The 111,970-nt window shown below is 62.2% G+C and carries 106 protein-coding genes, 1 tRNA gene and 1 pseudogene (2 of these 108 running past the window's edge); 46 read left to right on the forward strand and 62 right to left on the reverse strand.

The window, feature by feature from the left end; all coding sequences use genetic code 11:
- The 3 genes from ACTJKL_RS11300 to ACTJKL_RS11310 form a co-directional block, all read right to left on the reverse strand.
- Positions 1-289 carry the 5' portion of an NfeD family protein gene (locus tag ACTJKL_RS11300; RefSeq protein WP_275599244.1) on the reverse strand. The gene continues 1,079 nt to the left of window position 1, outside the view, so only the first 289 of its 1,368 coding nucleotides appear in the window; it begins with the start codon at positions 287-289; its stop codon lies off the left edge, out of view.
- A 177-nt stretch (positions 290-466) separates the two neighbouring features.
- Positions 467-1,930, reverse strand: a complete 1,464-nt coding sequence (locus ACTJKL_RS11305) for an FAD/NAD(P)-binding protein (RefSeq protein ID WP_275599728.1) — start codon at positions 1,928-1,930, stop codon at positions 467-469.
- Positions 1,931-2,063: 133 nt separating this feature from the next.
- Positions 2,064-3,467 carry an FAD/NAD(P)-binding protein gene (locus tag ACTJKL_RS11310; protein ID WP_275599245.1) on the reverse strand — a complete coding sequence of 468 codons (1,404 nt, stop codon included), beginning with the start codon at positions 3,465-3,467 and terminating at the stop codon, positions 2,064-2,066.
- Between the two features lie 563 nt (positions 3,468-4,030).
- On the opposite strand from ACTJKL_RS11310, the gene ACTJKL_RS11315 reads away from it, so the two are divergent.
- Entirely contained in the window at positions 4,031-5,227 is a 1,197-nt protein-coding gene (locus ACTJKL_RS11315; protein ID WP_275599246.1) for an SfnB family sulfur acquisition oxidoreductase, read from the forward strand.
- A gap of 72 nt (positions 5,228-5,299) precedes the next feature.
- On the opposite strand, the gene ACTJKL_RS11320 is transcribed toward ACTJKL_RS11315, so the two are convergent.
- The 5 genes from ACTJKL_RS11320 to ACTJKL_RS11340 form a co-directional block, all read right to left on the reverse strand.
- Positions 5,300-5,755 carry an RrF2 family transcriptional regulator gene (locus ACTJKL_RS11320; protein ID WP_033047739.1) on the reverse strand — a complete coding sequence of 152 codons (456 nt, stop codon included), beginning with the start codon at positions 5,753-5,755 and terminating at the stop codon, positions 5,300-5,302.
- Positions 5,756-6,079: 324 nt separating this feature from the next.
- Positions 6,080-7,510, reverse strand: coding sequence for a ribosome biogenesis GTPase Der (gene der / locus ACTJKL_RS11325; protein ID WP_275599247.1), 1,431 nt, complete (start codon positions 7,508-7,510; stop codon positions 6,080-6,082).
- Between the two features lie 36 nt (positions 7,511-7,546).
- Positions 7,547-7,690, reverse strand: a complete 144-nt coding sequence (locus ACTJKL_RS11330; RefSeq protein WP_275599248.1) for a hypothetical protein — start codon at positions 7,688-7,690, stop codon at positions 7,547-7,549.
- Positions 7,691-7,736: 46 nt separating this feature from the next.
- A complete protein-coding gene (locus ACTJKL_RS11335) occupies positions 7,737-8,405 on the reverse strand; it encodes a tetratricopeptide repeat protein (protein WP_100670117.1) in 669 nt (222 codons plus the stop codon).
- A gap of 86 nt (positions 8,406-8,491) precedes the next feature.
- Positions 8,492-9,076: an NnrU family protein gene (locus ACTJKL_RS11340; protein WP_275599250.1), complete on the reverse strand. Its 585-nt coding sequence runs from the start codon at positions 9,074-9,076 to the stop codon at positions 8,492-8,494.
- 160 nt (positions 9,077-9,236) lie between these two features.
- On the opposite strand from ACTJKL_RS11340, the gene ACTJKL_RS11345 reads away from it, so the two are divergent.
- Positions 9,237-10,241, forward strand: coding sequence for a polysaccharide deacetylase family protein (locus ACTJKL_RS11345; protein WP_275599251.1), 1,005 nt, complete (start codon positions 9,237-9,239; stop codon positions 10,239-10,241).
- Between the two features lie 9 nt (positions 10,242-10,250).
- Here the strand turns inward: ACTJKL_RS11345 and bacA are convergent, their stop codons facing one another.
- From bacA to glpK, 10 genes are all read right to left on the reverse strand, one after another.
- A complete protein-coding gene (gene bacA / locus ACTJKL_RS11350) occupies positions 10,251-11,513 on the reverse strand; it encodes a bacteroid development protein BacA (protein ID WP_100670114.1) in 1,263 nt (420 codons plus the stop codon).
- A 152-nt stretch (positions 11,514-11,665) separates the two neighbouring features.
- Positions 11,666-12,934, reverse strand: a complete 1,269-nt coding sequence (locus tag ACTJKL_RS11355) for an MFS transporter (protein ID WP_275599252.1) — start codon at positions 12,932-12,934, stop codon at positions 11,666-11,668.
- Positions 12,935-13,089: 155 nt separating this feature from the next.
- A complete protein-coding gene (gene map / locus ACTJKL_RS11360; protein ID WP_100670113.1) occupies positions 13,090-13,839 on the reverse strand; it encodes a type I methionyl aminopeptidase in 750 nt (249 codons plus the stop codon).
- Between the two features lie 72 nt (positions 13,840-13,911).
- On the reverse strand, positions 13,912-14,955 hold the full coding sequence (locus ACTJKL_RS11365) for an LLM class flavin-dependent oxidoreductase (RefSeq protein ID WP_100670112.1): 1,044 nt from the start codon (positions 14,953-14,955) through the stop codon (positions 13,912-13,914).
- Between the two features lie 173 nt (positions 14,956-15,128).
- Positions 15,129-15,560, reverse strand: a complete 432-nt coding sequence (locus tag ACTJKL_RS11370) for a DUF1801 domain-containing protein (RefSeq protein ID WP_198516615.1) — start codon at positions 15,558-15,560, stop codon at positions 15,129-15,131.
- A gap of 27 nt (positions 15,561-15,587) precedes the next feature.
- Positions 15,588-16,055: a DUF1801 domain-containing protein gene (locus ACTJKL_RS11375; protein ID WP_275599253.1), complete on the reverse strand. Its 468-nt coding sequence runs from the start codon at positions 16,053-16,055 to the stop codon at positions 15,588-15,590.
- A gap of 10 nt (positions 16,056-16,065) precedes the next feature.
- Positions 16,066-16,287 (reverse strand): hypothetical protein, encoded by a 222-nt coding sequence (locus ACTJKL_RS11380; protein ID WP_275599254.1) that lies wholly within the window; start codon positions 16,285-16,287, stop codon positions 16,066-16,068.
- A 58-nt stretch (positions 16,288-16,345) separates the two neighbouring features.
- Complete coding sequence (locus ACTJKL_RS11385) at positions 16,346-16,777, reverse strand: SRPBCC family protein (protein ID WP_018098334.1); 432 nt, start codon at positions 16,775-16,777, stop codon at positions 16,346-16,348.
- Positions 16,774-17,097, reverse strand: coding sequence for an ArsR/SmtB family transcription factor (locus tag ACTJKL_RS11390; protein ID WP_275599255.1), 324 nt, complete (start codon positions 17,095-17,097; stop codon positions 16,774-16,776). The genes ACTJKL_RS11385 and ACTJKL_RS11390 overlap by 4 nt, the downstream gene beginning before the upstream one ends.
- A gap of 212 nt (positions 17,098-17,309) precedes the next feature.
- Positions 17,310-18,803: a glycerol kinase GlpK gene (gene glpK, locus ACTJKL_RS11395; RefSeq protein WP_440852912.1), complete on the reverse strand. Its 1,494-nt coding sequence runs from the start codon at positions 18,801-18,803 to the stop codon at positions 17,310-17,312.
- Positions 18,804-19,100: 297 nt separating this feature from the next.
- On the opposite strand from glpK, the gene ACTJKL_RS11400 reads away from it, so the two are divergent.
- The 10 genes from ACTJKL_RS11400 to ACTJKL_RS11445 all read left to right on the forward strand — a co-directional run bounded on the left by ACTJKL_RS11400 (position 19,101) and on the right by ACTJKL_RS11445 (position 33,088).
- Positions 19,101-19,877 carry a 3-hydroxybutyrate dehydrogenase gene (locus tag ACTJKL_RS11400; protein WP_275599257.1) on the forward strand — a complete coding sequence of 259 codons (777 nt, stop codon included), beginning with the start codon at positions 19,101-19,103 and terminating at the stop codon, positions 19,875-19,877.
- 27 nt (positions 19,878-19,904) lie between these two features.
- Positions 19,905-21,392: a xanthine dehydrogenase small subunit gene (xdhA, locus tag ACTJKL_RS11405; protein ID WP_275599258.1), complete on the forward strand. Its 1,488-nt coding sequence runs from the start codon at positions 19,905-19,907 to the stop codon at positions 21,390-21,392.
- 195 nt (positions 21,393-21,587) lie between these two features.
- Complete coding sequence (gene xdhB / locus ACTJKL_RS11410) at positions 21,588-23,921, forward strand: xanthine dehydrogenase molybdopterin binding subunit (RefSeq protein ID WP_440852913.1); 2,334 nt, start codon at positions 21,588-21,590, stop codon at positions 23,919-23,921.
- A 327-nt stretch (positions 23,922-24,248) separates the two neighbouring features.
- Positions 24,249-25,148: a LysR substrate-binding domain-containing protein gene (locus ACTJKL_RS11415; RefSeq protein ID WP_275599260.1), complete on the forward strand. Its 900-nt coding sequence runs from the start codon at positions 24,249-24,251 to the stop codon at positions 25,146-25,148.
- Between the two features lie 87 nt (positions 25,149-25,235).
- The gene (locus tag ACTJKL_RS11420; protein ID WP_275600150.1) at positions 25,236-26,468 is read left to right on the forward strand and encodes a urate hydroxylase PuuD; all 1,233 of its coding nucleotides are present in this window, start codon (positions 25,236-25,238) and stop codon (positions 26,466-26,468) included.
- Positions 26,465-27,781, forward strand: a complete 1,317-nt coding sequence (gene guaD / locus ACTJKL_RS11425; protein ID WP_275599262.1) for a guanine deaminase — start codon at positions 26,465-26,467, stop codon at positions 27,779-27,781. The genes ACTJKL_RS11420 and guaD overlap by 4 nt, the downstream gene beginning before the upstream one ends.
- Before the next feature lie 114 nt (positions 27,782-27,895).
- On the forward strand, positions 27,896-29,032 hold the full coding sequence (locus ACTJKL_RS11430) for an alpha-hydroxy acid oxidase (protein WP_275599263.1): 1,137 nt from the start codon (positions 27,896-27,898) through the stop codon (positions 29,030-29,032).
- Positions 29,033-29,600: 568 nt separating this feature from the next.
- A complete protein-coding gene (locus ACTJKL_RS11435; protein ID WP_275599264.1) occupies positions 29,601-30,557 on the forward strand; it encodes a helix-turn-helix domain-containing protein in 957 nt (318 codons plus the stop codon).
- Between the two features lie 401 nt (positions 30,558-30,958).
- A complete protein-coding gene (locus ACTJKL_RS11440; RefSeq protein WP_275599265.1) occupies positions 30,959-31,789 on the forward strand; it encodes an alpha/beta fold hydrolase in 831 nt (276 codons plus the stop codon).
- Between the two features lie 93 nt (positions 31,790-31,882).
- On the forward strand, positions 31,883-33,088 hold the full coding sequence (locus ACTJKL_RS11445) for an NAD(P)/FAD-dependent oxidoreductase (protein WP_275599266.1): 1,206 nt from the start codon (positions 31,883-31,885) through the stop codon (positions 33,086-33,088).
- Positions 33,089-33,500: 412 nt separating this feature from the next.
- Here ACTJKL_RS11445 and ACTJKL_RS11450 read toward each other — a convergent pair whose 3' ends face one another.
- The 4 genes from ACTJKL_RS11450 to ACTJKL_RS11465 form a co-directional block, all read right to left on the reverse strand.
- Positions 33,501-34,517, reverse strand: a complete 1,017-nt coding sequence (locus tag ACTJKL_RS11450) for a mechanosensitive ion channel family protein (RefSeq protein WP_100670096.1) — start codon at positions 34,515-34,517, stop codon at positions 33,501-33,503.
- A gap of 72 nt (positions 34,518-34,589) precedes the next feature.
- On the reverse strand, positions 34,590-35,015 hold the full coding sequence (locus ACTJKL_RS11455) for a cupin domain-containing protein (protein WP_100670095.1): 426 nt from the start codon (positions 35,013-35,015) through the stop codon (positions 34,590-34,592).
- Positions 35,016-35,077: 62 nt separating this feature from the next.
- A complete protein-coding gene (locus ACTJKL_RS11460) occupies positions 35,078-35,830 on the reverse strand; it encodes an SDR family oxidoreductase (RefSeq protein WP_100670094.1) in 753 nt (250 codons plus the stop codon).
- A 145-nt stretch (positions 35,831-35,975) separates the two neighbouring features.
- Complete coding sequence (locus ACTJKL_RS11465) at positions 35,976-36,929, reverse strand: MBL fold metallo-hydrolase (RefSeq protein WP_100670093.1); 954 nt, start codon at positions 36,927-36,929, stop codon at positions 35,976-35,978.
- Between the two features lie 533 nt (positions 36,930-37,462).
- On the opposite strand from ACTJKL_RS11465, the gene ACTJKL_RS11470 reads away from it, so the two are divergent.
- The 3 genes from ACTJKL_RS11470 to ACTJKL_RS11480 all read left to right on the forward strand — a co-directional run bounded on the left by ACTJKL_RS11470 (position 37,463) and on the right by ACTJKL_RS11480 (position 42,327).
- Positions 37,463-41,152 carry an MASE1 domain-containing protein gene (locus ACTJKL_RS11470; protein ID WP_275599268.1) on the forward strand — a complete coding sequence of 1,230 codons (3,690 nt, stop codon included), beginning with the start codon at positions 37,463-37,465 and terminating at the stop codon, positions 41,150-41,152.
- A gap of 94 nt (positions 41,153-41,246) precedes the next feature.
- Positions 41,247-41,624: a response regulator gene (locus ACTJKL_RS11475; RefSeq protein WP_100670091.1), complete on the forward strand. Its 378-nt coding sequence runs from the start codon at positions 41,247-41,249 to the stop codon at positions 41,622-41,624.
- A 1-nt stretch (position 41,625) separates the two neighbouring features.
- Positions 41,626-42,327 (forward strand): response regulator transcription factor, encoded by a 702-nt coding sequence (locus ACTJKL_RS11480; RefSeq protein ID WP_100670090.1) that lies wholly within the window; start codon positions 41,626-41,628, stop codon positions 42,325-42,327.
- 17 nt (positions 42,328-42,344) lie between these two features.
- Here the strand turns inward: ACTJKL_RS11480 and ACTJKL_RS11485 are convergent, their stop codons facing one another.
- A complete protein-coding gene (locus tag ACTJKL_RS11485) occupies positions 42,345-43,277 on the reverse strand; it encodes a LysR family transcriptional regulator (protein WP_275599269.1) in 933 nt (310 codons plus the stop codon).
- 58 nt (positions 43,278-43,335) lie between these two features.
- Between ACTJKL_RS11485 and ACTJKL_RS11490 the strand changes: the two genes are divergently transcribed.
- Positions 43,336-44,085 (forward strand): SDR family NAD(P)-dependent oxidoreductase, encoded by a 750-nt coding sequence (locus ACTJKL_RS11490; protein WP_275599270.1) that lies wholly within the window; start codon positions 43,336-43,338, stop codon positions 44,083-44,085.
- A gap of 162 nt (positions 44,086-44,247) precedes the next feature.
- Here ACTJKL_RS11490 and uraH read toward each other — a convergent pair whose 3' ends face one another.
- The 6 genes from uraH to ACTJKL_RS11520 form a co-directional block, all read right to left on the reverse strand.
- A complete protein-coding gene (gene uraH, locus ACTJKL_RS11495) occupies positions 44,248-44,610 on the reverse strand; it encodes a hydroxyisourate hydrolase (RefSeq protein WP_100670088.1) in 363 nt (120 codons plus the stop codon).
- 5 nt (positions 44,611-44,615) lie between these two features.
- A complete protein-coding gene (locus ACTJKL_RS11500) occupies positions 44,616-45,119 on the reverse strand; it encodes an ureidoglycolate lyase (protein ID WP_100670087.1) in 504 nt (167 codons plus the stop codon).
- 96 nt (positions 45,120-45,215) lie between these two features.
- Positions 45,216-45,719 carry a 2-oxo-4-hydroxy-4-carboxy-5-ureidoimidazoline decarboxylase gene (gene uraD / locus ACTJKL_RS11505; protein ID WP_018098322.1) on the reverse strand — a complete coding sequence of 168 codons (504 nt, stop codon included), beginning with the start codon at positions 45,717-45,719 and terminating at the stop codon, positions 45,216-45,218.
- Complete coding sequence (puuE, locus tag ACTJKL_RS11510) at positions 45,719-46,648, reverse strand: allantoinase PuuE (protein WP_100670085.1); 930 nt, start codon at positions 46,646-46,648, stop codon at positions 45,719-45,721. Before puuE ends, uraD begins: the two co-directional genes overlap by 1 nt.
- Before the next feature lie 78 nt (positions 46,649-46,726).
- Entirely contained in the window at positions 46,727-47,524 is a 798-nt protein-coding gene (locus ACTJKL_RS11515; RefSeq protein WP_100670084.1) for a DUF1045 domain-containing protein, read from the reverse strand.
- 135 nt (positions 47,525-47,659) lie between these two features.
- A complete protein-coding gene (locus tag ACTJKL_RS11520; protein ID WP_275599271.1) occupies positions 47,660-48,790 on the reverse strand; it encodes an NAD(P)/FAD-dependent oxidoreductase in 1,131 nt (376 codons plus the stop codon).
- A 39-nt stretch (positions 48,791-48,829) separates the two neighbouring features.
- Here ACTJKL_RS11520 and mnmC2 point away from each other — a divergent pair, with 39 nt between their 5' ends.
- Positions 48,830-49,549, forward strand: coding sequence for a tRNA (5-methylaminomethyl-2-thiouridine)(34)-methyltransferase MnmC2 (mnmC2, locus tag ACTJKL_RS11525; protein WP_440852914.1), 720 nt, complete (start codon positions 48,830-48,832; stop codon positions 49,547-49,549).
- Positions 49,550-49,569: 20 nt separating this feature from the next.
- Here mnmC2 and ACTJKL_RS11530 read toward each other — a convergent pair whose 3' ends face one another.
- Entirely contained in the window at positions 49,570-50,022 is a 453-nt protein-coding gene (locus ACTJKL_RS11530) for a host attachment protein (RefSeq protein ID WP_018098317.1), read from the reverse strand.
- 597 nt (positions 50,023-50,619) lie between these two features.
- On the opposite strand from ACTJKL_RS11530, the gene ACTJKL_RS11535 reads away from it, so the two are divergent.
- Complete coding sequence (locus tag ACTJKL_RS11535) at positions 50,620-52,116, forward strand: DEAD/DEAH box helicase (RefSeq protein WP_275599273.1); 1,497 nt, start codon at positions 50,620-50,622, stop codon at positions 52,114-52,116.
- A 140-nt stretch (positions 52,117-52,256) separates the two neighbouring features.
- On the opposite strand, the gene ACTJKL_RS11540 is transcribed toward ACTJKL_RS11535, so the two are convergent.
- The 3 genes and pseudogenes from ACTJKL_RS11540 to ACTJKL_RS11550 form a co-directional block, all read right to left on the reverse strand.
- Complete coding sequence (locus ACTJKL_RS11540) at positions 52,257-52,712, reverse strand: DUF411 domain-containing protein (RefSeq protein WP_275599274.1); 456 nt, start codon at positions 52,710-52,712, stop codon at positions 52,257-52,259.
- Positions 52,709-52,948: pseudogene (locus ACTJKL_RS11545) on the reverse strand (efflux RND transporter permease subunit); the annotation flags it as partial. The gene ACTJKL_RS11540 and the pseudogene ACTJKL_RS11545, both read right to left, overlap by 4 nt.
- A 56-nt stretch (positions 52,949-53,004) precedes the next feature.
- The gene (locus ACTJKL_RS11550; protein WP_275599275.1) at positions 53,005-53,925 is read right to left on the reverse strand and encodes a DMT family transporter; all 921 of its coding nucleotides are present in this window, start codon (positions 53,923-53,925) and stop codon (positions 53,005-53,007) included.
- Here ACTJKL_RS11550 and ACTJKL_RS11555 point away from each other — a divergent pair.
- From ACTJKL_RS11555 to ACTJKL_RS11570, 4 genes are all read left to right on the forward strand, one after another.
- On the forward strand, positions 53,924-54,097 hold the full coding sequence (locus ACTJKL_RS11555) for a hypothetical protein (protein WP_275599276.1): 174 nt from the start codon (positions 53,924-53,926) through the stop codon (positions 54,095-54,097). The two genes, ACTJKL_RS11550 and ACTJKL_RS11555, sit on opposite strands and share 2 nt — an antisense overlap.
- A 208-nt stretch (positions 54,098-54,305) precedes the next feature.
- Positions 54,306-55,700 (forward strand): circularly permuted type 2 ATP-grasp protein, encoded by a 1,395-nt coding sequence (locus ACTJKL_RS11560; RefSeq protein WP_018098310.1) that lies wholly within the window; start codon positions 54,306-54,308, stop codon positions 55,698-55,700.
- A gap of 3 nt (positions 55,701-55,703) precedes the next feature.
- Positions 55,704-56,645 carry an alpha-E domain-containing protein gene (locus tag ACTJKL_RS11565; RefSeq protein WP_100670078.1) on the forward strand — a complete coding sequence of 314 codons (942 nt, stop codon included), beginning with the start codon at positions 55,704-55,706 and terminating at the stop codon, positions 56,643-56,645.
- A gap of 16 nt (positions 56,646-56,661) precedes the next feature.
- A complete protein-coding gene (locus ACTJKL_RS11570) occupies positions 56,662-57,480 on the forward strand; it encodes a transglutaminase family protein (protein WP_100670077.1) in 819 nt (272 codons plus the stop codon).
- Positions 57,481-57,659: 179 nt separating this feature from the next.
- Here ACTJKL_RS11570 and ACTJKL_RS11575 read toward each other — a convergent pair whose 3' ends face one another.
- The 7 genes from ACTJKL_RS11575 to chvE form a co-directional block, all read right to left on the reverse strand.
- A complete protein-coding gene (locus ACTJKL_RS11575) occupies positions 57,660-58,361 on the reverse strand; it encodes a hypothetical protein (RefSeq protein ID WP_440852915.1) in 702 nt (233 codons plus the stop codon).
- 183 nt (positions 58,362-58,544) lie between these two features.
- Entirely contained in the window at positions 58,545-60,284 is a 1,740-nt protein-coding gene (gene araD, locus ACTJKL_RS11580) for an L-arabinonate dehydratase (RefSeq protein WP_018098306.1), read from the reverse strand.
- A 57-nt stretch (positions 60,285-60,341) separates the two neighbouring features.
- Complete coding sequence (locus tag ACTJKL_RS11585) at positions 60,342-61,775, reverse strand: aldehyde dehydrogenase family protein (protein ID WP_100670075.1); 1,434 nt, start codon at positions 61,773-61,775, stop codon at positions 60,342-60,344.
- Positions 61,776-61,847: 72 nt separating this feature from the next.
- A complete protein-coding gene (gene araD1 / locus ACTJKL_RS11590) occupies positions 61,848-62,843 on the reverse strand; it encodes an AraD1 family protein (RefSeq protein ID WP_100670721.1) in 996 nt (331 codons plus the stop codon).
- Between the two features lie 145 nt (positions 62,844-62,988).
- Positions 62,989-64,203: a multiple monosaccharide ABC transporter permease gene (gene mmsB / locus ACTJKL_RS11595; protein WP_100670074.1), complete on the reverse strand. Its 1,215-nt coding sequence runs from the start codon at positions 64,201-64,203 to the stop codon at positions 62,989-62,991.
- Complete coding sequence (mmsA, locus tag ACTJKL_RS11600) at positions 64,203-65,738, reverse strand: multiple monosaccharide ABC transporter ATP-binding protein (RefSeq protein WP_100670073.1); 1,536 nt, start codon at positions 65,736-65,738, stop codon at positions 64,203-64,205. The genes mmsB and mmsA overlap by 1 nt, the downstream gene beginning before the upstream one ends.
- A 191-nt stretch (positions 65,739-65,929) precedes the next feature.
- On the reverse strand, positions 65,930-66,997 hold the full coding sequence (chvE, locus tag ACTJKL_RS11605) for a multiple monosaccharide ABC transporter substrate-binding protein (RefSeq protein WP_100670072.1): 1,068 nt from the start codon (positions 66,995-66,997) through the stop codon (positions 65,930-65,932).
- A gap of 272 nt (positions 66,998-67,269) precedes the next feature.
- Between chvE and ACTJKL_RS11610 the strand changes: the two genes are divergently transcribed.
- Complete coding sequence (locus tag ACTJKL_RS11610) at positions 67,270-68,250, forward strand: LysR family transcriptional regulator (protein ID WP_440852974.1); 981 nt, start codon at positions 67,270-67,272, stop codon at positions 68,248-68,250.
- A gap of 64 nt (positions 68,251-68,314) precedes the next feature.
- The gene (locus ACTJKL_RS11615) at positions 68,315-68,767 is read left to right on the forward strand and encodes a hypothetical protein (RefSeq protein WP_275599279.1); all 453 of its coding nucleotides are present in this window, start codon (positions 68,315-68,317) and stop codon (positions 68,765-68,767) included.
- 3 nt (positions 68,768-68,770) lie between these two features.
- Here the strand turns inward: ACTJKL_RS11615 and ACTJKL_RS11620 are convergent, their stop codons facing one another.
- Positions 68,771-69,013, reverse strand: a complete 243-nt coding sequence (locus tag ACTJKL_RS11620) for a hypothetical protein (protein WP_026168958.1) — start codon at positions 69,011-69,013, stop codon at positions 68,771-68,773.
- A 213-nt stretch (positions 69,014-69,226) separates the two neighbouring features.
- Between ACTJKL_RS11620 and ACTJKL_RS11625 the strand changes: the two genes are divergently transcribed.
- From ACTJKL_RS11625 to iolG, 3 genes are all read left to right on the forward strand, one after another.
- Positions 69,227-69,481 carry a type II toxin-antitoxin system Phd/YefM family antitoxin gene (locus tag ACTJKL_RS11625; RefSeq protein WP_275599280.1) on the forward strand — a complete coding sequence of 85 codons (255 nt, stop codon included), beginning with the start codon at positions 69,227-69,229 and terminating at the stop codon, positions 69,479-69,481.
- Positions 69,481-69,888: a type II toxin-antitoxin system VapC family toxin gene (locus tag ACTJKL_RS11630; RefSeq protein ID WP_275599281.1), complete on the forward strand. Its 408-nt coding sequence runs from the start codon at positions 69,481-69,483 to the stop codon at positions 69,886-69,888. Before ACTJKL_RS11625 ends, ACTJKL_RS11630 begins: the two co-directional genes overlap by 1 nt.
- 277 nt (positions 69,889-70,165) lie before the next feature.
- Positions 70,166-71,158: an inositol 2-dehydrogenase gene (gene iolG, locus ACTJKL_RS11635; protein WP_275599282.1), complete on the forward strand. Its 993-nt coding sequence runs from the start codon at positions 70,166-70,168 to the stop codon at positions 71,156-71,158.
- Between the two features lie 65 nt (positions 71,159-71,223).
- On the opposite strand, the gene ACTJKL_RS11640 is transcribed toward iolG, so the two are convergent.
- On the reverse strand, positions 71,224-73,587 hold the full coding sequence (locus ACTJKL_RS11640) for a bifunctional diguanylate cyclase/phosphodiesterase (protein WP_275600147.1): 2,364 nt from the start codon (positions 73,585-73,587) through the stop codon (positions 71,224-71,226).
- A 119-nt stretch (positions 73,588-73,706) separates the two neighbouring features.
- The gene (locus ACTJKL_RS11645; RefSeq protein ID WP_275600146.1) at positions 73,707-74,918 is read right to left on the reverse strand and encodes an ROK family transcriptional regulator; all 1,212 of its coding nucleotides are present in this window, start codon (positions 74,916-74,918) and stop codon (positions 73,707-73,709) included.
- Between the two features lie 386 nt (positions 74,919-75,304).
- Here ACTJKL_RS11645 and xylF point away from each other — a divergent pair, with 386 nt between their 5' ends.
- The 7 genes from xylF to ACTJKL_RS11680 all read left to right on the forward strand — a co-directional run bounded on the left by xylF (position 75,305) and on the right by ACTJKL_RS11680 (position 80,497).
- The gene (gene xylF / locus ACTJKL_RS11650; RefSeq protein ID WP_100670065.1) at positions 75,305-76,342 is read left to right on the forward strand and encodes a D-xylose ABC transporter substrate-binding protein; all 1,038 of its coding nucleotides are present in this window, start codon (positions 75,305-75,307) and stop codon (positions 76,340-76,342) included.
- Between the two features lie 115 nt (positions 76,343-76,457).
- On the forward strand, positions 76,458-77,819 hold the full coding sequence (locus tag ACTJKL_RS11655) for a sugar ABC transporter permease (protein ID WP_080636707.1): 1,362 nt from the start codon (positions 76,458-76,460) through the stop codon (positions 77,817-77,819).
- A gap of 14 nt (positions 77,820-77,833) precedes the next feature.
- Positions 77,834-78,619, forward strand: coding sequence for an ATP-binding cassette domain-containing protein (locus ACTJKL_RS11660; RefSeq protein WP_275599283.1), 786 nt, complete (start codon positions 77,834-77,836; stop codon positions 78,617-78,619).
- Between the two features lie 181 nt (positions 78,620-78,800).
- A tRNA-Arg gene (locus ACTJKL_RS11665) sits at positions 78,801-78,877 on the forward strand.
- 347 nt (positions 78,878-79,224) lie between these two features.
- A complete protein-coding gene (locus ACTJKL_RS11670) occupies positions 79,225-79,743 on the forward strand; it encodes a hypothetical protein (RefSeq protein ID WP_275599284.1) in 519 nt (172 codons plus the stop codon).
- Between the two features lie 10 nt (positions 79,744-79,753).
- Complete coding sequence (locus ACTJKL_RS11675; protein ID WP_275599285.1) at positions 79,754-79,975, forward strand: hypothetical protein; 222 nt, start codon at positions 79,754-79,756, stop codon at positions 79,973-79,975.
- A gap of 294 nt (positions 79,976-80,269) precedes the next feature.
- A complete protein-coding gene (locus ACTJKL_RS11680) occupies positions 80,270-80,497 on the forward strand; it encodes a hypothetical protein (protein WP_275599286.1) in 228 nt (75 codons plus the stop codon).
- Between the two features lie 90 nt (positions 80,498-80,587).
- Here the strand turns inward: ACTJKL_RS11680 and ACTJKL_RS11685 are convergent, their stop codons facing one another.
- A complete protein-coding gene (locus ACTJKL_RS11685) occupies positions 80,588-80,869 on the reverse strand; it encodes a hypothetical protein (RefSeq protein WP_275599287.1) in 282 nt (93 codons plus the stop codon).
- A 590-nt stretch (positions 80,870-81,459) separates the two neighbouring features.
- On the reverse strand, positions 81,460-82,353 hold the full coding sequence (locus tag ACTJKL_RS11690; protein ID WP_440852916.1) for a LysR family transcriptional regulator: 894 nt from the start codon (positions 82,351-82,353) through the stop codon (positions 81,460-81,462).
- A 155-nt stretch (positions 82,354-82,508) separates the two neighbouring features.
- Between ACTJKL_RS11690 and ACTJKL_RS11695 the strand changes: the two genes are divergently transcribed.
- The 4 genes from ACTJKL_RS11695 (at position 82,509) to ACTJKL_RS11710 (ending at position 86,309) form a co-directional block, all read left to right on the forward strand.
- Positions 82,509-83,162 carry a hydrolase gene (locus ACTJKL_RS11695; protein ID WP_100671585.1) on the forward strand — a complete coding sequence of 218 codons (654 nt, stop codon included), beginning with the start codon at positions 82,509-82,511 and terminating at the stop codon, positions 83,160-83,162.
- Between the two features lie 170 nt (positions 83,163-83,332).
- Positions 83,333-84,217, forward strand: coding sequence for a non-homologous end joining protein Ku (gene ku / locus ACTJKL_RS11700; RefSeq protein ID WP_275599288.1), 885 nt, complete (start codon positions 83,333-83,335; stop codon positions 84,215-84,217).
- Positions 84,218-84,338: 121 nt separating this feature from the next.
- Entirely contained in the window at positions 84,339-85,157 is an 819-nt protein-coding gene (ku, locus tag ACTJKL_RS11705; RefSeq protein WP_440852917.1) for a non-homologous end joining protein Ku, read from the forward strand.
- A gap of 222 nt (positions 85,158-85,379) precedes the next feature.
- Positions 85,380-86,309, forward strand: a complete 930-nt coding sequence (locus ACTJKL_RS11710; RefSeq protein WP_275599290.1) for a LysR family transcriptional regulator — start codon at positions 85,380-85,382, stop codon at positions 86,307-86,309.
- Positions 86,310-86,357: 48 nt separating this feature from the next.
- Here ACTJKL_RS11710 and ACTJKL_RS11715 read toward each other — a convergent pair whose 3' ends face one another.
- The 4 genes from ACTJKL_RS11715 to ACTJKL_RS11730 all read right to left on the reverse strand — a co-directional run bounded on the left by ACTJKL_RS11715 (position 86,358) and on the right by ACTJKL_RS11730 (position 91,013).
- Positions 86,358-87,947 (reverse strand): MFS transporter, encoded by a 1,590-nt coding sequence (locus ACTJKL_RS11715; protein WP_275599291.1) that lies wholly within the window; start codon positions 87,945-87,947, stop codon positions 86,358-86,360.
- Between the two features lie 88 nt (positions 87,948-88,035).
- Positions 88,036-89,973 carry an amidohydrolase gene (locus tag ACTJKL_RS11720; RefSeq protein WP_440852918.1) on the reverse strand — a complete coding sequence of 646 codons (1,938 nt, stop codon included), beginning with the start codon at positions 89,971-89,973 and terminating at the stop codon, positions 88,036-88,038.
- Positions 89,970-90,218: a XapX domain-containing protein gene (locus ACTJKL_RS11725; protein WP_324763538.1), complete on the reverse strand. Its 249-nt coding sequence runs from the start codon at positions 90,216-90,218 to the stop codon at positions 89,970-89,972. Before ACTJKL_RS11725 ends, ACTJKL_RS11720 begins: the two co-directional genes overlap by 4 nt.
- Before the next feature lie 138 nt (positions 90,219-90,356).
- Positions 90,357-91,013 carry a hydrolase gene (locus ACTJKL_RS11730; RefSeq protein WP_146032664.1) on the reverse strand — a complete coding sequence of 219 codons (657 nt, stop codon included), beginning with the start codon at positions 91,011-91,013 and terminating at the stop codon, positions 90,357-90,359.
- A 256-nt stretch (positions 91,014-91,269) separates the two neighbouring features.
- On the opposite strand from ACTJKL_RS11730, the gene ACTJKL_RS11735 reads away from it, so the two are divergent.
- Positions 91,270-93,171, forward strand: a complete 1,902-nt coding sequence (locus ACTJKL_RS11735; protein ID WP_440852919.1) for a potassium transporter Kup — start codon at positions 91,270-91,272, stop codon at positions 93,169-93,171.
- Positions 93,172-93,297: 126 nt separating this feature from the next.
- A complete protein-coding gene (locus ACTJKL_RS11740) occupies positions 93,298-94,098 on the forward strand; it encodes a class I SAM-dependent methyltransferase (protein ID WP_275599295.1) in 801 nt (266 codons plus the stop codon).
- A 331-nt stretch (positions 94,099-94,429) separates the two neighbouring features.
- Here ACTJKL_RS11740 and ACTJKL_RS11745 read toward each other — a convergent pair whose 3' ends face one another.
- The 5 genes from ACTJKL_RS11745 to ACTJKL_RS11765 form a co-directional block, all read right to left on the reverse strand.
- On the reverse strand, positions 94,430-94,705 hold the full coding sequence (locus ACTJKL_RS11745; RefSeq protein ID WP_440852920.1) for a hypothetical protein: 276 nt from the start codon (positions 94,703-94,705) through the stop codon (positions 94,430-94,432).
- A gap of 326 nt (positions 94,706-95,031) precedes the next feature.
- Entirely contained in the window at positions 95,032-95,397 is a 366-nt protein-coding gene (locus ACTJKL_RS11750; protein WP_100671573.1) for a DUF488 domain-containing protein, read from the reverse strand.
- Positions 95,398-95,478: 81 nt separating this feature from the next.
- Positions 95,479-95,946, reverse strand: a complete 468-nt coding sequence (locus ACTJKL_RS11755) for an EF-hand domain-containing protein (RefSeq protein WP_275599296.1) — start codon at positions 95,944-95,946, stop codon at positions 95,479-95,481.
- Positions 95,947-96,118: 172 nt separating this feature from the next.
- Positions 96,119-97,540: a pyridoxal phosphate-dependent decarboxylase family protein gene (locus ACTJKL_RS11760; RefSeq protein WP_440852921.1), complete on the reverse strand. Its 1,422-nt coding sequence runs from the start codon at positions 97,538-97,540 to the stop codon at positions 96,119-96,121.
- A 42-nt stretch (positions 97,541-97,582) separates the two neighbouring features.
- A complete protein-coding gene (locus tag ACTJKL_RS11765) occupies positions 97,583-99,022 on the reverse strand; it encodes an FAD-binding oxidoreductase (protein ID WP_440852922.1) in 1,440 nt (479 codons plus the stop codon).
- Between the two features lie 242 nt (positions 99,023-99,264).
- Between ACTJKL_RS11765 and rfbF the strand changes: the two genes are divergently transcribed.
- The 3 genes from rfbF to ACTJKL_RS11780 are packed head-to-tail and all read left to right on the forward strand — an operon-like array spanning position 99,265 to position 102,338.
- Positions 99,265-100,032, forward strand: a complete 768-nt coding sequence (gene rfbF, locus ACTJKL_RS11770; protein ID WP_440852923.1) for a glucose-1-phosphate cytidylyltransferase — start codon at positions 99,265-99,267, stop codon at positions 100,030-100,032.
- The gene (rfbG, locus tag ACTJKL_RS11775) at positions 100,029-101,099 is read left to right on the forward strand and encodes a CDP-glucose 4,6-dehydratase (protein ID WP_440852924.1); all 1,071 of its coding nucleotides are present in this window, start codon (positions 100,029-100,031) and stop codon (positions 101,097-101,099) included. The genes rfbF and rfbG overlap by 4 nt, the downstream gene beginning before the upstream one ends.
- Positions 101,100-101,105: 6 nt before the next feature.
- Positions 101,106-102,338, forward strand: a complete 1,233-nt coding sequence (locus ACTJKL_RS11780; RefSeq protein WP_440852925.1) for a methyltransferase domain-containing protein — start codon at positions 101,106-101,108, stop codon at positions 102,336-102,338.
- A 557-nt stretch (positions 102,339-102,895) separates the two neighbouring features.
- Here the strand turns inward: ACTJKL_RS11780 and ACTJKL_RS11785 are convergent.
- The 3 genes from ACTJKL_RS11785 to ACTJKL_RS11795 are packed head-to-tail and all read right to left on the reverse strand — an operon-like array spanning position 102,896 to position 105,004.
- Complete coding sequence (locus ACTJKL_RS11785; protein WP_440852926.1) at positions 102,896-103,672, reverse strand: cephalosporin hydroxylase family protein; 777 nt, start codon at positions 103,670-103,672, stop codon at positions 102,896-102,898.
- 1 nt (position 103,673) lies between these two features.
- Positions 103,674-104,516, reverse strand: a complete 843-nt coding sequence (locus ACTJKL_RS11790; RefSeq protein WP_440852927.1) for an NAD-dependent epimerase/dehydratase family protein — start codon at positions 104,514-104,516, stop codon at positions 103,674-103,676.
- A complete protein-coding gene (locus tag ACTJKL_RS11795) occupies positions 104,516-105,004 on the reverse strand; it encodes an acyltransferase (RefSeq protein WP_275599301.1) in 489 nt (162 codons plus the stop codon). The genes ACTJKL_RS11790 and ACTJKL_RS11795 overlap by 1 nt, the downstream gene beginning before the upstream one ends.
- A gap of 201 nt (positions 105,005-105,205) precedes the next feature.
- Between ACTJKL_RS11795 and rfbC the strand changes: the two genes are divergently transcribed.
- Positions 105,206-105,745, forward strand: coding sequence for a dTDP-4-dehydrorhamnose 3,5-epimerase (rfbC, locus tag ACTJKL_RS11800; protein ID WP_440852928.1), 540 nt, complete (start codon positions 105,206-105,208; stop codon positions 105,743-105,745).
- A 9-nt stretch (positions 105,746-105,754) separates the two neighbouring features.
- On the opposite strand, the gene ACTJKL_RS11805 is transcribed toward rfbC, so the two are convergent.
- From ACTJKL_RS11805 to ACTJKL_RS11820, 4 genes are read right to left on the reverse strand one after another with little or no spacing between them, the layout of a single operon-like run.
- Positions 105,755-106,516 carry an ABC transporter ATP-binding protein gene (locus tag ACTJKL_RS11805; RefSeq protein ID WP_440852929.1) on the reverse strand — a complete coding sequence of 254 codons (762 nt, stop codon included), beginning with the start codon at positions 106,514-106,516 and terminating at the stop codon, positions 105,755-105,757.
- Complete coding sequence (locus ACTJKL_RS11810) at positions 106,510-107,580, reverse strand: FecCD family ABC transporter permease (RefSeq protein ID WP_033047834.1); 1,071 nt, start codon at positions 107,578-107,580, stop codon at positions 106,510-106,512. The genes ACTJKL_RS11805 and ACTJKL_RS11810 overlap by 7 nt, the downstream gene beginning before the upstream one ends.
- Entirely contained in the window at positions 107,577-108,713 is a 1,137-nt protein-coding gene (locus ACTJKL_RS11815; protein WP_440852930.1) for an ABC transporter substrate-binding protein, read from the reverse strand. The genes ACTJKL_RS11810 and ACTJKL_RS11815 overlap by 4 nt, the downstream gene beginning before the upstream one ends.
- A 53-nt stretch (positions 108,714-108,766) precedes the next feature.
- Complete coding sequence (locus ACTJKL_RS11820) at positions 108,767-109,891, reverse strand: ABC transporter substrate-binding protein (RefSeq protein WP_440852931.1); 1,125 nt, start codon at positions 109,889-109,891, stop codon at positions 108,767-108,769.
- A gap of 105 nt (positions 109,892-109,996) precedes the next feature.
- Here ACTJKL_RS11820 and ACTJKL_RS11825 point away from each other — a divergent pair, with 105 nt between their 5' ends.
- Both ACTJKL_RS11825 and ACTJKL_RS11830 read left to right on the forward strand, forming a co-directional pair.
- Complete coding sequence (locus ACTJKL_RS11825; protein ID WP_440852932.1) at positions 109,997-110,806, forward strand: class I SAM-dependent methyltransferase; 810 nt, start codon at positions 109,997-109,999, stop codon at positions 110,804-110,806.
- A gap of 162 nt (positions 110,807-110,968) precedes the next feature.
- Complete coding sequence (locus ACTJKL_RS11830) at positions 110,969-111,895, forward strand: LysR family transcriptional regulator (protein WP_440852933.1); 927 nt, start codon at positions 110,969-110,971, stop codon at positions 111,893-111,895.
- 53 nt (positions 111,896-111,948) lie between these two features.
- Here ACTJKL_RS11830 and ACTJKL_RS11835 read toward each other — a convergent pair whose 3' ends face one another.
- A protein-coding gene (locus ACTJKL_RS11835; RefSeq protein WP_275599307.1) for a Zn-dependent hydrolase crosses the window boundary here: on the reverse strand, positions 111,949-111,970 show its final stretch. 1,223 nt of this gene lie beyond the right edge of the window; only the last 22 of its 1,245 coding nucleotides appear in the window; its start codon lies beyond the right edge, outside the window; the stop codon is at positions 111,949-111,951.

Here is a 111,970-nt window from a genome sequence, read left to right on the forward strand (position 1 = left end):
CGCTGGGCGCGACGAAACTCGCGACCGGCACGGGCGAATCGAGGATGGCGCGTATGATGTCGCGCATCGACGTATCCAGTCCGCCGGGCGTGTCCATCTGCAGGACCACCAGCGCGGCACCGCGATCCCTGGCCTGTTGAAGACCGCGCGTCACATATTCTGCCGCGGCGGGACTGATGGCTCCGTTGACGTGCAGGACGATTGCCGTGCGCTCGGCTCCGGGCACCGGCGTGACAGGAAATGCGAAGGCCGACAGGAGACTGAACAACAGGATGAGGATGCGGGCCATTCGCCGTCGATACCTCACGGCTTCTCGTCTGCGGGCGCAGGCGGATAGCTGCAAACCACCTCGCCCGCTCCACCTTTCGTCGAAATCAACACATCCTAATATAGTGCAGAATCGCGGAAAGCGTAAGCGATGCCGCAGGCATGCTGCCGCAGAAGTTGCATCGGCGTCGCCGCTCGGTCAGCGGGCCGGTGCCGCGGCCGAGCGCGGACGCGCGCGCCGGTGCACTCGGCGCGCCTGCGCCAGCGCAGATATCTGCGCCGCCACGAAAATGGCGTGGTCGTTGACCTGCGGCAGGCCCATAAGTTCGCCAAAGGTGCCGCGGGCGAGAGGACCGGCGACGAAGAGGTCGTCCACCTCCCTGTTTTCGCTGTCGAGCGCCCTGCTCGTTTCGCTGCAGGCGAGGCCCAGCCCAACCGTATCGGGGCGCAGATAACCTGCGGCTCCGAGCGAATCCAGCCAGGATTGGCTTTGCAGGATCGACCGGTGCGCCGGGCCGGTGGTGATCACCACGGCGTCGAATTCCCCTTCTTCCGTTCCGCCAGCCCGCCGCCTCCGGAAAGTGACCGCGACATTCTCGCCGACGCGCGCCATATGAGCGACCGAACCGGCGAGGACGCGTATATCGCCGTCCCTCAGCCCCGCGCTCACGACCGCATCGATTTGCGGAGCTACACGAAAGCGGTGCACATCCCAGAAAGGCCGCACGTGACGGACAAGCCGCCGCCGCTCGCTCATCGGCAGATTGCGCCAGATCTCACCGCCTTGTGCTCTGAGCGCATCGAGGACCGCATGCCATGTAAAGCCTTCCGCTTCCGCATCGCGGATCGTCCGGCGTACCTGGGAGAGCAACTCCGCGGCCGATCTCCAAGGTCGTGAGATGAAGTCGCCATAGGGGTCCTGCGCCCGGTCGGAATGTCCACGAGAACGCAGACCGCGCCGGGAAAAGGCGGTGATCGGCCCCTTATGCCCGCCTCTGCGCAGGGTGGCGATCACATCGGCCGAAGTCAGCCCGGTCCCGATGATCAGCACGCGGTCACCGGCCCGGATTCTGTCGAGCGTGCCGGGCTCGGTCGAATCCGGCACGTAGCGGGGGTGCCCCGTGAGGATGGCGCCTACGCCTGCGGGAGCCTCCGGAGCCGGGTGCGTCGTCGCCACCACCAGCACGTCGGCGCGGCTTAGCGTCCCGCCGTCGCCGCGAACCGTCCAGGCCGCTCCCTGACGCTCGACGGCGATCACTCTCTCCCGATGGTGTGCGATGCGCCCATGTTCCAGGAACGGCGCGATCGTCTCGGCGACATAGCGGCCGAAGAGCTGCCGGGCGGGATAGAGATGGCCGTCGCAGGCAAGCGCCTCGGGATCGTCGCGCGGTTCGCCCCGAAGCTCGAGCCAGCGCATGAAATGGTCGGGATCGCCCGGATCGATGCTCATGCGTGCGGCCGGGACATTGACGCGATGCGCGGGCTCCACGGTATCATAGGCAAGGCCGCATCCCAGCCGCTCCCGCGGCTCGAAGACGGAAATCTGCCAGCCATCCATGGCGCGAGACCGCGCCATGTGCGTCGCGACCACGGCACCGGTGAAGCCGCCGCCGATGATTGCGACGGTGGGGCGCGTGAGGTAATGGCCGACGGCATCCGTCATATCGAAGACCTGCTGCGCAGCGACGACCCTGTCGTCGTTGAGTCTACCGTTTGCATTTCCCTGACCGCTACTGCCTGCAACGGGCCGGATCACCGGCATTCGTCGGCCGCCATTCCGGCCGCCGAGGTCGTGTCTATCCGGCCTTCAGCGCCAGTCGCTTGCCTGTCGCGATAAGCCGTGCTGCCGCATAGGTTTGGGTGACGATCTCAGGTACCAGGTCGATGTCGGGCAGGCTTCCCAATCCGAGCGGACCGATCGCGAAGAGGTTCGGCGTGCGTCCAGACGGGCTCAAGACTTCTCCCGTCGGACTGACCGCGATGCCGAGCTCGAGTTCATCGGGTTCGGCAAGCCCACCCGCAAAAAGACTCCGGAGCAAGGGCGTATCAAGCTCCGGGGCGGAACAGCGGCATTCGATCACCTGATCTGCCCTGAGCAGTTCCTCGGCATGCCGACCCGCCCAGCGCACCATGATGCCTTCCGGCAGGCGCCGCCCCGCCCGCCCGCGGCGAAGCACGGTCCGCCCCTCGGCAAGTTCCTGCTGCAGCCGCGCGTGGACAGCCGCCGGGAGGCGGTTTCTGTGGCTGTCGTAGATGGCCCGCAGGTGGCGGTTGAACTGCCGCTTTTCCTGCGCCGAGAGCGATTGCCAGAGCGAGCGCGCCCGCCGGCGCAGGCCGTTCATGGCCGACTGCCAGCTTTGCCCCTTCGCTTCGGCTTCGGCGCAGGCCTGACGCACGAACCGAACGATCCGGCGCAGGCCCTGCGGCATCGGATCGACCGGGAAACTCGGGGCTGCTGCGAGCTGCGTATGCGCCTGCGGCAGGAAGCCGTGGCGCGAAACGAGCGTGATTTCTCCCGCATAACCGTTATCGCGCATCTGGAAAAGCTGGTCGACCACGCGAATGCCGCTGCCGAGCAGGACCGCGTGGCGCGGGTCGACGAGGCGGCGCGTCCGCACAAGCGGTCGCTCCTCGTCAGAAACCTCGAGGTCGCGCGGATGCACGCCGAAGCCCGTTGCAAGAATGACGATGTCGCATGCGTCATGTCCGCCGTCACGCACAAGACTGAAGCGACCGCTTGCGAGTTTGCGCAAGCCTGTGACCTGCTGGTGGGAAAACCTCACCGTGATGTCGGAACGTCGGGCAAGCGCCTCGGAAAAGCGTTGATGCACGTAGTCGCTGAAGATGCCTTTCGGCACGAAAATCTGCCGAAAGCCGGGAATGGCCGCCGGAACGGCTGTTCGGAACTCATCATTGGCGCAAAGCCAGTCGTTGAAATCGTCGGGCTGGCCGGCCGCGACCGACAGGTCGCGCACCCGGCTGTTGAGGATCTCGCAGCGCTGCGCCGCGGAAAAGGCCTGGCCGCCGCTGATCGATGGATGCGGGTCGTACATGGTGAGGTGAAAAGTTCCCCGCATCGACTTCATCAGCGCGATCGCCATCATGATGCCGGAAAATCCACGGCCGACGATCGCAATTTCCGGCTGCGAGGACGAGGCGGCCGCCGCTGACCTGCCGGCAAACAATCCACGAACGGTCATGTGAGCTCCTTTCGCGAGCTGGCTGTCGCTCCGTGGTCGGGGCAACTCTTAAGCAGGACTTCGAGACACACAAAAGCTCTGGTGAATTTCACGGGCTCGTATACCGCTCGCCCGTCGGGATTTTCCGGAACGACGCGCCAGCCAAGAACGCCTTGCGCCGCCTCCCTCCCGCTTCAAGCGAAATAAAACTCCGGTCGAATACCGCCTAATGCGCGCAATGACCGCTGCAGGACTTCCAGTTCTTGCATGTTGTACCCTCAAATCGGCTCCGACGTAAGAAACATGCAGCAGCGTTTCGGCCTGACGGTCATCCTTTTCGGAAGTAGTCTATAATTTTTGTATTCTATTGCAAATGCACCCCACGGCAAGCTATTTTTCTAAAGGTAACCGCAACAGCGCGCCGTCGTCACGGACAACCCATTGATTCTACCTGGGAAATTTTCATTCCAAAGCGATTCCCCTACCGGGCGTCCACCTGCGCGACCGCCTCCGGGAGGGACTGGAAGAAAATAGCGCCTGCTCCATACTAAAGGGCGGCGGCAATGCTCCACGGAGGGACAAGGATGGGGAACATCTCGCAATTCGCCGGAAAGACCAAGCCGACGCCGCACCGCATCGAGAGCGAGGAAGAGGCCCTGGCGATTGCAAGGGAGCTCGCACTCCGGTTCTCCGACCGCGCCATCGAGCGCGACCTGGAGCGCGTCCTTCCTCACGACGAACTCGACCAGTTGGCCCAATCGGGACTGCTGGCGATCAGCATTCCATCGGAATACGAGGGCATCGACGTCTCCAACGTCGTGCTTGCCGAGATAACCGCGATCCTAGCGGAGGCCGACAGCTCCATTGGTCAGATCCCGCAAGGCCACTTTTACGTCCTCGAGGCGCTGCGTCAGCATGCCACCGAAGAACAGAAGCGGTTCTTCTTCGGGCGCGCCATGGCAGGCGACCGCTTCGGCAGCGCACTTTCGGAAAGCGGCGACGACAAAACCCGGATCACCGGGAATGGCGCCGGGTACCGGATCAACGGCCGGAAGCAAAATTCCACGGGCGCTCTCTTCGCCGACTGGCTCGCCATCTCCGCGCTCGATCCCGCCGACCGCATGACCATGTCGTTCGTTCCGCGCGCGATGGACGGCGTCCGGATCATCGACGACTGGGACAGTTTCGGGCAGCGCGTCACCGGCAGCGGCACCGTGGTCCTTGAGGACGTTCATGTGGATCTCGGTTCTGTCGTGCCGCATCACCGCGGCTTCGAGCGACCGAATACGATCGGTTCCGTCGGCGAGATCATCCATGCCGGCGTCGATCTCGGTATCGCGCGGGCGGCGTTCCGAGAGACCCTCGATCTCGTCCGAAACGCGGCAGCAGCCAAGAGCGATGTGCTGGAGCGGGCATCGGAGGATGCTTTGACGATCGCAAGGGTCGGCGAAGTCGCAATACGCATCGAGGCCGCCACCGCGCTCATCGAGCATGCCGGTCGCAAGGTCGATACCGCTCAGGTCGATCCGACCGAGGAACACGCGGTCGAAGCCAGCCTCTCGGTTACCGCCGCCAAGGTCCTTGCCGCCGCGGCCGCGCTGGAGGCAGCCAATGCGCTTTTCGATCTCGCCGGCTCCGCCTCTGCGAAAGTTGCGCTCAATCTCGACCGGTATTGGCGGAACGCCCGCGCTCACACGCTGCAGGACCCGGTGCGCTGGAAACATCACCTTGTCGGCAACTACCACCTGAAGGGCGTAAAGCCGCGCAGCGGATCACTGTGAGGATGAACGCTCGCATTGATGAGGAACGGACGTACACCTAAGTCTGCCGCGGGGGGACCGCACCCTCCGCGCTCAGCCCGCTTCGCTGAGAAGCGGCGCTACGGCGGCCTCTCTCTCGCTTGCTGCAAATTGCGCGAGCGTCATGTTGTCGAGAATGTCGGCCACGGCATCGCGCACGACGATCATCGAACGGCGCACGTGACAGGTTTCCGGGTCCGAACAGTCATCGCAGACTTCATAGGCGGTGCGGCTCGCACAACGGATCGGCGCCAGCGGCCCGTCAAGCGTGCGGATCACCTGACCGACGCGGATCTCGGATGCGGGCCGCGCCAGCGCGTAGCCGCCGCCGGGGCCTTTCTTCGAGCGAAGAAAGCCGGCATTCCTGAGTTCGAGCATGATCGTGTCGAGAAACTTCTTCGGCAAGTTGTTGCGAACGGCGATTTCCGTGATGAAAGCCGTTTCGCCCGGCTGAAGCTGGGCAAGATCGACCATCGCCTTCAAACCGTACTTTCCTTTTTTTGTCAGCATGAGAACATCGCTTTCGAGACGGATCGCGGCAAACGAGAAAAGAACGCGATCTTCATCCGCGACCGCGCCCCAGACACATCGATCCCGACGACGCGGATCGTCCAATTCTCGCAGAGCCAAGTGCCGTTTCCCAGCCTGCCGAGCCAATCTGCCACGGCTCGCCAACTTCGGCATACTAGGATTTAGTTATAGATCAAGCCTAATTTGGCGGCAAGGAAATCAATTCACCTGCTACATAGATTTACTCTATTAGAGCGGTAGATGGCATCAAAAAACGCCGCAGTGCGAAACGAATCGTGAGTTCTTTTGCTGCCGCCGGAGCTCTCAGCGCCTTTTGCGTGCCTTCGACTCGAAAGGATTCTCCGACGCGCGGAAATGCACGCGGATCGGCACGCCCGGCAGGTCGAAGTCGTTTCGCAAGCCGTTGATGAGGTAGCGGGTGTAGGACTCCGGCACCGCCTCGGGCCGTGTACAGGAAATCATGAAACCCGGTGGCCGCGCCTTGACCTGCGTCATGTATTTGAGCTTGAGGCGGCGGCCCGAGACGGCCGGCGGGGGATGCTGCACCTGCTGCGTTTCCAGCCACCGGTTGAGGCGCGCCGTGGAGATGCGCCGGTTCCAGACCTTGTCCGTTTCGATGATGGCCTGCATCAGCCGGTCGAGGCCGTAGCCGGTGTGCCCGGAAATCGGCACTGCACGGATGCCGCGCGCCTGCGGCAACAGCCGCTCGGTCTTTTCGCGCAAATCTACAAGCAGTGCCTGCCAGTTCTCGACCAGATCCCATTTGTTGAAGGCAAGCACGGCTGCACGCCCCTCGCGCAGCACCAGATCGACGATCTGCAGGTCCTGCTTCTCGAAAGGGATCGTGGCGTCGAAGACGATGACGACGGTCTCGGCGAAGCGGATCGCCCGCAGCGCATCCGCAACCGAAAGCTTTTCGAGCTTCTCCTGAACCTTCGCCTTGCGGCGCATGCCGGCCGTATCGAACATCTTTATGGTGCGGCCGCGCCAGTCCCATTCGACAGAGATGGAGTCGCGGGTAATGCCCGCCTCCGGCCCCGTCAGCAGCCGGTCTTCGCCAAGGAACCGGTTGATCAGAGTCGATTTTCCGGCATTCGGCCGGCCCACGATCGCCACCCGAAGCGGCTTGGTCTCGTCATAGGCGGGCTCGACCTCCTCGTCCTCGGTACCTTCACCGGCAACGGGGCGGATATCCACATTCGTCTCGGCAACGTCTTCCGCCGGCGGGAACGCCCTCTCCTCGCCGAGTGCGGCGACGATCGCGTCACGCAGGTCGAGCATGCCCTGGCCGTGTTCGGCCGAGATCGGGCAGGGTTCGCCGAGGCCGAGCGTGAAGGCGTCGTAGAAACCGCCTTCGGAGCCCCGGGCCTCGGACTTGTTGGCGACGACGACGACGGGTTTGCCCCGGCGGCGCAACATTTCGCCGAGCGTTTGATCTGCCGGCGTCAGGCCGGCCTTGGCATCGACGACGAAGAGCGAGAGATCCGCCTCGTCGATGGCCGCCTCCGTCTGCGCCCACATCCGCCCCTGGAGGCTGTCTGGTGACGATTCCTCGAGACCGGCCGTATCGATGATGCGGAACTTGAGGTCGACCAGCTTCGCGTCGCCCGGACGCCGGTCGCGGGTAACCCCCGGCGTATCGTCGACGAGCGCCAGCTTCTTGCCAACCAGGCGGTTGAACAAGGTGGACTTGCCGACATTGGGGCGCCCGATAATGGCGACGGTGAAGGTCATCTTGACATCCGTGCTAAAGCGCCTCGCGTTCAGTGATCACGCGACGCGCTTTAAGTTTCTGTTTTTGTGCATGTCGTTATCCCAAAACCGCTGCGCACTTTTGGGCGACATGCTTTTCTTGTGCATGTCGTCACCCCAAAACCGCTGCGCACTTTTGGGCGACATGCTTTTCTTGTGCATGTCGTTATCCCAAAACCGCTGCGCACTTTTGGGCGACATGCCTGCGTCAGGCCTTGCCTGTCGACGCGATCACATCCAGCAGCATCTGCGCCCGATTCATGATGCCGCGCGGGCTTTGCGCATCGTCGACGATCTGCTGGAACCAGCTCTTCGCCTTGGTATAGTCACCGGCCTTGTAGGCCGAAAGGCCGAGCGCCTCGCGCGCCGAATGACGCATGGCGTTCTGCGGAACGGCCAGTTGCTCGACCTCAGAGGACACCTGCTCGTAGGTTCCTGCGTCGATAAGCAGATAGGCCGCACGCAGCCGCGCCGCATCGCGAAGCGCGGCCGGAATACGCGTATCCCTGCCGATTTCGGAGAACGCCGCGACTGCCGCATCCGTTTCACCCTTTTGCGCCTGCAGCGTCGCAACGCGCAACTGCGCCAGAACCGGATAGGATCCGTAACCGTCCTTTTCGAGCTCGGTCAGAGCGGCGAGCGCCTCGTCCGACTTGTTCTCCCGGGCAAGGTTGAGCGCCGCGAGGAAGGTGTCGCCCGATTGCGACGAGGAGGCCTCCTGCCAATAATCGTATCCGACCTTGCCGACGGTGCCGAGCACGATCAGAACGGCAATCCCGATGATGATACCGCCGAAGCGCGTCCAGACGGCCTTCATCTGGTCCGAACGGAGTTCGTCATTGACCTCGCGGATAAAGCTGTCGTCCTGGTTTACCATGTCCCGTCCCGGCCGCCCGGCCCTGATGTGAAGAAGTTGGCGCGTTCTACCCGATTTTACGCCTGATGTAAGGGGGAGATCGACATTTAGAGAACGACCGGCTGAACGCCTATCAGAAGTTCATGCAGCTTCCAGACGAAGAGCACAAAGGCGACGAGGCCGATAAGAACCGCCAATACGTCGTTGCGCGTCGATTTAAACACGGGAAGCACCTTCTCACCGGCGCGCTCGCGCCGTTTCAACGAGATGCGCAGGATCACCGCCCAGACGAGAAAGGAACCGAAAAGCAGGACCGAGGACGTCTCGCCATTCGCAAGGAGGTGCGCCAGCGCCCATATCTTGATCGAGAGGACCTGCGGATGCTTGAGCGCGACGGCGATGCGGCCCGCCGGCAGGAAGCCGGCGGCAAGCACGATGAAGGCGACGAGCATCAGCAGAAGGGCGATATGGCGCAGGAATATCGGCGGATCGTAGAGCATGCCCGTTTCGCCACGCGCCTGACCAAAACCGTAGATGATCAGACAGAGGCCGACGAGGCTGACGATCGTATAGAGCGCCATCCAAGTGCCCTTGCCGCGGCTTTCGATAATGCCGGCACGAAAGCCGGGCGCAACCACGCGGACGAGGTGCATGCCGAGAAATATGATGATGCCGAGAACGAGTATGGCCATGGGTCACCGCTTGTTCGAGAATGTCGGACCGCTACAGCGCCGAGCTTTGCCGATCCACCTGACTACGCACTACCTTCGATAGCGCCTGTTTTCCAGCCCAATCAAAGGATTGCCGCAATTTCCGGACAACTGCGACGAAACCAAACGTCACAGTTGAAACATGATTCGTATTTTCCTGGCTTTATCACTCGCTCTTTTTCCCGCTCTCGCCCTCGCCGATCCGCCGCCGGCACCCCCGTCGCCGGACGGCAAACAGCTCGTCGTCATCTCCTTCGACGGCGCGCACGACAATGCGCTTTGGGAGAAAAGCCTTGCCATGGCAAGGCGAACGGGAGCGCATTTCACCTATTTCCTCTCCTGCACCTTCCTGATGACGAAGGCCGACGGGAAGCAGATCTACCGGGCGCCCGGACAGAAGCAGGGACGTTCGAATGTCGGCTTCGCACAGAGCCGCGAAGAAATCGCGATCCGCGTCGGCCATATCTGGCAGGCGCATCGCGATGGTCACGACCTCGGCAGCCACGCCTGCGGCCATTTCGACGGCAAAGGCTGGAGCAAGGCCGATTGGGAGCGGGAGTTTTCAGCGTTCCGCGCGGCGCTCGCCGAAGCCTGGAAGAGGGCCGGCAAGCCGGAAGCCGAGCCGGAAGGCTGGGCCGATTTCGCGAAGAACGGCATAAAGGGCTTTCGCGCCCCCTACCTGTCACTCAGCGACGGCCTGGTGCCTGCACTCGAAGCGTTCGGTTTCAGCTATGATGCGAGCCTCGTCACCAAAGGGCCCGGCTGGCCCAGCTTCGCCGACGGTCTGCCGCGCTTCGGCCTGCCGCTCATTCCCGAAGGCCCTTCCCACCGGCCGGTCATCGGCATGGACTACAATCTCTTCGTCCGCCATTCGATGGGAGTCGAGAACAGAAAGGACAGCGTCCGCTTCGAGGAGCGGACGCTTGCGGCGTTCCGCAATGCCTTCTGGAAGGAATATGAAGGCGAGCGGATCCCTCTTCAGCTCGGCTTCCACTTCGTCGAGATGAACGGCGGCGCCTATTGGCGGGCGCTCGATCGCTTTCTCTCGGAGACCTGCAACAAGCCGGACGTCGCCTGCGTCAGCTATGCCGAGGCGTTGCCGATTATCGAGGCTGCAAGAAAGAAGGCGGATCGCTCCGCCTTCTGATGCCCGCTGTTACAGAGCCAGCTCTTCCTTACCGCCAGCGTCGATGAACTGCCGGTCGATCTCCGGCAGCGGTTCGTCGACCAACACCGACTCGAAGGCTTTAAGACGTTTGTAGATCGACAGGAGCTCGACGATGGTCGTCCAGGAGCCGACCAGGTATTGGAAGGACTCCCGAACCTGCCCAAAAACGTTCAACACCTGATTCATAACGCCGAGCGTGAGTTTTCCCGCCACGATCGCAGGTATCAGCACGAGCGTGCCGAATATGTTGTCGGCCTGCAGGTAGAAAATGCGCGCGATATTGAAGTACATATAATGGAAGTAGAGGCGGAAATAGTTGCGCCTGACATTGTCGAAAAGCTGCGCGAGCGTTATCGGGTCGGCGCGGTCCTCATGATCCTCGCCATAGACGAGTTCCTTCCGGTATGCCGCTTCGACGCGCTGATTGCGAAATTCGAGGCCCGGAAGCTTGATACCCACCACGGCGAGGAAGACCGTTCCAAACAGCGACCAGGAGACGGCGGCCCAGACGAGCGCATGCGGTATTTCGCCGACGACCGGCAGCACGTTTACCTGCTCGGAAAACCTGAAGAGAACCGGGAGAAAGGCGATCAAGGTCATAACTGAGCTCACCAGGCCGACGCCCAGCCTTTCCATCGTGCTGGAAAATCGCATCGTGTCTTCCTGTACACGCTGCGAAGCGCCTTCGACTTGGCGCAGCCTCGGCCAGTGCGAGACATAGTATTCGTTCATCGCGGTACGCCAGCGAAAGATGTAGTGGCTGACGAAGAAGAGGTTCAGCACGCCTACGGTCACCGCCAGAAAGGCAATGCCTGAGACGCCGATCATTCCCATGTAGAGTTGTTCGGCAGTGACCGGTGCCGTTCGCGCGAGCGCCTGCTGGATCATATCATAGAACGGGCCGTACCAGGCATTGAAGGCGACACTGACCTGAACCGAAAAGTAGGTGTTGAAGATGATCAGCGCCGTGCCGAGAACGGACCAATACTGCCACCGATGCGGGCTGTAGACGAACCAGAACGCGGCGAATATTCCTACGACCACCGCATAATAGATGTAGAACCAAAGAAAGGGCGTCGACCAGAAGACGGACACCCCGATGATAGGCTCCTGGCCGGGCGGCAGCTGCGGCAAACCGAGATAGGCGCCGATATCCCGTCCGCCGCCATACCATACGAGAACGGCAAGAAGGCTCCAGACGGCGGAAGATATGAAAAACAGCTTCGGCTTGGGAAAGAAGGATTGGAACAAGGGACGGCACTCTCGTTTCGGGGAGGTCAAGGACTTGCCTCCTGATGCGCCGAAACTAGGGCAAATCACATTGCGCAACAATTACGGAATGCGAATGTTACTGTTATTTCATGTGGCTGCCGACGCTGCCTGCCCGGCTTAGTGAGGACCCGTCATCGTGCCAGGGCTTCACTTATCCGGCGCAATTCGGCGAGGACGACGATCCCGCAGATCATGAGAACGACGGCGGCGACCAGGGTCGGCAAAGCGTAGCTTCCGGTGCGCTCGGCAAGCCAGCCGGCGACCAGCGGCCCGACGATCTGGCCGACCCCGAAGGCAGCGGTCATGAAGGCGAGGGCCCGGCGCGGACTTTCGGGGGCGAGTTGTCGTCCGATCTGAAGTCCATAGGCCGTGACCATCATGAAGGTGGCGCCCAGCATCAGCCCGCCGACGAGCGGCGCAAAGGGGGAAGGCAACGAAACCGTCAGAATGAGGCCTGCCGCCTCGACCAGCAATCCGGCCGCATAGACCCCGGCCAATCCGAGACGCGGCAAGGCGAAGCGCCAGAGATAAACCGACAGGGCGGCGCTCACTCCGGTGATCAGCCAGGAAAGAAACTCGATGCTGTGGTCGCCGCTCGCGTCGCGGGCCATGGCGACGAGGAACGTGGCAGTGATCACGTAGCCGAACCCGAAAAGGCCGTAGGTCAGCGTCATCGTCATGAGCGGCCGAGATCGGACGAGCCGCGCCTCCGGTGGACCGCCGATGGCGGCGTGACGGCTCGACGGCAGCATCGCGGCCACCAGAACCGTACCCGCCAGCGCGACCAGACCGCCAGCGAACCAGTCGGCCTGCGACTTCGAAAGATCCGCGACGCCTGCGAGCGGCGCGATCCAGACCACGACGGAGGAAAGCGCGATGCCGAAACCGACGCCGCCGAAATGCACCGAAGGCACGTGCTCGGATCTGGCGGCGAGCCCCTGCCCCAGCACTATCCCCGAGATGAAGATCATCGCAAAGGCGCTCGCCAGACCCGCAAGAAAGCGGATGATGGAATAGGCGAGCACCGAGGATGTAAGTCCCATGGCGGCAAGCAGCACGGTCGTCGCGACGAGAGCCGCGAGACCGACCCCGCGCTCGCGGCCGTGCGCCCAGCCATAGCCGGCAAGCACCGCGCCTGCGAGATATCCGATGAAATTCGCCGAGGCGACCAGGCCTGCATCAGCAGGAGAAAGGCCGGTGTCGATCATCATCGCCGGCAGGATGGGCGTATAGGAGAACCGGCCGAAGCCCATGGCCACCGCCATGGCGACCGCACCGGCGATCGCGGTCGCTGCGAGACTTCCGCTCGAGCCGCTGCCGGCGGACTCGAAGCCGCTCGGCTCTGTCGAGTGCCTGGGCGCCGGTTCGCTACGGTCCTGCCGTCTCTGGAGAGTGCTCATGCCCCCTTATTGCATCGCAGCAAGAGAGCGGCAAATCATTATAATTGAACGGTTCATTGATGGAATCGAATGATCTGCGCTGAGAAAACCGGGAGCGGGTGTGATACCCCCCTCTGCCCTGCCGGGCAGAGGGGGGGTGAGCCTTCCTAAGTTGCCTAACCCGGCAGCGTCACGACCAGCGGCCCGCTGCGGGTGACGACCACCGTATGCTCATATTGTACAGTCGGTGCGCGCGGTTCGCTGTAGAGGGTCCAGTCGTCGTTGCCTCCTTCAGCCCATTGCGCGCCCATCGACAGGAAGGGTTCGACCGTGAAGACCATGCCCTCGGTCATCCGCCGCCGCTCGGACGGGTCCGGCCAGGTTGCAATTTCGCTCGGTTCCTCGTGCAGCGACCGGCCGATGCCGTGGCTCGCCAGATTGGCGACGAGGGAGTAGCGGTTCTTGCGCGCGAACTCGCCGATCGAATTGCCGATCGCGGCAAGCGACTGGCCTGGCTTGACCTGTTTCAAACCTACCCACATCGCCCGCTTGCCATCGCGGCAGAGCCGGTCGATCTCGGTCTTGACCGGCGGCACGGGAAAGGACGCCCCCGTATCGGCGAAGAGCCCGCCCTTTTCGGCGGAAACGTCGATATTGACGAGATCGCCCGGCTGGATCACCCGGGGGCCCGGTATGCCGTGGGCGATCTCCTCGTTGACGCTGATGCAGGTCGCGCCGGGGAAATCGTAGCAAAGCTCGGGTGCCGAACGGGCGCCCGCCTCCTCCAGCACCTTGCGGCCGATCGCGTCGAGCTCGGCCGTGGTAATGCCGGGTTCCAGCGCCTCGCCCATCGCCTGTAGCGCATTGGCGCAAATCCGGCCGATTTCCTTCAGCCTTTCGAGGTCTTCGTCGTTGTTGAGGGTCATGGATGTCTCGCTTTCGCGGCCACATTTAGCGCTACGCCGCCGCATATGCCAGTGCCGACGGAAGCGGCCGGCTTAGGAAGCGCGCTCCTCCGCCAGCATCTCGCGTACCAGAGGCGCGACCTTGGTGCCGTAAAGTTCGATGCCGTGCAGGATCCGATCATGCGGCATCGGGCCGATCGCCATCTGCAGCAGGAAGCGGTCGTTTCCGAAGAGCTTCCGATGCGCAACGATCTTCCTGGCAACGGTTTCCGGATCGCCGAGGAAGAGATTGCCCGTCGGGCCGATCGCCTGATCGAAATGGGCTCGGCTGGTCGGCCCCCAGCCGCGTTCGCGTCCGATGCGGTTCATCACCTCGGCCTGCGGCCCATAGAACTGATCTGCAGCTTCTTGCGTGCTATCGGCGATGAAGCCGTGGACGTTGATGCTCGTCTTCAGCTTCGACGGATCCTGCCCCGAACGGCGCGCAGCTTCGCGGTAAAGCTGGAAGAGCGGCGCAAACCGTGCCGGTTCGCCGCCGATGATAGCAAGCGCCATCGGCACGCCGAGCGCACCGGCACGCGCAACCGACTGCGGCGTTCCGCCGACCGCAATCCAGAGCGGCAGCGGGTCCTGCAGCGGGCGCGGATAAACGCCCCGATCATTGATCGGAGATCTCAGCGCACCCGACCAGGTGACCCTTTCACGATCGCGCAGCGCCAAAAGGAGATCGAGCTTTTCGGCGAAAAGCTGGTCGTAATCGTCCAGCGACTGGCCGAAGAGCGGGAATGATTCGATGAAGGAGCCACGTCCGGCCATGATCTCGGCGCGTCCGTTCGACAGGAGGTCGAGGGTGGCGAATTGCTGGAAGACGCGGACGGGATCGTCGGAGCTCAACACCGTGACCGCGCTCGTCAGCCGGATGCGGCTGGTGCGTGCGGCAGCCGCCGCGAGGATCACCGCCGGTGCCGACGCCGCATAGTCGGGCCGGTGATGCTCGCCGAGGCCGAAAACGTCGAGGCCCACCTGATCGGCAAGCTCGATCTCCTCCAGGAGATCCGCCAGACGCCGGCGCCCCTCGGCTCCCTTGTCGGCTGCATTTGGATCGACATCGGCGAATGTATAGAGTCCGAGTTCCATGACTGACTTCCTGCGAGGTCTGCGCGCGATGAGGAAAAGTGAGTGAGGCTCCCCGCCCGCATTCCGCGCCTCAACTTATTGGATCTAGCGTGAGGCTAGAGATAATCGGCGCAGGACCAGGTCGCAAATGCACCTTTGGGAAACGCACTGTTTCCCGCTGAGGTCCGCTGGAGTCAGGCGCTCTTCGGCTTCTTCTGCGAACGGGCGCTTGTGCGTGCTGATGTGTTCAGCGCCACCGCGGCACGAACGAGCGCGATGAACGCCTCTTCATCGATCTTCTCGCCCTGACGGAAATCGATGGCACGCCGCGTATTGCCTTCCAGGCTGGAGTTGAAAAGGCCCGAAGGGTCTTCCAGCGAGGCACCTTTGGCAAAGGTCGTCTTCACGACCGCCTTGTAGACTTCGCCGGTGCAGATTATCCCGGCGTGTTCCCACACGGGGACCCCTCTCCACTTCACTTCCTCGATCACTTCCGGGTCGGCCTGCTGGATGAGTTTCCGGATCCTGGCGAGCGTCTCGCCGCGCCAATCGTCAAGCGCATCGATTTTCGCATCTATCAGTTTGGAGGGAGACGCTTCGTTCGAACCGCTCGTCCTGTTCTCCATGGCCGTCACTTTCCTGATGGTTGTGGCTTACATACGTTCGCCGGGCAATCGGCTGGCTTGCCTTACCCAAGCGGAGAATTGAGCTTCGTCGAGTTGCCCCTCGTAAACATCGAGGTAGCGGACTTCCGGATATTTGGACTTGCCGGGCGGGACAGGATCGAGCGCCGCGCCGCGGAAGAACGTCACCTTGATGTATTTGGTGAAGCAGTGGAAGCTGAGAAACCAGAGATTGTCCTCGACACCGTAGAAAGGCGAGTTCCACTTGACCGCCTTGTGCACGCCGGGAACGGCCTCAACAATCAGAGCATCGAGGCGCCGCCCGACATCGCTCTTCCAGCCCGGCATCGCCGCGATGTAGGCCTGCACGGGAGCATCGCCATAGCCCTTCGCGATCTGGGGATTGCCGCCCGAAAGCAGGGTCGGCCGTCCAGAGGCCGGCTCGGCGGCGGCCTTCTTCGCAACATTCCTGCTCTTCCCGGGCGTCTTGCCGACCATCGTCTTCACCTCATTGCGCCGCGGGCCGGCCGCTGCGCCTCCTCGCGGCATAGGGTAGCACGAACATATAGAGGCCGGTGAACAGCAGCAGGAAGAGCGGCAGCAACGGGGAATAGACCACCCATGCAGGAGGTTCTCCCAATCCCATGGCCGCGAAGTTGGCGATGACGGTTACCGTGAAGACGATAGACAACCACCGGTGGATCTGACGTATCCAGGCGTTCCAATCCATTGAATGATCTCCCATTGACATGAAGCGAGCGAGCCCCGATCGGCCCGACGGTCGGGTTTCAGTTCATACCCGCGAGAACGCGCTCCAGATTTTCGAAGAACTGCTGCCACCCGGCCCTGGCGCCGCCATAGGCCTGTCGCTGATCCGGCCGGAATCCAACCTGCTCCATGCGCAGCTGGGTTCCCGTGCTTGTCGGGACGAGGGTGAAGGTCACCACGCTCTTCAAGTCGTAGGCCGGATCCTCATGGGCGAAATTCCAGGCGTAGCTCAGCCTTTTGTTCGGCTCCACGACGAGGACCTCGCAGTCCAGCACGCCACCCCACTCGCCGCGCAGGTTGAAACGGTGCCCGACGACAGGACTGAAGTCGTTCTTCATCAGCCACTCCTCCATCAGGTGTGGTTGGGTGAGCGCGCGCCAGATCTTCTCCGGCGGATGAGCGATCTCCCGCTCGACGACGACGGAACGTGTTTCGCTCGACGTTTCGTTCATTGGTCCATCCTTTTCAGTAGGTCTTCGAGATCGTCGAAGCGGCTCTGCCAGAAACCGGCCATCTCACGCGTCCAATCGACCAGCGGAGCGAGCGCACCGAGTTGCGCGCTATAAAAGGTGTGGCGGCCTTCGTGGCGGTCGCGCACCAATCCAGCCTGCTTCAGGACGCCGAGGTGTTTGGAGACGACCGGCTGCGAGACACCGGCGCGAGCCGTCAGAGCCCCGACCGTCCTCTCCCCTTCCCGGCACAGCCGCTCGAAGAGAGCCCGCCGCGTGGGATCGGCAAGCGTTTTGAAGAGCATGTCGTGCGCGTCGGACATCTGGGATATATACCCGGTTGGCTATGGGTTAATCTATAGCCAATGAGCTATGGATGAGTCAAGGCGTTCGTTCGAGACTTTACCCAGCTTACCGCGGAGCACTGGAAGCAATACCCTGATAGCGATGCGTTGAATGTTATCGATATCCTACCCCCCTGCCCTGCCGGGCAGAGGGGGTGCCGCCTTCGCATCGTAGACAGACAGCGGCCTATTCAAGCCGCAATCAACGTCCGCTTGACCGCGCTGCGCCAGCCCTTGAGCTTCACCTTGCGCGTGGCCTCGTCCATATCCGGTTCGAAACGGCGGTCGCGGGCCCAGGACTTGGCGAACGCTTCCTGGTTCGGCCAGACGCCGGCGCGGCTGCCCGCAAGCCAGGCGACGCCAAGCGCCGTGGTTTCGAGAATGACCGGGCGGTCGACCGGAGCGTCGAGCAGATCCGAAAGGCGCTGCATCGTCCAGTCGGAGGCGACCATGCCGCCATCGACGCGCAGGACCGTATCATTGCCGTTGCGGCGCCAATCCTTGTGCATGGCCTCCAGCAGGTCGCGGGTCTGGTAGCAGACCGCCTCGAGTGCCGCCCGCGCGAACTCTGCCGGGCCGGTATTGCGCGTCATGCCGAAGATCGCGCCCCGCGCATCCGGATCCCAATGGGGCGCTCCGAGGCCGGTGAAGGCCGGCACGAGATAGACCTCCTGCGAGGGATCGGCGCTTTCGGCAAGCGAGCCCGTATCGGGGGCCGCCTTGATCACCTTGAGCCCGTCGCGCAGCCACTGGACCGCAGCACCGGCCACGAAGATCGAGCCTTCGAGCGCGTAGGTCGTTTCGCCGTCGAGGCGGTAGGCAATGGTGGTCAGGAGACGGTTCTTCGAGCGGACCATGTCCTTGCCGGTGTTGAGCAAGGCGAAGCAGCCCGTACCATAAGTCGATTTCAGCATGCCCGGCTTGAAACAGGCCTGACCGATCGTTGCCGCCTGCTGGTCGCCGGCAACGCCGAGGATCGGGATCGCGGCGCCGAAGAGGGAGGGCTCCGTGACGCCGAAGTCGGCCGCGCAGTCCTTCACTTCGGGCAGCATCTCCTTCGGCACGCGCAGAATGTCGGTGAGCTCCTCGTCCCAGGCATTATCGGCGATATTGTATAAGAGGGTACGCGAGGCATTCGTCGCGTCGGTGCAGAAGCACTTGCCGCCCGTCAGCCGCCAGATCAGGAAGGTGTCGATGGTGCCGAAGCAGAGTTCGCCCCTGGCGGCGCGCGCCTGCGCGCCCTTGACATTGGAAAGCAGCCAGTTGAGCTTCGTTCCCGAAAAATAGGGATCGAGCAGCAGGCCGGTCTTCTTGACGAAGGTCTTTTCCAGTCCCTTCTTCTTGAGCTTGTCGCAGAAGGCGGCAGTACGGCGATCCTGCCACACGATGGCATTGTGTATCGGCTTGCCGGTCTCGCGATCCCAGACGACCACAGTCTCCCGCTGATTGGTGATGCCGATCGCGGCAATATCGTTCGCGGTGATGCCGGCCTTCTGGATCGCTTCCTTGACCGTGCTGACGACCGTCTGCCAGATCTCCTCCGGGTCGTGCTCCACCCAGCCCGATTTCGGAAAGTGCTGCTTGAACTCTTTCTGCCCGACGCCTGCGATTTTCTGGTTGCCGTCGAAAACGATCGCGCGCGTCGACGTCGTGCCCTGATCGATCGCGAGAATAAATCCGCCCATATGCCCCTCCTCGGCACGCGATTGAAAAGGCCGACCGGAATGCGAGCGGAAGCCCGCATACGCTTTCCTTATACCGCCCCCTCGCCCTTCCTCGAGGGCGACATTCGAAAGACTTCAATACGATAGAAAAACGAATGTCAAACGAAAACAAAACGCAACTTTTGCCAAGTGCTCCCGGGGACAGGGACTCTGCTTTGCGGGGCGGAAAAACACAATTGTCACTGCCGCGCATTTGCGCGTAGGCTGATGCTGTTGCGTCGCAATAACCTGTGCGGCATCAGGACGGAGAGAGCGGGAATGACCAGAACTGCGGTGATAACGGGTTCCACGAGCGGCATCGGATTGGCGATCGCCCGGACCCTGGCAAAGACCGGCGCCAATATCGTCCTGAACGGCTTCGGTGCGCCGGACGAGATCCGGACCGTCACGGACGAAGTCGCAAGCCTGAGTTCCGGTACGGTGCTTCATCACCCGGCCGACATGACCAAGCCCTCCGAAATTGCCGACATGATGGCGACTGTTGCCGATCGCTTCGGCGGCGCCGATATCCTCGTCAACAATGCCGGCGTGCAGTTCGTCGAAAAGATCGAGGATTTTCCAGTCGAGCAATGGGACCGGATCATCGCCGTCAACCTCTCCTCCTCTTTTCACACTATTCGCGCCGCCATTCCGCCGATGAAGACAAAAGGCTGGGGCCGGATCATCAATATCGCGTCCGCACACGGGCTCGTGGCCTCCCCCTTCAAGTCCGCCTATGTCGCCGCCAAGCATGGTATCATGGGGTTGACGAAGACCGTGGCGCTGGAGGTGGCGGAGAACGGCATCAGTGTGAACTCGATCTGCCCCGGCTACGTTCTGACGCCGCTCGTCGAAAAGCAGATACCGGATCAGGCGAGAACGCGCGGCATCACCGAGGAGCAGGTGATCAATGAGGTGATGCTCAAGGGACAGCCGACGAAAAAGTTCATCACCGTCGAACAGGTTGCCTCCCTGGCGCTTTATCTTGCAAGCGACGATGCCGCCCAGATCACCGGCACGCATGTCTCGATGGATGGCGGCTGGACGGCGCAGTAATCGACGGCTGAGGGACAAGGAAGTGGCATGGCACAGGCATCCGACAGCATCCGCTTCATCCTGAACGACACCGAGATCGCCCTTTCCGACGTGGCGCCGACAGCGACGCTGCTCGATTTTCTGAGGCTGGAGCGGCGCCTCACCGGCACCAAGGAAGGCTGCGCGGAGGGCGATTGCGGCGCCTGTACGGTGCTCATCGGCCGGCTTTCCAGGGATGGCAGCGGAGCCGAAAACCTCGTCTATGAAAGCGTCAACGCCTGCATCCGCTTCACAGGATCGCTGAATGCCACGCATGTGGTGACGGTCGAGCACCTGGCCGCCGCAGACGGCACGCTTCATCCGGTGCAGCAGGCACTGGTGGATTTTCACGGTTCCCAATGCGGCTTCTGCACTCCGGGGATCGTGATGTCGCTTTACGGGCTCTGGCTTACCACTGAAAAACCAAGCCGCGGGGCGATAGAAAAGGCGCTGCAGGGCAATCTCTGTCGCTGTACCGGCTACGAACCGATCGTGCGCGCGGCGGAAGCCGCGGCGGCGGAGCGCCCGGCCGTTCTCTTCGACCCGATCACCCGCACGCGGGAAGCGGTTACGGCGCGCCTCCAGGCGCTGGGGCAAACGGAGAGGATCGTCGTCCGCAGCGGCGCGGACTGTCTGATCGTACCCGTGGATGCCGCGGATCTTGCAGGCGTTCTCTCGGATCATCCGAGCGCGACGATCGTCGCCGGCTGCACCGATGTCGGGCTCTGGGTGACGAAGCAGATGCGCACCCTCAATCCGGTGGTCTTCATCAACGGCATCGCCGAACTGCAGCGGGTCGAAAGCTCGAAAGCAGGCCTGACGATCGGTGCAGGCGTAAGCTATACGGCGGCGCACGAGGCCCTTTCCTCAGCCTATCCGTCCTTCGGCCGGCTGCTCGACCGCATCGGCGGCGACCAGGTGCGCAACATGGGCACGATCGGCGGCAATATCGCCAACGGCTCGCCGATCGGCGACAGCCCGCCGCCCCTGATCGTTCTCGGCGCGACGGTTACCCTGCGCTCGAAGGACGGTCGGCGCACGCTTCCGCTCGAGGATTTCTTCATCGCCTATGGCAAGCAGGATCGCAGGCCCGGAGAATTCGTCGAGAGCCTCTTCGTCCCGGCTCTGCCCGCGGACGAGCGTTTTGCCGCCTACAAGATCTCGAAGCGCCGCGACGAAGATATTTCCGCCCTACTCGGCGCCTTCCGTATCTCGTTCGACGGCGAGCGGGTGAAAGCCGCACGAATAGCCTTCGGTGGCATGGCGGCAACGCCGAAGCGGGCGAAAACCGTCGAAGCCGCCCTTGTCAGTCAGCCATGGAACGAGGAGACGATCCGCAAGGCGCAAGCCGCCTTCGAGACCGATTACCAGCCGATCACCGATTGGCGCGCCACCGGCGCCTATCGCATGTTGGCGGCGAAAAACCTGCTGATGCGCTTTTTCCTCGAGAGCATGGGGGAAACGGTGCAGCTTCAGCGGTTCGAGGAGGTGGCATGAGTACCCGTCGCAATATCGGCGAGTCGAAATTGCCCCTCACCGGTTGTTGGGAATGGCTGCCCACCCTAATTCTCTCCCCACTGGCGGGGAGAGCGGACGAGGGCGGCGCGGCAACGTCCCTTCTCCCCGTCAAAACGGTGAGAAGGTGGCCGGCAGGCCGGATGAGGGGCCTCTCCATGCATGGGAGCTCGCGGCATGGATAAGTCCACCCTCGAAGTCCGCACCATCACCGGCCCGATGCACTCACCGCTCCGTCACGATAGCGCCCACAAGCATGTGGCGGGCACCGCCGATTATATCGACGACATGCCGGAACCCGCCGGCACGCTGCATGGCGCGCTCGGCCTCACGGACCGGGCGCATGCGGAAATCCTGGAGATGGACCTCTCCGACGTCGCGGCGGTGCCCGGCGTCGTTTGCGTGATCACCGCCAGGGACATGCCGCATTCCAACGACATCAGCCCCACCCATCTGCACGACGAGCCGGTGCTAGCCGACGGGCGGGTGGAGTTCCATGGCCAGCCGGCCTTCGCGGTCATCGCCGAAACGCGCGACATCGCCCGTCGCGCCGCGCGGCTCGCCAGGATCACCTATCGTGACTTCCTGCCGGCGATCGATGTCATCGATGCCGTGGCAACCGGCGGCGAACTGGTGACCCCCCCGCTGACACTCGAGCGCGGCGACGCCGAAGGCGAGCTGGAGCGCGCGCCCCGCCGCATCCAGGGGCACATGCGAATCGGTGGCCAGGAGCACTTCTATCTGGAAGGCCATATCGCGCTCGCTATTCCCGGCGAGGATGACGAAATGACAGTCTGGGTGTCGACGCAGCATCCGAGCGAAGTCCAGCGTATGGTCGCGCAAGTGCTTGGCGTTCCATCCAACGCCGTCACGGTGAATGTCCGCCGCATGGGCGGCGGCTTCGGCGGCAAGGAGACGCAGGGCAACCAGTTTGCGGCACTCGCTGCCGTCGCCGCGCGTAAGCTTCGCCGCGCCGTCAAGTTCCGCCCGGACCGGGACGACGACATGACCGCCACCGGCAAGCGGCACGATTTTCTGGTCGATTACGATGTCGGCTTCGACGAGGAGGGACGCATCCAGGCGGTCCAGGCGAATTATGCCGCGCGATGCGGCTTCTCCGCCGATCTCTCCGGCCCGGTCACCGACCGCGCCCTTTTCCATGCGGACAACGCCTACTTCTATCCGCATGTGAAGCTCACCTCGCAACCGCTTAAGACCAACACGGTCTCCAACACTGCCTTTCGCGGCTTCGGCGGGCCGCAGGGCATGCTCGGCGGCGAGCGGATAATCGAGGAGATCGCTTACGCCCTCGGGAAGGACCCGCTCGAAATCCGCAAACTGAACTTCTATGGCGACGCGCATTCCGGCCGCAACGTCACGCCCTATCACCAGAAGATCGAAGACAACATCATCGGCCGGATCGTCGATGAGCTGGAAGCGAGCGCCGACTATCAGGCGCGCCGGGCGGCAATCATCGAGTTCAACAGAACGAGCCGCGTGATCCGCAAGGGGATTGCATTGACGCCGGTGAAATTCGGCATCTCCTTCACCCTCACCCATCTGAACCAGGCCGGCGCCCTCGTCCACATCTACACGGACGGTTCGGTCCACCTGAACCACGGCGGCACCGAAATGGGCCAGGGCGTCTATACGAAAGTGGCGCAGGTGCTTGCAGACAGTTTCCAGATAGACATCGACCGGGTGAAGATAACCGCGACGACGACCGGCAAGGTGCCGAATACGTCTGCGACCGCCGCCTCCTCCGGCTCCGACCTCAACGGCATGGCTGCCTTCGATGCGGCGCGTCAGATCAAGGAGCGGCTCGTCGCCTTTGCGGCCGAGCGCTGGCAGACGACGGCCGAAAACGTCAGCTTCATCGCCAATCATGTCAGGATCGGTGACGAGCTCGTGCCGTTTGCACAGTTCGTGCAGGAGGCCTACGGTGCACGTGTCCAGCTCTCCGCCGCCGGCTTCTATGCGACGCCTGGCATCCACTGGGACAGGGCCACCGGCCGCGGCACACCCTTCTACTACTTTGCCTATGGCGCGGCCGTTTCCGAGGTCTCAATCGATACGCTGACAGGCGAATACATGGTCGATCGCGTCGACGTGCTGCATGACGTGGGCCGTTCACTCAATCCGGCGATCGATCTCGGCCAGATCGAGGGCGGCTTCGTCCAGGGGATGGGCTGGCTCACGACGGAAGAGCTCTGGTGGGACGAGAAGGGACGGCTGAGGACGCATGCGCCCTCGACCTACAAGATACCCCTTGCCTCGGATCGGCCGAAGATCTTCAACGTGCGCCTCGCCGAATGGTCGGAAAACGCGGAAAAGACGATCGGCAGGTCGAAGGCCGTGGGAGAGCCGCCCCTCATGCTGCCGATCTCGGTGGTCGAGGCCCTGTCGATGGCCGTCGCCAGCGTCGCCGACTATCGCGAGTGCCCCCGGCTCGATACGCCGGCAACGCCCGAGCGTGTCCTGATGGCGGTGGAGCGGCTTAGAGGGACCTGAACCGCCTCGAGGATATTCCCCCTATCGCAGGATTTCATCGTCTATCCGCGGTTCGCGACCATCCATGAAGCCCAAATCTCTCTTCATGTAATCGGATGTCGATTCCAGATCGAGTCGCGCGCTGCGCCCTCGCACCCGCCGCAGGGCTGATGCGGCAAGCCGCATCGCCCCGTTCAACGAGAGGAGCGGTTTTCTTTCAGTATATTCCAATGTATCGCAAGACATCTGAGCACCCTTTGCAAGCGGTGAAGTTGACTTGCAGGATGCCGGGAAAGATGCTCGAATTCCAATCGAACATCCGTCTGTATGCATCAAGAGACCTTATCCATGAAGATGTCGAAGCAGTTCCCGCTGAATGCGCTGAGGGTCTTCGAAGCCGCCGCCCGGCTCGGCAGCTTCACCAAGGCCGGCAACGAGCTCGGCATGACCCAGACGGCCGTCAGCTACCAGATCAAACTCATCGAAGAGAGCGTCGGCGAGCCGCTGTTCTTGAGGCGTCCCCGCCAGATCGCACTGACCGAAGTCGGCCAACGCCTGGCGCCGAAGGTGACGGAAGCCTTCGAACTGATGCAGGAGGCGGTCGCCTCCGCGCGCGGCGATGCAGCGTCGGCCCTGCTCATCAGTTCGACTGCGACCTTCGCCTCGCAATGGCTCGCCCGCCATATCGGCACCTTCCAGCTCGCCCAGCCGAACATGGCCGTTCGGCTGTCGGCGAATGATGCGATGATCGACTTCACCAAGGAGGCAGTGGACGTGGCAATCCGGTCCGGGTTGGGCGTTTGGCCGGGTCTCGTCAGCCATCGGCTGATGAAAGTGGAATTTACGCCGATGCTCAGTCCCGCGCTCGCCGCGACGATCGGCGGCGTGAATGAACCGCGCGACCTCCTGAAGCTGCGCATCATCGACCCTCAGGACCGCTGGTGGCCGCAGTGGTTTCGCGCTGCCGGCGTCCACGACGCGGACCTCGACGGTCGGGTTCCGACACGGCTCGGCGCCCAGTCCTTCGAAGCAGGCGCCGCGATCGCCGGGCAAGGCGTTGCGATCCTCACTCCTCAATTCTATACCGATGACGTCGCGCTCGGTCGGCTTTATCAACCCTTCGATTTGCGCGGCAGCGATGGCCACGACTATTGGCTGGTCTATCCGCATGCTCGACGCAATGTCCCGAAGATCCGCAATTTTCGCGACTGGATTCTTTCAGAGTTCAATCAGGATTGCGGCGCCTGAACCTGCAGAGTGGATTGCCGAGAACGCCCCTTTCCCGTTTCGGCTTTTTCTCGCAAGCTGCGTCAACGGAGAGAAAAGGGACCCCGAATGTATGAATTCGCCATTGCCTGGGAATGGCTGGCCTTCGCCGTCCGCTGGCTGCATGTCGTCACCGCCATCGCCTGGATCGGCTCGTCCTTCTATTTCATCGCGCTCGATCTCGGTCTCGTAAAACGCGATCATCTGCCTCCGGGCGCCTATGGCGAGGAGTGGCAGGTCCATGGCGGGGGGTTCTATCACATCCAGAAATATCTGGTGGCGCCGGCCGCCATGCCGGAGCACCTCACCTGGTTCAAGTGGGAGTCTTACGCGACCTGGCTCTCGGGCTTCGCCATGCTCTGCATCGTCTATTACGGCGGCGCCGACCTCTTCCTCATAGACCGGCATGTCCTGGACATTTCGGCCACCACCGCGATCCTGATCTCGCTGGCCTCGCTCGGTCTCGGCTGGGTCTTCTATGACCTTCTCTGCAAATCGCCGATCGGGAAGAGCACCTGGGGACTGATGGCGCTGCTCTATCTGGTCCTGGTCGCCATGGCCTGGGGCTATACCCAGGTCTTCACCGGCCGCGCCGCTTTCCTGCATCTCGGCGCCTTCACCGCCACCATCATGTCGGCCAACGTCTTCCTGATCATCATCCCCAACCAGAAGATCGTGGTCGCCGACCTGATCGCCGGCCGCATGCCGGATCCACGGCTCGGCGCGCAGGCGAAGCAGCGCTCGCTGCACAACAACTACCTGACGCTCCCCGTCATCTTCTTCATGCTCTCGAACCACTATCCGCTCGCCTTCGCGACGGCCTTCAACTGGATCATCGCGGCGCTCGTCTTCCTGATGGGCGTGACGATCCGTCATTGGTTCAACACCACGCATGCGCGCAAGGGCAAGCCGACCTGGACCTGGCTCGTCACCACACTCCTGTTCATCCTGATCATGTGGCTCTCGACGGCGCCGAAAATACTGACGGGAGAAGAGCGAGCCGAGACGGCACCGGCCTTCAGGCGCTTTGCGGAAAACGCGCATTTCCCCGCAGTCCGGGAAACGATCTCGACCCGCTGCAGCATGTGCCACGCGGCCGATCCGGTCTATGAAGGAATCGTTCGGGCTCCCAACGGCGTCATGCTCGAAAGCGACGCCGAAATTGCTGCCCGTGCGCGGGAAATCTATATCCAGGCGGGACGCAGCCATGCCATGCCGCCCGGCAACATAAGCGACATGACGGTGGAAGAGCGCAGGTTGGTGACGGCCTGGTTCGAAAGCGCCGTCGGGGAGACACGATGACATCCACCCTCATTCGCGGCCGCCTGCTGAGCTTCCATCGCGAACCTCAAGGCATCGAAGACAGTGCTGCCTATGCTTACGAAAGCGACGGCGCCCTTCTCGTCGAGAACGGCGTGATCATGGCATCCGGCGCCTATGCAGCGGTCAAGGCGGCAGCACCCGAGGATGTCCGCGAGCTCGATCACCGCCCGCATCTGATCGTGCCGGGGCTCATAGACACGCATCTGCATTTTCCGCAGATGCAGGTAATGGCTTCTTACGCGGCCGATCTGCTCGAATGGCTGAACACCTACACCTTTCCCGAGGAATGCCGCTTCGTCGAAACGGCGCATGCGGAGCGGATCGCCCGCCATTTCTTCGACGAGATGATCCGCCACGGCACGACGACGGCGACGGCCTACTGTTCGGTGCACAAGACCTCCGCCGACGCCTTCTTCGCCGAGAGCCTGAAGCGCGGCATGTGCATGGTTGCCGGCAAGGTGATGATGGACCGCAATGCGCCTCAGGGCCTGCTCGACACGCCGGAAATGAGTTATGACGAGACCCGCGCCGTCATCGCCGACTGGCATGGCAAGGGCCGCAACCATGTGGCGATCACCCCCCGTTTCGCCATCACCTCGACGCCGGAGCAGATGGAGGTCGCAAAATCGCTCGTCGGCGAGTTTCCCGACCTGCATGTGCAGACGCATCTCTCGGAGAACCGCGACGAAATCGCCTTTACCTCGCAACTCTTTCCGGAGGCGACCGACTATACCGACGTCTACGCCCGCTATGGTCTGCTGGGACCGAAAAGCCTGTTCGGTCATTGCATCCACCTCTCCGAGCGCGAGGCGGATGCGATGAGCGAGACCGGCTCGGTGGCCGTCTTCTGCCCGACCTCCAATCTCTTCCTCGGTTCCGGCCTGTTTCCGCTGCGGGCGCTGAAGCGCCGCCAAAAACCGGTGCGCGTTTCCGTCGCCTCGGACATCGGCGGCGGTACCAGCTACTCGATGCTGAAGACGCTCGACGAGGCCTACAAGATCCTGCAGTTGCAGGGCGAAAGGCTGAACCCCTTCGACAGCTTCTACATGATGACCCGCGGCAATGCCGAGGCACTGTCTCTCGCCAACCGCATCGGCACGCTCGAGCCCGGATCCGATGCGGACCTTACGGTGCTCGACATGGCGGCGACGCCCGCAATGGCGCTCAGGGCCGAAGTGGTCAATTCGCTGGCCGACGAACTCTTTCTGCTGCAGACGATGGGCGACGACCGCGCCGTGGTCGAGACCTACGTCGCCGGAAGGCCTTGCAAATCGGCCCTTCGCGCAGATTGAGCAGCCCTGAAAACAAGAGGTAAGAATTTTTGACCTCTTGTTTTCTGCATCTATTACAAGTCCTCCGAAATCATGGTAAGGGCTCGCCTGTCATTCACTCGATGAGGCCGATCCATGACGCAGATTCTCGAAATACGGGACCTCAAGGCCCTGGCCAGACGGCGCGTGCCGAAGCTTTTCTTCGATTATGCGGACAGCGGCGCATGGACGGAGGGAACCTACCGCGCCAACGAGGAGGATTTCGCCGGGATCAAGCTGCGTCAGCGGGTGCTGGTCGACATGTCCGACCGGTCGCTCGAAACGACGATGATCGGGCAGAAGGTCTCGATGCCGGTCGCGCTCGCGCCCACCGGCCTGACGGGCATGCAGCATGCCGACGGCGAGATGCTGGCGGCCCAGGCGGCCGAGGCTTTCGGCGTCCCGTTCACGCTGTCGACCATGAGCATCTGCTCGATCGAGGACGTTGCCTCGGTGACGACGAAGCCGTTCTGGTTCCAGCTCTATGTCATGCGCGAGCGCGAATTCGTCCTCAATCTGATCGACCGGGCCAAGGCCGCGAAGTGTTCCGCGCTGGTCCTGACGCTCGACCTGCAGATCCTCGGCCAGCGCCACAAGGACCTTCGCAACGGCCTGTCCGCGCCGCCGCGACTGACGCCGAAACACCTCTGGATGATGGCGACGCGGCCCGGCTGGTGCATGAAGATGCTCGGCACCAACCGCCGTACCTTCCGCAACATTCTCGGCCACGCCAAGAGCGTAACCGACCTCTCCTCGCTTCAGGCCTGGACGAACGAGCAGTTCGACCCGCAGCTTTCCTGGAAGGACGTCGAGTGGATCAAGGAGCGCTGGGGCGGTCCGCTGATCCTCAAGGGCATTCTCGATCCGGAAGACGCGAAAATGGCGGCTAAGACCGGCGCCGACGCGATCATTGTCTCGAACCATGGCGGCCGTCAGCTCGACGGCGCGCATTCCTCGATCAGCATGTTGCCGCGCATCGTCGACGCCGTCGGCGGCCAGATCGAGGTACACCTCGACGGCGGCATTCGTTCCGGCCAGGACGTCCTGAAGGCGATCGCGCTCGGTGCGAAAGGCACCTATATCGGCCGCCCGTTCCTCTACGGCCTCGGCGCGCTCGGCAAGGAAGGCGTCACGCTCGCGCTCGACATCATCCGCAAGGAGATGGATACGACCATGGCGCTCTGCGGCAAACGCCGCATCACGGAGGTCGGCCGCGACATCATCGCCGAGTAGCACGCGCAGGAAGCGTGTAGCGGTTTCCGTCGGGAGTGCGTAGCTTCAAAGACTTAGGGCGGAACCGCACGATCAGCAAACGACCGAGGCAAGCATTTCGCTGATCTGAACGAGCTCCCCTGTCGGCTGGGCCAAAGTCCCTCGGGAGGCGCCTGACGTCTCCACCCCTGCCGCAATACGCTCACTTATCGCGTCAAGGCCGCGCCATCGTGATGGAGCAAACGATCGTCAGCGGTGGCTCCCGGCGTGAAACCGCCTAATGCCTTTACATCCGCCCCTCAGGCTGGCGGCGCATCGCGGGACGCTGAAGCCCGCGTGATCGAGAACGAGGTCCGATCGCGAAGGCAACCTATCCTGGAGGATAGATTTCCCCCCTCCGAGAGTTCTTATATTTTCCCCTGCATCACACAACGCGCGAACAACCAAAGCACCGCGACATTGCTCGCGACATTGGGGATATCATGGGCAGTAGGACTGGCAGTGTCGGCCATCACATGCGGATGCCCATCGATCCTGCAATTGTTGGCGGGGTCATATGTGAGCACCGTCAGTCGACGAGCGCGCAGTCATGAGCGCGCCTTACTCCCGCAATTCCCGCGAGAGCGAAGCGAATGCTCCAACCCGGGCGACCGCGGACGGCATGCGGGTTGCCGATCACGCACCTGCAACTGAGATGTCGCGCGTTCTGCGGACAGCCCCTATTCATCTTGCGGCGGATTCCTCCGGCGGTGCAATTGCCCATTGGAATCATGGCCCCTTGCATGACGTCGTCGAGCCCATGACCGACCACGTCATCATGGCTTACAACGGCACGGTGCAGCGCATGGAACGACGGTCAGGAAGATCGGTCGAGAGTGGCACGTTTCGTCGTGGGGTTGTGATAATCATCCCGGCCGGGTCGAGCTCCCGCTGGGATATTCCAAAGCCGGTCGATGTCGTTCAGCTCTATCTCCCTCACACGACACTGACACGCATTGCCGAGGCAGCCGATACTTTCACGCCGACCGATCTTCTGGAGCGAACGGCGCATCCGGACCCCATTACGTCTCGGTTGCTCCTGAGCGCAGCCGATGTCCTGGAAGGCAATAGGGCACTGGATACACTTTTCAGGCAACAGCTAACTGATCTTCTGGCCACACGCCTGCTGGCTGCGCATACCGGCAAGGCGCCGAGCTATCAACCAGCGCTCGGCGGCCTGGCGCCGAATGTGCTGCGCCGGGCCATCGAACGATTGCGGTCCGATGCCGATGCGGACGTCTCCCTCGCAGCCCTCGCAGCTGATTCCGGGCTGTCACGTTTTCATTTCTGTCGCGCGTTCAAGGAAAGCACCGGGCTCTCCCCGCACAACTGGCTGCGTCAATATCGGCTTGAGCAGGCCATAAACATGCTGCGCAATCCAGCAAATTCGGTGGCTTCGATCGCGGCCGCCCTCGGTTACGCCTCGCAAACTGCATTCGCGGCTGCGTTCCGTAAATTGACCGGCGAAACACCGACCGATTGGCGGCGCAGCCACGCTGACGGTTAAGTTCCTCTCGTCTTCGTTTCCGAAACCGTTCGTTATTCTTCGATGCACTCGGCTCGACCGCGTGATTACTATGTCCGCACGCCCCCGTTTTTCCTGCGCGCCCAGTTTCGGCCACTCTTTCGAAAGCTGACCGATAAGGGACCGGGCGATGTGCGTCGGCGCAATCGCTAAACCGCAATTGCGCTTTAACGGCGCCAATCCCTCTGGCGCAGCCGCAGTCCTGCTTCGCTAAACCATCATTGCGCCCAAGCCAAATAATCCTGGCGACACGGGATGGTCTGGGCTCGGACTGCGGGTCGATCGCGTGCGGCGACCTGTAGCGGCCAGCATGGCCGATTTTAGCCACTGCCCCTTCACTTCGATGGGCGGCGTAAAACAAATATGTGCAAAGGATCAATACAATGGCCTCCATTACAACCAGCGACGGCGTTCAGATTTTCTACAAGGATTGGGGACCGAAGTCCGCGCAACCCATCGTCTTTCACCATGGCTGGCCCCTCAGCTCTGACGATTGGGATAATCAAATGCTCTTCTTCCTCGGTAAGGGCTTTCGCGTGATCGCTCACGATCGCCGCGGTCATGGCCGATCGAGCCAGGCGAGCGAGGGCCACGACATGGATCACTACGTCTCCGACGTCGCCGCACTGATCGACCACCTCGATCTTCGTAACGCGGTCCATGTCGGTCACTCGACCGGCGGTGGTGAAGCCGCGCGGTATGTCGCGCGCTATGGCAAGAACCGCGTTGCCAAACTCGTTATGATTGCGGCAGTGCCGCCCCTGATGCTGAAGACCGCCGCCAATCCCGGCGGTTTACCGCTCGAAGTATTCGACGGACTACGCAGCCAACTGGCCGCCAATCGTTCACAGTTCTATCGAGATTTTCCGAGTGGCCCATTCTACGGCTACAACCGCCCGGGTGCCGAGCCTTCGCAGGCGGTCATCGCAAATTGGTGGCGTCAGGGCATGATGGGCGGCGCCAAAGCGCATTACGAAGGTATCAAGGCATTCTCGGAGACGGATTTCACCGAAGACCTGAAGAGCATCTCCGTACCGACATTGGTGTTGCATGGCGATGACGACCAGATCGTTCCGATCGGCACCTCCTCTCTATTGTCGGCGAAGCTGATCAAGGCCGCGACACTGAAGATTTACGAGAAGCTGCCGCATGGGGTGTGCACGACCCATGCAGATATCGTCAACGCCGACATACTGGCCTTCGTCACGGCCTGAGCAACGTCACTTCAACAACCCGCGCTGCGTCAACCGTCTCCCATTCGGAGCGGCAACGGTGGCGCGCAAACCCCAGGACACGGAGTAGACATTATGAGACTTGTGATTGTAGGCGCCGGTTTCGCCGGCATGTACGCTGCACTTTCCGCAGCCCGTCTGCGCGATATCGAAGGCGTCTCGGCCGAAGAGCTTGAAATCGCGCTGGTATCCCCGGAACCGACGCTTGTCATCCGCCCACGGCTTTACGAGCCGAATCCCGAGACCCTGACGGCGCCTTTGCAGAATGTATTTGACGCCGTCGATATCGCCTACGTGCAGGGTAGTGTCGAAGCGGTTGATACGAAGGCCTGCACCGTAGAGGTCGTCAACGCCGCGGGAGAACGAAAGTCCCTTCAGTATCATCGCCTTGTGCTCGCAACCGGCAGCCGGCTGTTCCGCCCGAATATTCCGGGCCTCGCCGAATACGCCTTCAGCATCGACAATGTCGATGACGCCATTGCCCTCGATCGCCATCTCCACGAGCTTGCTAAGCTGCCGGCCTCGGCCGCGCGTGACACCATCGTCGTTGCCGGCGCCGGGTTCACAGGTATCGAGGCGGCGACCGAGATGCCTTCGCGGCTGCGGACCCTATTCGACAAAACCGCCAATCCGCGCGTCATCATCATCGACCGCAGCAGCGCGGTCGCCCCCGACATGGGTGAAGGCCCTCGCCCGATCATTGAGGAAGCGCTGCGCAGCCTCGGCGTGGAGACGCGGCTCAACGCTGGAGTTTCGTCGCTCGACAAGTCCGGCGTGACGCTGAGTACTGGCGAGCATATCGAAACCATGACCGTGATTTGGGCGGCAGGCATGCGGGCCAATCCGATTACCACTAAAATTCCCGGCGAACGTGACAAGTTCGACCGGCTACTGGTCGACGGCTGCTTGCGTGTACCGTCCGTGCCAGGCGTCTTCGCCACCGGGGATGCCGCGCGCGCTGCTTGCGACGACTGCGGCAACTACGCACTGATGTCGTGCCAGCACGCCACACGCATGGGCGCCTTCGCGGGCAACAATGCCGCTGCCGAACTGTTAGGCGTACCGGCACGGCAATACCATCAGAAAGCCTATGTCACCTGCCTTGACCTCGGCGATGCCGGGGCCCTCTTTACCCGGGGTTGGGATCGAAAGGTGGAGATGGTCGGCGAGAAAGCGAAGGCGACAAAGCAGGAGATCAACACCGTCTGGATCTATCCGCCGAAGCCCGAGCGTGCCGCTGCACTGGCTTCTGCCGATCCGGAGCGTGTGACGAACCTCTGATTGCGAGCTGCGCTCTGAGCAAGAGCGCAGCTTTCCACATTCGGCCCTGCTCGTGAGGCACCCCGTCGGTTCATGGATAAGCTTCTGTGGCCGATCGGGGAGCATCTCGTGGATGCGATTCCAGCTTTGCGTGCATCACCGGCATCTCTATCCGTGGCTGCACCTACAACCATCGACATCGCAGGCAGGCCAGGGTTCGCGGCGAGACCTTCACTCCGCTCAAACTGGCCATATTGACGCGTTTGACAGCCCACAATCCCCCGACCGCTTTTTGCAGGTCGCACCGATGCTCACCAAACGGGCCATCCGCAGGGCGCATTTGCCGCGACGGCCTCCGAACATCAGTGACCCGCGTAATTCGGTTAGACTTCCTGTACCAGGGCAAGCGAGATCGCTACAACTGGCTACGATCTTATGAGCCGGTGACCCGGACCGGCCGGGATGATTGATCGTCGATCGGTGAAGGCATGAAGGCAAGGCTTTCAGCCGGTATAGCGAGCGAAAGCCCGTTCGCTCCGCATCGGTCATGAAGGAGGTCGATGATCTCATTCTTGGCAGGAGTTCGGATTGCCACGTTGTCCACGCGGAATTGAAGTTCTATTTCGATGGCGATGGCATCGATTGCTTTCAGGGCAGCGACCGGCGGCGGGCTCTTGTTGATGAGGACACTGGATTGCAGCACAGACCGCATGATTTCCTCGACGACGCGCGGTCTTTGCGTTGCAGCGACGCGCACACGGAGCGTGATCAGGTGGGTCTCGTCGGGGCGGCTGAGATTTGTCATGCCCTGCTTTGCCAAGACGCTGTTCGGTAGCACGACGACATTGTGGGTAGCGGTCAACAGGTTGGTGGAGCGCCAGTTGGTTTCGATGACGCGTCCTTCGGTTCCGTCGGTCAACTCAATCCAGTCCCCTATCGCATAGGCTCTGCCGAGTGTCAGCGCGATGCCGGAGAAGACATCGCTGAGCGTATTTTGTAACGCAAGGCCGAAGATAACGGCGATGACGCCGGAGGTCGTGACCAAGGTGCCGACCGGCATGCCGAAGACGAAGCCTACAACGGAAAGCGCCACACCAAGATAGATGGTGGCAATGGCCATATCCTGGATGAGGTGTGCTTCCCGCGGCCTGCGGTTCAATCTGACGTAGATCTGGATGAAACCGATGACGGCCCAGGCGAGATGGGTCCACCACAGGATTCTGGCCGATTTTGAAAGCAGCGCTTCAATGCCCTGCAAATAGACGCCATCAGGCCGATACGGAGCGATACCCCCAAGGTAAAGCGCCGCGCTCATGGCGCTGAAGAATAGAATCTGGACGATCAGACGGTCCGTCGGTCGGGTGACGCCCTGGATGTGCCAGACGACAATCCCGGCAACTCCCAGAAAGTTGACCAGGACAAGCGGTACGGCGTTGTCATCACCAAACATGGCACAGATCACCGATTGTGGTTGGATCAAAGATCAGGCCGGGCGCCAACAGTGGAGGCCCGGCCTGATGGTCTATTCCTTGATCGGGAAGGTCAGTTCCGTTTCAGCGGTATCGACCACAAAGACGGCGAGCAGCTTTGCCGGCTTGGTCTTGCTGACGTTTTCGCTGATTCCGTGGCGATCGCCTGGCAATTCCGAAAAACTTTCACCCGCGCTATAGACAGTGACGGGACCGTCATTGACCTGACTGCGGATCGCGCCCTCGAGAACGGTAGCGTAAATGAAGGCGGATACTGGATGCGTATGGCCCTCCGAAAAGCCGCCCGGATCGTATTCGACGAGAACGCCCTTCACGCTCTTGCCAGGAACGTTCGGCAATTCATGCTCATAGACGAGCGTAACCTTCGCGCCCTCATCGCCACCTGGCGAATCATGTGCGAGCGCCGCACCTGAGAGAAGAGCCGCCAAGGCGACGGCAAAATGCAATGTCTTGATCATGTCTTCCATCCTTTCGTGACTGGGGCACCGGGCTGCTCAATAGACCGCCAGTGCGCCGATCGTTACTTGCTGCGCGTCGTCGCAAACCACTCATCGAAACCGATGCGGCCGACGCGAGGGTGCTTGTCGGAGACGAGTGAACCCTCTTCCAGCTTTGCCCCAAAATACCGGGCATCCGGATCTGCGATGACGGTGCGGGAATCTCCGATCGCCTTGAGATAGCGCGCGGCAAAATCGCAAAGACGAGCGTGCTCGGGCCCGCAGATTTCGATGATGCCGTTCGCCGGCGCGGCAACGGCCGCCTCCGTCACGAAATCGGCGACGTCTTCGGACGCTATCGGCTGCAACGAACCCGTCGACAGGCGAGCAGTGCCGTTGACCGTGCCCGCCTCGGCGATACCGCCGAGAAACTCCATGAACTGTGTGGACCGCACGATCGTATAGGGTATGCCGGCTGCCCGAATGATCTTTTCCTGAGCAATCTTGGCTCGAAGATAGCCACTTTCCGGCAACCGATCTGCGCCGACGATGGAGAGCGCGACATGGTGCTTTACGCCGGCTGCCAATTCCGCCGCCATCAGGTTCTTGCCCGCTTTCTGAAAGAATTCGAGCACGGCGTTGTCCTCGAAGGATGGGGAGTTCGCGAGGTCGATAACCACCTCTGTATGCTTCAGTGCCTCCGCCAAGCCCTCGCCGGTCAGGGTATTGACGCCGGTTTTCGGGGCAGCGGCAATGACCTCATGCCCTTTCTTGCGCAGGCGCTCTGCAGTCTTCGAACCGATCAGGCCGGTTCCGCCGATGATAACGATTTTCATAAGAGGCTCCATTTGCGAGCGCCTATACGGTGCGCGTCGTTCGACAGGGGAATTTGAGAAAGCCCGATGCGTCAGGGATTTGAAGGCCGCGCTGAACACGGCCTTCAAAGTTGCACGTCTGGTTCGACCTCAATTCCACAAGCGGTCAGTAGTCCCAGAAGACCGGCACCCAACGAAAGGCCTCGCCATCGACCGCGACATGGCCAACGGAAGGAAACGGCATATGTGTTGCCACCAGCAGTTCGCCGGTGGCCGCCAGCTCCTGCAAAAGCCGGACGCGAACGCGAGCCGCCTCCTCGGGGTCGTGTTCGAAACCGTTGTGCCAGTCGGGGTGGTCGAATCCGACCGCGAACACGGCGTCGCCGGCAAACATGAGACGGTCCTTGCCCGATGCCACGCGGACCACGCTGTGTCCGGGGGTATGCCCGCCGGTGCGAGACACGACCACGCCCGGCGCCACCTCATGCTCATCCTCGAACAGCCGCAGGTGACTCTGATAATCTTTGACGAACCGCTTGGCGGCCGCCCGAAGCGCGTCCGGGAACCCCTCCGGCATCACCGCGTGTGTGAAATCGGGCGACTCCCAGAACTTAACCTCGGCAGCGGCAACGTGGATCCGCAGATCCGGATTCAGCTGCTCCTTCACCCCGTCGACCAGCAGTCCGCCAACATGATCCATGTGCATGTGGGTCAGTACCACGTCGGTTACGGATGCGAGGTCGATGCCGGCGGCCGCCAGCCGCTTCATCAACTGCCCAGCACGCGGCAAGTTCAAATCGGGGTCGAGTCCCAGGCCAGCATCGATGAGAATGGTCTGCTCGCCGCTACGGACCACGACGACGTTCAGCGCCCAGTCGAACGCGTCCTGCGGCAGAAACATGTCGCCCAACCAGGCGGCACGGGCGGCCGGCTCGGCGTTATGGCCCAGCATCGCGGTTGGAAGAGGTAGCACACCATCGCTGATCACCAGGACTTCAATCTCGCCGATTTGTACGGCGTAGCGTGACGGCACCAGTTCCTCGGATGCGGACCTACCGATATGTGAGGCGCTCTCCAGTTTCACGCTTGCCTCCTGAGTATTGCTGCTCATCTGGTTCATCTTTGAACGCTCCTCTGTTCTATGTCGTGGATGGCTTCCGCCTCGTGGGTGGGAAGCGGAGTGAAAGTCGATCGCGACACACTCAATGCCGGCGTGTCCTCTTTGATCTATCGAAAGCGAGCTACGGCTGCGCCAGAACGATTGCTGCCGCTGTAGAGCTATTGCTGCTGTCGCATCCGCATGCGGCGATCGCCCGGTGTCGCGCTCGGTCGAATTCCTGTGCGCGATAAATGTCCGGCGATGATCATTGGGATCGTCATTCGCGTAGCGCTCGGCTGCTTTGCCGGCACATGACAAGGCATCACTCGTCTGGCGACCTGGTGCCTGGGCCTTTCCCATAGCCTTCGTGATCAACGTCGCGGAGCTCGTTGAGGCTCGGCGCTATTTCCCAAGGAGCGCCCAACCATGGATTTCCGCAAGTTGCGGCCGCACGGCTGCCAGACTAGGGTGCGCGCAACCGCCAGCACCAAACTCGAAGCTGACTCGCCCTGACGCTGGTGATCTTATGTTTCATTTGTTTGTCGGAGCAGCCGATGATGCTCATCTGGCCGTATCGTCCCCACCCCCGGCATCTGGGTCTCTTTGTCGTAGCCTACGTCCTGGGCTGCGGCTTTGCGCACGCCCTGGCAATCGTCCCTGGAACCGGGATCTCCTTTTGGGCTCCTAGCGGGCTCTTCATTGCCACGCTCGCTCTTGTCCAACGGCAGAGCTGGCCGTGGTGGCTTCTAGCGGGATGTTTCGCCGAGATGCTAAGCAATGTCCTGTGGTTCCACAGCCCGTTCCCTGCCGCCACGCTGATATATGTCGGCAATGCCCTGGAGGCAGTCATCGGTGCCTCGCTGGTCAATTGGGCCTTAAAGAAATCGATGCGGTTGGAAACCTTGCGGGAGGTTCTCGCTTTCATCGTGCTGGGTGCTGGAATTGCACCGGTGGTGAGCGCCACCGTCGGAAGTGCGACACTCGCCTGGTTCGGCATATTGTCGCAAACCTTCACCGGCGCTTGGCCGCTCTGGTGGATTGGAGACGCCACCGGCGTCTTGATCGTTGCACCGCTGACATTCATCGTAATCCAGAACCGGCGCGACAAGACCGAGCTTTCGGCCGCGCGTTTGGCGGAAGCCTGCGTTCTTGCGCTGATTTTTCTTGGAGTCGCCGCCCTCTCGCTCGGTGGCTACTTACCCTTTGCATACATCATCATGCCGCCGCTTCTTTGGGCCGCGGTGCGCTTCGAACTCGAGGGTGCGGTCGTCGCCCTGGTCCTCCTCACACTGATCACGGCGATATTCACGATATCCGGAACCAGTCCGTTTGCCGGCGACGACGAGACCCAGCGCCACAAGCAGTTCATGCTACAGCTTTTCTTGGCAGTTTCGGCCGTTTCAGCGCTTATCGTCGCCGCCATATCCCGCCAGCATCAACTGGCATTGTCGAATCTGCAACAAAGCGTGGCTGCTTTGCGGGAGAGAGAGCGGGAACTCTCTCAGATCGTGAACATGGTCCCAGTTCATATCCGGCGGCTGACCCCCGAAGGCGAGCCAACGTTCTTCAATAAGCGTCTTACCGATTTTTTCGGCCTTGACCTGCAACAGTTGCAAAAGCCGAATGCAAGCGGGCTGGTGACGGCCGTGCAAACCCTCGTCCATCCCGATGATGCCGATAGGTTGCTGCAAGCCGTTCGCCGGTCCATGGCTACGGGCGAACCGTACTCCATAAAATATCGCATGCGGCGCGCGGACGGCGCCTATCGGTGGGTCGATGGCAGGGCCGAACCTTTGCGGGATGAAAGCGGAACCGTCTTGCAATGGTTTGCAATCTCTATCGACATCGATGATGAGGTCCGAATGCAAGAGGCGCTCAAGCAGAGCGAGCGTCGCTACCGCGAACTCTTCCACTATATGCCCATCGGTCTTGCCCAGATAGATGCAGGCAAGCTTATCCCGATGTTCAAGGAATTGCGGGCACAGGGCGTCGTCAGTCTCGAAACTTACATCGACGAGAACCCCGAATTCCTCAGCCACGCGCTGGAAGCGCTGGAGGTCGAAGAGGCCAACCAGCATGTCGTCGACATGTTCCGCGCAAAAAGCGCGGAAGAAATGGGCGGCTCGATCACTCGCTACTGGCAGCCGTCCCTTGCCACCATCCGCCGCTCCATCGAAGCACGCTATCGCGGCGAAGAGGTCTTCCAGGAAGAAACCAGAGTGGCGCGAATGGACGGCAGCGTCATGGACGTCGTTTTCGCCACCGCTCGGCCCGGCGCCATTGCCGACAAGAGCCTCGTCGGCTTTATCGACATCACAGAGCGCAAGAGGGCCGAAGAGGCTCTGCGCACGCGCGAGCGGGAATTCTCGCTGCTTGTGAACATGGTTCCCAGCTATCTCTGGCGGTTGACGCCCGACGGTGTCCCGAACTTTCTAAACCAGCGACTGATCGACTTTCTGGGCCCGGACGTCGTTAACGCGAATGTTGAAGGCGTTCATCCTCTGGCTGCCATCATTGGGGCTGTCGTGCATCCAGACGACGAAACGCGCATGAGAAAGGCGCTGTTTCACAGCGTTGCGACCGGCGAACGATTCTCCATGAAGTATCGACTGCGACGCGCCGATGGCGTCTATCGTTGGGTGGAGGGGAGCGCTGAGCCGATGCGCGATGAGGAGGGACGTATCCTCCAGTGGTACGGCCTCTCGCACGATATAGACGATATTATGCAGGTAGAAGAAGCGCTGCGGAACAGCAAGCAGCAGCTGGAGCAGATGATCGAGGCCATGCCCTTCAGCACCTTGAGCTTCGCGCCAACGGGCGAACTGACCTATGTCAGCAAGCGATATCAGGATCAGGCTGGCGCGCCGGGGGCGCAGATCAAGGACTTCGATGCACTGGCCCGGGAAGTGGCTCACCCCGATGACTTTCCAACAATGTTTGCACGCGCAAGGAACGGCTTTGCGACCGGCCAACCCTTCGTCAATCGGTTTCGTCGGCGCCTGAAGGACGGCAACTATCGCTGGATTGAGGCGCGCGCTCAGCCTTTGCGCAATGCGCACGGCGCAATCGTACAGTGGTACTTTGCTTCAATCGACATCGAAGAGGAGATGCGCGCACAGGAGGCATTGCGCGAGAGGGAACGTTTCCTCTGGCAACTGGTGGAAACCCTGCCGGCCATGATCGATTGCGCTGCGCCAAACGGCGAGCCGGTCTATCGAAACCAGCAACTCCGTGATTTCCTTGGTTACGAGCTTGAAGAACTCGACGGAAGGGCGAAATCCCGACTGGATGCAACGTTCGATGCCGGCGTTCATCCGGATGACCTTGCGGGCGTCAAGGAGCAGTATGCGCTTTCGTTGGAAAGCGGAGAACCTTATCGCAGAAAACATCGTCTGCGGCGTTTCGATGGCGAATATCGCTGGATCGAGATGCGCGCGGCGCCGATGCGCGACGATAAAGGCGCCATCGTGCAATGGAATGTTATTTGTCTGGATGTCGAGCGAGAGGTTCGGATGCAGGAAGAATTGCGACTGGCACAAGAACGGCTTGCGCGCGCCGGCCAGGCAGCGAGCCTTGCCGAGCTGTCGGCTTCCATCGCACATGAAGTAAACCAACCCTTGGCGGCGATCGTCGCCAATTCGCACGCATGCTACCGATGGCTTTCGGCAGACCCCGTCAACATCGAACGCGCCAAGATCACGACCGAACGTGTGATCCGCGACGCCAAGTCAGCGGCGGACGTCGTCAGCCGGATTCGAGCCCTCTTCAAGCAGTCGGTGGAGAATAGAAGCATTCTGGTTCTTTCGGACGTTATCTCGGAAGCGTCTAGTCTGGTCGCCGCCGAAGCCTTGCGCCGTCGCATCCGGCTCAACATCGACGTGGAACCCAACCTTTCGCCGGTTACAGTCGACCGGATCCAGGTACAGCAGGTGCTCGTCAATCTCATTCGCAACGGCATGGAAGCAATGGATCCCATTGAGGACAACAAAACTGTTTATGTGCGCATGCATGAAATGGACGACGAGGTGCGGATCGAAATAGGCGACAACGGAAACGGGATCGCGTTTCCCGAGCGCATTTTCGAGCCATTCTTCACGACGAAGGAAAATGGAATGGGCATGGGTCTCGCCATCAGTCGCTCGATCGTCGAAGCACACGGCGGACGTCTATGGACGGAAAAAAACGAGCCGCGCGGCGCAAGGTTCGTTTTCACCTTACCAGTTGTAGCGAAGGGGGCGACATGACGAGGGAGTATGTGCTTTCCTTGTCTACGACGCGGCAGCATCAATGGGCGCTCGGCGAGCTCCTGGAGCGTACGATGCGGAAGGCATTCTAAACATGCACAAAACAAGACCGATGATCGCGGTTGTCGACGACGATCCAAGGCTGCTTGACTCACTGGAGGAGCTTCTGGAATCCGCTGGATATACCGCCCGTTGCTTTGATTCGGCGAGCGGCCTGCTCGATCACGGACTTTCGAGTCTGGACCTGCTCATAACCGACATCGGGATGCCCCGCATGAATGGCTTCGAACTTCGTGACCGGGTGAAGAGTGCCTATCCGGAGTTGCCGGTATTCCTGACTACAGGTCGCCACGAAATCGCTGACCAGGATCGCGTCCAGGGCGTTAACGGCTTTTTCCGTAAGCCCTTCGACGCTCCTGACCTGCTGGTCGCTGTCAGCAAGGCGTTGCAAAAATCGAGAGATAGAGGGTGACATGAGACTTGGCCAGTCGGCTGGAACATCAGCCCTCCTGTTGCCACAAGGCAAAGAAAGTTCAGCCGAATCAACTGTCGTCGTCGTCGATGACGATGCAGCCGTGCGAGAGGGTTTGTCCGAGTTGATCCTCTCGGCGGGCTTTCAGCCCGCCAGTTTCGCCTCGACTCAGGAACTGCTGAACGCCGTCGACATATTGGATGGCCCGGGCTGCCTGATTCTCGACGTCCACATGCCAGGAGAAAGCGGGCTCGATCTCCAGCACCACCTGGCCGAGCGCGGCATTGCCAAGCCCATCATTTTCCTCACCGGTCGCGGCGACATTCCGACTACGGTTCGAGCGATGAAGGATGGCGCAGTGGATTTCCTCACCAAGCCCGTGTCGGACCGGACGTTGCTCGATGCGGTCATAGCCGCTATCGCGTTGGATCAGAGCCAGCGAGCGGTAGCGGTCGTGGTCAAGCGCAATGTTGAACGTTTGAACACACTGACGCGACGCGAGCGGGAAGTCCTACGCGAGGTGGTGACGCGCGGACGCCTCAACAAGCAAATTGCTTTCGACCTTGGCATCAGCGAGGCCACGGTCAAGCTGCATCGTGCCAACGTAATGCGTAAGATGGAGGTCCGTTCCATTGCCGAACTGATCAGGGTATGGGAAACCTTGCCCCCGACGGTGCGCGAGAGGGCGGAAGCAGGGGCTTGACCACCCGACACCGCTGCTCAGATGACGGCGATGGCTTTTGCCTCCCGGGCGATAAAATCGCAGACTAGTTTTACCCGCGACGGCACCGTGCCTCCAAAGGCGTGCAGGGCACTAAACGGAGCGCTGGGGAACGAAAAACCTGTCGCGAGTGCAACAAGCCTGCCTCCTTCCAGGTCTTTCGCTACGAGACACCGCAAAAGATAGGCCGCTCCGAGCCCACTAAGCGCAGCCTGAATGAGTGCGGTTCCTGAGTCGCAATCGACGCGCCCCGAGGGTATGAAGCTCGTCCCATCCGGCAGACGCATTGGCTGAGTGATACCGCCCAGAACATAGCGGGCGAAGGGCAGAGCTGCCAGCGCTTCGGCGCTCGCAGGATTTCCCCAGGTTTCAAGGAAGGTCGGAGACCCGACAATCGTCATCGGCAGGTCAGCCAGGTGACGAACCATATAATCCCCCGGAGCGGAATTCCCGACGCGCAACGCAACATCGTAGTCCTCCCTGATCAGATCGACAAACCGGTCTGTCAGGCCGACTTCGATATGCAGGTTCGGATAGTCGGCTGCGAAACTTCCGAAGAGACGAGGCAGCAGTAGAGGGGCCATTTCGTTCGGCATGCTGATGCGCAAGCGGCCGGAGGGTCCGATGTCTGATCTGATCGCCTCTTCACTTGCCCCCAAATCCCGCAACAGCGGCGCAACGCGCTCGAACAACAACTGACCATCCTGGGTAAGCATCAGGGCGCGCGTGGAGCGCAGGAAGAGCCGGGTACCGATTTTCTTTTCCAGGCGTGCAACCCCTTTCGACACCGCCGACGGTGTTGTTCGCAGGTCGCGGGCCGCAGCGCTGAACGATCCGGCCTCTACCGTCCGCACAAAAGCCATCAGCCCGGAAATTTCGTTGAGAAGGTTCGGCAATTGCGCCTCCGCGGCACATTTCATGTGCCCGCCCATGATCTAATTATCTCGGGCGGCACCGTTTATCTGGTTTCTCGTCGAAAGGAGATAAACAATGCACCACCTCAAAGACAAGGTCGCCGTGATCACCGGCGGTAACAGCGGGATCGGCAAGGCAACTGCTCAGCTGTTCGCGAAAGAAGGGGCGAAGGTCATCATTACCGGACGGCGCCAGGATGTTGTAGATCGGGCCGTACAGGAAATCGGTCCGTCGGCCATCGGCTTCGTGGGCGACGCGGCCGACCGTGCCGATCATCGCAGGCTGGCGGACACCGTGAAGAGCCGCTTCGGCGGACTGGACATCTACATGGCCAATGCTGCGGTCATCAATCTCACTCCCTCCGTGGACGTAACTCCGGAAGACTATGACCGGCATTTCGCAATCAATACGCGCGGCGTATTTTTCGGCGTGCAGACGATGGCCCCTTTGATTCGCGACGGCGGAAGCATCATCGTCACAAGCTCGCTCGCGGCCACGAAAATTCTTCCGGATCACACCGTCTATGCCGGTTCAAAGGCAGCAACCGCCGCCTTTGCTAAGAACTGGGCGCTCGAATTCAGGTCGCGCAGGATTCGCGTAAACATCCTGAGCCCGGGACCGGTCGAAACCGAAATCCTCGCCAAACTGGGCGTATCGGAGGCCGAGCGGCCGGCTTTCGAAGAAAGCATGGCTTCCTTGATCCCCGCCGGCCGGCTTGGTCGACCGGAGGAGTTGGCGCGCGCCGCTCTTTTCCTAGCCTCCGATGCGGGAAGCTTTGTCAATGGGGTCGAGCTTCATGTCGATGGCGGCATGGCCCTGACTTGAGATGCGGCCCACGAGGGGTTGGCCACTCCATCGGCCAGCCGCATTTCTCGTAGTGCTGTGCCACTCAGCAGCCATCGTGGGCTGCTTTGCGGCTTGCAAAGGCATGGGCGTCGTAGTCTTCATCCGTCATGTCCTGCCGGCGACCTTTCCGCCGACGCGTTATCAACTGCCGCGATAGGTGGAATAGCCGTAAGGCGAGAGCAGCAGCGGCACGTGGTAATGGCTGTCGGCATCTGCAATGCCGAAGCGAAGGGGAACGAGCTCGAGAAAGGCGGGATCCGGAAGCGTCACGCCGGTTGACCTTAAATAGTCACCGGCATGGAAGACCAGTTCGTAGGTCCCGGTCGCAAATCCGTCCCCTTTCATGAGCGGCTCGTCGACGCGGCCGTCACTATTGGTATGGACCGTACGGATCAGGTGCCGCGCATCGCCTTCGAGCCGGTAGAGATCGATCTTCAGCCCGTGGGCGGGTCTGCCGAGCGCGGTGTCGAGAACATGGGTCGTCAGGCGGCCTGACTTGCTCATCACGTTCACCCTTTGGATGGATCGGGAATGACGAAAGCCTCGTCGTAATGGAACTCTTCCAGGTTGTTGCCCGGCCCCTCGCGGTCGACGACGATGAACTCGCTGACGGCGCCCACTGACATCAACGGATGATGCCAGACATTGCGGCCGTAATTGACACCCTGCCTGCCATTCGCGAGGAAGACTCTCGGCCGGCCGGGACGGTCGCCTTCATCCTCGGCGACCACAACCAGCCACGGCCGGTCCCGGAGAGGCGAAAAGCTCTGGCTGCCGAGCGGGTGGCGCTCCATCATCGTCACGGAATAGGGAAATGCCCGGGGCTGCCCGCGAAAGATGTTGATGATGACGCCGGCGCCCTCTCCCGCCGCATCGACACGTGCGAGCGCGTGAAACCGCTCGGTATTGCCGCCGTTGATGAAGCGCATCGAGGCCGGGTCGGCCTCGATTATGCTGCCGAACGGCGCGAAAGCCTCCCTGGTCAGAGGCTCGATCGAAAGCATATGCGACATCAGCCTGCCGTTCCGGCTCTCTGTGCGCTGGCGCCCGAAGGCTCGGACGCTGAACGCGTCATCCCCGTCGCGCGGTCGGACAGATCAGGAATGGTGTCAGGCATTGTCGTCTCCCGGAAGCATGGATCGGAGCCGCAGGCGGGCGATCCGCTCCACCTCGGCACAGGCCGTTTCAAATTCCTCTTCCTTGGAATTGTCAATGCGCCTCTCGAAAGCGGCGAGGATGTCTTCCTTGGTCAGCCCCTTCACCGCGATGATGAAAGGAAAGCCGAATTTCCTGGTGTAGGTCGTGTTCAGCCCGGTGAAGCGCGCATGCTCTTCGGCGGAGAGCCGGTCGAGACCGGCAGACGCCTGCTCGGCTTTCGAATCGGCCGTGAGTTCGCCGGCCACCGCAAGCTTGCCTGCGAGATCGGGATGTGCCCGCAATACCCGAAGTCGTTCGGCCGGGGAAGCCGCGCGGAATGCGTTGCAGAGCGCCGAATGGACATTGCCTGCGGTCAAGCCGGAGGAAGCCGCACGATCATAGGCGCGTTCCGCCACCCAGGGCGAGTGCTCGAAGATGCCGCCGAAGCGCCGGATGAAATCATCGCGCCCCGACATCAGCGCGTACCGTTGGGTTTGTGATGTTCGTACCAGTGGCGCGCGATGTCGATGCGGCGCGGCACCCAGACCTTGTCGTGGGACATCACATAGTCGATGAAGCGCGCGAGCGCCGCAGCGCGACCGGGACGCCCGACCAGGCGGCAGTGCAGGCCGATATTCATCATTTTCGGGCTGCCTTCCTTACCCTCCGCATAGAGCACGTCGAACGTGTCCTTGAGATAGGTGAAGAACTGGTCGCCGGAGTTGAAACCCTGATTGGTCGCGAAACGCATGTCGTTGGCGTCGAGCGTATAGGGAATGATGAGATGCGGATTGCCCGGCGTCAGTCCGGGGACCCAATAGGGAAGCTCGTCGGCATAGGAGTCGCAGGAATAGAGGAAGCCGCCCTCCTCCAGTACGAGCTTGAGCGTGTTTGCCGAGGGCTTGCCCTGATAGATGCCGAGCGGACGCTCGCCGGTCAGTTCGGTGTGCAGCCGCACGACCTCGCGGATGTGCTGGCGCTCGATGTCTTCGGGAACGTCCTTGTATTCGAGCCAGCGCAGGCCGTGGCTGGCGATCTCCCAGCCGGCCTCCTTCATGGCGGCGACGGCTTCCGGATTGCGTGCCATGGCAAGCGTCACGCCATAGACCGTCAGCGTCACGCCCCGGCTCGTGAACATCCTCCACAACCGCCAGAAGCCGGCGCGGGCGCCATATTCGTAGATCGACTCCATATTGAGGTTTCGCTGTCCAGCCCATGGCTGAGCGCCGACGATCTCCGACAGCAGACATTCGGACGCCGGATCGCCGTCGAGGATGCAGCTTTCGCCGCCCTCCTCATAGTTCAGCACGAACTGCACGGCGATATTGGCGTCGCCCGGCCAACGCACCTCAGGCGGCCTGCGTCCATAGCCGACGAGGTCGCGCGGATAGGAATTCTCGGACATGATTTCACCCTTCGACTTTTCCGGAACGGTAGCATCCCGCACCGGATTGTCGAGATGGGAAAAATGGCGATTCCGAAGTTACGGCCTGCCGGGAAGCGAGGCGGTCAGCGCGACCGGCGGCGTGGCCCGAGTGTCGGGGCCGGGGCGCTGCCCGATCGACAGTCCTGCCTTGGCGCGCGGGCGCGCGGAAATCTTTCCAAGCGGATGCTGCGAATGCACGCGCATCGGCGCTCCGGGCTCGTGCTCGATGAACAGAGCGAGGCTGCCGATCAGGAGCGGTTCGGTCAGCAGCGGTTCGAACAATCCGCGCAAGGGTGCCTCAACCCGCCGCCCCACATCGGCGTTGAGGGGGCCGGTCAGCGGCATGTGGAAACGATATTCGTCCATCACATGGGGATCGCCCCAGCGATGCAGATTGGTGAATTGCGGAGCCGTGAGCCTGTCCGGGTCCGCCCGCTCGATATCGTCCTCACTCAGCGGAGCGCGGAACCGGTCCAGCGCCTGCAGGACGCGAGCGGCGAGCAGATGCATCGACTGGCTGGGCACCTCCGGCATCAACCCCCAGCACTGGCTGAGGCGTGCAACCTCCAGCCGCTCGATTTGAAACGGCGTCTCCCCGCTCGTGAAGAGCATCATCGCCTTGAGCAATTGCGCTTCGTCCATATCCGGCTTCAGGCGGAAGGGCGCCATGATCATCGCATGAAAGCCGAAGCGGCGTGGAACGGCCGTGTAGAAGGCCATCTCCGAAACGGCGAGGCCGGCAATCGACGGCAGTTCCACGGCCTCCCCGGAATAGACGCTGCGGCCGAGCCAGCTGGCAGCCGCCGCAGAAAGCGGGTCTCCCATCGGCGGGGTGAAACAGATCGCATAGCGCATGGCGCAAGCTCCGGAAGTCCGTGAAGGCGGAATGGCCCGCATCCCGTTCGAGGTCCAATGGCGGCGTGTTAAGTGATTTGCGTGACAGATTGACGAATTTGGCCGGCCGTAACGGGGTCGTGAAGCCTGCCTCGCCTATCGCAATGCCGCGATATGGTGCGCACAGTGGAACGTTTCAGGAAGCGCGACGGCTGGACGGCCGGCAATCTCGTCGACCACGGATCGCGCCAGAGCATGCGCCAATCCGAAGCTCACCTTGAAGCCGCCCGTCAGCACGAAGACCCTTTCGTGATCGGGGTGACGGCCGACCATGGGTTCGCGCCCCGTAGATCTGGGGCGCAGGCCCGCCCAGCGCTCGACCACCGGGGCGCCGCGCAATGCGGGTGCAAGAGCCGTTGCGCGGGCAAGCAGTGCATCGAGCTGGCCATCGGTGGAAAAGGGTTCCTCGAACCGGTTCTCGCTCGTGCTGCCGACCGCCACGTGGCCGCTTTCATGCGGGACGACATAGAGACTGTCGGCAAAGATGATGGGCAGGGCCGGATCGATGTCGGCGCGAAGCAGCGCGGCCTGTCCTTTGACCGCACCGCCGCTCGGCGCCCGCCGCGGCTGGGTCAAACGGTCGATGAAGGAGAAGCTTTCGACGCCCGCGGCGAGGATCAGGCGCTCAAAGGTCAAATCGCGCCCGTCGGCTAGCGCAAGCCGGCCGACCGCCGGGTCGAGCGAGACGACTTCCGCCCCTTCCTCGCATCGGACATGCGGAAACTGGTCCAAGGCAGCCCGCAGCATCGCAAGCAGGCTGCGCGGCGCCAACCGGGCGGCCAGCGTGTCATTGACGACACCGAAGGGCGCCGCATCGGCGGCCGGCCAACCGACTGCGTCGGCATCGCGGACTTGCCAATGGAACGGGCGTGCCGGAGTATGCCAGTTCTGCGCCGCATCCCGCTCGCGACCAAGGGCGATCTCCCGCAGATGCGGCTTACCGAGGGGCATGACACGGCCGCAGCGACGATAGCCTGCCGAGAGGCCCGTGGCTGTTTCAAGCTCGGCAATCTCGCCTTCGAGCGACACCAGGGCATCGAACTGGAACTGCTTCTTGTCGTTCCACCGGTCGGGCATATGCGGCATGAGCGCGCCGAGGAGACCGCCACTCGCGCCGGAACCTATCAGCCTGCGCTCGAGGAGCCGCGTCGCGAACCCGGCGCGGGCGGCCATCACGGCGGCCCAGAGCCCCATGACGCCGCCGCCCACGATCAAAACTTCGCACATCGATTGACCTTCCCGGGCCGGAGAATTATCGGGTTCACCATGACAGGAACCGATCCCGGCCAGAGCCCTTCACCCTCGCGGCAAAACCTCGAATGGCACGAGGGCGATATGCCCTATTCGAAGGAATTTGGCGATCACTTTTATTGCCGCACCGACGGACGGCTCGAATGCGGCCACGTCTTTCTTGCCGGCAACCGGCTGCCGGAACGCTGGCAGGCGGGCGGCCCGTTCACGATCGGCGAACTCGGCTTCGGCACGGGGCTCAATTTCTGCGAAACCTGGCGCCGCTGGAAACAATCGCCGGCCGCGGCCAGGAGCCTCCATTTCGTTTCCTTCGAGCGCTTTCCCATGCAAGCGGTGGAGATCGACCGGGCGCTGGCGCATTGGCCGGAAATCGACGAAGAGCGGCAGGCGCTCGTTGCCAATTGGCCCACGAACCCGGCCGGCCAGATCGACATCGCATTCAGCGAAGAGGTTCGGCTTACGGTGGTGATCGGCACGGCGTTCGACGGCGTGTCAGCCTCCCCTCCGGACTTCGACGCCTGGTATCTCGACGGTTTCGCACCCTCTCGCAATCCGGACATGTGGTCGGAAGAACTCATGCGGCTGGTGTTCGACAGGACCGTCTCAGGCGGCAGCTTCGCGACCTATGCCGCAGCCGGCTTCGTCCGCCGCAACCTGGCGGCGGCGGGTTTCACCGTCGAACGTCGTCCCGGCTTTGCCGGCAAGCGGGAGATGCTGCGCGGCGACAAAGCCTGATTGCCCGAATCCGGACGTGCTTATCCGGGGAAGACTACGGACTTGACTGTCGCGATCAACTGATCGGTCGGAACCGCGACGCAATTGCGGTCGATTTCGGCAAGGGTCTTTTCCTTGACCTGGTGCGAGAGCAGCTTCCTCAGGTCGCCGAGCGTCCTGGGTGCCGCGCAGATCACGAGATTTTCGAAGGCCTGGTCGTGGGCATAGTGTTCGAGCTTCCCGGCGATCTCCACGGCGAAGCGATGTTGCTCCTCACGTACGGGGTCGCTGCTATACTCCATCGCCGAACGGCCGTGACCGACGGACGAATGGCTGCGTCCGGGTTTGTCGGCCATGATGTCCTGGCGACGCTTGGTCTCGATTTGAAATGTCTCCTCCTCCGGCTGCTGCCTGCCATCCTTCAGCAGGTTGACGTCCTTCACGATGCGCGCCGTGTTTCCATCGGCTGTCAAAATCCAGATCCGGTTCCGCACTATTGTCTCCCCGTGTAGATGGCAGATAGGTTGGCGAGGTTCACGGACAGAACGGCTGAGGCCGCGTCAGGTTCCTTGCCGCCGAATATCTGCGCATGCCGTGTCGCGCGGCCCGCTCGCATCACCAGCCCGTCAGCAGCCGACAATCGGCGAGGTCAAGCGGCTAGATTGTACGCTCAGGCCCTTCTTCTGCAAGGGGAACATAGGTGACGTGCTGCTTCTTTGCCGGCTGTCGCCGCGGATGCCGGCGTGTGGTCCATGCCCTTTCGCCGGGGGCGACGTTTCGCCTGCCGGCGCGACGAGACGGCATGCTTTCGCAGCTGCGAAAAGATGCAGCTTGACTTTCCGGCGCAAAACAACGATCTAAGGCCTGCGTCACCTTCCGGCCGCCGCGTGAGCGCGCCCTCGGCATCACTTCGAAGCCGTGAAGAAGGAAAAGCGCGAAACATCGCCGCCCTCCGCGGCAGCACAGGCGCCTGACGATTTTCTATTAACCCACAAGTTCCCAATTCACGCGGGGTTCTTGACGCCAGATGACACCGGAACCGCATCCTGCTGTTCCGGCGAGAGCGTTTGGCGCCCCGAAAGGTATATGCATTGACCACTTTCAAAGAGCTTGGCCTCTCCGAGCACATTGTGGCGACACTCTCCGCCAATGGTTTCGAAAAGCCGACGCCCATCCAGGCTCAAGCCATTCCGCTGGTCCTGAAAGACCATGACCTCATCGGCCTTGCGCAGACGGGCACCGGCAAGACCGCTGCATTCGGCCTGCCGATGATCGAAAAGCTCGTCGCCGACGGCAGACGTCCCGATCCGCGCAACATCCGCGCGCTCGTGCTTGCCCCCACGCGCGAACTGGTGAATCAGATCGCGACCAACCTGAAGCTTTTCGTGAAGAAGAGCCCGCTCAAGATCGGCCTCGTCGTCGGCGGCGTTTCGATCAACAAGCAGACCGAACAGCTCGCCCGTGGCGTCGACATTCTCGTCGCGACCCCTGGCCGCCTGCTCGACCTCGTTTCGCGCAAGGCGGTGACGCTGACCCAGGCTCGCTATCTCGTTCTCGACGAGGCCGACCAGATGCTTGACCTCGGCTTCATCCATGACCTGCGCAAGATTTCCAAGCTGGTGCCGAAGAACCGTCAGACGCTGCTCTTCTCCGCAACCATGCCCAAGCTGATTGCCGAGCTTGCCGGCGAATACCTGACCGACCCGGTCAAGGTCGAAGTCTCGCCTCCGGGCAAAGCCGCCGACAAGGTCGAACAATATGTGCATTTCGTCCCCGGCAAGGACCTGAAGACGACGATCCTGAAGCAGACGCTGACTGCCAATCCCGATGGGCTGTCGCTGATTTTCAGCCGCACCAAGCATGGCGCCGAGAAGCTGATGAAGCATCTCGACCATGTCGGCTTCAAGGCCGCCTCGATCCATGGCAACAAGAGCCAGGGTCAGCGGGAGCGTGCGCTGAAGGCATTCCGCGACGGTGAGATCCGCGTGCTCGTGGCGACGGACGTGGCCGCCCGCGGGATCGACATTCCGGGCGTCACCCACGTCTACAACTACGACCTGCCGGAAGTGCCCGACGCCTATGTGCACCGTATCGGCCGTACGGCCCGCAACGGCCGCGACGGCATCGCGATCGCCTTCTGCGCGCCGGACGAAATCCGCCTGCTCCGTGACATCGAAAAGCTGATGGGCATCCAGATCGCTGTCGCCAGCGGCGAAGCGCCCGCCGACCAGGCCCGCCCCTCCAAGGGCCGTGGCGGCCGCGGCAACGGTCAGCCTCGCGGCAATGGCGCAGGACAGCGCCAGGGCGGACCTCGCCGCGATCGGCCGCAGCGCCAGGCGGCAGCGGGCGGATTCGCCGGCGACGACCTGCTGCGCGACGAGCGCTCGCACGAGCGCCGCGACCAGCGCGCTGCCGGGCATGGACCGGCGGACGGAAGGCCGGAAGGCCACCGCAATCACAAGGCGCAGAAGCACCATGGGCGGCCCGGACCACAGCAGGCCGGCCGCCGCGGAAGCGAACAGTCCGGCGAACGCAATGGCGGCGGCAATCGACCGCAGCGTGCCGACGGTCGCGGCCATCAGCGCTAGAGCACTTCGAGGATAAGTGCGTAGCGTCAAAGACTTAGAATGTTTGGTGCTTCAATGCATTGAACGCTCTTAGGCGCCAAGCGTCGTCGAAACGGCGGGTAGATCCCCGCCGTTTCGACACCCTGCATCACCTGCGCCGGTCAGCCCTTGGGCCTGACGGACTGGTAGATCGCGCTGGTGCCGTCCCTGCTCACTGCGAACACGTCATAGGATGCGCGCGGGTCGTCTCCCATGCCCAGCGATCCGACGGGCATGCCCGGGACCGCGATGCCGGCAATGTCCGGACGCTCGGCGAGAAGCCTTTCGACGGCATCGAGCGGCACGTGGCCCTCCACGTAATAACCGCCGACCACGGCCGTATGGCAACCCTGCATCTCATCGGGGATCGCATGGCGCTGCTTGATCGCAGACAGGTCTTCGACGTCCTCGATCTTTACCTGGAAGCCGGCTCCCTTCATCGCCGCGGCCCACTCATGGCAGCAGCCGCAATTGGGGTCCTTGTAGACGACCATTTCACGCCCGGCTGCCAAGGCCGGTCCGATCATCCAAACCGACGCGGTCGCGGCCGCGGAAATCAGAAACGCTCTTCTTCTCATCGCTGCTCTCCATTGTACGCGTGTTGTGCGGCATTGAAATGGTCCGCTTTCGTCGATGCACCCGGTGAGGGCAGCCGCCGGCCCTTCACGACGCCATAAACGGCCGGAATGACCACCAAGGTGAGGATCGTCGAGGATACCATTCCGCCGATCATCGGGACAGCGATCCGCTGCATGACCTCCGACCCGGGACCCGGCCGGACCCGTTCGACCGCCCCGACCATGAGTTGCGGCCGACGATACCGGGCGGTGCGATCGACAGGGCTTCGAGTGCACCCCGTCATCGAGTTCGTCAAACCGCCTGCGCTTCCTTTGCGCTGTCGCTCGCGGCTGTTCCGTTGGCCGGCTTGCGGTTGGTGAGATAGACCCCTGTGACAGCAATTACCGTGCCGATGATCATCGGCCAGGTCAGCGCTTCTCCGAAGAACAGAGCCGCCTCGCCGGCGGCGAGCGGCGGCACCAGATAAATGAGCGATGCCGCGCGCGATACCTGCCCGCGCCGAATGAGATAGAGCAGGAGTGCGATCGCTCCCATCGAGAGGCCCAGCACCGACCAGGCGAGCGCCGCGACAAGTTCGATATTCCAGGTGACCCGCAGGTCCTCGAGCATGAGCGCCAGAGGGATGGTCACGAGGAGCGCTCCCACGTATTGCAACGCTGCAATCGATCGGATGTCGCCAGTCTGCAGGTACCGTTTCTGATAGAGCGTCCCGTAGGTGACGGCGGCCATGCCGAGAACGTTGACGGCCAGCGGCAGCAGGTGGATCGGCGTTGCGGCCGAGTCGATCGCCAGCATTTTCGGCGCAACCGCAAGCGCGATGCCGCAAAAGCCGAGGATAAGGCCCAGCTTCTGCTGGCCCGCCAGCTTCTCGCCGATCAGCCAAGGCGCGACCGCAGCCGTCATCAGGGGTTGCAAGCCGGCAATGATGCCAGAGATCGCCGCGGGCACACCCTGCCCGATCGCCCACCAGACGGCACCGAGATAGAGGCCGTGGAGGAAGACGCCGGACACGACGGCATGGCCGATCGCCGTCGCCGAGCGCGGCCAGCGCGCGCCGCTCAGAAGACAGAAGCCGATGAAGAGCAGAATGGCGAAGCTATAGCGCAGCGCCAGGAAGGTCAGCGGATCGGCGAAGATGGCCGCATATTTTGCAACGACCCAGCCTGTCGACCAGAGCAGCACGAAGATGGCCGGGGCCAGGCGGGCGAGCATGAAATCGTTCCTGAGCAAATGGATAGGGGACGATCCGGGCAGGATCGCCGCTGCCGCGATAGAGCGGCAACAGCGCCCGGTCAAAGGAATTTTTCTGATCGATACTATCAGCGAATCGGAATGGCCGCTCCACAACCTGCTGAACGCGTTTTCGCGAATACCATGGGCCTAAAATCCGGGCATCAGCCTGTTTTTTCTGCGCAGCCCGAAGTCCGGGCTGTGCGTGCCGCCGCCCCGGTTTTCGCCCGGAAACGCTGAAAACGGCCGCGCCGCCACCCGCCAAATTCTTCGATCGCAAATGTGCACGCTTCTTGCATTGCACTCTGCGTTGTATTCAAATGGTCGAAAATAAGGGGATCACGCCTTTGGTATTTGACGAAATGATCAATGCGGACAGCAGTCCGCGCCAGCCATATTCGACCTATCATCAATGGTATGCCAGTCAGGACAGAAACCGGCTCATCGCGAAATCGAAGGAAGCCGAAAAGATTTTTCGTAAGACGGGCATCACCTTCGCAGTCTACGGACACGCGGACTCCTCCGAGAAACTGATCCCCTTCGATCTCATACCCCGCATCATCTCCGGGCGCGAATGGCGCCGGCTCGCCCAAGGCATCGAACAGCGCGTCATCGCGCTCAACGCTTTTCTCGACGACATCTATCACAAGCAGGAGATCATCCGCGCCGGTCGCATCCCGCGCGAACTGATCGAGAAGAACGACACCTTCCTCCCGCAGATGATCGGCTTCCGGCCGCCGGGCGGCGTCTACACCCATATCGTCGGTACCGACATCGTACGCACCGGCGAAGACCAGTACTATGTTCTGGAGGACAATGCCCGCACGCCCTCCGGTGTCAGCTACATGCTGGAAAACCGCGAAACCATGATGCAGATGTTTCCGGAGCTGTTTCACCAGAACCGCGTGCGGCCGGTGGAGAACTATCCCAATCTGCTTCGCCAGAGCCTTTCCTCGCTCGCCCCGGCCGGCTGCGAGGGCAAGCCGCGCGTTGCCGTCCTCACGCCCGGCATCTACAACTCGGCCTTCTACGAGCACGCGTTCCTGGCGGATATGATGGGCGTCGAACTGGTGGAGGGCTCGGACCTGCGCGTCATCGACGGCAGGGTAAAGATGCGCACGACGCGCGGCTACGAGGCGATCGACGTACTTTACCGGCGCGTCGACGACGATTTCCTGGACCCCCTCACCTTCCGCCCGGATTCCGCCCTCGGGATACCGGGGATCATGGATGTCTATCGCGCCGGCAACATCACCATCGCCAATGCCCCCGGCACCGGCATTTCCGACGACAAGGCGATCTATTCCTACATGCCGGAAATCGTCGAGTTCTATACCGGCCGCAAACCCCTGCTCGAGAACGTGCCCACCTGGCGCTGCTCGGAACCGGAGAGCCTCAAATACGTACTCGAGCATCTCGCCGAGCTCGTCGTCAAGGAGGTTCACGGCTCCGGCGGCTATGGCATGCTCGTCGGCCCGACCGCGACAAAAAAGGAATGTGCAGCCTTTGCCGAGAAGCTCAAATCCCGCCCCGGCAACTACATCGCCCAGCCGACATTGTCGCTCTCGACGGTGCCCATCATGGTCAAAAAGGGCATTGCGCCGCGCCACGTCGATCTGCGTCCCTATGTGCTCGTCTCCGACAAGGTTCAGATCATTCCGGGCGGCCTGACCCGCGTGGCCCTGAAAGAAGGCTCCCTGGTGGTGAATTCCAGCCAGGGCGGTGGGACCAAGGATACCTGGGTGCTGGAGGACTGAGGCATGCTGGGAAGAACTGCGAACGGCCTCTACTGGATGTTCCGCTATATCGAGCGCGCGGAAAACAGCGCCCGCCTCATCGATGCCGGATTGCGCATGTCGCTCACGCGCAGCGAAGCGGCCGAGGACGACTGGGACGGGGTGTTGCAAAGCGCGGACGTGCGAGACCTCTATGACCAGATCCACGAAGGATTGACCAGCGGCGACGCGATCGACTTCCTCCTGCGTGACCGCGCCAACCCGTCAAGCGTGATGTCGTGCATCGAGGCCGGGCGCAACAACGCCCGCATGGTCCGCACGGCGCTCACGCGCGAGACATGGGAAGCGATCAACGAATGCTGGATCGAAATGAAGGGGATCCTCGCCAGGAGGGCGAAGACCACCGACATGCCGGAGATCATCGACACGATCAAGCGGCGGGCCGGGCTTATCCGGGGCGCCTTCCACGGCACGATGCTCAGGAACGAGATCTTCAACTTCTCTCGCATCGGCACCTTCATCGAGAGGGCCGACAACACCGCACGCATCCTCGACGTCAAATATTACGTGCTTCTGCCGGCGGTCTCCGCGGTCGGATCGTCCATGGACAACGTCCAATGGGAATCGATCCTGCGCTCGGTCTCCGCACACCGCTCCTATGGCTGGGTCTATGACGCCGAACTCAGGCCCGCAAATATTGCCGACTTCCTGATCGCAAACGGCCGCATGCCGCGCTCGCTGGCCTATTGCTACGACAAGCTCGTCTCCAATCTCGGTTATCTCGCGCGCGAATACGGCGAGCGTCACGCGGCCCACGAGACCGCCGAACAGACGCTCGGCTTGCTGCGCAGCCAGTCGATCGCGGAAATCATGGATCAGGGGCTACACCAATATCTCAAGGAGTTCATCAGCCAGAACAATCGCCTCGGCCGGGAAATCTCAGATGGTTACCGGTTCTATCAATGAGCTTCAGGGGGCGTAGATGTATCTGAAAATCAGCCACACGACCGAGTATCATTACGACCAACCGGTACAATACGCATTGCAGCGACTGCGCCTCACGCCGGTGAATCTGCCGGGCCAGACGGTGCGGAACTGGGAGACGCTTGTGGACGGGGCCGCCATCGAGGTGAGCTATGACGACCAGTTCGGCAACCGCACGCATCTCGTCAGCGTCGACGCCGATCGAACGACCCTTTGCGTAGAGGCGAGAGGCGAGGTCGAAACGGAAGACCGGGCCGGCGTATTCGGCGCTCACCAGTCCTATGTACCGCTGTGGCTCTACGCCCGCGAAACCCCGCTGACCAAGCCGGGCAAGCGGATCCGCGAGCTCGCGAAAGCCGCCGGAGGCGCCACTGAACTCGAGCGCCTGCACGCGCTTATGGCGATCATTCACGAGACCGTACGCTACGAACCGGGCGAGACCCAGGTCGGGACCTCCGCCGAGGAGGCGCTGGAGCGCGGCAAGGGCGTATGCCAGGATCATGCCCATATCCTGATCTCCGCCGCGCGCACCCTTGGCCTGCCCGCACGCTACGTCTCCGGCTATCTCATGATGGAGGATCATCCGCAGCAGACCGCAAGCCACGCCTGGGCCGACGTGCACATTGCCGGCCTTGGCTGGGTCGGGTTCGATCCCGCCAACAAGGTCTGCCCGGACGACCGCTATGTCCGCATCGCCTCGGGACTATGTTACCGCGATGCTTCGCCGGTGTCGGGACTGGTGCACGGTACAGGCACCGAGACCCTGAAGGTGGCCGTGACCGTCGAGCAGCAAGGACAGAGCCAAGCTCAGAATTGAAGCGGCCCTTAGAGCACTTCCGGGAGAAGTGTGTAACGGGTTTTCCGTCCGCAAGTGCGTCGATTAAAATGGGTAGAGCATTTCAGTGTTTCCATTGAAATGCTCTGTTGTGGAAGTACCTGGATCATTTCCCGTTTCATTGAAAGCGTGAAAGGATCTAGGTAGCCCTTCAGCTCCACTTACCGCGATGCAGTCGACTGCAGGATCCGGCAAAGAGCGACCAGTCCCCGGTCATAGCCGCCACTGACGACATCACGGCAGCGCTTCAGTACCGTGCGCCGCTCGTTGGGGGACATGGCGTTGAAAGCTGCGATCGGGGTCTGGCCGGGGGTGCCTATCCCGCCCGCGCCCCCACCGGCGCCCGGTCCGCCACCGCTGCCGCCGTTGCCGGGTCCACCTCCGCCGCCCGCGCTGCCGCCGCCAAGACCGAGGCCAACATCCAATCCGGCTCCGCTTCCGCCGCCGGCATTCGCACTCACATTGGCGTTGAGACCGCGGCTGCCTCCGAGCGAAACGTCCGCATCGGCGTCGATGCCGTTGCCGCCGCCGACATTCGCGCTGACAGTGCTGTTGAGGCCGCGGCTGCCGCCCGCATTTGCATTGGCATTGGCGCTGATGCCGCGGCTGCCGCCGACGGATGCCGTGGCCGAAGTATTGACCCCGCGCGATCCTCCGACGGACGCATCGACGTCGGCGCTGACACCTCTGGATCCGCCAAGCGATGCGCCGACATTGGCGTTGACGCCCCGCGAACCTCCGAGAGACACTCCGACGTTCAGGCCACCATTGCCTCCGACGCTTTGGGCAAAGCCGGGAGTACTGGGAATAAAGGTCAGACTCGTCATGAGACCGACAGAGAGAACGAAGGCTTTCTTCCGCATGTTCACTTCCTCTTGCAACGGAAAGCGATTGCCCGATTGAGGATAATTCCGAACACGCGAATAAGTTTCACGAACAGGCGGAGGCGCACAACTTGTCGAGGCGGCGCAGTGTGCAACCGCCCCGTCCGGTGATGAGGTCGCGGCGGAGATTCGTACCCGAACGCTCCGCCGCGGTTCATCGCATCAGTGGCTGTCGCGCTCGACCACCGATCCACGCGCGCCGACAAGGAAGTCCAGATCGGCGCCGGAATCCGCCTGCATCACGGTCTTGAGATAGAGGCCGCCATAGCCGCCCGTGAGCGGTTTTACCGGCGATACCCAGGCCGCACGGCGTCGTGCAAGTTCCTCGTCGGAAACATGGAGATGCAGCGTGCGGTTCGGGATGTCGACCTCGATCATGTCGCCATTCTCGACGAGCGCCAGGGGTCCGCCTTCCGCAGCCTCCGGCGCGGTATGAAGGATGACGGTGCCGTAGGCCGTACCCGACATGCGCGCATCCGAAATGCGGATCATGTCGGTGATCCCCTTCTTCAATACCTTCGGCGGCAGGCCCATATTGCCGACCTCGGCCATGCCCGGATAGCCCTTGGGACCGCAATATTTCAGCACCATGATGCAGGTCTCGTCGATGTCGAGATCCTCACGGTTGATGCGTGCGTGATAATCCTCGATGCTTTCGAATACGACCGCACGGCCCTTGTGCTGCATAAGGTGCGGCGAGGCGGCCGAAGGTTTCAGAACAGCACCGCGCGGCGCCAGATTGCCGCGCAGCACGGCGATGCCGCCCGATTTCGTCAGCGCCTTTTCCCGCGGCAGGATCACGTCCTCGTTGTAGTTCACGACGGCCTTGACGTCGTTCCAGATCGTGTCGCCGCTGACGGTGATGGCATCGTTGTGCAGGAGGCCCATCTCTGCGACCGCCTTGATCACGACCGGCAGACCGCCGGCATAATAGAACTCCTCCATCAGATATTTGCCGGAGGGCTGCAGGTTAACGATGGTCGGCACATCGCGGCCGAGCCTGTCCCAATCGTCCAGCGAAAGATCGACGCCGACACGGCCCGCAAGCGCGAGCAGATGCAGCACCGCATTGGTCGAGCCGCCGACGGCGCCGTTGACGCGGATGGCGTTCTCGAAGGCCTCCTTGGTCAGGATGTCGGAGGGCTTCAGGTCCTCCTTGACCATCTCGACGATGCGGCGGCCGGTAAGCTGCGAAATCACCCGGCGGCGCGCATCGACCGCGGGAATGGCCGCATTGCCCGAAAGCGTCATGCCGAGCGCTTCGGCCATCGACGCCATGGTCGAGGCCGTGCCCATGGTCATACAGCTTCCCGCGGAACGGGCCATGCCCTGCTCGGCGTCCATGAACTCCTCCAGCGACATCTCGCCGGACTTCACCATTTCGGAAAACTGCCAGATCGCCGTGCCGGACCCGACGTCCTTGCCGCGCCACTTTCCATTGAGCATGGGACCGCCGGATACGACGATCGCCGGAATGTCGACGCTGGCCGCACCCATCAACAGGCTGGGCGTGGTCTTGTCGCAGCCGCCGAGCAGGACGACGCCATCGACCGGATTGCCGCGGATCGATTCCTCGACGTCCATCGCCGCCAGGTTGCGGAACATCATCGCCGTCGGGCGCAACGTGCTTTCACCGGTCGAGAAGACCGGGAATTCCACCGGGAAGCCCCCCGCCTCGTAAACCCCGCGCTTCACACGCTCGGCGAGGTCGCGCAGATGCGCGTTGCACGGCGTGAGCTCGGACCAGGTGTTGCAGATGCCGATGATCGGCCGCCCGTCGAAGGTGTCGGCGGGAAGCCCCTGGTTCTTCATCCAGGAGCGATGCATGATGGCATTCTTGCCAGTACCGCCGAACCACTCCTGCGAACGGAGCTTGCGCGGCCACTCAGCTTTCTTCTTCATTTCTTCCTTCCTTGCGCCCTGCGCGGGCTGGACATGCCGGCTTTACGCCCGGTTTCTTCAGGCAAGCGTGTAGGCTGTCTTGACGTTGGTGTAGAACTCTGCGGCGTATTTGCCCTGCTCGCGCGGGCCGTAGGAGGAAGCCTTGCGGCCGCCGAACGGCACGTGGAAATCGACGCCCGCCGTCGGCAGGTTGACCATCACCATGCCGGCCTCGGCATTGCGCTTGAAGTGCGTCGCATGCTTCAGGCTGGTGGTGGCGATGCCCGAAGACAGGCCGAACGGCGTGTCGTTGGCAACAGTGAGCGCCTCGTCGTAATCCTTGACGCGGATGACGGCCGCGACCGGCCCGAAGATTTCCTCGCGCGAGATGCGCATCTGGTTGGTCGCCTCGGTGAACAGCGCCGGCTGCAGATAGAAGCCGGGCGTGTCGCGCGAGATCACCTCGCCGCCGAAGGCGAGCTTGGCGCCCTCCTGCTTGCCGATCGCGATATAGTCGGTGTCCTGGTTGAGCTGGCTCTGATCGACCACGGGACCGATATGGGTGCCGGCCTTCAGCGCGTCGTCGACGACGAGACCCTTGATCCGCTCGCCCATGGCGGCGACGAACCGGTCATGGATCCCCTCGGTGACGATGATCCGCGAGGAGGCGGTGCAGCGCTGGCCGGTCGAGAAGAAGGCGGAGTTGACCGCCGCTTCTACGGCGACGGACAGATCGGCATCGTCGAGTACGACGAACGGGTTCTTGCCGCCCATCTCCAGCTGGTACTTGCGGTTATGTTCGACCGAGGCGACGGCCACCCGCTTCCCGGTCGCGGTCGAGCCGGTGAAGGTGATGGCGTTGACGTCGGGGCTGTCGAGCATTGCCTGGCCGACGACGGAGCCCTTGCCCATGACGAGGTTCAGGACGCCCTTCGGCAGACCCGCGCGATGGAGGATATCGACGATCGCCCACGAACAGCCCGGTACCAGCTCTGCCGGCTTGAAGACGACGGTGTTGCCGTAAGCCAGCGCCGGGGCGATCTTCCAGGCGGGAATGGCGATCGGGAAGTTCCAGGGCGTGATGATGCCGACGACGCCGACCGGGTCGCGGGTGATCTCGACGCCGATCCCCGGCCGGACCGACGGGACGACCTCACCCGCAAGACGCAGGGTTTCCCCGGCGAAGAACTCGAAGATCTGGCCGGCGCGCACGGTCTCTCCGATACCTTCTGCGAGCGTCTTGCCCTCTTCTCGCGAGAGGAGGCGCCCGAGCTCGTCCTTGCGCGCCAGGATCTCGTCGGCGGTCTTCTTCAGGATCGCATGGCGTTCGAGAATGCCGGAGTGCGACCAGGCGGGAAAGGCGGCCTTGGCCGCGGCGATCGCGGCTTTCGCGTCTTCGGCGCTGGCGCGGGCATATTCGCCGACGACATCATCGGTGTTCGACGGATTGATGTTCGCAACGCCGTCTCCGCCGACCCATTCGCCGGCGATCAGGTTCTGGTGAAGTGTCATGGGCTTCAGCCTCCTTGTCTTCTTGCCGCAAGCGGCCGCGGTCACTGCCTCGCGCTTGCCATTGGAGATATGTCAGAGCTGGTGGACAGCGACCTCTTCCTCCGCCGCGATTGCCAGCGGATTGCGCAGTGGCAGGCCGAATTCCTTGGCTTCGATCTCGAATACGTCTCCCTCCTCCGTGCGGATGCCGTCGCCGAAAGAAAGAGTCGCCGTGCCGAACATGTGGACGTGGATGTCTCCCGGTGCACGGAAGAGGCCGTACTTGAAATGGTGATATTCGAGATTGGCGAAGCTGTGCGACATGTTCGCCTCACCGGAAAGGAAAGGCTTCTCCCACAGCACCTTGCCGCCCCGGAGAATGCGCGATGCCCCGCGAACATCCTCTGGAGCCGCGCCGACGCGGATTTCCGGCCCGAAGCTCGCCTGCCTGAGCTTCGAATGTGCGAGCCACAGATAATTGACCCGCTCGGTCTTGTGATCTGAGAACTCGTTGGCAACCGCAAAGCCGAGCCGGAAGGGGACGCCCTTGTCGGAGATCACATAGATGCCGGCCATTTCGGGCTCTTCGCCGCCATCCTCGGCAAAGGACGGAGACACGAGCGGCTCGCCGGGCGCCACAGCCGTTGTCCCGTTGCCCTTGTAGAACCATTCCGGCTGCACGCCCTTCTCACCGGACTTCGGCTTGCCGCCTTCGAGCCCCATGCGGAACATCTTCATCGAGTCGGTCAGCGTTTCCTCGGCGGCTTCCGTCGCCTTCTTGTGCATCGCGTCGCGAGTTGCAGCGGAGCCAAGATGCGTGAGCCCGGTCCCCGTCAGATGCAGATGGGCGGGATCGGGATGCGTGATCGGGGAAAGCAGCCGCCCCTGGGAATAGGCTTCCTCGAGATCGATCGTTTCGCCAAGGCCCTTGGCGTCGACGACGTCCCTGAGGCTCCTGCCGCTATTGGCCGCTTCCATCGCCAGAGCATAGACGCTCTCCGCTCCCCTGACGGCACGCGCCGTCTCGCCCGGGGCCCGCACGGCGACGATAACCGAACCGTCTTCTTTCCTGACCTGAGAAATCAGCACGTTCTGTCCTTCCTGATGAATTGGCTCCCACAATGCCTTCCCTTGCGGAAAAGCAACGCTTCGCCCGAGAGTGGCTTACGCCACCCGGTTACGGCAAACATGCCGCGTTTTTCTGTTGCGATCATCGGGGCCGAGCGGAAGCCGGTCAGCCCTTGCCCTTGTTCTTGTTGTAAACGTCGAAGAACACGGCTGCGAGCAGCACGAGGCCCTTGATCAATTGCTGGTAGTCGATGCCGATGCCCATGATGGACATGCCGTTGTTCATCACGCCCATGATGAAAGCGCCGATCACCGCACCGGTGATCTTGCCGACGCCACCCGAGGCGGACGCCCCGCCGATGAAGCAGGCCGCGATCACGTCGAGTTCGAAGCCGACGCCGGCTTTCGGGGTCGCCGAATTCAGACGCGCGGTGATGATCATGCCGGCAAGCGCCGCGAGCGCGCCCATGTTCACGAAGGCGTAGAAGGTCAGCCGCTCGGTATTGATGCCGGAGAGCTTGGTCGCCTTCTCGTTGCCACCCATCGCGTATATCCGCCGGCCGATCGTCGAGCGCGTGGTGACGAAGGTGTAGACGGCGATCAGCACGCCCATGACGACCAGGACGTTGGGCAGGCCCCGATAGGTCGAAAGCTGGAAGCCGAGGAACAGGGCCACCAGGCTGATGACCGCCATCTGGATCGCGAAGAAGGCGAACGGCTCGTTCTCCGTGCCGTGCTGGTCGTTGATCCGGCGGTTGCGAATCCCGGCAAAGACCGCATAGCCGACGAGCAACAGCACGGCGACCAGCGCGACCATGTTCTTGATCGTCTCCGGGCTCGGGTTGAGGAAATAAAGGAAGTCGGGAACGAATCCGGTCGAGAGAATCTGGAAATCCTTCGGAAATGGTCCGATCGGGCGGCCGCCGAGGACCACATAGGTCATTCCCCGGAACACCAGCATGCCGGCGAGCGTGACGATGAAGGACGGGATCTTCTGATAGGCGACCCAGTAGCCCTGCGCCGCGCCCATGATGCCGCCGACGATCAGGCAGGCGGGAATGACCACGAAGGCAGGCAAGCCCCATTTGACGAGCATGATCGCCGAAATCGCGCCGATGAAGGCCACGATGGAGCCGACCGACAGATCGATGTGCCCGGCAACGATGATCAACAGCATGCCCAGCGCCATGATGACGATGAACGAGTTCTGCAGCACCAGGTTCGTGATGTTGACGGGCCTGAAGAGGACGCCGTTGGTGACGAACTGGAAGAACAGCATGATGATGACGAGCGCGACCAGCAGGCCGTATTCGCGAATGTTGTTCCTGAGGTAGTCACCGATCGACGGTTTGGTGGTTTCGGTGCTCGTATCGGCGACCATTAGTGTTTCTCCCCTGAACGCATGATGGCGCGCATGATCGATTCCTGGCTTGCTTCCTCCTTTGAAAGCTCGGCCACCATGCGCCCCTCGTTCATGACATAGATGCGATCGCAGGTCCCGAGCAGCTCCGGCATCTCCGACGAGATCATCAGGATGCCTTTGCCCTCGGCCGCGAGCTGGTTGATGATGGTGTAGATCTCATACTTCGCGCCGATATCGATACCGCGCGTCGGCTCATCGAGTATGAGGACTTCGGGGTTGGTGAACAGCCACTTGGACAGGACGACCTTCTGCTGGTTCCCGCCGGAGAGGTTGACCGTCTCCTGATAGATCGAATGGGAACGGATGCGGAGCTTCGAGCGATACTCGGCGGCGACCTTGCGTTCCTTGCGCTCGTCGATGACGCCGTTCGATGCGACCGCGTGCAGGTTGGCGAGCGTGGTGTTGTGCATGATGTTGTTGATCAGCACGAGGCCGAGCTGCTTGCGGTCCTCCGTTACATAGGCAAGACCGGCCTTGATGGCCTTGGGAATCGTGCTCACGTCCACCGGCCGGCCATGCATCGTCACCTCGCCGGTGATCTTGTGGCCCCAGGACTTGCCGAAGAGGCTCATCGCCGTCTCGGTGCGTCCGGCGCCCATCAGTCCGGCGATGCCGACGACCTCGCCGGCGCGGACCTTGAAGCTGACGTCGTGCAGAAACTGCCGGTCGCGGTGATGCTGATGATAGACGTTCCAGTTCTTCACCTCGAGCAGCGTGTCGCCGATCTTCGGTTCGCGGGGCGGATAGCGGTCTTCCATGGCCCGGCCGACCATGCCGTTGATGATCCGGTCCTCGCTGATGTCTTCCTTATGACAGTCGAGCGTCTCTACCGTTCCGCCGTCCCGCAGGATGGTGATCTGATCGGCAACCTTCTTAATCTCGTTGAGCTTGTGAGAGATGATGATCGACGTCATGCCCTGGCTGCGGAACTCCATAAGCAGCTTCAAAAGCGCGTCGGAGTCGTTTTCGTTGAGGGATGCGGTCGGCTCGTCGAGGATCAGCAGGCGAACTTTCTTCGAAAGCGCCTTGGCAATCTCCACCAGCTGCTGCTTGCCGACGCCGATGTCGGTGATCAGCGTTGCGGGAGACTCGTTCAGGCCCACTTTCTTCAAGAGTTCCTGGGTGCGGGCAAAGGTCTGCGGCCAGTGAATGACGCCCTTTTCGGCCACCTCGTTGCCGAGAAAGATGTTCTCGGCGATCGAAAGCAGCGGAACGAGTGCCAGTTCCTGATGGATGATGATGATGCCGAGCTCTTCGCTGTCCGAGATCGTGCTGAACCGGCGAAGCTCGCCGTCGTAATGGATCTCGCCCTCATAGGTACCGGCCGGATAGACGCCGCTCAGCACCTTCATCAAGGTCGACTTGCCGGCGCCGTTTTCCCCGACAAGCGCGTGGATCTCGCCTTCGCGGACCTTGAACGAGACATTGTCCAGGGCCTTGACGCCCGGAAACGTCTTCGTGATGCCCCGCATTTCAAGAATGATATTGTCCATACTCAGCCATTCCAGCTGCAGTCGGAGAGACTGCAGGCGCTCTCCCGTGCTGCGCGGTTCTTTCGACCGGCTCCGATACGAAATAAAACCACGCGGCGGGCCAAAGTGCTACAGCGACATTGCGACGAGACGCATGCCGCCTGGATTAAGAGGGTGCGCGAGCGTGTCGCGCACCCTCCCGGTTCGCCGCATCAGTTGTTGAGCTGATCTTCCGTGTAGTAGCCGGAACCGACGAGAACCTCCTTGGCATTGGACTTGTCGACGGAAACGGGCTTCAGGAGATAGGACGGAACGACCTTGACGCCGTTTTCATAGGTCTTCGTGTCGTTGACCTCCGGCTCCTTGCCATCCATGATCGCGTTGACCATGTTGACGGTGACCTTGGCGAGTTCACGGGTGTCCTTGAAGACCGTGGAATACTGTTCGCCGGCGAGGATCGACTTGACCGACGGCAGTTCGGCGTCCTGACCGGTGACGATCGGCATCGGCATGTCGCCGGAGCCGTAACCGACGCCCTTCAGAGCCGAGATGATGCCGATCGACAGACCGTCATAGGGCGACAGAACGCCATCGACCTTCGCGTCCGTATAGGCGGACGACAGAAGATTTTCCATGCGGGCCTGGGCCACGGCGCCATCCCAGCGCAGCGTGCCGACCTGGTCCATGCCCATCTGACCGGACTTGACGACGATCTTGCCGCTGTCGATCAGAGGCTGCAGAACGGACATCGCGCCGTCGTAGAAGAAGAAGGCGTTGTTGTCGTCCGGCGAGCCGCCGAAAAGTTCGATGTTCTTCGGCTCGGTGGCACTGTCGAGTTTCAGGCCTTCGACGAGCGAGGTCGCCTGCAGCACGCCGACCTGGAAGTTGTCGAAGGTGGCGTAATAGTCGACATTGCCGGAATCGCGGATCAGGCGGTCATAGGCGATGACCTTGACGCCGGCATCGGCCGCCTTCTGCAGGATGTCGGAGAGCGTCGTGCCGTCGATGGCGCCAATGACGAGAACCTTCGCGCCCTTGGTCACCATGTTCTCGATTTGCGCCAACTGGTTCGGAATGTCATCGTCGGCGAACTGCAGGTCCGGCGTATAGCCGGCTTCCTTGAACAGCTTCTCCATGGTCTCGCCGTCGGAGATCCAGCGCGTCGACGTCTTGGTCGGCATGGAGATGCCGACCATGCCCTTTTCCTGGGCGACTGCCGGCGCGGCGAAGCCGGCGACCGTGATCGCCGCAGCCGCGAGAAGCGAAGTAAAGAATTTCATCAGATCTCTCCCTGAGTGTTGAACCGGCAGGCACGGGGCCTCCGTCTATGCGCAGCGACCACCGTCGCGAGCGTGACCCCCGGCGGTGGTTCAAGATAAAGGAAGCCCTCCCCGTCTTATCATACTCCCGCATGCGCTGGCGCATATGCTGGGAAACTGGAATCAATTGCCATAACTGTCAAATACAATATCGCTTTGCATGCATACCAAAATTGATATATCGCTCTAAAAGAGTGTGATTTTTGAAACTCTTGAAAACGGAACCCAATGCGATGCTCGATGGCAGGCAGAATGCAGCCGGGCTTACGGGAGAACTGCTGGAGACGGGGCTTTTCCGCTCCGGCTTGAAGATCAACCACTTGCGGCTCATCCTGGCGATCGACGACCATCGGCGCATCAGCGCCGCGGCCGACTCGCTTGGGATTTCGCAGCCGGCGGCCTCACGCATGCTCGCGGAGATCGAAGCGATCGTGAAGGCGCCGATATGCGAGCGCGTGGCGCGCGGCGTCGAACTGACCCGCTACGGCGAGGCCCTGGCACGCCGGGCCCGCACCATCTTCCTCGAGTTGCGCGAGGCTGCGCGCGAGATCAACGAGCTGAAGACCGGCAGCGGCGGGTCGGTTTCGCTCGGATCGGTCACCGGCCCGGGGCTCAATCTCGCAGTGCCGGCGATCCGCCAGGTGTCGACGGCCTATCCCGGCATCGAGATCAACGTTCAGATCGACAACAGCAACGTGCTGACGCGGGAGCTTCTGGCGGCGCGGCACGATTTCATCGTCGGGCGGATCCCCGACGACCTCAATCCGCGGCTGTTCAACCTGGTCGAAATCGGTTTCGAGGAGGTCTGCCTCATCGTCCGGGAGGGCCACCCGCTGTTGGACAAGGCGTCGGCCGGCGCCCACGACCTCCCGGGCTACGACTGGGTGTTCCAGCCGCCCGGTACACTGCTTCGACGCGCGGTCGAAGACAGTTTCGCTTCCGCCGGCGTCCGGCTTCCGGCGACGGTCATCAATACTTCATCGACCATCCTGACGCTGTCGATCGTTCGGAACACCAATGCGATCGCTCCCGTTGCGCTCGACGTCGCCAGGCTGGTCGCGGGCAACGGCACGGAAGCCGGCGAGATCCGGATTTTGCCGACCGAATTTGCGATCCGCATCAAACCCTATGGGCTGATCACCGCCGAAGGTCGGGCCCTCCCCCCGAGCGCAAAGCTGCTTTACGATCTGATCCTGAAGCAGAGCAGGGCGTGATCAGGTCCGCATAATCTTGATATCGCAAGCTCCGGCCAACTCAGTGCCTGCCCGGAGAGACTTGATCTTCGGCATGTCGGTATTCCACTCGGTGCTCGAGCGCCTCAAGGCCGAGCAGGACGACGGGCTGTCGGACGAGGCCAGCGACGGATGGCGGGGCACCGCCATCGGCGCGGCGCCGGGCTTCGTTGCCGAAAACGCGGCCCACACCTGGGCATCCCGCAGCGCGGTGGAGCAGGCCTATCGCGCAGTGGCGGCGGAGGAACGATCCGAACCGTTCTCCATGCCCGATCATCTGAAGCGCACAGGCCTTGCGGAGGTCGCCTCCGAGCTCTCGCTGGGCGAAACGGAAACGGCGCTGACGCTCGCCGCCAAGCGGAGGCGTTTCGCCGCAGCGAATCATCCCGACAGGCTGCCGGTGGAAGCGCGGCTCAATGCGACCTTGCGCATGAAGCTTGCTAACATGCTCATCGACGAGGCTTTGAGGCGGATCGAAGGACGGAAGGTGACTGGATAAGCGTCAGTTCGTTCCGTCGGTGGTGTCGCCGGCGGCTTCGCCTTTGCTCTGGCTCTCCTCCTTCGGCCGGTAAAAGAGGAGAAGGGACGCGCCCGCATAGGCGGTCACGACCATAAAGATCGTCCCCCACATCACCTGCCCGCCGTAGAATTCCACCGCCGTCCACACGGCGCAGAACACGATGATCAGCAGCCGGATCCACAAGGGACGATAGAAGGGGTGATCCGGATCGATGAATTTGATCATCCTGGTTCCTCTGGGAGACTTGATATCGAATTCATCTACTGCACATTTCCGCAATGAGAGCAAATGCAGCAAAAGCGCGCAGAGATCTGCCGTTCGCGGCGCAGAACGAAGCGGACGATTTCCGCATTTCCGCTGCTCGTAACAGAGCGGCACTTCAAATCGTTGGCAAACAGGCCTATAAGCTAGACAGGCTAGCTAGGTTGGAGCAAAATAATGGATTGGCAGCTGCAGGACGCGAAGAACCACTTCTCGAAAGTGGTGCAGAAGGCGCGCAACGAAGGGCCGCAGATCGTCACGCTGCGTGGCGAGCGCACGGCCGTGGTGCTGTCCGCCCGCGACTATGACGCTCTGCGCGCCGGCCGGCCGACCCTGGTCGACGATCTGCTTGGCGGTCCCCCTTGGGACGATGAGCTCGCCGAAGCCATCGAAGCGCGCGCCAAAACGCCGAGTCGCGGCGTGGCCTTCTGATGTATCTGGTTGACACCAACATCGTTTCGGAGGCGCGACGCGGCACGCCTCAGGCGCTGTCCTGGTTGCGTTCCGTCGATCCGCTCAGCATCCAACTGAGTGCACTGACCCTCGGCGAGATCATGCGCGGCATCGCACTGAAACAGAAGTCGGATCCGAAGGCTGCCGCTCACCTCACCGAATGGCTGCGCAAGCTGCGCCACGACCATGGCGACCGCATCCTTCCGGTGACCGACCAGATCGCCGTCGAATGGGGCCGCATCGCCGCGATTCGGTCGCGTGGCGATATTGACGGGCTCCTCGCCGCGACCGCGATCGTCCACGATCTGATCCTCGTCACGCGCAACGTCAGGGATTTTGAAGACACGGGCGCGTCAGTGATCAATCCTTGGGAGACACCGGCGTGAGCGGCTCGGGGCCGCCCGCAACCGTCAGAAGCCGGTTTCTCCCGGCCGCGCCTCTTTCGCTCGATCAGGCCCGGGGTGAGGACTTGGGGCCGGACCGGTGAACCGACCGCGGTTGACACTTGACGGCGCCAAGCCGATTGGAATAAATATTCCGCATAGGCAATAATTAGCCGTTTCATTCCAGTTCCTCCGCGGATGGCCCGCGACGCCTTTGCGCGATGAGCGTCAATCATCGTGTGCCAACCCGGTCGCGCACCGGAATTCAAGGACGACAGTGATGACAGTGAGATTTGGTCTTCTGGGCGCCGGGCGTATCGGCAAGGTTCATGCGAAAGCCGTCAGCGGCAATGCCGATGCCCGCCTCGTCGCGGTGGCGGATGCCTTTCCGGCCGCCGCGGACGCGATCGCCGGCGCCTATGGCTGCGAAGTCCGGACGATCGATGCGATCGAAGCCGCCGGCGACATCGACGCCGTGGTGATCTGCACGCCGACGGATACCCATGCCGATCTGATCGAGCGCTTCGCCCGCGCCGGCAAGGCAATCTTCTGCGAGAAGCCGATCGATCTCGACGTCCAGCGCGTCAAGGGCTGCCTGAAGGTCGTATCCGAGACCAAGGCCAAGCTGATGGTCGGCTTCAACCGTCGTTTCGACCCGCATTTCATGGCCGTACGCAAGGCGATCGACGACGGGCGCATCGGCGAGGTCGAAATGGTGACGATCACCTCGCGCGATCCCGGTGCGCCGCCGGTCGACTACATCAAGCGTTCGGGCGGGATCTTCCGGGACATGACGATCCATGATTTCGACATGGCGCGTTTCCTGCTGGGCGAGGAGCCCGTTTCCGTCACCGCGACTGCGGCCGTGCTCGTCGACAAGGCGATCGGCGAAGCCGGCGACTATGACAGCGTCTCGGTCATCCTGCAGACGGCATCCGGCAAGCAGGCGATCATCTCGAACTCGCGCCGCGCCACCTATGGTTACGACCAGCGTATCGAGGTTCACGGCTCCAAGGGCGCCGTCGCTGCTGAAAACCAGCGCCCCGTTTCGATCGAGATCGCGACCGGCGAAGGCTACACGCGCCCGCCGCTGCACGATTTCTTCATGACGCGCTACACGGAAGCCTACGCCAACGAGATCGAAAGCTTCATCGCCGCAATAGAAAAAGGCGCCGAGATCGCCCCGTCGGGCAAGGACGGCCTTGCCGCGCTGGCGCTCGCCGATGCGGCGGTCCGCTCCGTTGAGGAAAAGCGCCAGATCAGCATCGCCTGACGACCTGCCGCCCTATTGAAAAGACAGGCCGGGCAGTGCCCGGCCTTTTTTCGTCTCATCGCGCTTCAGGCTCCCATCCGATGCGGCACCGTGGAGGATGATGAGGCCGCGTGCACGCTCGGTGCCAGCCCGGGTCGGCCGGTCAGAAAACCCTGGATATGCCGGCAACCCTCGTCGACGATGATCTGTCTCTGCCGCTCCGTTTCGACGCCTTCGGTGACGACCGGAAGGTTGAGGCTGTGGCCGAGCGCGATGATCGCGCGGATTATGGCATGGGCCGCCGGGTCCTTGTCGAGCGAGGCGGTGAAGCTGCAGTCGATCTTGAGCTTGTCGAATGGAAACGTCTGGAGATTGCTGAGCGAGGAGTGCCCGGTGCCGAAGTCGTCCATCACGATCCTGACGCCAAGGAGGCGCAGCCGGACGAGAGTTGCGAGGACGTCGTCGCGGTTATGCATCAGCGCGGCTTCGGTGATTTCCAGTTCGAGCCGCCTCGGTTGCAGCCCCGTCCGCAGCAGAATGGATTCGATCCGGTCGAAAAGGTTCGGGAGGAGGAATTGCACCGGTGAGACATTGACCGAGACCGGCAGCGGCTGGCGCCAGCGCACCGCCTCCATGCAGGCCTCTTCCAGCACCCATTCGCCGATCTGAATGATCGAGCCGCTCTCTTCGGCAATCGGAATGAACACATTCGGGCCGACGAGACCGCTATCGGGATGGCGCCAGCGCAACAGCGCCTCGTAACCGACGATCCGGTCGTCCCGCACATCGACAAGCGGCTGATATTCGAGGAAGAGCTGCCGCCTGACGACCGCATGCCTCAAATCGTTCTCGATCTGCCGGCGCGTGCGCACGGCTTCGTCCATTTCGGCGTCGAAGAAGCAGGCGATACCCTTGCCGGTCTGCTTGGCCCGATAAAGCGCCGTATCGGCATTGCCGTAGAGCCGCTCCGCAGTGGTCCCGTCGCCCGGACAGATCGCTACGCCGATGCTGACCCCGACCGCCATCGGATCGCGCCGCGTATCCATCTCTTCCGAAAAGAGCTTGAGGATACGGTCCGCCAAGAGTCGCGCGGCTTCCGGCTGCGCCGCTCCGCTCTGGACGATGGCGAACTCGTCGCCGCCCAGTCGCGCGATCGTGTCGGCCTCTCCTGCCGCCGCCCGGAGGATGTCGGCCACCTTCCTGAGGATACGGTCGCCTTCCCCGTGGCCGAAAATGTCGTTCACGGCCTTGAAGCGATCGAGGTCGAGACACAGGACCGCCAGCGCTTCATTGTGGTGGACGGCGGCGGCCAGGGCCTGTTTCAGGCGGTGGTCAAAGGAGCTTCGATTGGAAAGATCCGTCAGCGCATCGTGGTGAGCGAGGTGTTCGATCGTCCGTTCGGCATCCTTGCGCGCCGTCAGATCCCGCACGAAGATCACGTCGCATTGCCGGCCCTTGTATTCGATCGTTCGGCAGACCCTTTCGACGGGCACGTATCCGCCGTCCGCGTGAAGGAGCTCTCCCTCGCTTGCCCCCTCTCCGGCCCCAAGGTCTTGCGCGCTCCGTCTTCCGGGCGCATCGGCGAACAGCTCCCGCCGCTGCCTGCCGATGAGCTCGGCGGGCTTTCGACCACAGAGAGTGACGAACCGTTCGTTGACTTCGATGACCTCGCCGCCGCGAAGGATCACCATGCCCTCCAGCGAGGCGTTGGCGAGCCCCTTGAGGTCCGTCAGGTGCCTGTCGACGAAGAGAGCGCCGAAGGCCATGAGAATGAGCGTGGTTGATGCGGCGATGACGCCCCCCGCGAGCCAGAGCGGATCGAAGACGTCCGTTGCCGCGACGCTCGGGTCGGGGATCAGGACGACGCCGCTCATCGACGTGAAGTGCAGGACGCATATCGCCACCACCAGGAGCAGGATGGATGCGGCAAGCCCGCGCACGCCGCGCAGCGCCTGAAACGAATGGAAGGCGAGCGCGGCGATCGACGTGCCGAGAAGAACGGCGGCGAAACTCGTTTCCGGATCGAATGCGACCCGTCCCTGGACCTCGATGGCACGCATGCCGGTCACGTGCATGGCGGCGATTCCGAGCCCGAGCAGCAAACCGCCGACGGCCGGAGCATGGCGTGAGCCTCCGGCCAGGCCGACCGAGAAGGCAACCCAGGACGTCGCGATCGCGACCGCAATGGAAAAGCTCGTGCCTCCGGCCTCATAGGCGATGGGGATTGCCCCGTCATAGGCGAGCATCGCGATGAAATGCGTCGACCATACGCCGATGCCGCAGGCAAAGGCGCAGACTGCAATCCAGAGGCGCCGCTGACTGCCTGCGCTGCGCCGGGCGCGCTCGAGAAGCAGCATCGTCGCAACGCTGCCGGCCAGACAGACGACCGTCGCCACCACGATCAGGCGCCAGTCATGATCATCGCGTATGCATGCAATCACTGAAAACATCGCCGTCCCCCACGCCGAAGACAGCTTGGCAACGAGACTCTAAATAACCGTAAATTGAAGACTGCGCAGCACTCGCGTCAGCCGGAATTCTGCGACGCCGAGCCGGCAGACCCGCCGCCTCACGGATGTCCTGCTGCTGCAATGTCGCCGTCGATCGCGCCGAGCGCCCGATCGATATGACCGTCGAAAACGAGCCGCTGCTCGTCCGGGACCACCCTTATCTGCGGCATGCCCTGCAGGCGGACCTGCAGTGATTGCGCGAGGCCCTCCTCCAGTCCCTTCTCCAGAAGATCGAAATAGCGCGTGCCCGGCCCCGTCACGAAGATCGGCATCGGCTCATAGAGACTGAGCATCCGCGAAATGCCGTTGCCGAGCGCCAAGCCGGCCTGGCGGAAGGCATAGCCGGCCATCCGGTTTCCCTGGCGCGCGCTCGCGGCGATCTTGTCCATCTCCGAAGGCGGAACGAACTTCGCCGGTATGGTGTCGGAGGGCACCTCGAAAGCCGTGCGCAGTATCCCGTAGAAGCCCGCTGCCGCCTCGATGCAGCCATAGCTGCCGCAGCGGCAAAGCCCCGCGGACGGCTGATGCAGCATATGACCGAAATTCGGCGCCGAGACATCGAGCTCGCCGGACCTGCCCCTTCTGGCAAGCCCGAGGCCGATGCTGTGGCCGAGCGAAACGGCCGCTAGCGCATGGAAGCCGCTCTCGCTTTCCTCTTCTCTTACCGCGAGGGCGTGCGCCACCAGCAGCGACTCGTTGCTGAGCATGATCCTCGCGCGCCAGGCGGGCCGGAGCAGTTCCACGAAGTCGAGTTGCTCGCTGCCGAAAACCGGCGACCAGATGAGCCGCGCGCCGTCGCCGGCCACGAGCCCCTTGCTGCTGATCGAAATGGCAAGCACCTCGTCCTTCGAGATATTCGAGCGGACGAGCAGGCGTTCGAGCGCTGCTGCCAGAACCTCCCCGAAAACGGCGGTGCCGCGAAGGTCGTGGCTGCGCGGATCCTCGAAACGGTCGAGCAGGATGCCGCCATAGTCCGCAAGCGAATATTGCACGACGTCGGAGGAAATGCGCACGACGATCACGTAACCGCAGCCGCGTCTCGGCTCGAAGAGAACCCGCGGGCGGCCGCGGCCGACCTGGACGTGCTGCTCGGTCTTGGCGATGATCCCGGACCGCTCCAACTCAGCGGTGATGACGGAGATCGTCGCCGAGGCAAGACCCGTCTGTGCCGCAATCTCCGTGTGGGAGAGTGATCCTTTACGGCGGAGCGCCGAGAGAACGAGGGCGCTGTTCTGCTGACGCACAAGCTCGGTGCTGGATTTGGTCAGCATCGTTTACCCTTGCAGCGCCGCGCGCCGGATGAGGCGCTCAAAGGGCGCTGTCGCTCTTCAGGGTGCCGCATGTTCAATCCCTGAACCTGCGCGATCAATTGAAACATGCATCAGCGGTAGCGGGTCCCTCGAAGACATGCCCTTCCCAAAACATCCGGCGGCCTACAAGACAAGGCGCATTTCCATGATTACGCAGCCATTTCAACGTGCTGCGGCAATGATTCACACGCTGCGGCGGCCTTGTTGACAGCTTGCGGAAACTCTGACATTTATTTTCTCGACTGTCGAGAAAAAACGCGGCGACGCGATAGCGACAGCATCTGGAGGCTCGTCGGGGATGCGTGCGGGAGGTTCGTGCGCGCGGCCGGGCCATTTGGGAGGATAGGATGAAATCCATTTTGAAGCTGTTGGCGGGGGCTGCCATCATAACGTCCATGCATTCCGCGGCGATCGCCAAGGATCTGGTCATCGGCGTTTCCTGGTCCAATTTCCAGGAAGAGCGCTGGAAAACCGACGAGGCAGCCATCAAGGCCGCGCTCGAAGCTTCCGGCGACAAATATATCTCGGCCGACGCGCAGTCTTCCGCCGCCAAGCAGCTCACCGACATCGAGTCGCTGATCGCCCAGGGCGCCAACGCGCTCATCGTGCTTGCGCAGGACTCCGACGCTATCGGCCCGGCGATCGAGAAGGCAGCCGCCGAGGGAATTCCGGTCGTCGGCTATGATCGCCTGATCGAAAATCCCGACGCCTTCTACATCACCTTCGACAACAAGGAAGTCGGCCGCCTTCAGGCGCGCGAGGTATTCAAGCAGAAGCCGGAAGGCAACTTCGTCTTCATCAAAGGCTCCTCCGCCGATCCGAATGCCGATTTCCTCTTCTCCGGGCAGCTGGAAGTCCTGAAGGAGGCGATCGACGCGGGCAAGATCAAAAACGTCGGCGAAGCCTATACCGACGGCTGGAAGCCGGAGAACGCCCAGAAGAACATGGAGCAGTTCCTGACCGCCAACGACAACAAGGTCGACGCGGTCGTGGCCTCCAACGACGGCACTGCCGGCGGCGCGATCGCGGCACTCGACGCCCAGGGCCTTGCCGGCTCGGTTCCGGTTTCCGGCCAGGATGCCGACAAGGCAGCGCTGAACCGCGTGGCGCTCGGCACGCAGACGGTTTCGGTCTGGAAGGACTCCCGCGAGCTCGGCAAGAAGGCAGCCGAAATCGCCGTGGCGCTTGCCGGCGGCAAAACCATGGACGAAGTCGAAGGCGTACAGACCTTCAACGGCGGGCCGAAGGGCGTCGCCATGAAGTCCGTCTTTCTCGCGCCGCTGGCGATCACCAAGGACAATCTGAACGTCGTCATCGACGCCGGCTGGATTTCCAAGGAAGAAGCCTGCCAGGGCGCCAAGAGCGACGTTGCTGCCTGCAAATAACCGCAACGACATGGCCGATCTCTGGTCTTCAAGAGCGCCGCAACGCACACCGTTGCGGCGCTCTTGCAAGGTGCGAAGCGGACCGAACGACATCGACAGATAAGTGGGGGATGGCATGGCCATGGCCGACATCACAAAAGCCAACCAGACAGGGGCCGATCAGATACCGGGCACGCAAGCCGGCCGCGCCCGCACAACGGACGAAAACCCGGTGAAACGCTTCTTCCGTGCCACCGAAATCGATACCCGGCTGCTCGGCATGGTCGGCGCGTTGGTCATCATATGGCTCGGTTTCCAGGTGATGACCGGCGGACTGTTCGACGGCCTGTTCCTCAAGCCGCGCAACCTGTGGAACCTGACCGTCCAGACCTCGTCCGTCGCCGTCATGGCGACCGGCATGGTGCTGGTCATCGTCACCCGCAACATCGACCTCTCGGTCGGCTCCGTGCTCGGCTTCTGCGGCATGATCATGGGCGTCCTGCAGGCGCAGGTCCTGCCGCAATATCTCGGGCTCGGCCATCCCGCCATCTGGGCGATCACCCTTGCCTGCGGCATCGCGGTCGGCGGCGCCATCGGCGCGCTTCACGGATCGATCGTCGCCTTCCTCAACGTTCCCGCCTTCATCGTGACGCTCGGCGGCCTGCTGGTCTGGCGCGGCGCCACCTGGTTCGTGACAAGCGGCCAGACGGTTGCCCCGATGGACGCCACCTTCCGTCTCATGGGTGGCGGCACCGAGGGCTCCATTGGCGCGACGGCCAGCTGGATCGTCGGCTTTCTCGCCTGTATCGCCATCGTCGGCGCCATTTTGAATTCGCGCAAGCAGCGCAAGCGCTTCGGCTTCCCGCTGCGCCCCGTCTGGGCCGAGTATTTCCTGGCAATCCTCGGCTGCGCTCTGGTGCTTGGCGCCGTTGCCGTGGCCAACCATTATTACTGGCCGGTGAATATCGCCCGCAGATATGCCGATGCGAACGGCATCGCCTGGCCGGACGGCGGCCTGCAGATCTCGCACGGCATCGCCATTCCCGTTTTGGTGGCGATCGTCGTCGGTATCGTCATGACCTTCATCGCCACCCGCCTGCGTTTCGGCCGCTACGTCTTCGCGCTCGGCGGCAACCCCGAAGCGGCCGAGCTCGCCGGCATCAAGACGCGCTGGGTCACCGTCAAGATCTTCACGCTGATGGGCGTGCTCTGCGCCATTGCGGCGGCCATCTCGACGGCGCGCCTCAACGCCGCGACCAATGCCCAGGGCGAACTCGACGAGCTCTATACGATCGCTGCCGCCGTCATCGGCGGGACCTCGCTCGCCGGCGGCGTCGGCACCATTGCCGGCGCGATGATCGGCGCGCTCGTCATGCAATCCCTGCAGTCGGGCATGGTCCTTCTGGGAATCGATACGCCCTTCCAGCGCATCGTCGTCGGCGTCGTGCTCGTCACCGCCGTCTGGCTCGACACCGTCTACCGCGCCCGCGCAAAATAATCAGGAGTTCGAACATGACTGAACAACGCACTCCGCTCGTGGAAATGAAGAACATTTCCATCTCCTTCGGCGGCATCCATGCGGTGGACGATGCCTCCGTCGACCTCTATCCGGGCGAAGTGGTCGCCCTCCTCGGCCATAACGGCGCCGGCAAGTCGACGCTCATCAAGATTCTCTCCGGCGCCTACAAGCGCGATGCCGGCGAGATCCTGATCAACGGCGAACCGGCCGAGATCAACAATCCGCGCGACGCCAAGAAATACGGCATCGAGACGATCTACCAGACGCTCGCCGTCGCCGACAACGTCGACGCTGCCGCCAATCTCTATCTCGGCCGCGAACTGCGCACCCCCTGGGGCACGCTCGACGACGTGGCGATGGAAGCCAAGGCCCGCGAAGTGATGGGCCGGCTCAACCCCAACTTCCAGCGCTTCAAGGAACCGGTGAAGGCGCTCTCCGGCGGCCAGCGGCAATCGGTGGCGATCGCCCGCGCCATCCTCTTCGACGCCCGCATCCTGATCATGGACGAGCCGACCGCGGCACTCGGGCCGCAGGAAACCGCGCAGGTCGGCGACCTCATCAAGCAATTGAAGCGCGAGGGCATCGGCATCTTCCTGATCAGCCACGACATCCACGACGTCTTCGACCTCGCCGATCGCGTCTCCGTCATGAAGAACGGCCAGGTCGTCGGCCACGCCCGCACCGAGGACGTGACCAAGGACGAGGTGCTCGGCATGATCATCATGGGCAAGGTACCCCCCAAGGCCACCCCCGGCCCCGGCGCCATGCAGATGGCGTGAGGCGGTACAAACCCGCCAATGCCGCGTCGACGGGCGCGGCATTTTCTTCGCAAAAGCCGCCTCCCCCAGGCACCAAACGCAAATTTCCGCTGCAAACCCCGTCAATCACCATTGAAGCGGCGCGCAAGCTAGGCTAAGAACCGCTCACAGCCTGCTTCGGCGGCCCTGCCGCCAAACGGATGCACCCGTAGCTCAGCTGGATAGAGTGTTGGATTCCGATTCCAAAGGTCACAGGTTCGAATCCTGTCGGGTGCGCCATTTCCATAGGAAAAATCCAATAAAATCAATGCGTTTCGCCCTTTAACTGGCATTTTGCTACCTTTTCCGCCTGTCGTTTGCTACGTTTTTGCCCCTTCAAAAGCGGCGAAACGGCAGCGCCTTGGAAAAACATTCCACCATTGCGTTTCTGCAAGAATAGAGAATTTGATTTCAGTTTCAAATTCCAAGTATATCTCCGCTTTTCAAAATACCTCACTCCGCGGGTGCGTAGTCGGCATACGCATCTCATTTCATCAGCATCACTATCGAAGCGGCATCGGTGCGGGATTACCCTGCAATGATGAGCCGGGGCATTGAGATCTTGGAGACGATCAAGAAACCCGACATTGCCGAAATTGCAGCTATCGGCGGTGCCATCGAACCGCCCCGCGCTCGACATGCTCCAACTGTTTGACATCTACGTTGATCTGTCCGGGGACAAGTTCCTTGGCTTGGACAAGCGGGCACGCGACAAGAGAGTGAACCGATACAAGGCAGCGGCTACCGATTTCGTCGCCATCATGGGTGAAATCGATGTCGTCCAGATGGTTCCCAAGCAAGCATTCGAGTTCGCCGCAAATCTCACAAACCGCGTTGCAAACGAAGAAATCGAGCTTGAGACGGCACAGAAGAAGCTTCAGTTCATCAACATGTTCGTCCGCAAGGTTTTTCGCTCGCACTACCCCACCAAAACCAATCCGTCGAAGATGCGAAGATTGAAAGCAATGGTGCTGTCGAGACCGGTAAGCGCCGCTCGTTCACCGAAGCTGAAGTCCTCGCGTTCAATGACAAGCTGGCAGAGTCGGACGCCAATGACCAGTTGGTCGCGATCCTTGCGATTTCCGAATGCACCGGGGCAAGCATGAAGAAATTTGCTTGCTCACGGAATCCGACTTCCACATAGATGGTGTGGACCATCCGTTCATCACTATCGGACCAAACAAACACCGTAAATTTGTGAAGACCGGAAAATCCAGACACCGAGATTTGCCGTTGCTCGGAAAGGCGCTTGAAGCCGCCAAGAAATACGCCAAGGCTTTCCCCGGTATGCCCGTCCCGGTGGTGCTGAAGCTCTTTCAGCGGCGGCAAACAAGCTAATCAAGCCTGTGGCACCGGGGGCAACCACCTACTCATTCCGCCACCGCATGGCGGACCTTCTGCGCAACTCCGGATGCGTGGACACGATGAAGAATTCTCTGCTGGGCCACCATTCACCGGGAAGAGCATGCGATACGGCGACGGATTCGACATGCCTAACAAGCACAAGGCATTGAAGAAGGCGCTTGCCCTTGCAGAGAAGAAACAGAAGCACGTGAAGAATCAAACCCCTAACCGACAACCAAATATGCCCGAAGCGAAATAAAGCGGCTTAATGTCGCCCTACCCTACATCATGAAAGAACGGCATATTCCCATTGAGGAATATGCAGAATTGCAAGGATACAACTACAAAACATTACCCACGAATAAGAAGGCGCGAACCGAATTTCTGGCGCAGCAGAAGCGGCTTATTAAGCTGCTCAAAAGCAAGGGATTCGTCGAAGCAGCGTTGATCCACGGGAGAAAGCGAAAGCAGCTGCAAGACCAGCTAAACGATGATTTGGCACTGTTGGCTGATTGAAGTCCCTTGGCGAAGCTCTTGAAGGGCAGCCATGAGGCGCTTGAACCCGCTTAAGACGAAACCCCGGCACCCGACGACCGGGGTTTTTGTCTAGTCCGTGACTAGCGCGACCAGCTTCCGTTCCACGACGCAAGCTTCGACGAGAGTGGTTTCGTCATTAAGAACACGAAGTAGCGTTTGCTGATCGGGCATTTTCATCTCGCACCGATATACTGCCATCGCAGCAAGTTCGCCTTCGTCGGGATCATTCTCAATGAAGTCGCGACGTTGCTCCAAAGCGGCAGCTTGGCATTGTTCAAGCGTCTCTGTGAAATAGAGTAAATCGTCATTGCCCGGAGAAATCTGGTACGCGTACAGAGTGGCTGTTTCCATCTTTGGGATACTCCCTTTCAAGAATCACCCGCGCAGGTATAGTCCAATCCTCGAGGTTTGAAATTGTCGAATCCTACAAACCGGGTTGGGGAAAGAATGAACCGTCTCGTGGTTTGGCTATGGATTGCGCTCGCTACCGCGGCGAATGCACAAGCAAAAGTCGGTGCGGACTATTCCGGCAGTTACCTATGCAAGACCACAGCGAGCGGCGGTCCTTGTTCGTGGCAACGATGGCGTTTGGCAAGCGACGACGTCCAACGTTGTGGATGATGCCTATGTGATCTCTTGTCTCGTCGACGATCGACGGACTGGCGCCAGACGGTTTGGAGAACTGGGATAGTGACCTCTAAACTTGCTCTGGGCACGCCCCGAAAATGAGCGGCAGCCTTCCGCGCTACCCGCTCCGACAAATCGACGAAGCAGACCGTCCGCCGACTCAGCCTTGAACCATCCGTGATCGCGGCACGATGGGGGGCGGTTGTACTTGGAAGAAACGCGGTGGATCTCGCCACTAAGGGCAGTCAGCTGAGGTCTATCGACGCCAGAAATAACTGGGAACCATCCACGGAGGGCCTCGCCCCGTTCGTGTTCTAACGGTCGAGGCCCCAAACGTCCGGATTTCGTGCGAAGTACTCGATCAGCATTTCTACGAGGACACGGACTTTCCGGGCGGGGTGCTGACCCGGGGGCCGGACGACATACGCGCCTGCCGAAGGTGGGGGGTAGCGCCTCATGACCGGGACGAGCGCGCCGGAGGCCACATACTGGTGTGTGATGCAATCGGGGAGCCAGGCGATGCCGAGTCCTGCCGCCGCGGCAGCGGCAAGCGCCGTAGCGTTGTCGGCCTTGAACCTGCCCTGCGGCTGAACCGTGACAACCCTGCTGCCATCCATGAACTGCCAGGTTTCCGTTCCCTGCATGAGGGCCTGATGGTTGACCAGTTGCTCAGGCGTCTCAGGTGAACCGTGCGCTTCGATATAGGCCGGGCTTGCGACAAGCTTTCCATAGATCGGTCCGACGCGCTTCGCGATGAGGTTGGAGTCCTGAAGGTAACCAACCCGGATCGCGCAATCGAAACCTTCGGAGATGAGATCGACGAAGCGATCGCTGTAGGAGGTATGGATGTGCAGCTGCGGGTGTTGTTGCGCCATTTCCGCAAGCACGGGGGCGAAGTGGGTCGGGCCGAAAGAAAGCGGCATGGCAACCCTCAGGCGGCCACGCAACTCACCGGTAGGGAGGATCGTTTCCCTGGCCGCATCGATCTCGGCGCTGGTTTGGGCCGCATGGTCTCTGAACGTCACTCCCGCTTCTGTAAGCGCGGCGCCGCGGGTCGTTCGTGCAAGAAGCTGGACCCCAAGCTCCGCTTCAATCCGAATGAGCCGCCGACTGACGATCGATTTGGAGACGCCGAGCCGGCGCGCGGCAGCCGATACGCCCCCGGCATCGGCCACTGCGACGAATGTCTGCAGATCCTCGATATCCAATCCGGCGTTCCTCGTTTCGCGACACAGCTTGTCTGACTATGGCACTATCGCACCACCAAAAGGAACAGCAAATTGAGTCCAGGCAACGTCGCCCGCTGGCGCATGTCTCCCGTGAAACCCGTTGCCGTCCATAGCGGCAGAGAAAGGAAGTCTTGATGACCCCTCGTAACGGCCTTGATTCGCTTCTTCGTCCCGAAGACTCGGTCCTCGTTCTGATCGACCACCAGCCCTATCAGCTCACAAACGTGAACAGCCACGAACCGCAGATGGTGGTCAACAATGCGGCGGCTCTGGCGAAGGCCGCCAAGGCCTTCGCCGTGCCCACGATTCTGACGAGCGTGATCGCTGATCGGGGCGGCCGCATCTTCCCCCAGATCACTGACGTGTTTCCCGGCCAAGAAGTGATCGATCGGACGTTCATCAACACCTGGGAGGATGAGAAGGTCGTGGACGCGGTCAAGGCCACCGGACGCAAGCAGCTCATCATCGCGGGCCTGTGGACCGAAATATGCGTTGCGATGCCGACGATCCAGGCGCTCGGCGAAGGTTGGGACGTGACGGTCGTCACCGATGCGTCCGGCGGCACTTCGGTCGAGGCCCATGAGGTCGCCATCCAGCGCATGATCATGGCTGGCGCGAACATGATGACGTGGCTGTCGGTGGCTGCGGAATGGCAGCGCGACTGGGCCCGCACGGAGCATGCCGCCGAGCTTTCGGAGGTGCTCGTGCAGCATGCCGCCGGCAGCGGCATCGCCTTCCTGTGGGAGCAGCAACTGCTCAACACGCCGGTACCACGGGACGCGGGCTGATCCGAGCGGGGATGACGAGAATCTTGACCGGCGCTTTGTGAGCCGATCGTTTGTCGAGCCTCGTCATCCCCATTCTGCTGGGCTGCGTAAATCTTCAGAGAGATTTGCCCCGTACCGGAACAAAGCGGAATGCGATTCGGTTGACTCCCCGGATATACAGGGAGTTAGCCATGGCAGTCTCGGCACGAGCCCAATGGAAGGGCTATCTCCGATTTGGTGAAGTCACTGCGCCGGTGGCGCTGTACACCGCCACGTCGACCTCCGACCGGATCGCCTTCCACACGGTCAACCGCGAAACCGGAAACCGGGTACGGCGCGAGTTCGTCGACAGTGTCTCCGGCAAGCCGGTGGAAAAGGAAGATCAGGTCAAGGGCTACGAGATCGGCGACGAGCGATATGTGGTGCTCGAGCCGGAGGAAGTCGCCTCCGCCGTTCCGGAGAGCGACAAGACGTTGCGGGTCCAGGCGTTCATTACCTGCGACGACGTCGACAAGGTCTATTTCGACAAGCCCTATTATCTGACACCCGACAAGATGGGCACCGACGCATTTGCCTTGCTTCGCGAAGGCATGCGCAAGAAGAAGGTCGCCGCAATCGCCCAAACGGTCCTTTTCCGCCGCATGCGCACCGTTCTGCTTCGACCGCATGACAAGGGACTGATCGCTACGACCCTGAACTTCGACTACGAGGTCCGGAGCGCCAAGGAGGCGTTCAAGGAGATTCCGGACATCAAGATCGAGGGTGAGATGCTCAACCTTGCCAAGCACATCATCGGCATGAAGAAGGGCACCTTCTCGGCCGAAGAATTTGACGATCGCTACGAGGCTGCGCTCGCCGAACTGATCAAAGCCAAGCTCGAGGGCAAGTCGCTGCCGAAACGCGCACCGCCGAAGGTCTCGAAAGCCAATGATCTGCTTGAGGCGCTCCGCCAGAGCGCCGGGATGAAAAAGCCGCCGGCGGCATCGAAGAAGCGCGCGAGCAAGGAAAGCGCGGCAAAGGCCAAGGCGAAACCGGCTGCAAAGAGCGCGCCCGCCCAGCGCCGCCGCGCGAGCTAGAGCAGAATGAGGAAAGTGTGCGCGATTTTCCGCCCGCATCCCGCTCTACTGTTGGAACCGGTCACGTACATGTTTTCAGGTCGAACCGGCCTAAAAACATCATGATCCAGGGAGGTGAACGATGGCGCCGCCACGTCCATATTGGAAAGGCTACCTGAAACTCTCGCTCGTCACCTGCCCCGTTTCGATGATGCCGGCGACCAGCGAGTCCGAAAAGGTCCGCTTCCACACGCTCAACCGCAAGTCCAACAACCGTGTCGTCTCCCGGTACGTCGATGCGGTGACCGGCAAAGAGGTCGACGAAGACGACGAGGTGAAAGGTTACGAGCGCGGCGAAAACGACTTCCTGGTGATCGAGGACGAAGAACTTGAGAGCGTCGCGCTCGAAAGCGCCAGGACGATCGACATCGAGAAGTTCGTTCCGCGCGAGGCGATAGAATGGATCTGGCTGGAGAAGCCTCACTACCTTACGCCCTCGGACGAGGTCGGCCACGAAGCTTTCAGCGTCATCCGCGACGCCATGGTAGCCGAGAAGGTCGCCGGCATTTCACGGCTCGTGATCGGCCGCCGCGAACGCGCCGTGATGGTGGAACCGTGCGGCAAAGGCATCGTCGTGTGGACCCTTCGCTATGGCGACGAGGTGCGAAAGCCGGAGACTTATTTCGCCGATATTGGCGATGGGGATGACGATCCGAAGCTGATGAGCCTCGTCACCTCGCTGATCGAAGAACGCAGCAAGCCATGGAACCCGGATATGGTCAGCGATCCCGTTCAGGAAAAGCTGCTCGAAATCATAGAAAGCAAGCGGAAGTCGGCCAAGAAGGTAGCCAAGCCGAAAGGCAAGGAGGGAGAGCCGGTCCATGCCGGGAACGTCATCGACCTCATGGCGGCGCTCAAGGGAAGCCTCGAGAAAAAGAAACCCGGGGGCAAGAAGTCTTAACAGGCGAGCGGCCTGCGTTGCCGGAGCGATCCGGGTACCCCGGAGGTGGCAACAACGGTTCATCCAATATCGCCGGGTCGTCAACCAGTTTGGCCTGCGCTCTGTGGCGCGGTTATCACGGCGGTCGCAGCCATCCGTGCGGCGGCTATCGCAAGTGTAGCCTTGCCGATATGGTGGGTATAATTGAACGGTTTTCTTCGTATTGTTCCAGAAAGTTGGAAAGTGTCGAATCCAGGAACTCCGACCTTCGAGCAGCTCCGCGTCTTTCTGGCGGTAGTCGATAGCGGAAGCTTTGCCGGGGCCGCGCGCAAGCTCAACCGTGCAGTCTCGGTCATAACCTACGGGGTGGCCAATCTCGAAGCGCAGCTTGGCCTTGAGCTGTTCGAGCGCAAGGGCACGCGCAAACCGCAACTCACGGCCGCGGGGCGCGCAGTGCTCGCCGAAGCGCGCGGCCTCGCCGAGGGCATCGAGGGCCTGCGCGCCAAGGTCAAGGCGCTGCATGACGGCCTGGAAGCAGAAGTGGATATGGCCGTCGACGTGATGCTGCCGACGGAGCGGCTGGGAAAGGTGCTGCGAGCCTTCGCCGAAGCCTTTCCGACGGTATCGCTGCGACTGCATGTCGAGGCGCTCGGAGGGGTGACTGCGGCAGTACTGGACCACAAGGCGATGATCGGCATTTCCGGTCCCTTGGCGACCGGCGTTCGAGGCGTGGAGTGCATCGCGGCAGGCTCCGTATCAATGGTCCCGGTCGCGGCACCCCATCACCCGCTCGGGCGCATGGAGCGGATAGCACCGGGCGATGCCCGCGATCATGTCCAACTTGTGCTGACGGACCGTTCCCCTTTTACCGCAGGCCGGGACTTTTTCGTGCACAGCCCGCGTACATGGCGGCTGGCGGATCTTGGCGTGAAGCATGCGCTGCTGCGCGAGGGAATCGGCTGGGGAAACATGCCTCTTCCACTCATACGACCCGATCTGGCAAGCGGCGCGTTGCTCCGGCTTTCCATGCCGGATCACAGGGGTGGCATCTACCGGTTCGGCGGCATCTGGCGCCGGGATACCCCGCCGGGACCGGCCGCGGCGTGGCTGCTGAACCAGTTCGTGATACTCGGAGCCGCTGACATCGAGGAAGCCGGACTTTCCGACATTTAGAGCACTTCCGGGAGAAGTGTTCCCGTCCGGTGTGGTCTCGGGTGAAGATTACAACGGTCTCAGCAGATGACGCACGATCGGCGGGTGATCACCGATATGAAAGGCGTTGAGCGTCTGCTGGTCGATCTGATCGGCATGGGTGACGCGGGCGTGCTGGCGCTGATGCTCCAGCCAGCTTTCGACCACGAAGCTCTCGACAACCCGCCCGGGCTCGGCAACGTCTTCCCACACATCCCAGCGGATCGCTCCGTCGCGTTGCCGTACCGATCGGAAGCGACGCAGGGCCGCGACGAACTCGGCCGTCCTCTCGGGTGCAATCCGATACTCGATCTCGACCAGAACTGGCCCGCGATCGCCGGCGGGCTGAACCGAGACCACGGGTTCAGCCCAGTGGTGCGAGGGCGCCAAGTCGGCGCCCGCATCCCTGGGAAGACGCCAGATCGCCGCGAGAACGAGTGCCGCCGCCTGGCCGATGGCCGCGATGGTGAGCGCCGTCGTGACATCGGTTCGTGCGGCGACCGAGCCCCACAGGACACTGCCGCCCGTCATGGCTCCCTGGAAGACGAGAAGATAGACAGCAAGCGCGCGCGCTTTCACCCAGCCGGGCGAGGCCATCTGCGCGGCGACGTTGAGCGAAGTCAGCATGGCGATCCATGCAAGGCCGGCAATCGCCATGACGGCGCCCGCCGCCCAGGCGTTCGACGTGATGGCCAGCAACAGGGTGGCGAGAGCGAAGAGCAGCGTCGCGCCGATGGAGAGCGTGTTGGCAGGAACATGCCGGCGCAGCTTCTTGAGCAGCAACGCCCCGACAACCGCTCCGGCACCCATGCAGCCGAGCAGGGCGCCATATCCGGCTGCGTCGAGCCCCAGACCGCGCCGCGCGACCAGCGGCAGCATGGCCCACAGCGCGCTGCTGAAGACAAAGAAGCCGACGGCGCGGACGAGCACCAGACGAAGTGCCGGCGCATGCCGGGCATAGCGATATCCGGCCTTCAGCGCGCCGACGAAGTGCTCCGGCGGCAGGGAGCGCGAGTCGGCCGGACGCTTCCATCTGACGAGCACGACGAGCACCGCAATGACCGATAGGGCATTGAGCGCAAAGACAGCGGCGGTTCCGGCCACGGCAACGATCACACCACCGAGCGCCGGGCCGATCGCGCGGGCGATATTGATCCCAAGGCTGTTGAGTGCGACAGCATCCGGCAGCGTGGGCTGATCAACCAGTTCCGGTACAATCGCCTGGAAGACAGGCGCGGTAAGGGCGGCGGATATCCCTAGCACCAATGTGGCGGCCAGCAACACATAGGGGGTCGTCAGGTCCTGCCAGGTCAGCCCGGCCAGGACTGCCGCGGCAACCAGGCCGAGCGTCTGGCTCGCCAGCAGCATGCGACGTCGGTCGACAGTATCGGCCAGCGCGCCCGCCGGCAGCGCGAGCAGGAACATCGGCAAGGTGGTCGCTGCCTGCACGAGCGCAACCAGCAGAGGACTCGGCGACAGCGAGGTCATCAGCCAGCCGGCGCCGACATCGTGCATCCAGGTGCCGATGTTGGAAACGATGGTTGCGATCCACAGCGCCCGGAAAACCGGAAAGCTCAGCGGCCCGGCCTTACTTGCCGCGGCAGATTGGTGTGCAGTCATGTCAGCTCCGTCCGATGGCTGGAAATGGCAATCGATATGAGTTCCCCGATCAACCAACATGCTCGAGGAGCGTATTGACCTGTCACCGTCACACTGCCCAACAGCCGCAGCCCAATGCACCCCAGAACGTTCTGGAATCGGCCGTGGGAACACTGGCGCCCAGCGCGGCGGCGTGGTCGTGGCCATGCACGGCACAGCCGTTCGCGCATCCGCAGCGCAGCGACAACTTGGCGCGCGCCTCCGGCGTCTTATGGTAGCCGCCGAAGGTGCTGACCGGCGACCAGTCGGGCATCGGTTTAGGAAGCTCCGGCGCAAGCGGGGTGTATTCGCCGTCGCCATGCACAACCTTACCGCCGAGAAGAGTGAGCACTGACCGCAGATGCACGATGTCGTCATCCGGCACAGCGAAATAGTCGTCGGAGAGTACAGCCAAATCGGCAAGTTGCCCGACCTTTATCTGGCCTTTCTTGCCTTGCTCGCCGGAGAACCAGGTGTTGGCCTCGGTCCAGAGCCGAAGCGCGGTCTCGCGGTCGAGGCGATTGGCTTGCGGATAAAGACGCAGACCGCCGACGGTCTTTGACGTCACCAGCCAGGAGAGCGACACCCAGGGATTGTAGCTCGCAACCCGCGTCGCGTCGGTTCCGGCGCCCACGGGAATCCCTGCCTGCATCATTCTCCGGATCGGCGGCGTGCGTTCGGCCGCCTTCGCGCCATAGCGCTCGACGAAATACTCGCCCTGATAGGCCATGCGATGCTGCACGGCGATGCCACCGCCAAGCGCGGCGATGCGGTCGATATTGCGATCGCTGATCGTCTCGGCATGATCGAAGAACCAGTTGATGCCGGTGAACGGGATGTCCCGATTCACCTTCTCGAAGACATCGAGCGCGCGGCCGATCGTCTCGTCATAGGTGGCATGGAGCCTCCACGGCCAGCGGTTCTCCGCCAGCAGGCGAATGACCGGCTCGAGGTCAGCCTCCATATTCGGTGACATCTCCGGCCGCTCGACGCGGAAATCCTCGAAGTCGGCCGCTGAGTAAACCAGCATCTCGCCGGCACCGTTATGCCGGTAACTGTCATCTCCCTTACCCGGTGAGACTTGCTTCACCCATGAGGAGAAATCGGCGAGTTCCTGCTTGGGCTTCTGCGTGAAGAGATTGTAGCTGATGCGGACAGTAAGCTGGCCGTCGCGGTGCAGCCTCTCAACGATCTCATAGTCATCGGGGTAGTTCTGGAAGCCCCCGCCGGCGTCGATTACGCTGGTGACGCCAAGCGCATTGATCTCGCGCATGAAGTGGCGGGTCGAGTTGAGCTGGTATTCGGGCGGCAGCTTCGGCCCCTTGGCGAGCGTCGAATAGAGGATCGTCGCGTTCGGCTGAGCGAGCAGAAGGCCGGTCGGATTGCCGGCCGTATCGCGCAGGATCTCGCCGCCGGGTGGATTGGGCGTATCCTTCGTGTAGCCGACAACGCGCAGCGCTGCCGCATTCAACAGCGCCCGGTCGTAGAGGTGGAGGATGAAAACCGGCGTATCCGGCGCGGCTGCGTTCAATTCGCCGATGGTCGGCAGACGCTTCTCCGCGAATTGGTGTTCGGTAAAACCTCCCACGACACGCACCCATTGCGGTGCAGGCGTCCGGTCGACCTGCTCCTTGAGCATCGCCATCGCCTCAGCGAGGCTGGGCACGCCATCCCAGCGCAGCTCCATATTGTAGTTCAACCCACCACGGATGACGTGCGTGTGGCTGTCGATCAACCCCGGAATGACGCGGCGCCCTTTCACGTCGACGACGATTGCATCGGGTGCCGCAGCCCGCGCCTCGGCTTCGGAACCGACCGCCAGGAAACGCCCGTTGCGGATTGCTATGGCCATGGCGGACGGGTTTTGACGATCGAGCGTGGTCACCTTGGCGTTGACGAGGACCAGGTCATTATTGGGCATGGGAGTCTCCTTGGCATAGGCGCGGAATGGCGAGGAGAGCGCCGCCGCGGCGACGCCGGCCATGGTCTGGCGACGGGTGAAGCTCATGAGTCCTTCTCCCGATTGTGAGGCATCGGTCCGAGCACGTGCTCGGCGCACCCGGTCTTGACGAAGGAAGTCACGTCCTGTCCGGCGAAGGCACGCTTGGCGATCGGTAGCATCTGCTCGCCGAGCAGCATGCCGAACAAACCGACGAGGGCGACGACGGGCGGCGCCGGCGAGCGGACGCCGAGCAGACTATAGACTACGCCCACCAGCAGGCCGGCGCCGAGCGAGAGCAGGTAGATCTTCATGCGGTCTCTCCTTCCCTGCGTTTGGATCGATTCCGGGATGGCTCCGCCCGCCCCCGGAAGGCTGCGCGCGCTTTCCGAGGACCACGGTCGGCCAGTCGCCGGATTGCGGCGCCGAGGATCGCCTTTCCTCATTCCGCTCTAGCCGTGACCGCCCTCGGAGGCACCGAACATGGCCTTGGCATAGGTGATCCCGATGCCATAGGCGCCGCCCCACTTCTTCGCGATGCCGGTCGTGAGCTCGTAGGTGTCGGCCCGGGCCCAGTCGCGCTGCAATTCGAGAAGGTATTGCACCGAGGTCACCGGGCGGGCCCCGGCCTGGACCATGCGCTCCACCGCACGCTCGTGGGCCTCGGCCGAGACATCGCCGCAGGCATCGGTGATCACATAGACTTCAAAGCCTTGGTCGAGCGCCGATAGCGTCGGACCGACGATGCAAACAGACGTCCACAGGCCGGCGAACACGATCCGATCCTTGCCGATACGGTTCACCTCCTCGATGACGGCCGCATCCTCCCAGGTGTTCATCGAGGTACGGTCAAGAAGCCGCTGGCCGGGAAAGGCGTCCGTGACTTCCGCAAACATCGGGCCCGAGAAGCTCTTTTCGGCGACGGTCGTGAGGATGGTGGGCACCTCGAAGCCGGCTGCCGCGCGTGAAATGAGGGCCGCATTGTTACGGAGCAGTTCCGGCGCGATGGACTTGGTCGCAAACGCCATCTGCGACTGGAAGTCGATAAGGACGAGCGCATGATCGGTCGGGGACAGCAACGTCTTGCCGGGCGTCGTGGTGGCGGTGATGCTCATCGTAGATCTCCTGCTGTTAACTCGTTTCGGCCGACCCGAATTCTTCAGGGGCGGGACCGTGATCCATGCTTTACAAAGGGACGGAGCGCGCATGTAGTTGTATAATTTCTCTGCATTCGTTCTAGAAAATTGAAAAGCAGCATCAGCAGGAACAAATCGGAAAGCGTTTCAGTTAGTTCGGTTGCTGGACTCTCGGCGGCTTTGAGCTTCTTCAGATGTATCAGCACGTCGACCCAGCAAGGGAGACCATATGGCCGACTCCCTCGACCACGCACCGGCTCGAGCGAACAATCTGCCGCAGTTTCTGGCGCTGACCATTGGAGCAATCGGCGTCGTCTACGGCGATATCGGGACCAGTCCTCTTTACGCCTTCCGCGAGGCGCTGCGCCCTTTTGGGGCGGGTGGCGTCGGGCGAGAAGAGGTTATCGGTCTCGTGTCGTTGGTGATCTGGACGCTTACAGCCATCGTCACCATCAAATACGTGCTCTTCCTGCTTCGTGCCGATAACGATGGTGAGGGCGGCACTCTGTCCTTGCTTGCCCTGTTGCTGAAGAAGGGAAGCGGGTATCCGGTCATGATGTTTTTTGCCGGCGTTCTCGGTGCCGCTTTATTCATCGGCGACGCGATGATCACGCCTGCGCTGTCGGTGCTCTCGGCCGTCGAAGGCTTGAAGCTCGTGACGCCGGCACTCGACGACTACGTGCTGCCGATCGCCATTGTGATAATCCTGCTGCTTTTTGCCGTCCAGTCACGCGGAACCGGGGCTGTCTCGATATTTTTCGGTCCAATCACCCTGATTTGGTTTCTCGTCATGGCGGCCGCAGGGATTGCGCATATAGGCGACGATCTGGCGATCCTTTCAGCTTTCAACCCCCTCAACGCGGTCGGTTTCTTATGGGATGCCGGTCTCGTGGGCTTTATCGTGCTCGGCGCCATCTTCCTTACCGTAACAGGCGCTGAGGCGCTTTATGCCGATCTGGGCCACTTCGGGCGGCGGCCCATCCAGTCGGCCTGGTTTACGGTCGTGTTCCCCGCCCTTGCGTTGAACTATCTCGGACAAGGCGCGCTGGTGTTGTCCCATCCGAATGCCATCTCGAACCCGTTTTTCCTGATGTTCCCGAACTGGGCCTTGTTGCCGATGGTGGTTCTTGCAACTGCCGCAACGATCATCGCCAGCCAGTCCGTGATCACCGGAGCCTTTTCTCTCATACGGCAAGCAATCCACCTCGGCTTCCTCCCGCGGTTCGAGATCTGCTATACCTCGGAAACCCAGACCGGTCAGATATATCTACCTCTGGTCAACACCACCCTCCTCATCGGCGTGCTGGCCCTCATGCTGGTGTTCGGCAGTTCCGAGGCTCTTGCTCCGGCCTACGGCGTATCCATTACCGGCGCGATGGTGATTGACACAATTCTTGCCTTCGAGTTCGTGCGGCGCCAATGGGGCTGGTCCGCCTCGACGGCTACAGCGGTTCTGCTTCCCTTGTTCAGCCTTGAACTGATCTTTCTTGGCGCCAACCTGTTCAAGGTTCATCACGGCGGATACGTGCCTATCCTCATTGCCGGCGCCTTGATCACGATGATGTGGACCTGGCGAAAGGGTATCGGCCTGCTGCGCGAGAAGACTGCTCGTCAGGACATTCCGCTCAACCAGTTCATAACCATGGTCGAACGAAAGTCCGAGCATGCTCCTGTCGACGTGCCCGGAACTGCGATCTTCCTGACAGCCACACCGGAGACGACACCGGCTGTTTTGCTGCACAACATCAAGCACAATCACGTGCTGCACAGGCATAACGTCATCCTGACCATCAGGACGGCCAAAGTCCCCTACGTACCGGAGAAAGAGCGCTACACAATTACAAAGCTGTCTGACCGGTTCAGTCTTTTGGAGCTGAGATTCGGCTTCATGGACGATCAGAATGTCTCAAAAGCCCTGGCGCGCTGTCGAAAGGAAGGATTCAAGTTCGACATAATGTCGACGTCCATCTATCTCGGCCGGCGTAAACTTATAGCGGATTCTCAATCAGGATTGCCGCAGTGGCAGGACAGGCTCTTCATCGCCATGGCCGACTCGGCGATTGATCCAACCGAGTACTTCCATCTGCCCGCAAATCGCGTGGTCGAGCTGGGAGAGCAAGTCATCATTTAAGGCCTCGAGAGAATCTGAAGTTTATGACGGCTGCACTGCGCAGGTCTGTCGACGCGCGCGTGATGTGTGCCGCCTTGGCAACCTCTTCTCACAGGTCTAGATTAGCCCGCGGCGAGGGAGGCCCTGATGACATCAAGCTTCAACGTGCATGATGCAGCCGGCTATGAGCAGCTCATGGGCCGCTGGAGCCGGAAGCTTGCGCCGAAATTCATAGATTTTGCCGGTGTCGCCGATGGCGAGAAGGTGCTGGATGTCGGCTGCGGAACCGGCAGTCTCACCTTCGCGCTCGCCGACGCCGCCAGGCTCGAAGAGATCGCCGCGATCGACTATTCGCCCGTCTTCGTGGAGGAGGCGATCCGGCGCAACACCGATCCGCGCATAAAGATAAGAGAAGCGGATGCCTGCGTCCTGCCGTTCGAAGACCGGACCTTCGACCGCGCCTTCGCCCTTCTCGTGCTCCACTTCGTGCCCGAAGCAGGCAAGGCCGTGGCCGAGATGCGCCGCGTGGTGCGTCCCGGCGGCGTCGTCGCGGCGGCGGTGTGGGACCATCTCGGCGGAATGCCCGGCATGCGCATGATGGTCGACACGGTGGCGGCGCTCGGCGAAGGCGGGCGCGCGCTTCGCGCCCGCTACTGCTCCCAGCCGATGATGCAGCCGGGAGAAATGAAGCGGACATTTGTCGAGCAGGGTCTCGCAAACGTCATGGAAACCGAGCTGATGATCCGCATGGATTACCGGAACTTCGACGATTACTGGGCGCCGATCGGCGCGGGCGAAGGGCCGCTCGGAAAATATGTGGCAACGCTCGATGCGGAAGAGCGGGCACGCACCCGTGCCGCCGTGCGCGACGCCTACGAAGCCGGACGGCCCGACGGTCCGCGCTCATTTGCGAACGTCGCCTGGGCCTGCCGGGGCACAGTTCCGTGATCGAGCCGCTCGCGATCGCGTGCACCGACATTCTCAGCCGGTCCGCCTGGCCAGCATAGGCACTAAACTAAGGCCTGTTGAGATTCTGGCCACCCGCGGCGGCTTGTTTGATTTCCTCATTCCTGTGCTTGTCACAGGATCCAGCCAGACCAAGTCCTTGGGCTGAAAGAACGCTTCCCGCGCCGCAGACGCGGCGCTGCCCTCATCCCTGTGACGAGCACAGGGATGAGGGTGAGGGGAGATTGCAGTCCTCCGATACGTTACCCACAGCGCCGCGCGTCTTGTGAGACGCGCAAAGGTCGCTGTAGCACTTTGAGCTGCTCAACAGGCCTTAATGCAGAACAGGCGTCGGTTGACGCCGGAACAGTGCGATCAGCGAGATACCGTGCTGCAAAAGAAGTTCCGCGGCCGGCAAATCCATTGTCGCGACGTCTTCGGCGCAACCGCTGATAATTCTGGCGAGACTGATCGAGTTTGCTGCAAACCGATCATCGCCGATTTCCTGTGCCTCGTCCGCGGTGGCTTCAAGTGCGTCCGCGACAAGGGTCATCAGGTTTGCGCGCTCGCGAGGCGTCATCTCATTCAGGGTCTTGGCAGAATCCCGCATTGCTGGCTCCTTTGGTCGTTAAGGCGGCCTCCGCAGGCGCGGCCGGTCGGCCGGGCGGACGTATGCCACGTTTATTGTTGGAGTACGGGTCGAAGCTTTCATTGCATAAATCGGTATCAGGCACGGCGAATGCAAGGAATGGCTACTATGCGGCTACCGCATGCCCGGGTTGATACCGGCAACCGCGGACGGAATGTCGAGGGCGGTCATTGTCCACGTCTTCGGAGCGGGACGAGGCGAACCGTGTGCGGTTTTCCGCCCGTATGCCGCCCTGCTTACCAGAATCGATTACGATTTTAGGCCGATCCGACCTGCAATCATAGGGACTAAGAGGCCCCTCCCCGCTCCAACCACGCCTTCAGCGCAACCGCATTGTTGTGCGCCTCGTCACGCGCGGCATAAAGCAGCGTCAGCGGCCCCTCTTTCCATCGTTCGCGCAACTCCGCTACCGCCGCCTGCGCGGCCCCGCTCTCGAGCTCCTCCGCATAGGCGACGCAGAACGCATCCCAATCCTGCGGCTTCCCATGAAACCGCTTGCGCAGCGCGTCGCTCGGCGCGATGTCCTTGAGCCAGAGGTCGATGCCGGCCTTTTCCTTGGCGACGCCGCGCGGCCAGAGCCGGTCGACGAGGATGCGCGTACCGTCGGACGCGCCGGGCGCCTGGTAGACACGCTTCAACTGGAGTGATGCCATAGGGTCCCCACGATGCGTGCCGGGGCGGCCGCAACCGTCCCGGGGAGGAAAACTGCTTTCATCCAGCGTAGCGGAGCCTTGCTAATCGTGGAAGAAGCCCTGTATCTCTTCCGGCGTGACCTTGCCGTCGCGGTTGATATCGACCTTGTCGAAAACCCGCTTGTGGATGGTGCTGATCTCCTCGAAGGAAAGGGCGCCGTCATTGTCCGCATCGGTGATGGCGAACATGATTTTCATCATCTGACGGTGCATCGTCTGCCGGTGCATCATCATGCCCCGCATCCGGTCGCGGTGCCGCATCCGGTCGCCGCGCTTCCCGTCGCCACGTATCATGTCCTCGCGCATCATGTCTGGTTGATCGCCTTGGGTGACGCTTCCACCGCCCCCCTGATCGCCGGGTTGCATGTCGGGTTCAATGCCCTGGTCCTGGGCCGGCATTTCTCCTGCGGGCGGAATTGGAGCGGGTGCCTGGGCGGCAGTGGCCGTTGCGGCGCTGATGGCCATGATGGCGGCAAGGGCCGTCACGGTCGGAAATTTCATCAGTGACATGTGAGCTCCTCCTCGAGTTGCACGTCGGTGTGCGGTAGCGGCTGCATTGTCCTCAGACGGCGCGGCGGCTTCGCCGCGGTCATAAAACAGCCGCCCCATCGCCTGCTAACCGCAAGGGCGTGGAGAGGTTCCGATACGGGCCGCCCTTCTTTCGGAGCCGGGCAAAAGCGCCTTACACCTCAGTGCCATCACGAACGGCGCGCCAGGCAGCGATGATCGCCCCGGCGGTCCTCTCGCCGGCGCGGTCGTCCGTCAGCCAGGAGATGACCGAGAGCCGCATCACCTTGCGGCCGCGCCAGACCGCGCCGCCGGCGAACAGGATGCCGTCGGCCTGCAGCCTGGCGATCGTCGCCTGGGTCATCCGGTCGCCTTCATCGCCCGGCCTCGCCGCTTCGAAACGTACCAGGATCTGATTGAGGACCACCTCGTTCAGGACGTTTATGCGCTCTTCGCCGCTCAGCCGCTCGGCGATGGCGCGGGCGACGCGGCAATGCCGGTCGACCATGGCGGCGATGCCTTCGCGTCCCAGATGCTTGATCATCGCCCAGGTGGCAAAACCGCGGGCTCGGCGCGACAGTTCGGGCACGAAATGGCTCGGGTCCCGCTCGCCCTCGGTGGTCGGCGGCAGGTAGCTCGCGGCGATCGTCATCGCCCGGCGATGCGCTTCCTGATCGCGGATGATGGCATATCCGCAGTCATAGGGCGTCTGCAGCCATTTGTGGCCATCGGTCGCCCAGGAATGTGCTTCTTCGATCCCGTCGGTGAGCCCGCGCTTTCCGGGAGCGGCGCGCGCCCAGAGGCCGAAGGCGCCGTCGACATGAACCCAGGCGCCCAGGCGCCGGGCAATCGGCATGATGCCGGCGAAGTCGTCGAAGGCACCGGTATTGATCTGTCCTGCCTGCAGTATCGCAATGCAGGGTCCGGCGACCTGCGCCGCTGCCTCGGCGAAAGCCGGTCCGGTGATGCGACCCATGTCGTCGGTCCGGACGCGCAGCACGCGGTCGTGCCCGAAGCCCAGGAACTGCAGCGCCGAAAAGACCGTCGCATGCGCGTCGTCGCCGATCAGCACCGCGACCGGCGGCGCGCCGAAGAGGCCCTGCGCCTCGACATCCCATCCGGCCTGCCGCAGCACCTCTCCGCGCGCTGCGGCGAGGCAGATGAAATTGGCAAGCGTCGCCCCGGTCGCAAAGCCGACGGAACTCTCCCGCGGGAGATCGAGAAGATCGAGCAGCCAGTTGGCCGCGATTGCCTCGGCGGCGGCTGCGGCCGGCGCCGCGTGATGGTTGCCGGCATTCTGTCCCCAGGCGCTCGTCATCCAGTCGGCCGCAACCCCGACCGGATGCGAACCGCCGATGACCCAGCCGAAGAAGCGTGGCCCCGTCATCGCGTGAAGCCCCGGCTCCGCTTTCGCGGCAAGCTCGTCGATCACTACGGTACCGGCGCTTCCCCGTTCCGGCAGAGCTTCCCGAAACATCTTCAATGCGGCCGGATACGATTGCTCCGGCCGCTGCGGCAGCTCCGTAATTTTCTCGCGGAAACGCGCGGCGTGCTCCGCCGCGCGTTGAAGAATTTCGAGGGTCGTTTGCTCCTTCATGAACTGCCTCCAGGCGTTGCCTTACGAACGAGGCCACCCGCTTCAGGCCGCCCCGCGTTCCTCTATCGGCCGAACGTTCTGGTTCATCCGGAAGAGGTTGAGCGGGTCGTAATGCCGCTTGACTTCGACGAGGCGCCCATAGTTCGCGCCGTAGGCCGCCTCGACCCGGTCCATCTCGTCTTCAGGCATGAAATTGACGTAGGCCGTGCCGGCGGCATAGGGCTTTGCTGCCTCGAAGAGATGCCGCGCCCAGTCGATGCAGGCCTGGTCCATCGCCGCGTCCCGCCATCGGCCGTGCACGTTCATGACGAAGTGCGAGTTGCGCTGCGGGAAAGCGGTTTCCTCGGCCGCAACGCGGCCGGCGGCGCCGCCGACATGGGCGATGAATACCTCGCATTCCGGGCCCGGCAACTGCCGGATCGATTCGGTGAGAATGCCGATCGCCTGATCGGAAAGCTCCATGAAGTCGTGGCTCTTCCAGTAGTTGCGGGCACCCGGAGCCAGTAAGGGGTCGAAAGCCTGCTGCCAGCCGACGAAGGGATGCGGCGATACCACGTCGGCGATCGGATTGCCGATCGCCCGCAGCTCCGCCACCGCCTTCTCGCCCGCCTCGAGATCGCCGCAATAGCACATGGCGAGCACGACGACCTCCTTGCCGTGCCATTCGGCCGGTATGAAGGGCAGCGGCGGCGCCTGGCGCATCACCACCCAGCAGGTGAGTTCGTCCGGCGCATTTTCGAGGGCCTGCCTGTATTGCTGCAGCACGCTTTCGGCTTCGGCAAAGGGATGGACGACGAGCCCGGAGAGCACGTCGGGGCCGAGTTCGTGCAGGCGGAATTCGAAGGCCGTCACGACTCCGAAATTGCCGCCGCCGCCCCTGATGGCCCAGAATAGGTCGCGGTGCTCGGTGGGGCTCGCGCGCACCAGTTCGCCGTTGGCCGTGACCACATCGGCCGATAGCAGGTTGTCGATCGTCAATCCGAATTTGCGCGTGATCCAGCCGAACCCGCCGCCGAGCGTCAGGCCGGCAATACCGGTCGTCGAGTTGATGCCGGTCGGCAATGCAAGACGGAAGGCCTGCGTCTCCACGTCGAGATCGGCAAGCGTCGCCCCCGGCTCGACCCAGGCCCTCTTCGTCGTCGCATCGACCCGCACCGATTTCATCGGCGTGAGGTCGATCACCATGCCGCCGTCGCAGACTGCGTTGCCGGCGATGTTGTGACCGCCGCCGCGCACCGCGACGAGCAATCGGTTCTCCGCCGCGAAGCGCACCGCATTGACGACGTCGGCCGCTCCGGCGCATTGCACGATCAGCCCGGGCCTTCTGTCGATCATGCCGTTCCAGATCGTGCGCGCCTCGTCATAGGCGGCGTCGGTCGCAATCAGGACGCGCCCGCGAAGGCGCGCGGCAAAGGCCTCGATTGCCGCGGCGCTGATCATTGTTATTCCGTTTTGCAGATTGATGAGGCTCATGTCGTTCATGATTCGCTCCTCCCGCGGTGAACCATTGCCCCCAGCGGCGGGCATTCTGCGCCTTTGCCCTACACCCGGCAAGCAGACCCGCGGTCGCCGCCCCTAGTCCTTTGGGGTTAGCTTGCAGGGCGCCAACACGGCTTCCCGCCAGCGCGATTCTTGCAATCGCAGCTAAAATGCTCCAATGAACCGCCGGCGCGGCAATCCGCGAAATGGCGGTCGAAGGCAGTTTGGAGAGGGAAGTCGTGGGCATGAAGGTGGTCATTCTCGCCGGCGGATACGGCACCCGCATTTCGGAGGAGAGCCACCTCAGGCCGAAGCCTATGATCGAGATCGGCGGGCGCCCGATCCTCTGGCACATCATGAAGATCTACAGCCATTACGGCTTTTCGGATTTCGTGATCTGCCTCGGCTATCGCGGCTACATGATCAAGGAGTACTTCTCCAACTACATCCTGCATTCCTCCGACGTCACCTTCGACATGACGACGGGCGAGACAGCCTATCACACGAAGAGTGCAGAACCCTGGCGGGTGACGCTGGTCGATACGGGACCGGAGTCCATGACCGGCGGCCGCTTGAAACGTGTCGCCGGCTATCTCGGCGAGACCTTCTGCCTGACCTATGGCGACGGCGTCGCCGATGTCGATATCCGCGCGCTCACCGAATTCCATTTGCGTCACGGCCGCGAGGCGACCGTGACGAGCGTCGTGCCGCCGGGGCGCTATGGTGCGCTCGCCACCGAAGCCGGGCAGGTCATGAGCTTTACCGAGAAACCGGCCGGCGACAACGGCCGCATCAATGGCGGTTTTTTCGTTCTTAATCGCTCCGTGCTCGACCGCATCGCGGGAGATCACGTCCCCTTCGAAAGCGCGCCGCTCGAGGGCCTGGCGGGCGACGGGCAGCTGATGGCTTTCCCGCATGAAGGTTTCTGGCGCCCGATGGACACGCTGCGCGACAAGACCCAGCTCGAAGAGCTCTGGCAGCAAAACCGCGCGCCCTGGAAAGTCTGGGCATGAGCCGTCTCCCTGATCCGGGATTCTGGGCGGGAAAGCGCGTCCTGCTGACCGGCCATACGGGCTTCAAGGGAAGCTGGGCGGGTGTGTGGCTCAAGGAGATGGGCGCGCATGTGACCGGCTATGCACTTCCGCCCGCCTCTCGGCCGTCGCTCCACGACCTGTTGCATCCGAAGGGAGCACCGGGCGGTCAATTCGGCGACATTCGCGACGGTGAAGCGCTCGCGACGATCGCACGCAAGAGCGAGCCGGAGATCGTCCTGCACATGGCGGCGCAGCCGCTGGTCCGCGAAAGCTATGCGGAGCCTGCTGAGACTTTCGACGTCAATGTCATGGGCACGGTCCGGCTGCTCGAAGCGGCCCGTGCGACGCCTTCCGTGACGGCCGTCCTCGTCGTGACGACCGACAAGGTCTACCGCAACGACGAGAGCGGGCGGCATTTCCGGGAGAGCGATACGCTTGGCGGGCATGACCCCTATTCCGGTTCCAAGGCAGCCTGCGAGCTTGCCGTCGCAACCTGGCGCAGCGCCTACCTTAAGGAGCGCGGCATTCGTGTCGCCACGGCACGAGGCGGCAATGTGATCGGCGGCGGCGACTTTTCCGACGACCGGCTCGTGCCGGACGTCGTGCGCGCCGCCCTTTCCGGCTCGCGACTCAATATTCGCAGCCCGCTCGCGACGCGTCCCTGGCAGCACGTGCTTGATTGTCTCAACGGCTATTTTCTCTTTGCCGAGGCACTCTACAAGGGCGAGAGCGATGTCGATGCGCTGAATTTCGGCCCCTCGCCATCCGAGCCGGCAATCCCCGTGCGCGACGTGGCGAACGCCGTGCAGGCCGCGATGGGGCTCGACCCCGAATGGGACGACGTCTCGGCGCTCGAACAACCGCGCGAGATGCAGACGCTCGGCCTCGATCCGGCCCTCGCCGGCGAGAGCCTCGCATGGCGCCCGCGCCTCGCCCAGAAGCAGGCGATCGAGTGGACCGCGCGCTGGTACGACGGCTGGCGCCGCGGCGAAGCTGCGCGTCAACTCACGCTCGACCAGATAGAAGTATTCACGAAAGGCCTTTGATCCACGATGTCCCACTCCTGCCGCTTCTGCTCGACCCCGCTCGAAACCGTCGTGGCCGACCTCGGGGCGACACCCTGGTCCAACTCGTTTCTCGAGCCGACCGAGGAGGCGATCGCCCGGGAGAAGGCTTTTCCGCTGAAGGTGATGGTCTGTTCCGAATGCCTGCTCGTCCAGACCACCGAGACGGTCCCGGCCGACGAAATCTTCAACGCCGACTACCACTATCTCTCGTCATTCTCGACGAGCTGGCTCGACCATGCGCGCCGTTATTCAGAGGCGATGACCGAACGCTTCGCTCTCGACGGCAGCTCGCAGGTGGTGGAAGTCGCGTCGAACGACGGCTATCTGCTGCAATATTTTGCGGCCAAGCAAATTCCCGTGCTCGGCGTCGAGCCGGCGGCCAATGCCGCGAGGATCGCCGAAAGCCGCAACGTGCCGACCCATGTCGCCTTCTTCGGCCGTGACACGGCCAACGCGCTCGTCGCCCGCGGCATCCGCGCCGATCTCATCGCCGCCAACAACGTTCTCGCCCATGTGCCGGATATCGCGGATTTCGTCAGCGGCTTTGCGATCCTCCTGAAGCCGGACGGCGTCGCTACCTTCGAGTTTCCGCACCTCCTGCGGCTGATCGAAGGCATCCAATTCGACACGATCTATCACGAGCACTATTCCTACCTCTCGCTCGCGGCCGTCGAACGTATCTTCGCCGCTTGCGGGCTGGAGGTCTTCGATGTCGAGGAACTGCCGACCCATGGAGGCTCGCTGCGCGTTTACGCCCAGGCGGTGTCCGGAAACAGACCGGCGACCGCGAAGCTCGCCGAAGTGCGGGCCGAGGAGGAAAGCGCCGGACTCACGCAGATGCCCACCTACGCCGCCTTCGGGCGGCGCATCGCCGCGGTCTGCGATGGATTCCGCGCGTTTCTCGCGCAGGCCAGAAGCGAAAACAAGCGCGTAGCGGCCTACGGCGCTGCAGCAAAGGGCAACACCTTCCTGAACGTCTGCGGGGTCACCGCGTCGGATATCGACTTCATCGTGGACCGCAACGATCTGAAGCAGGGCAAGCTCTCGCCCGGCAGCCACATTCCGATCTACGATCCCGCCAGGATCGAGGCTGAAAAACCCGACTATATTGTCATCCTGCCCTGGAACCTGACCGACGAGATAGTCGCCGCCCACGCCTATGTCCGCTCCTGGGGCGGCCGCTTCGTGGTCGCCATTCCGGAAGTGCGGGTGATCTAGTCTAAGGCTTGTCGGGATTCATTTTGAGTTTATGACGGCTGCCGCGAGATGGATAGTGGCGTTGAAGCTCTGGTCGGTTTTGTCGGCGCGCATGGCGATGCGCTTGAATTCATTGAGTACCGACCGTGCGCCACTGCATGTGTCCATTGATCGTAGCCGATCAATGGACACAAACATGCAGCAGCTCAAAGTGCTACAGCGACCTTTGCGCGTCTCATAAGACGCGCGGCGCTGTAGGAAACGTATCGGAGGACTGCAACCTCTCCTCCCCTCATCCCTGTGCTCGTCACAGGGATGAGAGCAGCGCCGCGTCCGCGGCGCGGGAAGCGTTCTTTCAGCCCAAGGACTTGGCCTGGCTGGATTCCTGTGACAAGCACAGGAATGAGGAAGCTAAACAAGCGGCCGCGGGTATTCGATCTCAACCGACTTAGGAAGGTCAGTGCGGTTTTCCGCCCGCATCCCGCTCTAACCTCTTGAATCGATCACGATGGCTTAGGTCGATCCTAGATCAGACACTTGCAGGCGGGGCGATCTCCCTCAAAAGGGAAGCGGACCTGTCAAAGCCTCTTCAGGAAGCCATCCGGCGCAACGGTCACCATCAACTTGTTCTGAACCGACCGGTCGATCTCGAACTCAGGATGCGATTTCAGATACTCATGCACGGCGGTCTTCGGATTGTCGCCCACGTCCCAGGGGCGGTCGTCGAAGAATCCCGCGGGCATGTCTTCGACGAGAGTGTCGAAGACCACGCAATAGCAGCCGGCCGTCACCATCGGCGCATAGGCTTCGAGTTCGGCGAGCACATGCGCATGGGTATGCATGGAATCGAGGCATACCATGACGCGGCTGTAGCCGACCGACGCCTCACGCACCTGCGCGACGATGCCCGGATCGATGGACGATCCCTCGAACATCTGGATGCGGCTCGCCATCGGATGGCTCTCGATCGCCGCGCGGTTGTGGGCGCGGATGTCGATGTCGATACCGATGACCTTGCGCTTGGACCGGCCGGGGTCGAATGAAACGCCCGCCTCGATCGCATCGCACATGTCGAGCATGGCGAGCAGCGAGGCGCTCATGATCACCGAGCCTCCATGCGCAATCCCGGTCTCGATCACCAGATCGGGCCGCGTCGCCCAGATCAGTTCCTGCATCGCCAGGATATCCTGCGGATACTGAATGATCGGGCGCCCCAGCCAATCGAAATTATAGACGTAACGCTTCGCCATAGAAGCTTCGCGCCACTGGTTCGACAGCGCCTGGAAATCGCCGTCACGGCCGTAGCCGTCGATCGCGGCCGCCCGCTCGGTGCGGAATTGTTCGATAGGGTCCATGTCAGATCCTGCTTCTTCTGGAGGGCCGTGGGTGGCAACCGGTATCCGGCTCTCCCTCGCCCAGGATTTCTGCGATGCGCTCTAGCACAGGTGCTGCAGCAAAAGCGAACTCGTCCTTCGACCTGTCGACGGAGATCGATGCGAATGAAACTGTCGGCGCACCGTCGTCCACAGCTACGGAGCATTTCGTCCGGGATTGGATGGCTGCGCACCACTCGGCGTGGCTCGTCTGACGGCCGCTTGCGACGTTGTAGACGGAATTGCGGCCCTCCTGCGCGATCCGCAAGAGGAGGTCCACGGCATCGTCGATCCAGATATAGTCCTTGCTCGAATCGAGCGCGGTTTGGAGCTGGATATGGCCGTTGTACGCCTCGCGGCACAGCGCGCCGAGGAACGTGTCCGACTTCGCCTCGTCAGGCCCGACGACGTTCGACAAGCGCGCGATCCGCACCTTCTCGCGGCCGGAGGCGAGGCAGATCGCTTCCCCCGTCAACTTGGAGAGATTGTAGAGATCCGAAGGATCGAGAGGCGAAACCGACAGCCGGGCTTCCTCGCGCGTATTCTCGCTGCCGGCATAGACTCGAGTGGACGAGAGATAGAGAAAGGACGAAAACGCATTCTCACGCAGGAGCTTCGCTGCGAGCGAGACATGCGCTTCGATCGTGTCGAATGGCCGAGTGCGGAAATCGGCCGTAAGGCCGATGGCATAGATGACATGGCCGAGGTCCTCGCCGGAGGCCGGCATGTCGGCGCGGGAGGGAACACGCACCTCGGCATCCCGTTCGCGCAATCGGCGGACGAGATTGCGCCCGATGAAACCGGAGCCGCCGAAAACCGTGAACATCACGATCGCACCCCCAGGCGCCTCAGCGGATTGCCGCCGCAGACGGTGTAGGCTTCGACCTCGCCGCGCACGATGGATCCGGCGGCGATGACACAGCCTTTGCGCAACAGGGCGCCGTCGAGGATCACCGAATTCGCCCCGATCCAGACATCCTCCTCGACCACGATGCCGCCGCGGCTCGGCAGGAAGCCCTGTTCCCGGATCAGGCGATCCCGGTCGCCATAGGCGTGATTGACCGGAGCGAAGGTACAATTGGCCGCGATCAAGACATTGTCGGCGATGCTTATGCCGTTACCGGTATAGAAGACGCAGCCGCTGTTGACATAACAGAAGCGGCCGATCGTGAGGTCGCCGGTGCCGCCCGCCGGTTTGATCTTGACGAAGCTGTCGATGACCGATGCGTCTCCGACGACAATCCGTGTGCCCCGCACGGAATCCTCGATATCGCAGAGGGGGCTTATCTTAGCCGAGGGATGCACCTCGATCATGATGACTCCGATATTTCGAGAGCGGGATGAGGAAAGTGTGTGCGGTTTTCCGCCCGCATCCCGCTCCAGCCTTTGCGCATCTGATGAGACGCTCGGCGCGATAGAGGGCTGTCTCGGTGTCCTCTTTTCCAGTTAGCGCTTGCCGCGTCAACGCCGGATCGTGCAAGAAGCATCGGTCGGGAACGCTGTATCGAGGAATTCATGTCGCGCTTCAATCGTCTCTCCACGTCTCTCGCCGGCCTCACGGTCATCGAGCGCAAGCAAACCGGCGACGAACGCGGCTTTTTCTCACGCTTCTTCTGCTGGGACGAATTGCGCGATTTCGGCGCTGACGGAACGATCGCGCAGATCAACCACACCCTGACGCGAGCGAAGGGCACGATCCGTGGCATGCACTTCCAGCGGCAGCCCCATGACGAGGCGAAGTTCGTCTCGTGCCTGGCCGGCACCGTATTCGATGTCGCCGTCGACATCAGGCCGGATTCGCCCACTTATCTGCAATGGCACGGTGAAATCCTGAGCGCGGAGAATGCCCGCTCGATGATGATCCCCGGCGGGTTTGCCCATGGCTTTCAGACGCTGAGCGAGAATTGCGAACTCGTCTACCTGCATGACAAGCCCTATGCGCCCGAAGCGGAAGGCGGGCTCAATCCGCTCGACCCGCACCTCGCCATTTCCTGGCCGCTCGAAGTGGCGCAGATGTCGGAGCGCGACCGTGCCTTTGCCTTCATCTCCGCTTGAGGCGGCACTTCACCCGAAGGCGAGGGAGTCGTCGACGATGATGACCGGCCGCCCGCGAGAACAGGCTTCGACGCGCGCCTCGACGCGATAGACCGTTTTCAGCATGTCGGCGGTGACGACGGCATGGGTCGGGCCGCTGGCCACGACCGATCCCCCGCTGATCACGATCGTATCCTCGCAGTAGCGCAGCGCGTGGTTCAGGTCGTGCAGGGCGATCAGCACCGCCATGCCGGATTGAGAGGCGAGCCGCTTCATGAAGCCTAGCACCTCGATCTGGCGGAAGAGGTCGAGCGCCGAGGTCGGCTCGTCCATCAGCAGGACCTCGGGCTTGCGCACCAGCGCCTGCGCGATGGAGACGAGCTGGCGCTGTCCTCCGGAAAGTTCGCCAAGGCCGCGAAAGGCGAGATCCTCGATCTTGAGCGCCGCAAGCACCCGGTCGATTTCCGCCAGTTCGCCGTCCTTGACCTTCCAGCCCGAACCCTGTTTGGCGGAAAGCAGCACCGACTCGTAGACCGTCAGGACGGCATTGGCGCCGGTATCCTGCGGCATGTAGCAGATTGCTGCCGCGCCCTTGGCCGTATCGGAAAGATGGACGAGGCCCGGACCGGCGGCAAGGCCGGCGATCCGCTTGAACAGCGTCGACTTCCCGGCCGCGTTCGGACCGATGACGGCGGTGAGTTGCCCGCCCCTCAATGTGCCTGTGTTGATGTCGGAAAGGACCACACGCCGGCCATAGGTGGCGCCGACATCCTTGAGGGCGAGGCTTACCATGCGCGCTTCCTGTTGGTGAAAATCAGCACGAAGAAGAAGGGTACGCCGACGAGCGCGGTGATGATGCCGATCGGCAGCACCGCACCGGGAATGATCATCTTGCTGACCACCGACGTTACGGAGAGCAGCAGCGCGCCGCAAAGGACGGAGGCCGGCAGGAAGAACCGCTGGTCTTCGCCGACGAGCATGCGGGCGATATGCGGTCCGACGAGACCGACGAAACCGATCGTTCCGACGAAGGACACCGGGATCGCCGCGAGCAGGCTGACCGTCAGCATCGTTTCGAGCCTGAGGCGGCGGACATTGATGCCGAAGCTCGCCGCCTTGTCGTCGCCGAGCCGGAGCGCCGTCAGCGCCCAGGCGCGGCGTGCGAAGACCGGCACCGCGACGAGCAGTACGGCGGCCGTGACCCAGACCTTCGGCCATGTCGCTTTGGTGAGACTGCCCATCGTCCAGAACACGACCGCCGCAAGCGCCTGTTCTGAAGCAAGATATTCGAGCAGCGACAGCGCCGCGTTGAAGGTGAAGACGAGTGCGATGCCCAGAAGGACGATCGTTTCGACGGTGACCCCGCGCATGGTGGAGGCGAAATGGATGAAGAGCGCCGCTATCATAGCCATCAGGAAGGCATTGAGCGGCACCATGTACTGAACGGCGACCGGGAAGACGGCAACGCCCGCGACGAGGCCGAGCGCCGCGCCAAAGCCGGCCGCGGCCGAGATGCCCAGCGTGAACGGACTTGCCAGCGGATTGGCCAGGATCGTCTGCATCTGCGCGCCGGCGAGAGAGAGCGAGGCGCCGACCGTCACGGCCATCAGCGCGATGGGCATGCGTATGTCCCAGATCACGACGCGAAGCTGATCGGTTACCGTCTCGGCATGAAACAGGGCCGTCAGAACGTCCGAAAGGGAATAATTGGCCGGGCCGAGCGCCATGTCGACGGCGACGGAGATGAACAGCGCGGCGACGAGTCCCGACAGCATGAAGAGCCGGCGAAAGACGAGAGCGCGGTACCGACCGCGCCCTTCGATGCCTGCGGTCTCCTCGGCGATAGCGGCCATCATTTCTCTCCGTCGGTGAGCGACACGAAATAGCCCGGCCGATAGGCAACCGGAAGGAATTTCTCATGGAATTCACGGAAGGTCCGGTCCGGATCGATATCCGCAAAAAGGTCCGGATGGAACCATTTGGCGAATTGCTGGATCGGCACGAACTCATAGGGCGCGCCATAGAACTGGTGCCAGGCGGCATAGACCCTGCCGGCCCTCACCGCTTCGAGGCTCGCAAAAGCCGGCCGCTGCATCAGGCCCTTCAGCCGCTCCCGTGCCGCCGCTGGATCGGCGCCGCGTCCGACGCTCACGAACTGGTTCAGGTCCGACTCGGCCGACCAGTTGCTGCCGGTGACGATCACATGCTCGGGATTCGCGACGACGAGCTGCTCGGGATTGAGATCGCCGAACGTGGTCGTGAATACGTCGGATCCGATATTGTGACCGCCGGCCTTTTCGACCATCTCGCCGAAATTCGCCGGGCCGAAGGTCCGACAGCATGGCGTCTCGCCCGTTATTCCGGGCGAGCGCTCGATGAAGACCGTGGGGCGGTCGACCGCTCCGGCGTTGGCCAGCCGCTCGCTCACGACAGCGATCTGGGCGCGCCGGTACTCGATGAACTCGTCCGCCCGTGTCTCCGCGCCGAAGAGCTGGCCCAGAATCCGGATGGATTTCTCACCGTTCTTCGACGGGTCCACCCGGAAGTCGAGATAGACCACGGCTATACCCGCGGCTGCCGCCTTTTCGATGAAGCCCGACTCTTCGACTGCTTCTTCGGCTTCGAGATTGAGCGTCAGCACATCGGGCTTCAGCGCGATTGCCGCCTCCAGGCTGAAATCACCACTCGGGATGTAACCGAAACGCGGCAGCTTTTCGATCTCCGGAAAGCGCTCGAGGTAACCCGCATACGAGTCCGGATCCTTCTTGATCAGGTCGTCGCGCCAGCCGACGATCGTATCGAAGACGGATTCGCGCTTGAGTGCCGCCGCGATGTGAATCTGGCGCGCCTCTCCCAGCAATATCCGTTTTGCCGGGAGATCGAGTTCGATCTTTCGTCCTGTAACGTCGGTGATTTCCGCCGCGGTCACCGGTGCCGCGGCAAATGCCACGGCAGCAAGCGCAAGAAGAGCCTTCCTCAGTATCCGCATCGGAACCTCGCGAACAGGAAATCGGAAGGCTGACGCCTTCCGAACTTGGAGCCTTACTTCAGGGAGACGAAGTAGCCGCTCTTGTAGGGCAATGGCAGGAAGCGCTCGTGCAGTTCCTTGAACGTCGCCTCCGGATCGAGATCCTTGAACAGATCCGGATGCAGCCACTTCGCTATCTGCTGTATGGCCACGAACTGGTAGGGGTTGTTGTAGAACTGATGCCAGATGGCATGGACATTGCCGTCCTTGACCGCCTTCACACCGGTGAAGGCAGGACGCGTGGTGAGGGCTTCGAGCTTGCGTTGCGCCTCCTTCTCGTCAGCGCCGTAGCCGACACCGACCCAGGCACCGCCAGGAACGTAACCCTCCCAGTTGCCGCCCGTGATGATGATCTGGTCGGGGTTGGACGCGATGACCTGCTCCGGATTGACGGTGCCGAAGGTGCCGGGAATGATGCCCTTCGCCATGTTCACGCCGCCTGCGAGCTCGACCATCTTGCCGAAGTTCTCGTTGCCGAACGACATGCAACAGTCATCCGAATAGCCCCCGGCGCGCTCCATGAACACGAGCGGCTTCTTCGGATCGGCCTTTGCGAGGGTATCGGTCACCTTGGCGATGCTGTCGGCACGGAACTTGATGAAATCCTCGGCCTTTGCCTCCTCGCCGAACAGCTTGCCGATAAGGCGCATGCTCGGTTCGGTGTTCTCCATCGGCTTTTCGCGGAAATCGACATAGACGAGCGGAATGCCGACTTTTTCGAGCTTCTCGATGTAGCCCGCTTCCTCCGTCGCCGTCTTGGCGTCGATATTCATCAGCATGACGTCCGGCTTCAGCGCCACCGCCTGCTCAACGTCGAAGGTGCCGTCCTTCATGCCGCCGAAGGTCGGCAGCTTGGCAATCTCGGGATACTTCTCGAGAAAGGCGGCGTATGTCTCGGGATCCGCCTTGGTGAGGTCGTCGCGCCAGCCGACGACCCGCTTGAACGGCTCGTCCTTGTCGAGAGCGCCGACAAAGTAGATCTGGCGCCCCTCTCCGAGGATCACATGCTCGACCGGCACATTGACTTCGACCTCGCGACCGGTGACATCGGTTACCTTGATGGCGTCGGCGAACGCGGCGCTCGAAACTAGCGTGCAAAAACCCGCGGCGGCAGCGGCCACCATGTTGAAAACCTTCATCGTTCCCTGCTCCTTCGAAATTCGGTGCCTTCTAATATTTCATGACTTTACCAGTCAACATATATCTTTTAGAACGCTTCCAAACAGACGATACCAGGACTGAAAATGAGCGACGTGGCAACGCGGCCCAATTATGATCTTCGCGACGAAATCAAAGCCTATTGGTCGCAACGTGCGGCCACTTTCGATCTCTCTCCCGGCCACGAGATTTTTTCCGAGGAGGAACGCGCCGCCTGGCATCGGCTCATCCTGCGCCATCTCGGCGAGGGTGCCGGTCGCTCGGCGCTCGATCTTGCGAGCGGGACCGGAGTGGTCTCGCACCTTCTCGACGATCTCGGCTTCCGGGTGGCGGGTATCGACTGGGCCGAGCCGATGCTGGAACGCGCGCGGCAAAAAGCGAAGAGCCGCGGACGCGATATTTCCTTCCGCATTGGCGACGCGGAAAATACCATGGAGCCGGACGACCATTATGACGTCGTCGTGAACCGGCATCTCGTTTGGACGCTGGTGGACCCGGCCGCAGCCTTCAGGGAATGGCTTCGCGTCCTCAAGCCCGGCGGCAGGCTTCTCGTCGTCGACGGTGATTTCGTCAATTCGACCCGGCTCGAGCGGTTCTTTTCGTCGCTCAACGCCTGGGGGCAGCGTGTCGGCCTTCTCGGGCCCGAGGCGCCATCACAGCCGCGCGAGATGCTGGAAACGCATCGAAGCATTCTTGCCCGCGTCCACTTCTCGCAAGGAGCGCGCGCCGAGGCCGTCGTCGAATTGCTGCGGGTCGCCGGTTTCGCCGACATCACGGTCGATACCGATCTCGGAGAGATACACCGGATGCAGGCAAAGAACTGGAATCTGTTCAAGGGCCTTGCGCGCAGAAGCCAGCACCGCTTTGCGATCCGCGCAAGCAAACCCGTAGCCTGATGCCGCCCTACTGAAAGGCAGCGCGCGGCGGCGGGCCAATTCAGCACTCTTGAGCTTCGACGTGTCGGTGCTCTATCTCTCCGGGAAGCTGCACTGCCATCGTGGTTCAGCAGCTGGTGCCGACCCCACGTGAGTGGAGTTGCAATTGGATAGGCCTGTACGATGTCGACAGATCTCAATCTCAATCTCAATCTCCTACGGTCGTTTTTCATGATCGCCGAAGAGCGAAGTCTCACGCGGGCAGCGGCCCGGCTGAACATGAGCCAGCCATCGGTCAGTCAGGCGCTGCAACGACTGGAGGAGCAGTTGGCCTGTCAGCTCGTCCTTCGCGGCAGCCGGAAGTTCGAGCTGACGGCCCGGGGGCAGAAAATCTACGAGGAATGCGGTGAGATCTTCCGTGCCGTCGAGCGGATTGGCCAGCTCACGCAGGAAAGAACCGCCGAAGAGTTCGGCGAGGTGCGCATCCAGATCATCTCGAACCTCGAGTCCCCGCTCATAAACGAAGCGTTGCGTCTCTACCATCAGCGCTATCCCTCCGTAACCTGGGTGATGGAGGTCCAGAACAGCCAGGACACGGTCAAGCGGATTCAGACGGAGAAATGCGGAATAGGATTATGTCTCCTGTCGCGCCCCGTCTTCAGCCTGAATTGTCAGTTGCTGTTCCGCGAAGAATTCAGCGTCTATTGCGGCGCTGAGCATCCCCTCTTCGGCCGCAAGGAGGTGGAGAAGAGGGAATTGCGGCAGGAATCCTTTGTTTCCTTTACTTGCGCCACCGAAGGCATGGGTCTCGAGCCGATGGCGGTCCTCAGCCAAAGCCTCGGTCTCGGCGAACGGATCAGCGGGCAAAGCCCAAATCTCGAGGAGGTGAGACGCATGATCGTCGCCGGCCTCGGGATCGGAATTCTCCCGTTGACGGCCGTTCACGACGAAGTCGCGAGCGGACTTCTCTGGCCGCTCGAAATCAAGGGTTATCCGCTCGGCGCGGACGTGTTTCTGGTGACGCACCCGGAAGGTGACTATTCCCGCGCCGAGCAACATTTCATCGACCTGATGCAGGAGCTACGTTCGCTCTACCCGGAAATGCACTGAGGGCGTCCCGGCGGAAAGCCGGTACGCAATCTTCCTGGAAGTGCTCCGATCGATCAGCGGTCGGCGCGCGCCACG

It is taken from the genome of Sinorhizobium sp. 22678 (assembly GCF_052044265.1).
GTDB lineage: Bacteria > Pseudomonadota > Alphaproteobacteria > Rhizobiales > Rhizobiaceae > Sinorhizobium > Sinorhizobium meliloti_A.

What these genes read in the sequence shown, in the direction of transcription:
- uraH (WP_100670088.1), bottom strand. Translation starts at nt 44,610, where the DNA reads ATGAGCAAGTCAGGCCGCCTGACGACCCATGTTCTCGACACCGCGCTC.
- map (WP_100670113.1), bottom strand. Translation starts at nt 13,839, where the DNA reads ATGACCCTCAACAACGACGAAGACCTCGAAAGGCTGAAGGAAATCGGC.
- ACTJKL_RS11365 (WP_100670112.1), bottom strand. Translation starts at nt 14,955, where the DNA reads ATGGAACTCGGACTCTATACATTCGCCGATGTCGATCCAAATGCAGCC.
- ACTJKL_RS11460 (WP_100670094.1), bottom strand. Translation starts at nt 35,830, where the DNA reads ATGAAAATCGTTATCATCGGCGGAACCGGCCTGATCGGTTCGAAGACT.
- ACTJKL_RS11660 (WP_275599283.1), top strand. Translation starts at nt 77,834, where the DNA reads ATGACTGAACAACGCACTCCGCTCGTGGAAATGAAGAACATTTCCATC.
- ACTJKL_RS11680 (WP_275599286.1), top strand. Translation starts at nt 80,270, where the DNA reads ATGAAAGAACGGCATATTCCCATTGAGGAATATGCAGAATTGCAAGGA.
- ACTJKL_RS11335 (WP_100670117.1), bottom strand. Translation starts at nt 8,405, where the DNA reads ATGGTAAACCAGGACGACAGCTTTATCCGCGAGGTCAATGACGAACTC.
- ACTJKL_RS11575 (WP_440852915.1), bottom strand. Translation starts at nt 58,361, where the DNA reads ATGCGGAAGAAAGCCTTCGTTCTCTCTGTCGGTCTCATGACGAGTCTG.
- ACTJKL_RS11540 (WP_275599274.1), bottom strand. Translation starts at nt 52,712, where the DNA reads ATGAGAAGAAGAGCGTTTCTGATTTCCGCGGCCGCGACCGCGTCGGTT.
- ACTJKL_RS11555 (WP_275599276.1), top strand. Translation starts at nt 53,924, where the DNA reads ATGAAATCGTTCCTGAGCAAATGGATAGGGGACGATCCGGGCAGGATC.
- rfbG (WP_440852924.1), top strand. Translation starts at nt 100,029, where the DNA reads ATGAGCCGTCTCCCTGATCCGGGATTCTGGGCGGGAAAGCGCGTCCTG.
- ACTJKL_RS11610 (WP_440852974.1), top strand. Translation starts at nt 67,270, where the DNA reads ATGCTCGATGGCAGGCAGAATGCAGCCGGGCTTACGGGAGAACTGCTG.
- ACTJKL_RS11585 (WP_100670075.1), bottom strand. Translation starts at nt 61,775, where the DNA reads ATGACACTTCACCAGAACCTGATCGCCGGCGAATGGGTCGGCGGAGAC.
- ACTJKL_RS11445 (WP_275599266.1), top strand. Translation starts at nt 31,883, where the DNA reads ATGAGACTTGTGATTGTAGGCGCCGGTTTCGCCGGCATGTACGCTGCA.
- ACTJKL_RS11470 (WP_275599268.1), top strand. Translation starts at nt 37,463, where the DNA reads ATGATGCTCATCTGGCCGTATCGTCCCCACCCCCGGCATCTGGGTCTC.
- ACTJKL_RS11355 (WP_275599252.1), bottom strand. Translation starts at nt 12,934, where the DNA reads ATGAGCACTCTCCAGAGACGGCAGGACCGTAGCGAACCGGCGCCCAGG.
- ACTJKL_RS11480 (WP_100670090.1), top strand. Translation starts at nt 41,626, where the DNA reads ATGAGACTTGGCCAGTCGGCTGGAACATCAGCCCTCCTGTTGCCACAA.
- ACTJKL_RS11685 (WP_275599287.1), bottom strand. Translation starts at nt 80,869, where the DNA reads ATGGAAACAGCCACTCTGTACGCGTACCAGATTTCTCCGGGCAATGAC.
- ACTJKL_RS11725 (WP_324763538.1), bottom strand. Translation starts at nt 90,218, where the DNA reads ATGAAGATCTACCTGCTCTCGCTCGGCGCCGGCCTGCTGGTGGGCGTA.
- xdhB (WP_440852913.1), top strand. Translation starts at nt 21,588, where the DNA reads ATGGATAAGTCCACCCTCGAAGTCCGCACCATCACCGGCCCGATGCAC.
- ACTJKL_RS11630 (WP_275599281.1), top strand. Translation starts at nt 69,481, where the DNA reads ATGTATCTGGTTGACACCAACATCGTTTCGGAGGCGCGACGCGGCACG.
- der (WP_275599247.1), bottom strand. Translation starts at nt 7,510, where the DNA reads ATGACCTTCACCGTCGCCATTATCGGGCGCCCCAATGTCGGCAAGTCC.
- ACTJKL_RS11375 (WP_275599253.1), bottom strand. Translation starts at nt 16,055, where the DNA reads ATGGTCGGCAAGACGCCCGGGAAGAGCAGGAATGTTGCGAAGAAGGCC.
- ACTJKL_RS11515 (WP_100670084.1), bottom strand. Translation starts at nt 47,524, where the DNA reads ATGCGCTATGCGATCTGTTTCACCCCGCCGATGGGAGACCCGCTTTCT.
- uraD (WP_018098322.1), bottom strand. Translation starts at nt 45,719, where the DNA reads ATGTCGGGGCGCGATGATTTCATCCGGCGCTTCGGCGGCATCTTCGAG.
- ACTJKL_RS11810 (WP_033047834.1), bottom strand. Translation starts at nt 107,580, where the DNA reads ATGATGGCCGCTATCGCCGAGGAGACCGCAGGCATCGAAGGGCGCGGT.
- ACTJKL_RS11330 (WP_275599248.1), bottom strand. Translation starts at nt 7,690, where the DNA reads ATGCACAAGAAAAGCATGTCGCCCAAAAGTGCGCAGCGGTTTTGGGGT.
- ACTJKL_RS11465 (WP_100670093.1), bottom strand. Translation starts at nt 36,929, where the DNA reads ATGAACCAGATGAGCAGCAATACTCAGGAGGCAAGCGTGAAACTGGAG.
- araD (WP_018098306.1), bottom strand. Translation starts at nt 60,284, where the DNA reads ATGAAGAAGAAAGCTGAGTGGCCGCGCAAGCTCCGTTCGCAGGAGTGG.
- ACTJKL_RS11820 (WP_440852931.1), bottom strand. Translation starts at nt 109,891, where the DNA reads ATGAAGGTTTTCAACATGGTGGCCGCTGCCGCCGCGGGTTTTTGCACG.
- ACTJKL_RS11435 (WP_275599264.1), top strand. Translation starts at nt 29,601, where the DNA reads ATGAGCGCGCCTTACTCCCGCAATTCCCGCGAGAGCGAAGCGAATGCT.
- ACTJKL_RS11830 (WP_440852933.1), top strand. Translation starts at nt 110,969, where the DNA reads ATGTCGACAGATCTCAATCTCAATCTCAATCTCCTACGGTCGTTTTTC.
- ACTJKL_RS11305 (WP_275599728.1), bottom strand. Translation starts at nt 1,930, where the DNA reads ATGACGGATGCCGTCGGCCATTACCTCACGCGCCCCACCGTCGCAATC.
- ACTJKL_RS11765 (WP_440852922.1), bottom strand. Translation starts at nt 99,022, where the DNA reads ATGAACGACATGAGCCTCATCAATCTGCAAAACGGAATAACAATGATC.
- ACTJKL_RS11500 (WP_100670087.1), bottom strand. Translation starts at nt 45,119, where the DNA reads ATGTCGCATATGCTTTCGATCGAGCCTCTGACCAGGGAGGCTTTCGCG.
- ACTJKL_RS11570 (WP_100670077.1), top strand. Translation starts at nt 56,662, where the DNA reads ATGTATCTGAAAATCAGCCACACGACCGAGTATCATTACGACCAACCG.
- puuE (WP_100670085.1), bottom strand. Translation starts at nt 46,648, where the DNA reads ATGTCCGAGAATTCCTATCCGCGCGACCTCGTCGGCTATGGACGCAGG.
- ACTJKL_RS11475 (WP_100670091.1), top strand. Translation starts at nt 41,247, where the DNA reads ATGCACAAAACAAGACCGATGATCGCGGTTGTCGACGACGATCCAAGG.
- ACTJKL_RS11550 (WP_275599275.1), bottom strand. Translation starts at nt 53,925, where the DNA reads ATGCTCGCCCGCCTGGCCCCGGCCATCTTCGTGCTGCTCTGGTCGACA.
- rfbC (WP_440852928.1), top strand. Translation starts at nt 105,206, where the DNA reads ATGTCGCGCTTCAATCGTCTCTCCACGTCTCTCGCCGGCCTCACGGTC.
- ACTJKL_RS11370 (WP_198516615.1), bottom strand. Translation starts at nt 15,560, where the DNA reads ATGGAGAACAGGACGAGCGGTTCGAACGAAGCGTCTCCCTCCAAACTG.
- ACTJKL_RS11750 (WP_100671573.1), bottom strand. Translation starts at nt 95,397, where the DNA reads ATGGCATCACTCCAGTTGAAGCGTGTCTACCAGGCGCCCGGCGCGTCC.
- ACTJKL_RS11440 (WP_275599265.1), top strand. Translation starts at nt 30,959, where the DNA reads ATGGCCTCCATTACAACCAGCGACGGCGTTCAGATTTTCTACAAGGAT.
- ACTJKL_RS11655 (WP_080636707.1), top strand. Translation starts at nt 76,458, where the DNA reads ATGGCCATGGCCGACATCACAAAAGCCAACCAGACAGGGGCCGATCAG.
- ACTJKL_RS11745 (WP_440852920.1), bottom strand. Translation starts at nt 94,705, where the DNA reads ATGCGGGATTCTGCCAAGACCCTGAATGAGATGACGCCTCGCGAGCGC.
- ACTJKL_RS11485 (WP_275599269.1), bottom strand. Translation starts at nt 43,277, where the DNA reads ATGGGCGGGCACATGAAATGTGCCGCGGAGGCGCAATTGCCGAACCTT.
- ACTJKL_RS11695 (WP_100671585.1), top strand. Translation starts at nt 82,509, where the DNA reads ATGACCCCTCGTAACGGCCTTGATTCGCTTCTTCGTCCCGAAGACTCG.
- ACTJKL_RS11320 (WP_033047739.1), bottom strand. Translation starts at nt 5,755, where the DNA reads ATGCTGACAAAAAAAGGAAAGTACGGTTTGAAGGCGATGGTCGATCTT.
- ACTJKL_RS11815 (WP_440852930.1), bottom strand. Translation starts at nt 108,713, where the DNA reads ATGCGGATACTGAGGAAGGCTCTTCTTGCGCTTGCTGCCGTGGCATTT.
- glpK (WP_440852912.1), bottom strand. Translation starts at nt 18,803, where the DNA reads ATGGGCGGATTTATTCTCGCGATCGATCAGGGCACGACGTCGACGCGC.
- ACTJKL_RS11715 (WP_275599291.1), bottom strand. Translation starts at nt 87,947, where the DNA reads ATGACTGCACACCAATCTGCCGCGGCAAGTAAGGCCGGGCCGCTGAGC.
- ACTJKL_RS11825 (WP_440852932.1), top strand. Translation starts at nt 109,997, where the DNA reads ATGAGCGACGTGGCAACGCGGCCCAATTATGATCTTCGCGACGAAATC.
- ACTJKL_RS11780 (WP_440852925.1), top strand. Translation starts at nt 101,106, where the DNA reads ATGTCCCACTCCTGCCGCTTCTGCTCGACCCCGCTCGAAACCGTCGTG.
- chvE (WP_100670072.1), bottom strand. Translation starts at nt 66,997, where the DNA reads ATGAAATTCTTTACTTCGCTTCTCGCGGCTGCGGCGATCACGGTCGCC.
- ACTJKL_RS11345 (WP_275599251.1), top strand. Translation starts at nt 9,237, where the DNA reads ATGATTCGTATTTTCCTGGCTTTATCACTCGCTCTTTTTCCCGCTCTC.
- ACTJKL_RS11390 (WP_275599255.1), bottom strand. Translation starts at nt 17,097, where the DNA reads ATGTCCGACGCGCACGACATGCTCTTCAAAACGCTTGCCGATCCCACG.
- ACTJKL_RS11380 (WP_275599254.1), bottom strand. Translation starts at nt 16,287, where the DNA reads ATGGATTGGAACGCCTGGATACGTCAGATCCACCGGTGGTTGTCTATC.
- ACTJKL_RS11640 (WP_275600147.1), bottom strand. Translation starts at nt 73,587, where the DNA reads ATGTTTTCAGTGATTGCATGCATACGCGATGATCATGACTGGCGCCTG.
- ACTJKL_RS11760 (WP_440852921.1), bottom strand. Translation starts at nt 97,540, where the DNA reads ATGAAGGAGCAAACGACCCTCGAAATTCTTCAACGCGCGGCGGAGCAC.
- ACTJKL_RS11805 (WP_440852929.1), bottom strand. Translation starts at nt 106,516, where the DNA reads ATGGTAAGCCTCGCCCTCAAGGATGTCGGCGCCACCTATGGCCGGCGT.
- ACTJKL_RS11565 (WP_100670078.1), top strand. Translation starts at nt 55,704, where the DNA reads ATGCTGGGAAGAACTGCGAACGGCCTCTACTGGATGTTCCGCTATATC.
- ACTJKL_RS11450 (WP_100670096.1), bottom strand. Translation starts at nt 34,517, where the DNA reads ATGTTTGGTGATGACAACGCCGTACCGCTTGTCCTGGTCAACTTTCTG.
- xdhA (WP_275599258.1), top strand. Translation starts at nt 19,905, where the DNA reads ATGGCACAGGCATCCGACAGCATCCGCTTCATCCTGAACGACACCGAG.
- ACTJKL_RS11790 (WP_440852927.1), bottom strand. Translation starts at nt 104,516, where the DNA reads ATGTTCACGGTTTTCGGCGGCTCCGGTTTCATCGGGCGCAATCTCGTC.
- ku (WP_275599288.1), top strand. Translation starts at nt 83,333, where the DNA reads ATGGCAGTCTCGGCACGAGCCCAATGGAAGGGCTATCTCCGATTTGGT.
- mnmC2 (WP_440852914.1), top strand. Translation starts at nt 48,830, where the DNA reads ATGACAGGAACCGATCCCGGCCAGAGCCCTTCACCCTCGCGGCAAAAC.
- rfbF (WP_440852923.1), top strand. Translation starts at nt 99,265, where the DNA reads ATGAAGGTGGTCATTCTCGCCGGCGGATACGGCACCCGCATTTCGGAG.
- ACTJKL_RS11415 (WP_275599260.1), top strand. Translation starts at nt 24,249, where the DNA reads ATGAAGATGTCGAAGCAGTTCCCGCTGAATGCGCTGAGGGTCTTCGAA.
- ACTJKL_RS11755 (WP_275599296.1), bottom strand. Translation starts at nt 95,946, where the DNA reads ATGTCACTGATGAAATTTCCGACCGTGACGGCCCTTGCCGCCATCATG.
- ACTJKL_RS11740 (WP_275599295.1), top strand. Translation starts at nt 93,298, where the DNA reads ATGACATCAAGCTTCAACGTGCATGATGCAGCCGGCTATGAGCAGCTC.
- ACTJKL_RS11720 (WP_440852918.1), bottom strand. Translation starts at nt 89,973, where the DNA reads ATGAGCTTCACCCGTCGCCAGACCATGGCCGGCGTCGCCGCGGCGGCG.
- ACTJKL_RS11400 (WP_275599257.1), top strand. Translation starts at nt 19,101, where the DNA reads ATGACCAGAACTGCGGTGATAACGGGTTCCACGAGCGGCATCGGATTG.
- guaD (WP_275599262.1), top strand. Translation starts at nt 26,465, where the DNA reads ATGACATCCACCCTCATTCGCGGCCGCCTGCTGAGCTTCCATCGCGAA.
- ACTJKL_RS11520 (WP_275599271.1), bottom strand. Translation starts at nt 48,790, where the DNA reads ATGTGCGAAGTTTTGATCGTGGGCGGCGGCGTCATGGGGCTCTGGGCC.
- ACTJKL_RS11315 (WP_275599246.1), top strand. Translation starts at nt 4,031, where the DNA reads ATGGGGAACATCTCGCAATTCGCCGGAAAGACCAAGCCGACGCCGCAC.
- ACTJKL_RS11430 (WP_275599263.1), top strand. Translation starts at nt 27,896, where the DNA reads ATGACGCAGATTCTCGAAATACGGGACCTCAAGGCCCTGGCCAGACGG.
- ACTJKL_RS11340 (WP_275599250.1), bottom strand. Translation starts at nt 9,076, where the DNA reads ATGGCCATACTCGTTCTCGGCATCATCATATTTCTCGGCATGCACCTC.
- ACTJKL_RS11490 (WP_275599270.1), top strand. Translation starts at nt 43,336, where the DNA reads ATGCACCACCTCAAAGACAAGGTCGCCGTGATCACCGGCGGTAACAGC.
- ACTJKL_RS11785 (WP_440852926.1), bottom strand. Translation starts at nt 103,672, where the DNA reads ATGGACCCTATCGAACAATTCCGCACCGAGCGGGCGGCCGCGATCGAC.
- ku (WP_440852917.1), top strand. Translation starts at nt 84,339, where the DNA reads ATGGCGCCGCCACGTCCATATTGGAAAGGCTACCTGAAACTCTCGCTC.
- ACTJKL_RS11560 (WP_018098310.1), top strand. Translation starts at nt 54,306, where the DNA reads ATGATCAATGCGGACAGCAGTCCGCGCCAGCCATATTCGACCTATCAT.
- mmsB (WP_100670074.1), bottom strand. Translation starts at nt 64,203, where the DNA reads ATGGTCGCCGATACGAGCACCGAAACCACCAAACCGTCGATCGGTGAC.
- ACTJKL_RS11310 (WP_275599245.1), bottom strand. Translation starts at nt 3,467, where the DNA reads ATGACCGTTCGTGGATTGTTTGCCGGCAGGTCAGCGGCGGCCGCCTCG.
- xylF (WP_100670065.1), top strand. Translation starts at nt 75,305, where the DNA reads ATGAAATCCATTTTGAAGCTGTTGGCGGGGGCTGCCATCATAACGTCC.
- ACTJKL_RS11385 (WP_018098334.1), bottom strand. Translation starts at nt 16,777, where the DNA reads ATGAACGAAACGTCGAGCGAAACACGTTCCGTCGTCGTCGAGCGGGAG.
- ACTJKL_RS11795 (WP_275599301.1), bottom strand. Translation starts at nt 105,004, where the DNA reads ATGATCGAGGTGCATCCCTCGGCTAAGATAAGCCCCCTCTGCGATATC.
- iolG (WP_275599282.1), top strand. Translation starts at nt 70,166, where the DNA reads ATGACAGTGAGATTTGGTCTTCTGGGCGCCGGGCGTATCGGCAAGGTT.
- ACTJKL_RS11420 (WP_275600150.1), top strand. Translation starts at nt 25,236, where the DNA reads ATGTATGAATTCGCCATTGCCTGGGAATGGCTGGCCTTCGCCGTCCGC.
- ACTJKL_RS11645 (WP_275600146.1), bottom strand. Translation starts at nt 74,918, where the DNA reads ATGCTGACCAAATCCAGCACCGAGCTTGTGCGTCAGCAGAACAGCGCC.
- ACTJKL_RS11735 (WP_440852919.1), top strand. Translation starts at nt 91,270, where the DNA reads ATGGCCGACTCCCTCGACCACGCACCGGCTCGAGCGAACAATCTGCCG.
- mmsA (WP_100670073.1), bottom strand. Translation starts at nt 65,738, where the DNA reads ATGGACAATATCATTCTTGAAATGCGGGGCATCACGAAGACGTTTCCG.
- ACTJKL_RS11455 (WP_100670095.1), bottom strand. Translation starts at nt 35,015, where the DNA reads ATGATCAAGACATTGCATTTTGCCGTCGCCTTGGCGGCTCTTCTCTCA.
- ACTJKL_RS11625 (WP_275599280.1), top strand. Translation starts at nt 69,227, where the DNA reads ATGGATTGGCAGCTGCAGGACGCGAAGAACCACTTCTCGAAAGTGGTG.
- ACTJKL_RS11620 (WP_026168958.1), bottom strand. Translation starts at nt 69,013, where the DNA reads ATGATCAAATTCATCGATCCGGATCACCCCTTCTATCGTCCCTTGTGG.